Source organism: Alistipes montrealensis (genome assembly GCF_018362775.1).
GTDB lineage: Bacteria > Bacteroidota > Bacteroidia > Bacteroidales > Rikenellaceae > Alistipes > Alistipes montrealensis.
Map to the genome: position 1 here is coordinate 1 of NZ_JAGYXY010000003.1, position 115,343 is coordinate 115,343.

General features: G+C 55.1%; 98 protein-coding genes, 3 tRNA genes, 4 pseudogenes and 2 riboswitches. Of the genes and pseudogenes, 44 read left to right on the top strand and 61 right to left on the bottom strand.

The window, feature by feature from the left end; all coding sequences use genetic code 11:
• The 7 genes and pseudogenes from KG007_RS06180 to KG007_RS06210 form a co-directional block, all read left to right on the top strand.
• Positions 1–697 (top strand): DUF4906 domain-containing protein (locus tag KG007_RS06180; protein ID WP_213347737.1); only part of this gene is annotated, 697 nt, incomplete at its 5' end.
• Positions 698–759: 62 nt separating this feature from the next.
• Positions 760–3,318 carry a DUF4906 domain-containing protein gene (locus KG007_RS06185; protein ID WP_249413267.1) on the top strand — a complete coding sequence of 853 codons (2,559 nt, stop codon included), beginning with the start codon at positions 760–762 and terminating at the stop codon, positions 3,316–3,318.
• Positions 3,319–3,332: 14 nt separating this feature from the next.
• Positions 3,333–3,887: a DUF3575 domain-containing protein gene (locus KG007_RS06190; RefSeq protein WP_213347738.1), complete on the top strand. Its 555-nt coding sequence runs from the start codon at positions 3,333–3,335 to the stop codon at positions 3,885–3,887.
• A gap of 2 nt (positions 3,888–3,889) precedes the next feature.
• A pseudogene (locus KG007_RS06195) lies at positions 3,890–5,548 on the top strand (hypothetical protein).
• A gap of 2 nt (positions 5,549–5,550) precedes the next feature.
• A pseudogene (locus KG007_RS06200) lies at positions 5,551–6,442 on the top strand (radical SAM protein).
• Positions 6,443–6,453: 11 nt separating this feature from the next.
• A complete protein-coding gene (locus KG007_RS06205; RefSeq protein ID WP_213347739.1) occupies positions 6,454–6,651 on the top strand; it encodes a hypothetical protein in 198 nt (65 codons plus the stop codon).
• A 12-nt stretch (positions 6,652–6,663) separates the two neighbouring features.
• Entirely contained in the window at positions 6,664–7,095 is a 432-nt protein-coding gene (locus KG007_RS06210; protein ID WP_213347740.1) for a DUF3872 domain-containing protein, read from the top strand.
• Positions 7,096–7,312: 217 nt separating this feature from the next.
• Here KG007_RS06210 and KG007_RS06215 read toward each other — a convergent pair whose 3' ends face one another.
• The 3 genes and pseudogenes from KG007_RS06215 to KG007_RS06225 form a co-directional block, all read right to left on the bottom strand.
• Entirely contained in the window at positions 7,313–9,085 is a 1,773-nt protein-coding gene (locus tag KG007_RS06215; RefSeq protein WP_213347741.1) for a UvrD-helicase domain-containing protein, read from the bottom strand.
• Positions 9,085–10,803, bottom strand: a complete 1,719-nt coding sequence (locus KG007_RS06220; RefSeq protein ID WP_213347742.1) for an ATP-dependent nuclease — start codon at positions 10,801–10,803, stop codon at positions 9,085–9,087. The genes KG007_RS06215 and KG007_RS06220 overlap by 1 nt, the downstream gene beginning before the upstream one ends.
• 133 nt (positions 10,804–10,936) lie before the next feature.
• Positions 10,937–11,529 (bottom strand): annotated as a pseudogene (locus tag KG007_RS06225) (tyrosine-type recombinase/integrase); the annotation flags it as partial.
• Here KG007_RS06225 and KG007_RS13940 point away from each other — a divergent pair.
• Positions 11,526–11,672 (top strand): annotated as a pseudogene (locus tag KG007_RS13940) (ATPase); the annotation flags it as partial. The pseudogenes KG007_RS06225 and KG007_RS13940 sit on opposite strands and share 4 nt — an antisense overlap.
• Before the next feature lie 85 nt (positions 11,673–11,757).
• Here KG007_RS13940 and KG007_RS06230 read toward each other — a convergent pair.
• The 15 genes from KG007_RS06230 to KG007_RS06300 form a co-directional block, all read right to left on the bottom strand.
• Positions 11,758–11,949: an NADH-quinone oxidoreductase subunit F gene (locus KG007_RS06230; RefSeq protein ID WP_213347743.1), complete on the bottom strand. Its 192-nt coding sequence runs from the start codon at positions 11,947–11,949 to the stop codon at positions 11,758–11,760.
• Positions 11,950–11,953: 4 nt separating this feature from the next.
• Positions 11,954–12,619 (bottom strand): hypothetical protein, encoded by a 666-nt coding sequence (locus KG007_RS06235; RefSeq protein WP_213347744.1) that lies wholly within the window; start codon positions 12,617–12,619, stop codon positions 11,954–11,956.
• Between the two features lie 3 nt (positions 12,620–12,622).
• The gene (locus KG007_RS06240; protein ID WP_213347745.1) at positions 12,623–13,111 is read right to left on the bottom strand and encodes a DUF6956 domain-containing protein; all 489 of its coding nucleotides are present in this window, start codon (positions 13,109–13,111) and stop codon (positions 12,623–12,625) included.
• 56 nt (positions 13,112–13,167) lie between these two features.
• Entirely contained in the window at positions 13,168–13,788 is a 621-nt protein-coding gene (locus tag KG007_RS06245; protein WP_213347746.1) for a hypothetical protein, read from the bottom strand.
• An 11-nt stretch (positions 13,789–13,799) separates the two neighbouring features.
• Positions 13,800–14,024: a hypothetical protein gene (locus tag KG007_RS06250; protein ID WP_213347747.1), complete on the bottom strand. Its 225-nt coding sequence runs from the start codon at positions 14,022–14,024 to the stop codon at positions 13,800–13,802.
• 11 nt (positions 14,025–14,035) lie between these two features.
• On the bottom strand, positions 14,036–14,344 hold the full coding sequence (locus KG007_RS06255; RefSeq protein ID WP_249413268.1) for a hypothetical protein: 309 nt from the start codon (positions 14,342–14,344) through the stop codon (positions 14,036–14,038).
• Between the two features lie 31 nt (positions 14,345–14,375).
• Entirely contained in the window at positions 14,376–15,644 is a 1,269-nt protein-coding gene (locus KG007_RS06260) for a PcfJ domain-containing protein (RefSeq protein WP_213347748.1), read from the bottom strand.
• A gap of 24 nt (positions 15,645–15,668) precedes the next feature.
• A complete protein-coding gene (locus KG007_RS06265; protein WP_213347749.1) occupies positions 15,669–16,982 on the bottom strand; it encodes a PcfJ domain-containing protein in 1,314 nt (437 codons plus the stop codon).
• Between the two features lie 17 nt (positions 16,983–16,999).
• Positions 17,000–17,419, bottom strand: coding sequence for a PcfK-like family protein (locus tag KG007_RS06270; RefSeq protein WP_213347750.1), 420 nt, complete (start codon positions 17,417–17,419; stop codon positions 17,000–17,002).
• Between the two features lie 574 nt (positions 17,420–17,993).
• Positions 17,994–18,986: a hypothetical protein gene (locus KG007_RS06275; RefSeq protein WP_213347751.1), complete on the bottom strand. Its 993-nt coding sequence runs from the start codon at positions 18,984–18,986 to the stop codon at positions 17,994–17,996.
• An 11-nt stretch (positions 18,987–18,997) separates the two neighbouring features.
• The gene (locus tag KG007_RS06280; protein WP_213347752.1) at positions 18,998–19,249 is read right to left on the bottom strand and encodes a hypothetical protein; all 252 of its coding nucleotides are present in this window, start codon (positions 19,247–19,249) and stop codon (positions 18,998–19,000) included.
• A 437-nt stretch (positions 19,250–19,686) separates the two neighbouring features.
• Entirely contained in the window at positions 19,687–20,070 is a 384-nt protein-coding gene (locus tag KG007_RS06285) for a protein-tyrosine kinase (protein WP_213347753.1), read from the bottom strand.
• 73 nt (positions 20,071–20,143) lie between these two features.
• Positions 20,144–21,010 (bottom strand): site-specific integrase, encoded by an 867-nt coding sequence (locus KG007_RS06290; protein WP_213347754.1) that lies wholly within the window; start codon positions 21,008–21,010, stop codon positions 20,144–20,146.
• Positions 21,011–21,025: 15 nt separating this feature from the next.
• Positions 21,026–22,249 carry a site-specific integrase gene (locus KG007_RS06295; protein WP_213347755.1) on the bottom strand — a complete coding sequence of 408 codons (1,224 nt, stop codon included), beginning with the start codon at positions 22,247–22,249 and terminating at the stop codon, positions 21,026–21,028.
• A gap of 501 nt (positions 22,250–22,750) precedes the next feature.
• Positions 22,751–23,641, bottom strand: a complete 891-nt coding sequence (locus tag KG007_RS06300; RefSeq protein WP_213347756.1) for a HEPN domain-containing protein — start codon at positions 23,639–23,641, stop codon at positions 22,751–22,753.
• Between the two features lie 1,261 nt (positions 23,642–24,902).
• Here KG007_RS06300 and KG007_RS06305 point away from each other — a divergent pair.
• Complete coding sequence (locus tag KG007_RS06305; RefSeq protein ID WP_213347757.1) at positions 24,903–25,505, top strand: hypothetical protein; 603 nt, start codon at positions 24,903–24,905, stop codon at positions 25,503–25,505.
• Positions 25,506–25,589: 84 nt separating this feature from the next.
• Here KG007_RS06305 and KG007_RS14100 read toward each other — a convergent pair whose 3' ends face one another.
• Both KG007_RS14100 and KG007_RS06310 read right to left on the bottom strand, forming a co-directional pair.
• Complete coding sequence (locus KG007_RS14100; RefSeq protein ID WP_394369663.1) at positions 25,590–25,829, bottom strand: plasmid mobilization protein; 240 nt, start codon at positions 25,827–25,829, stop codon at positions 25,590–25,592.
• 12 nt (positions 25,830–25,841) lie between these two features.
• The gene (locus KG007_RS06310) at positions 25,842–26,000 is read right to left on the bottom strand and encodes a hypothetical protein (protein ID WP_195500154.1); all 159 of its coding nucleotides are present in this window, start codon (positions 25,998–26,000) and stop codon (positions 25,842–25,844) included.
• Between the two features lie 747 nt (positions 26,001–26,747).
• Here KG007_RS06310 and KG007_RS06315 point away from each other — a divergent pair.
• The gene (locus tag KG007_RS06315) at positions 26,748–26,915 is read left to right on the top strand and encodes a helix-turn-helix domain-containing protein (RefSeq protein ID WP_213348299.1); all 168 of its coding nucleotides are present in this window, start codon (positions 26,748–26,750) and stop codon (positions 26,913–26,915) included.
• 1 nt (position 26,916) lies between these two features.
• The gene (locus KG007_RS06320) at positions 26,917–27,222 is read left to right on the top strand and encodes a helix-turn-helix domain-containing protein (RefSeq protein WP_213347758.1); all 306 of its coding nucleotides are present in this window, start codon (positions 26,917–26,919) and stop codon (positions 27,220–27,222) included.
• Between the two features lie 76 nt (positions 27,223–27,298).
• Here the strand turns inward: KG007_RS06320 and KG007_RS06325 are convergent, their stop codons facing one another.
• The 3 genes from KG007_RS06325 to KG007_RS06335 form a co-directional block, all read right to left on the bottom strand.
• Positions 27,299–28,522, bottom strand: coding sequence for a site-specific integrase (locus KG007_RS06325; RefSeq protein ID WP_213347759.1), 1,224 nt, complete (start codon positions 28,520–28,522; stop codon positions 27,299–27,301).
• 250 nt (positions 28,523–28,772) lie between these two features.
• Positions 28,773–28,845, bottom strand: a tRNA-Gly gene (locus KG007_RS06330).
• A 110-nt stretch (positions 28,846–28,955) separates the two neighbouring features.
• A complete protein-coding gene (locus KG007_RS06335; protein ID WP_213347760.1) occupies positions 28,956–29,558 on the bottom strand; it encodes a nitroreductase family protein in 603 nt (200 codons plus the stop codon).
• A 94-nt stretch (positions 29,559–29,652) separates the two neighbouring features.
• Between KG007_RS06335 and KG007_RS06340 the strand changes: the two genes are divergently transcribed.
• The 4 genes from KG007_RS06340 (at position 29,653) to KG007_RS06355 (ending at position 32,252) form a co-directional block, all read left to right on the top strand.
• Positions 29,653–30,639, top strand: coding sequence for an acyl-CoA reductase (locus KG007_RS06340; RefSeq protein ID WP_213347761.1), 987 nt, complete (start codon positions 29,653–29,655; stop codon positions 30,637–30,639).
• Between the two features lie 51 nt (positions 30,640–30,690).
• A complete protein-coding gene (locus tag KG007_RS06345) occupies positions 30,691–31,200 on the top strand; it encodes an IS1096 element passenger TnpR family protein (RefSeq protein ID WP_195460337.1) in 510 nt (169 codons plus the stop codon).
• Positions 31,193–32,098, top strand: a complete 906-nt coding sequence (gene miaA / locus KG007_RS06350; protein WP_213347762.1) for a tRNA (adenosine(37)-N6)-dimethylallyltransferase MiaA — start codon at positions 31,193–31,195, stop codon at positions 32,096–32,098. Before KG007_RS06345 ends, miaA begins: the two co-directional genes overlap by 8 nt.
• A gap of 68 nt (positions 32,099–32,166) precedes the next feature.
• A tRNA-Leu gene (locus KG007_RS06355) sits at positions 32,167–32,252 on the top strand.
• Between the two features lie 134 nt (positions 32,253–32,386).
• Here the strand turns inward: KG007_RS06355 and KG007_RS06360 are convergent.
• From KG007_RS06360 to KG007_RS06395, 8 genes are all read right to left on the bottom strand, one after another.
• A complete protein-coding gene (locus KG007_RS06360) occupies positions 32,387–33,535 on the bottom strand; it encodes an SUMF1/EgtB/PvdO family nonheme iron enzyme (RefSeq protein WP_213347763.1) in 1,149 nt (382 codons plus the stop codon).
• A 34-nt stretch (positions 33,536–33,569) separates the two neighbouring features.
• Positions 33,570–33,860, bottom strand: a complete 291-nt coding sequence (locus KG007_RS06365; protein ID WP_213347764.1) for a hypothetical protein — start codon at positions 33,858–33,860, stop codon at positions 33,570–33,572.
• A 167-nt stretch (positions 33,861–34,027) separates the two neighbouring features.
• On the bottom strand, positions 34,028–35,785 hold the full coding sequence (locus KG007_RS06370; protein WP_213347765.1) for a helix-turn-helix domain-containing protein: 1,758 nt from the start codon (positions 35,783–35,785) through the stop codon (positions 34,028–34,030).
• 421 nt (positions 35,786–36,206) lie between these two features.
• A complete protein-coding gene (locus tag KG007_RS06375; protein ID WP_213347766.1) occupies positions 36,207–37,547 on the bottom strand; it encodes a hypothetical protein in 1,341 nt (446 codons plus the stop codon).
• Positions 37,548–37,595: 48 nt separating this feature from the next.
• Positions 37,596–39,605, bottom strand: coding sequence for an SUMF1/EgtB/PvdO family nonheme iron enzyme (locus KG007_RS06380; RefSeq protein ID WP_213347767.1), 2,010 nt, complete (start codon positions 39,603–39,605; stop codon positions 37,596–37,598).
• A gap of 86 nt (positions 39,606–39,691) precedes the next feature.
• A complete protein-coding gene (locus KG007_RS06385; RefSeq protein WP_213347768.1) occupies positions 39,692–40,816 on the bottom strand; it encodes a DUF3575 domain-containing protein in 1,125 nt (374 codons plus the stop codon).
• Positions 40,817–40,827: 11 nt separating this feature from the next.
• Positions 40,828–41,085, bottom strand: a complete 258-nt coding sequence (locus KG007_RS06390) for a hypothetical protein (protein ID WP_213347769.1) — start codon at positions 41,083–41,085, stop codon at positions 40,828–40,830.
• Between the two features lie 188 nt (positions 41,086–41,273).
• Positions 41,274–43,019: a helix-turn-helix domain-containing protein gene (locus KG007_RS06395; protein WP_213347770.1), complete on the bottom strand. Its 1,746-nt coding sequence runs from the start codon at positions 43,017–43,019 to the stop codon at positions 41,274–41,276.
• A 440-nt stretch (positions 43,020–43,459) separates the two neighbouring features.
• On the opposite strand from KG007_RS06395, the gene KG007_RS06400 reads away from it, so the two are divergent.
• From KG007_RS06400 to KG007_RS06435, 8 genes are all read left to right on the top strand, one after another.
• The gene (locus tag KG007_RS06400; RefSeq protein ID WP_317194925.1) at positions 43,460–44,170 is read left to right on the top strand and encodes a helix-turn-helix domain-containing protein; all 711 of its coding nucleotides are present in this window, start codon (positions 43,460–43,462) and stop codon (positions 44,168–44,170) included.
• 16 nt (positions 44,171–44,186) lie between these two features.
• A complete protein-coding gene (locus KG007_RS06405; protein ID WP_213347772.1) occupies positions 44,187–46,907 on the top strand; it encodes a PAS domain-containing protein in 2,721 nt (906 codons plus the stop codon).
• 219 nt (positions 46,908–47,126) lie between these two features.
• Complete coding sequence (locus KG007_RS06410; RefSeq protein ID WP_213347773.1) at positions 47,127–47,522, top strand: hypothetical protein; 396 nt, start codon at positions 47,127–47,129, stop codon at positions 47,520–47,522.
• Between the two features lie 146 nt (positions 47,523–47,668).
• Positions 47,669–48,850, top strand: a complete 1,182-nt coding sequence (locus KG007_RS06415) for an efflux RND transporter periplasmic adaptor subunit (protein WP_213347774.1) — start codon at positions 47,669–47,671, stop codon at positions 48,848–48,850.
• A gap of 12 nt (positions 48,851–48,862) precedes the next feature.
• On the top strand, positions 48,863–51,973 hold the full coding sequence (locus tag KG007_RS06420; RefSeq protein WP_213347775.1) for an efflux RND transporter permease subunit: 3,111 nt from the start codon (positions 48,863–48,865) through the stop codon (positions 51,971–51,973).
• A 4-nt stretch (positions 51,974–51,977) separates the two neighbouring features.
• Positions 51,978–53,156, top strand: coding sequence for a TolC family protein (locus tag KG007_RS06425; protein WP_213347776.1), 1,179 nt, complete (start codon positions 51,978–51,980; stop codon positions 53,154–53,156).
• 153 nt (positions 53,157–53,309) lie between these two features.
• Positions 53,310–53,506, top strand: a riboswitch (cobalamin riboswitch).
• A 135-nt stretch (positions 53,507–53,641) separates the two neighbouring features.
• Positions 53,642–55,324: a putative transporter gene (locus tag KG007_RS06430; RefSeq protein WP_213347777.1), complete on the top strand. Its 1,683-nt coding sequence runs from the start codon at positions 53,642–53,644 to the stop codon at positions 55,322–55,324.
• Positions 55,325–55,414: 90 nt separating this feature from the next.
• On the top strand, positions 55,415–55,780 hold the full coding sequence (locus tag KG007_RS06435; protein WP_195460371.1) for a hypothetical protein: 366 nt from the start codon (positions 55,415–55,417) through the stop codon (positions 55,778–55,780).
• A gap of 4 nt (positions 55,781–55,784) precedes the next feature.
• On the opposite strand, the gene KG007_RS06440 is transcribed toward KG007_RS06435, so the two are convergent.
• From KG007_RS06440 to nrdD, 4 genes are all read right to left on the bottom strand, one after another.
• Positions 55,785–56,492, bottom strand: coding sequence for an adenine nucleotide alpha hydrolase (locus KG007_RS06440; protein WP_213347778.1), 708 nt, complete (start codon positions 56,490–56,492; stop codon positions 55,785–55,787).
• Positions 56,480–57,052: a DUF2284 domain-containing protein gene (locus tag KG007_RS06445; protein WP_213347779.1), complete on the bottom strand. Its 573-nt coding sequence runs from the start codon at positions 57,050–57,052 to the stop codon at positions 56,480–56,482. The genes KG007_RS06440 and KG007_RS06445 overlap by 13 nt, the downstream gene beginning before the upstream one ends.
• A gap of 134 nt (positions 57,053–57,186) precedes the next feature.
• A complete protein-coding gene (locus tag KG007_RS06450) occupies positions 57,187–57,657 on the bottom strand; it encodes a radical SAM family protein (RefSeq protein ID WP_195460376.1) in 471 nt (156 codons plus the stop codon).
• A complete protein-coding gene (nrdD, locus tag KG007_RS06455; RefSeq protein ID WP_195460378.1) occupies positions 57,658–59,751 on the bottom strand; it encodes an anaerobic ribonucleoside-triphosphate reductase in 2,094 nt (697 codons plus the stop codon).
• Positions 59,752–59,888: 137 nt separating this feature from the next.
• A riboswitch (cobalamin riboswitch) is annotated at positions 59,889–60,085 on the bottom strand.
• Between the two features lie 181 nt (positions 60,086–60,266).
• On the opposite strand from nrdD, the gene KG007_RS06460 reads away from it, so the two are divergent.
• On the top strand, positions 60,267–60,482 hold the full coding sequence (locus tag KG007_RS06460) for a hypothetical protein (protein WP_213347780.1): 216 nt from the start codon (positions 60,267–60,269) through the stop codon (positions 60,480–60,482).
• 69 nt (positions 60,483–60,551) lie between these two features.
• Here the strand turns inward: KG007_RS06460 and KG007_RS06465 are convergent, their stop codons facing one another.
• From KG007_RS06465 to KG007_RS06495, 7 genes are all read right to left on the bottom strand, one after another.
• Positions 60,552–61,526 carry a DUF362 domain-containing protein gene (locus KG007_RS06465; RefSeq protein WP_394369664.1) on the bottom strand — a complete coding sequence of 325 codons (975 nt, stop codon included), beginning with the start codon at positions 61,524–61,526 and terminating at the stop codon, positions 60,552–60,554.
• 5 nt (positions 61,527–61,531) lie between these two features.
• Positions 61,532–62,044, bottom strand: coding sequence for an ECF transporter S component (locus tag KG007_RS06470; protein WP_213347782.1), 513 nt, complete (start codon positions 62,042–62,044; stop codon positions 61,532–61,534).
• Between the two features lie 11 nt (positions 62,045–62,055).
• Positions 62,056–63,936, bottom strand: a complete 1,881-nt coding sequence (locus KG007_RS06475) for a TonB-dependent receptor (RefSeq protein WP_213347783.1) — start codon at positions 63,934–63,936, stop codon at positions 62,056–62,058.
• Positions 63,929–64,369: a DUF1893 domain-containing protein gene (locus tag KG007_RS06480; protein ID WP_249413271.1), complete on the bottom strand. Its 441-nt coding sequence runs from the start codon at positions 64,367–64,369 to the stop codon at positions 63,929–63,931. The genes KG007_RS06475 and KG007_RS06480 overlap by 8 nt, the downstream gene beginning before the upstream one ends.
• A 158-nt stretch (positions 64,370–64,527) precedes the next feature.
• Positions 64,528–65,298, bottom strand: a complete 771-nt coding sequence (locus KG007_RS06485) for a S1/P1 nuclease (RefSeq protein ID WP_213347784.1) — start codon at positions 65,296–65,298, stop codon at positions 64,528–64,530.
• Positions 65,299–65,334: 36 nt separating this feature from the next.
• On the bottom strand, positions 65,335–67,020 hold the full coding sequence (gene rho, locus KG007_RS06490) for a transcription termination factor Rho (protein WP_213347785.1): 1,686 nt from the start codon (positions 67,018–67,020) through the stop codon (positions 65,335–65,337).
• A gap of 303 nt (positions 67,021–67,323) precedes the next feature.
• Positions 67,324–68,220, bottom strand: coding sequence for a helix-turn-helix domain-containing protein (locus tag KG007_RS06495; protein ID WP_195460387.1), 897 nt, complete (start codon positions 68,218–68,220; stop codon positions 67,324–67,326).
• A 164-nt stretch (positions 68,221–68,384) separates the two neighbouring features.
• Here KG007_RS06495 and KG007_RS06500 point away from each other — a divergent pair, with 164 nt between their 5' ends.
• Positions 68,385–68,945: a flavodoxin gene (locus KG007_RS06500; protein WP_213347786.1), complete on the top strand. Its 561-nt coding sequence runs from the start codon at positions 68,385–68,387 to the stop codon at positions 68,943–68,945.
• Positions 68,946–68,982: 37 nt separating this feature from the next.
• Here KG007_RS06500 and KG007_RS06505 read toward each other — a convergent pair whose 3' ends face one another.
• Complete coding sequence (locus KG007_RS06505) at positions 68,983–69,726, bottom strand: MIP/aquaporin family protein (protein WP_195460391.1); 744 nt, start codon at positions 69,724–69,726, stop codon at positions 68,983–68,985.
• A gap of 12 nt (positions 69,727–69,738) precedes the next feature.
• Entirely contained in the window at positions 69,739–71,232 is a 1,494-nt protein-coding gene (glpK, locus tag KG007_RS06510; protein WP_213347787.1) for a glycerol kinase GlpK, read from the bottom strand.
• 499 nt (positions 71,233–71,731) lie between these two features.
• Here glpK and KG007_RS06515 point away from each other — a divergent pair, with 499 nt between their 5' ends.
• Complete coding sequence (locus KG007_RS06515; RefSeq protein ID WP_213347788.1) at positions 71,732–73,216, top strand: DUF4925 domain-containing protein; 1,485 nt, start codon at positions 71,732–71,734, stop codon at positions 73,214–73,216.
• A 271-nt stretch (positions 73,217–73,487) separates the two neighbouring features.
• Positions 73,488–73,997, top strand: coding sequence for a hypothetical protein (locus tag KG007_RS06520; RefSeq protein WP_213347789.1), 510 nt, complete (start codon positions 73,488–73,490; stop codon positions 73,995–73,997).
• Between the two features lie 96 nt (positions 73,998–74,093).
• On the opposite strand, the gene KG007_RS14075 is transcribed toward KG007_RS06520, so the two are convergent.
• On the bottom strand, positions 74,094–74,174 hold the full coding sequence (locus tag KG007_RS14075) for a DUF6549 family protein (RefSeq protein ID WP_317194930.1): 81 nt from the start codon (positions 74,172–74,174) through the stop codon (positions 74,094–74,096).
• A gap of 478 nt (positions 74,175–74,652) precedes the next feature.
• Positions 74,653–75,618 carry a hypothetical protein gene (locus KG007_RS06525; RefSeq protein ID WP_213347790.1) on the bottom strand — a complete coding sequence of 322 codons (966 nt, stop codon included), beginning with the start codon at positions 75,616–75,618 and terminating at the stop codon, positions 74,653–74,655.
• A gap of 712 nt (positions 75,619–76,330) precedes the next feature.
• Here KG007_RS06525 and KG007_RS06530 point away from each other — a divergent pair.
• A complete protein-coding gene (locus KG007_RS06530) occupies positions 76,331–77,221 on the top strand; it encodes a HEPN domain-containing protein (protein WP_213347791.1) in 891 nt (296 codons plus the stop codon).
• Between the two features lie 612 nt (positions 77,222–77,833).
• Here the strand turns inward: KG007_RS06530 and KG007_RS06535 are convergent.
• A complete protein-coding gene (locus KG007_RS06535; RefSeq protein ID WP_213347792.1) occupies positions 77,834–79,252 on the bottom strand; it encodes a relaxase/mobilization nuclease domain-containing protein in 1,419 nt (472 codons plus the stop codon).
• Between the two features lie 2 nt (positions 79,253–79,254).
• Positions 79,255–79,611 (bottom strand): plasmid mobilization protein, encoded by a 357-nt coding sequence (locus KG007_RS06540; protein ID WP_213347793.1) that lies wholly within the window; start codon positions 79,609–79,611, stop codon positions 79,255–79,257.
• A gap of 1,183 nt (positions 79,612–80,794) precedes the next feature.
• Between KG007_RS06540 and KG007_RS06545 the strand changes: the two genes are divergently transcribed.
• Positions 80,795–80,962 (top strand): helix-turn-helix domain-containing protein, encoded by a 168-nt coding sequence (locus tag KG007_RS06545; protein ID WP_213348303.1) that lies wholly within the window; start codon positions 80,795–80,797, stop codon positions 80,960–80,962.
• 1 nt (position 80,963) lies between these two features.
• Positions 80,964–81,269, top strand: a complete 306-nt coding sequence (locus tag KG007_RS06550; RefSeq protein WP_195499315.1) for a helix-turn-helix domain-containing protein — start codon at positions 80,964–80,966, stop codon at positions 81,267–81,269.
• Positions 81,270–81,345: 76 nt separating this feature from the next.
• Here the strand turns inward: KG007_RS06550 and KG007_RS06555 are convergent, their stop codons facing one another.
• From KG007_RS06555 to lepA, 4 genes are all read right to left on the bottom strand, one after another.
• Positions 81,346–82,575 (bottom strand): site-specific integrase, encoded by a 1,230-nt coding sequence (locus KG007_RS06555; RefSeq protein ID WP_213347794.1) that lies wholly within the window; start codon positions 82,573–82,575, stop codon positions 81,346–81,348.
• A 320-nt stretch (positions 82,576–82,895) separates the two neighbouring features.
• A tRNA-Gly gene (locus KG007_RS06560) sits at positions 82,896–82,968 on the bottom strand.
• Positions 82,969–83,033: 65 nt separating this feature from the next.
• Positions 83,034–84,941, bottom strand: coding sequence for an AMP-dependent synthetase/ligase (locus tag KG007_RS06565; protein WP_213347795.1), 1,908 nt, complete (start codon positions 84,939–84,941; stop codon positions 83,034–83,036).
• A 4-nt stretch (positions 84,942–84,945) separates the two neighbouring features.
• Positions 84,946–86,736: a translation elongation factor 4 gene (lepA, locus tag KG007_RS06570; protein WP_213347796.1), complete on the bottom strand. Its 1,791-nt coding sequence runs from the start codon at positions 86,734–86,736 to the stop codon at positions 84,946–84,948.
• 254 nt (positions 86,737–86,990) lie between these two features.
• Between lepA and lysA the strand changes: the two genes are divergently transcribed.
• From lysA to KG007_RS06590, 4 genes are all read left to right on the top strand, one after another.
• Positions 86,991–88,154 (top strand): diaminopimelate decarboxylase, encoded by a 1,164-nt coding sequence (gene lysA / locus KG007_RS06575; protein WP_195460425.1) that lies wholly within the window; start codon positions 86,991–86,993, stop codon positions 88,152–88,154.
• 32 nt (positions 88,155–88,186) lie between these two features.
• Positions 88,187–89,086, top strand: a complete 900-nt coding sequence (locus KG007_RS06580; RefSeq protein ID WP_213347797.1) for a DMT family transporter — start codon at positions 88,187–88,189, stop codon at positions 89,084–89,086.
• A 31-nt stretch (positions 89,087–89,117) separates the two neighbouring features.
• A complete protein-coding gene (locus KG007_RS06585) occupies positions 89,118–90,167 on the top strand; it encodes a hypothetical protein (RefSeq protein WP_213347798.1) in 1,050 nt (349 codons plus the stop codon).
• Positions 90,168–90,241: 74 nt separating this feature from the next.
• Positions 90,242–90,811, top strand: coding sequence for a YdeI/OmpD-associated family protein (locus KG007_RS06590; protein WP_213347799.1), 570 nt, complete (start codon positions 90,242–90,244; stop codon positions 90,809–90,811).
• Positions 90,812–90,863: 52 nt separating this feature from the next.
• Here the strand turns inward: KG007_RS06590 and KG007_RS06595 are convergent, their stop codons facing one another.
• The gene (locus KG007_RS06595) at positions 90,864–92,225 is read right to left on the bottom strand and encodes a TrpB-like pyridoxal phosphate-dependent enzyme (protein WP_213347800.1); all 1,362 of its coding nucleotides are present in this window, start codon (positions 92,223–92,225) and stop codon (positions 90,864–90,866) included.
• Positions 92,226–92,607: 382 nt separating this feature from the next.
• Here KG007_RS06595 and KG007_RS06600 point away from each other — a divergent pair, with 382 nt between their 5' ends.
• From KG007_RS06600 to KG007_RS06610, 3 genes are all read left to right on the top strand, one after another.
• Positions 92,608–93,255 carry a hypothetical protein gene (locus KG007_RS06600; RefSeq protein ID WP_213347801.1) on the top strand — a complete coding sequence of 216 codons (648 nt, stop codon included), beginning with the start codon at positions 92,608–92,610 and terminating at the stop codon, positions 93,253–93,255.
• 157 nt (positions 93,256–93,412) lie between these two features.
• Entirely contained in the window at positions 93,413–95,878 is a 2,466-nt protein-coding gene (pheT, locus tag KG007_RS06605; protein WP_213347802.1) for a phenylalanine--tRNA ligase subunit beta, read from the top strand.
• Between the two features lie 69 nt (positions 95,879–95,947).
• Entirely contained in the window at positions 95,948–96,592 is a 645-nt protein-coding gene (locus KG007_RS06610; RefSeq protein ID WP_213347803.1) for a lysoplasmalogenase, read from the top strand.
• Positions 96,593–96,594: 2 nt separating this feature from the next.
• Here KG007_RS06610 and KG007_RS06615 read toward each other — a convergent pair whose 3' ends face one another.
• The gene (locus KG007_RS06615) at positions 96,595–98,748 is read right to left on the bottom strand and encodes a beta-N-acetylhexosaminidase (RefSeq protein WP_213347804.1); all 2,154 of its coding nucleotides are present in this window, start codon (positions 98,746–98,748) and stop codon (positions 96,595–96,597) included.
• A gap of 101 nt (positions 98,749–98,849) precedes the next feature.
• On the opposite strand from KG007_RS06615, the gene mazG reads away from it, so the two are divergent.
• From mazG to KG007_RS06645, 6 genes are all read left to right on the top strand, one after another.
• The gene (mazG, locus tag KG007_RS06620) at positions 98,850–99,629 is read left to right on the top strand and encodes a nucleoside triphosphate pyrophosphohydrolase (protein ID WP_213347805.1); all 780 of its coding nucleotides are present in this window, start codon (positions 98,850–98,852) and stop codon (positions 99,627–99,629) included.
• Positions 99,630–99,652: 23 nt separating this feature from the next.
• A complete protein-coding gene (locus tag KG007_RS06625; protein WP_195460437.1) occupies positions 99,653–100,186 on the top strand; it encodes a gamma carbonic anhydrase family protein in 534 nt (177 codons plus the stop codon).
• 152 nt (positions 100,187–100,338) lie between these two features.
• Positions 100,339–101,643, top strand: a complete 1,305-nt coding sequence (locus KG007_RS06630; protein ID WP_213347806.1) for a histidine kinase — start codon at positions 100,339–100,341, stop codon at positions 101,641–101,643.
• On the top strand, positions 101,643–102,404 hold the full coding sequence (locus KG007_RS06635) for a LytR/AlgR family response regulator transcription factor (protein ID WP_213348304.1): 762 nt from the start codon (positions 101,643–101,645) through the stop codon (positions 102,402–102,404). Before KG007_RS06630 ends, KG007_RS06635 begins: the two co-directional genes overlap by 1 nt.
• Before the next feature lie 139 nt (positions 102,405–102,543).
• A complete protein-coding gene (locus KG007_RS06640) occupies positions 102,544–102,990 on the top strand; it encodes a DUF4890 domain-containing protein (protein ID WP_249413272.1) in 447 nt (148 codons plus the stop codon).
• A 174-nt stretch (positions 102,991–103,164) separates the two neighbouring features.
• Positions 103,165–106,140 (top strand): TonB-dependent receptor, encoded by a 2,976-nt coding sequence (locus KG007_RS06645; protein ID WP_213347807.1) that lies wholly within the window; start codon positions 103,165–103,167, stop codon positions 106,138–106,140.
• Between the two features lie 79 nt (positions 106,141–106,219).
• Here KG007_RS06645 and KG007_RS06650 read toward each other — a convergent pair whose 3' ends face one another.
• Positions 106,220–106,849, bottom strand: a complete 630-nt coding sequence (locus KG007_RS06650; RefSeq protein WP_213347808.1) for a nitroreductase family protein — start codon at positions 106,847–106,849, stop codon at positions 106,220–106,222.
• A 115-nt stretch (positions 106,850–106,964) separates the two neighbouring features.
• On the opposite strand from KG007_RS06650, the gene KG007_RS06655 reads away from it, so the two are divergent.
• The gene (locus tag KG007_RS06655) at positions 106,965–107,819 is read left to right on the top strand and encodes an AraC family transcriptional regulator (RefSeq protein WP_213347809.1); all 855 of its coding nucleotides are present in this window, start codon (positions 106,965–106,967) and stop codon (positions 107,817–107,819) included.
• Positions 107,820–107,909: 90 nt separating this feature from the next.
• On the opposite strand, the gene KG007_RS06660 is transcribed toward KG007_RS06655, so the two are convergent.
• The 6 genes from KG007_RS06660 to KG007_RS06685 form a co-directional block, all read right to left on the bottom strand.
• Positions 107,910–109,139: an ABC transporter permease gene (locus KG007_RS06660; RefSeq protein ID WP_213347810.1), complete on the bottom strand. Its 1,230-nt coding sequence runs from the start codon at positions 109,137–109,139 to the stop codon at positions 107,910–107,912.
• Position 109,140: 1 nt separating this feature from the next.
• A complete protein-coding gene (locus tag KG007_RS06665) occupies positions 109,141–110,319 on the bottom strand; it encodes an ABC transporter permease (protein WP_195460444.1) in 1,179 nt (392 codons plus the stop codon).
• A 3-nt stretch (positions 110,320–110,322) separates the two neighbouring features.
• Positions 110,323–111,312 carry an HlyD family secretion protein gene (locus KG007_RS06670; RefSeq protein WP_195460446.1) on the bottom strand — a complete coding sequence of 330 codons (990 nt, stop codon included), beginning with the start codon at positions 111,310–111,312 and terminating at the stop codon, positions 110,323–110,325.
• 69 nt (positions 111,313–111,381) lie between these two features.
• Positions 111,382–112,848: a TolC family protein gene (locus KG007_RS06675; protein ID WP_195460448.1), complete on the bottom strand. Its 1,467-nt coding sequence runs from the start codon at positions 112,846–112,848 to the stop codon at positions 111,382–111,384.
• 112 nt (positions 112,849–112,960) lie between these two features.
• On the bottom strand, positions 112,961–114,037 hold the full coding sequence (locus KG007_RS06680; protein WP_213347811.1) for a dihydrofolate reductase family protein: 1,077 nt from the start codon (positions 114,035–114,037) through the stop codon (positions 112,961–112,963).
• A 51-nt stretch (positions 114,038–114,088) separates the two neighbouring features.
• Positions 114,089–115,249 carry a metallophosphoesterase gene (locus KG007_RS06685; RefSeq protein ID WP_213347812.1) on the bottom strand — a complete coding sequence of 387 codons (1,161 nt, stop codon included), beginning with the start codon at positions 115,247–115,249 and terminating at the stop codon, positions 114,089–114,091.
• Positions 115,250–115,343: the final 94 nt, after the last annotated feature.

Consider the following 115,343-nt stretch of genomic DNA (forward strand, 5'->3'; position numbering starts at 1 on the left):
TTCGCTGCCCGTAGCGAACTACGACGCCTCGTCGGCCAAAACCCGCGCGGCCCTTACAGCTCTCGTGGAGAACTCCGCCGCAACCTACAACGGCACCTTCGCCGAGGTGTCCACCGCGGCCAAGCGTTCGGGCGGCTTCGTGATGTCGGGCTCCACGTCCAAGACCGTCGGGGCCGTGAACACCACTACGAACATCGGCATTACGCTCAAACGCACCGTCGCCAAGGTGGCTTTACAGACGACCATCGACCCTTCTTTCTCCCAGAAATACGGCGGTTCGCTTACCGTCAATTCCGTAAAACTCTCCAAAGCCGCCTCGCAGTCGCTCGTCGTGGCCGGGACACCGACGCCCGGAGCCATGACCTTCAGCCACACGCAGACCCCCGCCGCGGCTTCGGGAAAATACAATGCGCTGTTCTACTGTTTCGAAAACGGAGCTTTGGCCGCGGGAAGCCGCGTTCTGCTGGAAATCAATGCCACATACGATCCGGATGGCAATGCCTCGACCCCGGACGATCGCTCGGAGGTAACCTATTCCATCGAGCTGACGGGTAAGGCCGCGGGCGAAATCCTGCGCAACGGCTACTACCGCATCGCGGCCAATATCACGGGTCTCGTAGGTCAGGATTGCGCCGTGACGGTCACCGTCGCCGACTGGGAGACGCCCGTAACGCAAAATGTCGATCTCGGAGCATAATCCGAATTGTTGCACCGGGTTCCGTTCTGTCTTTCGGGCGGAACCCTTTTTCTTGACACAAGATGAAACGATTTCTTTATAGCTTATTGCTTCCGCTGAGCATTCTTTGCAGCTGCATCTACGAGGATGAGCCGGCTTGCTGCCGCCCGATGAAAGTTCGGGTCGAAATGGCGGTTCGTCCCGACCCCATGATGACCGTAACCCGTGCGGACGAAGCAATGATTCGGGACCAGAACTTCTACCTTTACGACGATAACGGTAGTGTTGTCCTGCACCGTTATCAGACCTCTGCGACGCTGTGTTTCGAGTGCCGGCCCGGTGACTACCGGATACGTATTGCCGCTAACATGGGCCGAGATTTGGGTGAAAACCCTGCATCGGAAGATTTCACCGTGTCGCATACCGACGAGTACGACGTGCTTCCGATGTCCTATGAGGGCGACGTTGCGATAATCCCGTCGGCAGACGGTGTGCTGATGCTTCCGGCCGTCGAGGTGCAACGTTGCGTGGCAAAAGTTTCTTATAACATTTCCGTCAAACCTGCGGATATCGAACTGCGATCTGTGCAGTTGCTTTCCGTACCGCGCTCGGTATCCGTGTTCGATATGGCGGCTGCACCATCAGATAATCCCAACGACTATACGGACTGTCCGGAAACCGCACTCACTGGGCCGCAGGCCGCAGGCGACTGCTATCTGTTGCCGAACATGCAAGGCACAGAAGCTTCGATTACCGACCAGCGGCAGAAGAACCCGGAGAATGCCCCCGCGAATGCCTCGTATCTGCTGATCCGCGCCGTGCGCGGGTCGAAAGTATTGGCTTATTATATTTACCTCGGAGGAAACAACACCTCGGATTTCAATGTCCGGACGAACATCCACTACCGGTTCAACATCTCGATCCTGGGCGACAGCGAGGTCGATACCCGCATTTCATCCTATACGCTGCATGTCCGGGATGATTTCGACGATTACAACTACGGCGGCTACTGCCTTTTGGACGGCACGCGCTACCTCTATATCGACGTGGACAGCCCTGACGGCACGGCCCCGACGCGCGGACGGCTGGAAGTCCTTTCGGGCGATCTGGACTGCTTTACGTTCAATTACGGAGACAAGGGCGCCGTCCATGATTTCGATCTGTATGATTCCACCGGCGAGAATGCCTACGAAATGGAGTATTACACGCCGGTTTACACGGCCGACAATTCGCTCCTCTCTTACCGTATCACACTGACCGACGCCCTCGGCTTCACCCTGAGCTACGACTTTACGCACCGCATGGCCAACGCTGCCATCATTCATACCGACGGCGGAGGAAGCGTCCGGGTCGAGGGTGCGCTTCATGTCGAAACGAAATCCGAAGGTTCGGGAGTACGGACTGTGGCGCTCTGCATGGAAAACTGCACGCTCACGGCCGTTCCCGACGCAGGCTATACGTTCGACGGCTGGTACTCCGATGCGGAGTACGATCATCTGCTCTCGAACGAAGAAACCTTTGAGTTCGTGCCTGCCGGGCCGCTTCGGCATATCTACCCTGTATTCATGCCCGGCGAAATACAGCTCGATGCGCTCAATACCGCCAACTGTTACATCGCGCCGGAGCTTTTACGCGACTATTCGTTCGATGCCACGGTGCAGGGCAACGGCTGCGCGACGCTCAATATCACGCCGCAGCGGCTTTCGGGCGCTTATGCACGATTGGTTTGGGAGACCGGGACGCAGGCCAACAGCGTGATCTCCTCGCTGGGCTATGACGGCAGCCGCATCCGCTTTCGTACCGGGACGCAGCAGGGAAACGCCCTTATCGGCCTGTTCAACGCCGGGGGCGAGTGCGTTTGGTCATGGCACATTTGGGTTGCAAACTACGATCCGGAGTCGTCAGCGCAGAAATACAGCTCCGGAGACATCTTCATGGACCGGAATCTGGGGGCCGTCGGAACCGACTATACGAAAGTCACGGCCTGCGGACTCTACTACCAGTGGGGCCGCAAGGACCCGTTCCCGTATCCGGCCTCGTTTACGAACAATGCCAGACCCGCCTCATTCATCTATCACGACAACTACGCATACGGAACGATCCGTCCCGAAGATCATGACGCACGGGAGGTGATGAGCGTGAAATGGGCGACGCAGCATCCCACGACCTTTATCCGTAAGGCCGACTATGAAGTCGATGAGCCCGAAGAGGATGTTTTGGACTGGCTCTTCCGGAGCCATCACAACCTTTGGGGAAACACCACCGAACAGGGATACGACGTGAGCAAGGTCTGCCATAAGACCATCTACGATCCCTGCCCTCCCGGATGGCGGGTTCCCGACGCCTGCGACTTCGAAGGGATCGCCATGTCGCAAACACAGCTTCCATACTGTGTGAATATCGTATACAGCGGGACGAAAACAGCGCGCTATCCCGCGGGCGGAACGTTTGACGGCGACAGCTACTCCGGTGCCGGAACATACGGACAGGTCTATACCAATACGCCTTACTTCTGGAACTTCGACTACGGAGCGTCGTACTTCGACGGCGTATCCTGCACCTCGATCTATCTGGCAGGAACACGCCGCACGACGAGCGAACTGCGCTGTCAGGCCAATCCCGTGCGATGTATCAAAGAATAAAGAATCGTGTTCCAATGAAAAAGCCAAGAATCATTCTGTGCATGCTGCTGCTTGCAGCCTTGTGGGGAGCGCCCCGCAGGGCTTCGGCACAGATCTTCACCATAAGGGTCAACGCCCTTGCGGCATGCAGCGCGACGCTGAACGTCGGGGCCGAAGCGGCCCTGACGGACAACTGGTCGCTGGAGCTGTCCGGCTATTGGAATCCGGTGCAAACCGCATCCCTTTCGATGAACTTCCATGCCGTGCAGCTCGGCGGCCACTACTGGTTCTACGAATCTTTCGTCGGGCACTTTCTCGGACAGCACCTTACCTATGTCGGCTACGATCTCGGAAGCCGCACAAAACGCTATAAAGGTCATGCCTACGGTCTTGGCGTCAGCTACGGATATGCGTGGATGCTCTCGAAACGATGGAATATCGCTCTGGAAGCTGGTTTCGGACTTTACCGCACAAAAGATACCCGCCGCGACCCGACTATCTCGGACTGGGAGGATGAATACATCTACCGTTATCGGCGATGGACGCTGGCCCCGACAAAACTGGAAGTTTCATTCAGCTATCTGTTTTAAGGATGAAAAAAAGAAAAATCATAACTGCCGGAGTAATTCTCGGCAGTTGCCTGTGGATGATGTTCGGCTGCTCGGTAGCCGGACGGCTTCAGCGGCATCGGACGACAGCCTCGCTCTCGCAGCTTACCCGCGCCGAACGGCAGCAGCGGCAGCAGGACTACCGCCCGCAGGTTGTGAAGTTGCAGCGTGACAGCAATACGTTCTATCTCACCCCGGTCGATACGCTTGCTGACGGCGAGCGTGTGATGGCGCTTCGGATCGAGCAGGTGACGGTCGAGGCGAAGGCCCGCACCATTCCCGAACGCAACGGGCGTGTCGTGCTGGATTTCATCGTGACACTACCTAAAGCCCTGCTGGGCCATAGCCGCAGCGTCGTAATCACGCCGATACTCCACAGACCAGACGGGCGCATGGAGCTCGAAGACTTGGTGATCCGCGGCGGACGTTTCTCGCTGCTGCAAGAACGCGACTACTGGCAGTACGAGACCTATGTCGAACGATTCCGCCCCGACACCGTGGGGCGCGAGAACGCTTTCAACCGTTTCGTAAAGTTTCCCTATCCGGAGGACGCCCGGCTCGACTCACTGGTCGAAGGACGAAGCTCCGTCACGTATTACTATTCCTAAGCAGTGAAAACCGATGAGACCTCGAAAAAGATGCTGATAACGCTTCAGGGGCAGGTGTTGGCCGTGGACGACAGCGCCTACCGTCTGCCGCCGTCGGATACATTGAGCTACGTCGTCTCCTCGATGCTCTCCTTCGTCGATACCTTGCCGCGTTACCGTATCAAGGTCATCGACAAGTTCGTAACGGTCGAGGATCGCAACCACATTCAGTTCTTCGTGGGCGATACCCGCGTAGTCGATACATTGGGCGACAACCGACGGCAGCTGGACAAGATCACCTCCCTGATGCGGCAGATCGTCGAGCAGCAGGAGTTTTACGTCGATACCATCACGCTGACGGCAGCGGCATCACCCGAGGGCAGCTATGCCGCGAATAACATCTTGGCATGTGGCCGGGCGGAGGCTCTCAAACGTTACCTCGTCCGCCGATACGGCAGAAGCATCGACACGATGCTCTCCGTGCGGTGGGTGGCCGAAGACTGGCAGGGGTTGACAAACCGCATCCGAACAGACCGGGAGATCGTAAACCGTGACGCTATTCTGGAGCTGATCGCCGAGGAAAAGAATCCCGACCGGCGGGAGCAAGCCATCCGGCAACAGTTTTCGAAAGAGTATGCCTATATCCGCTCGGTGATCTACCCGCAGCTGCGGGCCGTGAATTTCCGCTATAACCTGCGTCGTAAAGGGATGGTCAAGGATACGATCCACACTACTGAACTCGATACGGTCTATGCCCGCGGCGTGGAGCTATTACGGAAGCGCAAATACGCCAAAGCCTTGTACATTCTCAACGATTACAACGACCGCAATACCGTCGTGGCGCATCTGTCGCTGGATCACAACGAGCGGGCATTGGAACTGTTGGCCGCGATGCCGAAAGATGCCGTAACGGAGTACCTGCGGGCCATCGCCTGCTCGCGGCTGGGACGCAAGGCGGAAGGCCGGGAGCATTTTCTCGAAGCATGCCGCTTGGACGGGCGTATGGAATATCGGGGCAATCTCGATCCGGAGATTGCTGAACTCTTAAAACAATAGTCATGCGGATCGGACTGGTGGATGTGGACGGGCACAATTTCCCGAATCTCGCGCTGATGAAGCTCTCGGCATGGCACAAGCGTCGGGGCGATACGGTGGAGTTTGCCGATCCCGAAACGGGCCGTTACGACAAGGTCTATATGTCGAAGGTCTTTACCTTTTCGCGTGATTGTACGGATCGTTACGATTGCGAGGTCGTGCGGGCCGGAACGGGTTACAAAGACTATACAACGATTCTTCCCGAAGAGATCGAGCATATATGCCCGGATTACCCGCTTTATGGGGTCAAAGAAGCCTATGGGTTCCTGACGCGCGGATGCGTGAACTGTTGCCCGTGGTGCGTCGTGCCTCATAAGGAAGGTGAAGTCCGGGCACATGCCGACATCGAAGAGTTCCTCGACGGGCGTAAGCGTGCCGTACTGCTCGACAACAACCCGCTGGCCTCGGAATGGGGAACTCGCGCAGATCGAGAAAATTGCCCGCATGGGTATACGGGTGGATTTCAATCAGGGACTCGATGCCCGGCGTATCGCCCGCACACCGGAGATCGCCGCGCTGCTCGCACGGGTCAAATGGATACGTTTTCTGCGCATGGCCTATGACAGCCGTGCCATGCAGGATGACGTTCATAAAGCCATAGAACTCCTCCGTAAGCACGGCGTTCCGGCCCGGAGACTATTTTTCTATGTGCTGATAAGGGATGACACCGAAGATGCACTCGGACGTATCCGGGAGCTGAAAGCGTTGGGGTGTCAGCCTTTCGCGCAGCCGTACCGGGATTTCGAACACGAGGGGAAACCCTCGCGGGAGCAATGGCGGCTGGCCTACTGGTGCAACCGCAAACCGCTGTTCTACTCCGTGGATTATGAGGAATACCGAAAAAACCGAACTTAACGATTGAACTTATGAACAGACTGAAAATCAAATATGCCGTCGCGTACGGCTTTCTTGCAGCAACGGCGGTCGCGCTTATCGCATCGCTCTTTACGGGTTGCAATGTCTATGAACACGAAGAGGTGGAAATTATCCGCTGTCCGGTGATCGAAGCCGATACAATCGACATCCCCGACTGGGAGAAGCCGGTCGGACATTCTGAATTTTAATCTATATACACAATGAAAAAACTCAAAAGAATAGCGGCACTATGCGCTGGAATCATTGTAATGCTCATGCTTGTCGCCTCTTGCAACAAGGAACTGGACGTACAGCAGGCGTACAGGTTTGAACTGGAAACAATGCCCGTGCAGAAACGTATCGCCGTAGGCGAAACCGCCGAGATACGCTGCACCCTATTGCGTGAAGGTGAATACGATGATGCCCGTTATACGATTCGTTACTTTCAACCGGACGGATGCGGCGAACTGCGCATGGATGACGGGACGGTGTTTCGGCCTAATGATCGTTATCCGCTGGATCGCTTCTCATTCCGGCTCTATTACACCTCCCGCAGCGACGACCAGCAGACCGTAGATGTTTATATCGAGGACAATATGGGGCAGGCTGTGCAAAAAAGTTTCACCTTTTATGTAGAGGACGACGTTATGTAAAGTTAGTATTACAATACAAATAGTTACATATATTCCTTTACAATAAAACTTTACATAAAGAATTGCTTTAAAAAGAGAGTAGTTAATAATCCTTGAAAACGAAAGCTCACCCACGTTACAATCATCTGCAACGTGGGTGAACTTGTAAAAGAGCGACTTGTCAGTCATCCTCTTTTAGTTTAGGATCATACTTGATTAAGCCCTCAAAATGTCCATATTAAAACTCAATCCCCGGTAATTTCATGAAACAGCTATAGTTTTTCTCGGATGCACCATATTTAGTAAGTTGTGTATTGCTTGCTGTAAAATAAACCTGTTTTCGAGCTCTCGTTACAGCAACATAAAACACGCTTAATTCTTCGAGAAAGGAATTTTCTATTTCTTTGTTAACTATTAAATTGCAATCTGTGCCACATTTACATTTACTGCATAATCCATAATAATTAGGGAATGAGTCTTTTTCCATGTCTGGTAGTATTACATAGTCCCATTCTAAACCTTTGGCTGCATGCACGGTTGAAATGATTATTTTTGTATCCAAAAACTCCATGTATTGCTTTATACCATTATGCTCAAAAGTATCTTTAATTAGATTAATTTTATCCTCGTTAGATAAGAATGAGTAATCAACAAACACACGGCTCCAAAATATGTCTAATAGTTGGAAAAGAGCTTTTACAGTTGGAGAATCGTTATCTACATATAATTCTTTGATTTTTTCTATGTGTTTTTGCCCGCATTTTTTCGTGACTTTTGTCTGCATTTTTAGAAGTTCTATGAATTCGTAAAGACATTTCCTGTTGAATTTTACATATTCAGGATCTTCATCAGAGAACAGTCCATAGAAGAAAGGTATCTTATTGCAATTAAAAGTGTTGATAATCTGCTCAATATTCAGCCCCCTTTGCTTGGCTAATATAGCTACGTTAGATGAAGGATGCTCATGTAATATCGCCTGTGATTTAATAACAACTTCTAATGCTTCTTTTGCTTGATCTTCATAGATGTTAAACTCAATTTTGGAATTTAATGCGCCGGGGTTCTTGAAAGGGGTGAGTGCATTTTGTCTTATTATCCTATCAAGTCGGAGCATATTCTCATTTGAGGCAAATCTATAATTCTTATCCAATGTAATAAGCTCAAGATTGAACATTTCCTTAGCACGAGATAATAAATTCGGCACAGCTCCAATAAAACCATAAATTCGCTGAAGAGAGTCCCCTAAGAATAATAAATTTGTCTTCTCTGTAACTAAAAAATGCAATAGCCAATAACTTAGTAGATTGGTGTCTTGAAATTCATCAACAAGAATCGATGTATAATAATTTTGATAAAATGTCAGAATATTTGGACATTCTTGAAACAACTTAATAGTTAATGTTATAATTGCATTGAAAGGGATGGCTTTTTTGGGCAGTAGTTCAGAAATTACCACGGAATTATACTTATCAATATTCTCTTTTAAATATCTCCCATGAATAGTCTTCACTCCCGAATTAAAATCAGACAAGATATTTGCTTCATCTAATGAAATGGTTTTAAATGACCGCATGATAGCATCGCTCTTACTGTCATCCACAGATTGCAATGTATCCAAGTGTGATAATGCCGGATGTAATATATGACCATACTTTTTCAATACACTCCGACAAAATCCATGATAATTAGATATATATGTTTTTTCTTTGATTCTAATTTGCTTGTTAAGTCCTTCTAATAGTTCTGGTATATTCTTACTAACATCCTTTTTAATTTTATAGGCGGCATTAACGCTAAAAGTAAGAGCCAAAAGTCTTTTGGGTACAGGTATTTGTCCTATTGCTATCAAATAAGCAATTCGGCTCACCATTGTGTGTGTTTTCCCATATCCAGCCGGCGCTTCGACTAATAGCCGTTTATGAGGTGAAAAAACGACTTCTAATTGCTTTGCGTCTCCTTTATGCTTATCTTCAATCCGAGATTTGATAAGAGTGATTCCGGAAGTATCCATTAGCATAACCCTTTAGCATACTCAATTACATCTACATATATCTGCGGAATATCGTCTTTTTCTAACTTCATTCCGATTAAAAGGCCAAGAGGTTGTGATTTATTTATAGAGAACCATGTTGAATAAAAAGCCTTTAGATTCATAATATCTCGTTTATCTATATCTAATAATTTAAGACTGATGGATGTCGGAGCTGGCAGAAAATTATATTTTTTATGAGCTCTCTTATTCAAAGCGGCGGCATCCAAGACTCGACTCTGACCGGCTGAATCAAACTCACAAACAATCTCACATAATTTATTCTCCTTTTCGGAATCAATTAACCACATTAACTCAGCCTCAAAATCACGTGCTGTCGTTTTCCATAAATTAGGGATACCTGTAGGGGTATTATCTCCATCACTATCCCTAATTCCAACACATGGAATACCGAATTTCTCTGCTAACTGAATTAATTGCAAGACAGAATCCCCTCCAGCTTGGATAATACATATACCGTAATCATCTATATCCACACCACATTTTTGAGCAAAGAGAGGAAAACTACCATATTCGGAATCTCCTTCAACAAAAATGGCACATCTGGCAAAGAAAGCTTCTTTAATAAAAGGAAAGTGAAGTAGCAAATGTCTTTCGAGTTGTTCTCCAAGAGATAAGTTTGTTCCTGACACTATTTTGGTATTTATTCCATCTTTATAAAGTCGAATAATTTGCTTGAAATCATTGAGGATAATACTTGGTGAGTGTGTTGCAATGATTATTTGACCATCTATTCTATCAATTCCGAATAATTCTTTTATTAGTATCCTTAAATCAGAATCTTCATTATTAATAACTCTATTGAGATACTTAACAAGCGAACGTTGCATATAGGGATGTAAATGTATCTCTGGCTCGTCAAGCCCTAACACGACTGAAATAGATTTCTCCCCGGTGTCTTCATTAACAAAAACCCCAGTTTCACCCCGTTGGTCAGAGATTGTTTGAAGCTTATCCAAAATGGATAAAGTTACTAATAATAAAAACTGGATTCCATATCCACACTTTGATAATGAACCCCCTTTATTATCCTGCAATGAGATGAGTTTTGGAAGCAATAGTGAAATATCGCCCTCTAAAACCGCCTTTATTTCATAGTCTTTAAACGATTTTATTTTCCCTAATTTAGTGTTTACGTTAGCTAACAAATTATCAGTAAATTCGGTATCAACCAAATTGTTAGTATCAATATCTTTATCTGACAAATAATCTTTAATCATTCTTGATAAAAAACGCCCTACACCTCTGCTGCTATCAAAATTAATTTCGGATATGGGATTTCTTAACGAATCATAATATATAAAATTCAAGCATTTAATAAGAGCAGGGGAAATGTATGTTTCCGTCTCTAAATGATAGAACTCCATATTCTCATCTGGCGACACCTGCCTACAAACGATATTGATATATGTGTAATCATCTGCGTCAAATAAATCTTCAAAATGCCCAATTTCATCATTTGCAAGTTTAATTCGCACCTTTACGGTTATAGGTAAATTTGCATCACTAAAGTCATCATAAGCAAACCCTCTACGCGTGAAAATTATATTTAGCAGGTTTAATATGTTTGATTTTCCTAAATTGTTTTCCCCAACTATGAAGTTGCATGATTCCTCTAATGCAATTGTTGCAGAATTTAAGTTTCTATAATTTTCAACAGAAAGTTCTTTTATTCTCATAGCCGTATAATTATTTGCAATATTTTATTTGTAAAGTTAATTATAAAAAAGCACTTGACAATGTGATTATCAAGTGTTTTTCAATATTGTTGGCCTGAAATCGATTATACCGCTGCGCTTGCTTCATAATTTATCAAAATTCTTTCAGCCATTCGAGGAGATTCTGATTCTTTTCCCATAAGCCAAGATTGTTGGATTCAGGAGTTAGATCAACGTAGCTTTTCTCAAGTGCTTCTCTTTTCTGTTTGGAGTCGGCCCTTGCGTATATATCCGTTGTCTGAATGGATGTATGTCCCAGAATATCGCGTATATACACTAAATTCACCCCGGCTTGAAGCAAATGCATCGCTTTTGAGTGCCGTAAGGAGTGGCAACTTACCGATTCCGGAATTAAATCGGGATTGGCCGCTCTTGCCATATTCGCAAATGTCTTGAGTATGTATGTGACGCCGGATCTTGTCAGTTTTTCTCCGCGACTATTAAAAAACAGAGGGTGTTTCAATCGATATTCTTCCGTAAGATTATTTTCCTCCATATATCGTTTAAGAAGTTCTACTTGTTTTTCCATCAGTGGTACAATCCGGAACTTACGACCTTTACCGAAAAGTTTTAACGTATATGTGAATGACGTTATTCTGATGGAATTAGGCGTCAGGTCTATAATTCCTGAACGCGGGCACCGGTGTCATACATAAGCGCCAACAATGCAAGGTCTCTACGTCCTTTCCTCGGCCAGTTCTGTTCAGTCCGCGACGAAGAAACTGCTCGAAAAGGACATTATCACGGAGATTGGTAAAGTCTACTCGCTAACAGACAAACTATTTGCCATGTGGATCAACGGTATATACGGGGACAAATTTATCATTTAGCTGATTTCTTGTATCGGCGTTTCAGAAACCAAAAAATCGGCGGTTCGAATCCGCCGATTTTTTGCGTACATAAATAAATGTATTATCAGTCTTTTTTGTGCCGGTCGCATTGTAATTTCTGCAACTGCCGAAGCATATAGGCGTGGTTTTCACCTACGGTATGCCCCGATTCCATCTTATAGGGGCTTCCGGCACATTCCCGACACTGTTTTATCGCTTTGCGGATATTGGTTACGATTACCGTATTTCCCACGATGTCTTTAATCGTTCTTTCCATGTTTTTATGCTTTTAGAGATTGATACCAGCTCTCCCGGTAGCGGTCGCCGATAATATTGAACGTGCCGCTACGGCCGCAGTTATCGGCATGGCTTCGGGCTTCCTGTTCCGAGCCGAATTCGCCTAACTTGTCGAAACCGACGAACAGTTTGTAGATGTCGGGGTTAACCCGGTGTTTTTCGACCTCTTTTCGCAAGAGGGCGTAAAGGTCGGCATAGTTGGCCCTTTTCTGCGCCAATTTCTCTTTGGCGCAGCGCAGCTGTTCGTCCGTCGCCGAGTCGAAGAACAGGTCGTTATAGGTCATATAATGCACATATTCCGTGATCCTGCGTTCAGTCTTGGTGATTTGCGCCTTGGCTGCCGCCACGCGGGAGAGCAGGAGGCCGAAGCCCGTTTGCAGGCCCGTGCGCTTGTCGTAGTAACAATAGAATATCTGCACCCTCTTGCGGGGATAGTGGCAGACAAGTGCGGCCCTGCGCCACTCGATGAGCCACCGCCAGCGGTCGAGCATCCTGCGGGGGATGTCGATTTTGTGGAGGACGACCCGACTGCGGTCGTCCTCACGGTACTCGAAGGTGATATACACCCAATGGTCGATTTGCAGCTCCCGTTCGGCACGGGCAAGGTCTTTAGCCTCCTGCACCCAATCATATACCTGTTTATGTGCCATGTCCTATGCCGTTTTCAGGGTTTTAATCTCCGTGTGCTTCTCCAGCCATTCGCGGACGCTCCTCATGTTGTATTCCGAGGTAATAACCGCCGTGCGGTCGCCGATTTGCGTAAAACGGGTGCTTTCGTAGCTATCGACCCACTCTTTGAGCGTGGCAACTCCCCATGCCTGCGAATCGTCGAAAATATGCCGCTCCAGCGTGCGGATAGGCTCGGCGAAAGTTATAACTAATGTTTCATAGTTGGGGACAATAGGTTCCGGCAACAGCCGGACGTATTGCAACGATCTGCCGTCGTCCTCCCTGTAGCCCTGCGACCAGCCGCTATACAAAATCTCTTGCCCCCAGCACTGGGGTTTGTCATAGCGTACCTTAATCTCTGCCGTATATTTTGTCAGCATTATATCCTCGATAACACCCGTTACCACCGTTCCGAAACTGATGCACTCGCACCGCCGCCCGATAAGGTCTTTGTTTACATCTGCTGTTTTCATAATCGTTCCGTTTTGTGGGCCGGGCAAAGCCCGGCCCGATTATCGCTATTATCTGATTAATGTTTGGGCGATGCCGCAAGGTCGGTTGTTGTCCTGCCTTTTGATAGCTTCGCCGATGAGCCACGCGAAACGCTCGCGGAGAAAATCTTCGGATTTACCCGCATGACACGTCCATCCCCTTTCCTTTTCGTGCTGTGCGGCCTGCTCCTGCAATATAGGCAGGTAGCGCGGGCTGTCGCGCCGTCCATCTGGAGGTAGTCTTTCGTGCCCTTGTGCCGGAACGATACGAGGCAATAGTTCTCCGGGTATAACCGGATCGTTTCGGTCGATTTTTCGTAGAAGCAAGCTACGAGGTATCTGTCGCCCGTTTCCCGGCGGGTGAAACTGCCGTGGCAGTATATCTCTATCGTGTCCGATATGCGGATGCCCTCGCCGTATTCCGTGCGGAACTCCTGCTCGATGCGCCGGAGGGCATCGGGCAATGACGGGAACCGGGCGTCTATGTTTATCGCCTTGGTCTTTCCGTCCGCGTCCCGTACCTTATGGGCGATACGTATGATGTACCTGTTATCCGGCAATGATTTTACCTCGATATGGTAATTCCAATGGCTGTTAATCGCATTATTTGTATTGTAGTTGTTCGTACAACCTTGTCTCTGCAAATAGATTGTTTTCATGTCGTTGTCTGTTATTTATATATTTCGAAATTGGTCAGAATGGCGGTTTGCCGCTCTTCGTTGTATGTGCCGGAACAATGCAGTTTCCCGCATAAGGCGGAAAATTGTTTTTCCGTAATACCGAAAACGGTTATCGCCGCATGGTCGAATCGGCAAATATCGACTTGGTATTTCGTTTTCAATCGGTTGAAAACCTCGTAGGTTTTTCGTTCTCTTTCATTAAGTTGCTTTTCCATCACAGTATAGGTTAAATTAATTCTGCTTTCGTGTTAGTGACACTGCCCCAAAATGCGCCGTTACGATAATAGGCCGAGCCGTTACGCCAATTACTGCGTCGCCGCAGTTTGGCTGTATCGGGCGGGCATATATGGATCGTGGTTGTGCGGAGGTCGTGGCCCAGCGTTACGATAAGAGCGCATCCGCGCCATATTTCGGTCGCTGTTCGGAATCCGGTCTTATTTGCGGTTAGCTGTACGGCATGACCGACGGCCCGCTGTACCTGCTTATCCGCTTTCTCCATTAGCCTGCGGCTGTCCGCTTCATAGATGACATTCATAAGCGATGACGATTTTTATTGCCGTATTCCGTTATGCCGTCATTCGTCGCTCGATAAGCGGCATATTACGCCGCACAAGGGCTACGATTTGCTTGTGGTAGGGACTGCTCGTATTACATATTCCCCGGCTCTGTATGACCGTAAGCCGGGACAGCGACACCTCGACCGTTTCCAGCCTTTCGCCTTCCATCGTGGCCGAGAGAATGAGTGAATCGGGCTTTTTGTGATAGTCGTTTGTAAAAACGCAATGGTGCATGGCTTCACCCTCCTGCCGTATCTGCTCGATGCTCTCCAGCACCCGGACATGGATTTTTCCGTCCGTGAGGTCGATGCCGAAAAAGCGGCCTTTTTCTTCTTTATACCGCTCCTCGTACTGCATAGCTTCCCGAATGCGCTCCTGCTCTTTCTGCTTGCGGTAATATTCCATTTTCAACAGCACATAGCGGTCGTGTTCTGTCCGCAGGTTGGCGGGACACACGTACCGGGCGTTTCGCAGGTCTTTGTCGAAAAAGCGCAGCAGGTCGATATAATCGCACCACATTCCGGCATCGGTGATTGAGTATCCGTTGCGGAGTACGATACGGATGGACGGCCAATAGTCGCCTATCTTGCAGGCTGTCGTGGCAAAGTGTTTTAGAAGCGTAATTCGTTCCGCTTTCAGCAGGGTTTCGGCACGGCTGTCGCGCAGCAGGGCGCAAAACATTTCCGACGGTGAGATGTTGTAAAACCGTCCGGCATAACCGCTCCGCCGCAATTCGGGAATCAGTTTCGGCTTGGGATATATATGCCGGGGATGTATGGCGTATAACGGTTTATAAGGACGCAGTTCCAGCGGGCTGTCGTACTGCCAGCCCGTTGCGAATGAAAACTCCGGGCGAAGCCGTGCGCGGACAGCATGCCGACCGTCGGGGGCTATCCAATGCTGTACGACCTCGGAAACGGTATATCGGGATGGCTGGCCTATCCATGCGTAATAAGCTACGTATACGAAGCGGAGCACCTGCAATCCCCTATGTGCGGTTATAAAGCAGGCATAATGTTCCATATTGTACGATCTGCGTAAAGAGCACTCGTCGATAGTCAGCCGGGTGCGGCATACAGGACAGATGCAATGCCCCTGCGCGGTTTTGTCCGTCCATGCGTGTCCGCACTCGGCGCACGTGATAACGCCCTTTTTCGTCTGGCGACCGTAATGAGTAATACATCGGTCGCCAGCCCACTTTATTTGTTTGTCGGTCAGCGGCCGGAGCGGCCGGGCCGCATCCGCTACTTGTCGTTCGTATTCGTTTCTCGGTTGCATAATTATCGTATTTGGGATTAGAAATTAGGCGGTGATACGTTCTTCGATGAGCCGCATATTGCTGTTTACGAGTTCCACGATACGATCGTGGTATTCCGTGAGTTGGTTGCATGCACCGCGACATTGGATAACTTTGAGTTGCATTATGGAGACCTCGACCGTTTCGATACGTTTATCGTCGATGGTCGCCGAAAGGATCAGGGAATCGAGTTTGTTATAGTAGCCGCCAACACAATGGTGCATGGCCTGTCCTTCTGCGATAAGATCGTCTACGCTTACAAGAGCACGAACACGGATACGCCCGTCCGAAAGCACGAGATCGCTGAATTTGGTTCTGTCCTCGTTATATCGCATCTTTCTTTTAAGCATGTGACGGTTGTATGCTTCTTCCTGCCGTCTGCGTTCCGCGGCCATTTCTTTCTGAATCTGTGCCTGCTGTCTCGAACAATAATAGTCATGGGCTGCTTTGAGATCGTCGGGGCACACGTATTTTGGATTGTGCAGGTCTTTTCCGAAATAGCGCAGGGCGTCGAGATAGTCGCACCACAAGGTCGCATCTTCAATTTTATATCCATTGCGGGATGCAATTCTGATGGAGGGCCAATAATTGTCGAGGTTCCGCCCCCGGTCATGCAGATACAGACGCAGCAGGTCGCTATGGCCCATTTTAAGCAAGGATTCGACGCGGTTATCTCCCAGCAGAGTACAGAATAAGGTCTTGGGATTCACTCCGTAAAATCCGCCTTTATAACCCGTCCGTTTCAATTCCGGAATAAGTTTCATACGCGGGTAGGCCGTGTCCGTATAAATCCGGTCATAAACATTTATATAGAATTTGTTGTTGGTATTCTCCTTACGCAGTTCCATCGGGGTAGAATAAATCCACGAATCAATATAATAGCATCCCATTGTCTGCCGGAGCAAAGCCAATGTGCAATGTTTGCCGTCGGGGGCTATCCAACGTTGCATGACCTCGACGTGGAAATAGTGCGGCGTCCGCCCTATTTTGGCGTAATAATGCACCTTGAATATCCGGATGACCTGCAAGCCGTCGCAGGTCGTAATATAGGTGGCATATCCTTCCTGGTTGAATTTCTGCTTGCGGGTGTCCTCAATGCGCAGTCGTGTCCGGCAGGCCGGGCAGGTGCAATGTTTCTGTTTGGTATCGTTGTAAAACACCTCTCCGCAGTCGAGGCAGGTAACGATACCTTTGCTTGAACGGCGTCCCACCGCTTCGACGACTTTAGTATAGGCCCAGCGTTCCTGCGCCGGGGTCAATGGCGGCAATTTCTTACTTGCTTCGACGGCTTTCTTCTGAAACTTGGTTCTCGGTTGCATGGCTTCTCGGAATTAGGTTAGAATAAGGATTGCTGATTGGCGGCATCGGTAGGTTTGGGCCTGTTCCGCCCTTGCGTGAGTTTCTTGTAGGCTTCGTCCTGCGCCCGTTGCATGGCCTTTGCCCGTGCTTGGGCCTTTTCTTCTTCGGTGAGTTGAATTGTGTGGTTTACCACGACCTTGCAATTTGTGAGCGGTTTGCCGATCTCGATGTCGTCCTCGTCGTAGTAGTGCATGGCCAGTGAGTAGATTTCATCGTCTGCAAAGCCATTGCATCCGCTCTGCTTCACGTAATTGAGGATATAGGTGATACAGTCGTCGATGTTCTTCTTTGGGCTGGCATACCGGGGCGCAAAGAGTTCATCTTCCTGCGCACGACTGCGCAAATAGTTTTGGATCGTCTGTTTGAAATAGTCCGTTGCTTTATTTTCTTGTGCCATAATCGTCTGTTATTGTGTGTGGGCAGGGCTACCGCCCTCTGATGAATTGAATTAGGACAGCCAATAGTCTATGTCTGCGTTAGAGAGGGCGTAAATGTCCCTTACGCCGTTGAGAAATTCCGCATAATCCTGCCGGAAGCAAGCGTTGCGTTCCCATGTATTCACCCCGTGCGGATTGTCTGTTTCCCATTGTTCGATAAACTCGCTGTTCGCCTTTAGGAATCGGCGGAAGCGGATGATTTCGGGAGGTTCGGGGGTATTGTCGGGCAGGAAAAACACGCTTGCGCGCAATTCCCCCGTTTGCGGGTTTCGTGTGAACAACTGCGGATTATTGCCCAACCAAATATAACTGCCCTCTATGCCGTACCGCTGTGTAATGGCAGGAATATCTATGGCGGTATGAAAGGAGAAAGGAGTTGCTTTGACCGTATTGCGCCGGATGTATTCGCCCTCTTTAAGTACGACCTTTACACCGGGTTGGGGGGGGCTGTTTGGTTGATATATTCGGTAAGCGTCATGTTCATTTGATTCGTGGGGGGGGGCGGGGTTACCGCCCCCGGATTTGACTTTAGGATTATTCGGCCATGCCGATTAACTCGCGCACCTGCGCTTCTTTCGCCTTTTGGAATATCCATCCGGCGCGTTTCTGTCCGTCGTAGTTCAGTCGGCTGTTGAACCGTCCGCCGAGGTCGGATAAACGGTCTTTAATGGGCTTGGTATCTCCAAACAGCGCAATAGCCTTGTCGGAATACTCTACGAGGATAAATTCGCCTTGTGTGGTCGTTTGTTCCTGCTCCTGCGCGGGTTTCTGCTTGGGGCTTTCAAGGCGTATATTCTCCTCGCGTCCGGCGGTATAGGCCAGCGTGTCGATAAATCCCTTGCGGGTGTAGTGGCTCATTTTGTGGATGCTCCACCCCGAATAAGGGCTTTTACCGAGCGTGAAGCCGGGGTAACGGTGTTCATAGTCTTTGTTATATTCGGCCAAAGACGCCGTTTCGGGCAGATTCCGTGCGGCCCTGCGCAGTTCCCCGAAGCCATTGCGGGTGGTGGTCGAAAAGCCGAGAATAACGGTGCGAACGCTTCGTGTTTGACGGCATTCATACGACGGGTCTGTGTACTGCGTTTCGTTGAGTTCGGCGAGGATTACCCCCTGCACGTTTTCGGGCATAATGTTCTCCAGCCGCTCCGCCCCGATTCGCGCGATACGGTCGTGTTCGGCTTGGGCCTGCGCATCTGCATCGGCTTTCTCCTGCGCTTTCCGCTCGGCTTCCGAAGCGAGGGCGGCGACCTCCCAAGCATCCATAAATTCCGGCGGCGTATCGGTGTAATACATGCCGATACCGAATTTCTGCGAGTACGGCTGGAGAATATCGGTACAGCGGATTTCTTTCGTGTCGGGGTTGACCAGATGGTACATATATCCGTGCGCCGTGTGTTCGACTTTGTAGACTACATACCGGATAGTAGAGGCGCCGGGGCCTTCGTCAATGACGATCTGATTCTCTTTTGCGACTTGAATTTCGGTGTCGGTGGTTGTGCCCTGAAAGAGCGAATAGTATTTTGCCATGGTTGTAAGGATTAGAAAATTTGCGTGAATAGAAAGGTCAGAAAGCCGATTAGAACGACAAGAGAGAAAAGACAAGAGAGGATACCCCGCAAGATGTCATAGCAGAACACAAGAGCCAAAACAGCCCAAAGAAAGCCACTCCCGAAGAGCTGAAAACCCAGCGCGACAACCCCGATTTTCAGCCCTGCCCTCAAACTCGCACCTATGCTGAGTGGAAGGTTGGAGGTTTTCTGGTTCCTGTTCCTTTTTTCTGTGCTTTTCATAACCTTCGACTTTTTTTTATATGCCGTAGCGGAGCCGGTGTGGATGGTATCTTGGTTCAGGAGCTTTGAAAAGAAGGGCTTAGCCCACGTCAAGATTTTTGCGGGAAATACGCTCGCCCGAAGGGAAAGAGGAAGATTTTTCGCAAAACCGCACGGCGGCCTGATCTTGCGGGGGCGGGAAGCCCGTAAATACCTTTGCTGCTGAACCAAGATACCATCCGCACCGGCCTGTGAAGGCTCTTCGAAATGAGGAGGAGGTTATGAAAAGTGCGGAAAAAACTGTATGCGCGGGGGCGCAACGGAACGCCCCCACGCATTACTTATTCACGGGAATAAAAAAGCCGTATCCCCTCGGAGGATACGGCTGTATGTATTATCTTATGTTTTTGTGGCTACGACGGATTGTCGGGAACGCAAGGTAAAACTGATTCAAACTATCAACTTACCGCCGTTCGTTGCGTATCTTCCGCATCCGGTATCCTTATCAGGATTGTCCTGGCCTGCGGCCGGTGTGTGAGCCACCGGCGGAACGCGCGGGCCTGCGGCGAATGCAGGCGGAAAGCCAGCGCCGCGATCATTTCCATATTGTAGAGTTCGAGAAATCCTCCATCAGGGGTGGTTTTAATACTATGGGTGTCATACTCGTTCAATGCTTCGGATTTATAGATCGCCCGGATATTGGAGGTCACGGCGACCACGAAAACCTCGAACAGACGGGCAATCTCGAAATCTGTCAGCCAGATATTCTCGACGTTTTTCACTTCGACAGCCCAATGTCCCGTCGGTTCTTCTGTAATATTTATATGTCCCTTAGTTTTCATAAACTTGTTTTTATGAGTGATAAAGTTAATGATTTTCAGCGATTGCATCAAATAACAAGGATGAAAGAGCGTTTCAGCCGACGTAGGCAACTGTCATATCTTCGATTTTCAGAGTGAGGGCTATAAAGTCGCGTTCCATCTCCGGCGTGGCTTCATCTGCCATATCGCCCATTATCCGGGCGACGGTCTCCCGCGTCAGGCCGCTGCTGAAAGCGACCGTATGGGCGAAAGTATTGCGTGCGGCCGATATGGTCAGGCGCTTTTCGATACCGCATAGCCCGGCGATTTCTTTCAGGTATAGATTCACTTTCGCATTGCTCGTTGCTGGCAACAGGGTTTCGTACTGCGCCATGTATTTTATGATGATCCGCTGAGGAATGTCCAACAGCGGGATGCGTATCGTACGGCCCGTCATTCGCCTGACGAATAGCAGGCACGGGTGTCCGTCCGTACAAGTGGAAAGATGCTCGCTCGTGATTTCGAGCAGATCGTCATGCCGCAATCCCGTGAACGAGGAGAAAACGAAGATGTCCCGGACTTGCCGCAGTCGCAGGGAGGGCAATTCGGCCCGGAGGAGGAGCATCAACTCCTCTTTGTTCAAGTACTCCTGCTGTGTCGAATAATTTCTAAGAGTGATATTGCCGGTAATTTCCCCGCTGGAGCCTACGCATCGGAGGATTTTTTGTAACAGCCGTTTGTTGCGGTCCGCAGTACGGGCGCTGAAGCGTTTCAGCAGGAAACTTCCGAAGCTTTCCAGAACGGCGTCCGTCACCTCATGCAGTGGCATGTCGCTTATCCGGCATTCGTCATTCAAGAACGCAGCGACATACCGGGGCGAGGTCTTGTAGAAGGCTTGCGAGGTAAAAGGTATGATTTTGAATAACTCGTGGTTATACTGCTCTATAACTTCCGTCAGGGTTACTGTATGATTGTTCGTCATGGTGATCCGATGTTTTCAGGCTAATTTCAACTCTTTGCCGAGAACGGCGTTCAATTTATCCATCTCCCTTTCTATCGTTTTATCGAGCATCTCGGCGTAAATCTCGGTAGTCGATCTCTTGGCGTGACCGAGCATCTTCTGGATCGCGCCGAGACTAACACCGTTGGCATAGGTGATTGTGGTGGCGAAAGTATGACGCGCGAGGTGGCTGGTCACCCGCTTCGCAATGTCTAACTTCTGGGCGATCTCCTTCAGGTAGAGGTTGTATTTGGCGTTGCTCATCATGGGAAAAATCGCATCGTCCTTACGTTCCCTGCTGTTCCTGTACTTGTCGAGGATTTCGAGGGCCTGCGGCAGCAGTTTGATTTGGGAAATCTCCCTCGTCTTGACGCGTGGCGTGATGATAAATACTCCGTTGTTTCGTTCGATGACGTTGTCTTCAGTAAGGGAAGACAACGTTGAGTAGTCCAGCCCCGTCAGACAGGCAAAGACGAAAAAATCCCTCACTTTTTGCAGCCTGTCGTTCATGGGCCGGAAGTTGTAGATCTTGGCGAACTCCTCCTCGGTAAGAAAGCCCCTGTTCGTTTTGACCTTCTTTATCGTGTAGACCGCGAACGGGTCTTGCTTTATCATTCCCGTTTTGAAAGCAAGCGTAGTGATACGTTTGAAAATCCGCATCAGTTTTTCAGACGAATTGACAGACAGCCGATGATCTACTTTTAGAAAGGTATGGAACGACAGTACGAAATCTCGGTCTATGCTATACATGGGAATATCTTTCTTATTCATTTTTACCGACAGAAACTCGTCGAGCCGGTTGTAGGTAAGGACGTACTTGTTGAACGTCGATTGTGTAATGTCGATTCCTACGAGCGGCCTTTGCTGTTCGATAAAGTTTCGGAACATGGAAAGCAGCGTGTTTTCCCTTACCTCCTTGCCCATGTACTTATCCCGGACCATGGCGGGCGTGACCGTTTCGTTGAACTGGAAAAGTGATTGATAATGGTTAAGTAAGGTTTTCTTGAAATGGTCGAGGTACAGATTAATACGGTCCGCTTCCTCGCTGTGTCCTTTGGCTCGATAGCTCTTGACGTCCCAGATTTTGGCCGTTACAGACGCTTTCGTGCTGAATTGACAGATATCGCCGTCGATGGTCAGACGGGTGTGGATCGGCGCCTGACCTGCGGCATTGACACGATCCTTTCTGATGAAGAGCATGATCTTGAATGTACTTTTCATACGGTTAAATTTTAGTATTGCAAAACTATATCTATACCTTGTTCAGCCGTTCGTTTTAAGAGGGCCAAATACAGTCTGTATCAGTCCTTTGAGAGGGAATACGTACCACATTGGGAAAAATTGGGGTGTGGTACGGTTAGGGTGTGGTTGCAGAAGGAAATTTGGGCGGATAGAACCCTACTTTGGCCTGCGTACAGACAACAAAAAACCCTCTTAGAAGCGATTCTAAGAGGGTTTGTCACTTTTTTGACCCCGAATGTCTTCGGGAGAGAGCGGAAAACGGAAACCGAACCTGCGATTCCTATTCGCTATATATCAATACATTACGGCGATATTTCATTGCTTTTGGTCACGCCTGCGGAGTGCCTTTTTTACGCCCTGTTGCATTTCAATAATGTAACACAAAGATAAACAATTATTTGCAACTTTCAAAATTAATATGCCGAAGTCGCAGTAAATCTTATCTGTTCTGATGCCCGGTTACTGTTTTTCCGGATTAACTTATTTATGGTTCTGCTGGCCGTAGTAGCCGATCTGCGCCGTGCAAACCTTTTCCACGATGTCGCGCAGGTGTTCGACTTTCGGCAGCAGCGCGTCGATGTCCTCCTTTGTGATTTCGAAGTCGGGGTTGTAGCGGGATTCGACATAGGCCCGTTCCAAGAGTTTGAAAAGCCGTTCTTCCTCCGGCGTGTCGCGCGGGAATACTTTGAATATCTCCGGCGCATATTCCTTGCAGGCTTTCATCAAGACAGTAAGATTGTGGTCCTTATGGCCGTAAAGAATAAAGACCATAGGAATTACCCGCAGAAGGTTTTCTGTTGCCTGATGTAAATGAAAAGAGGACATTTTATAATTGCTATCGTCGTAATAGAATCTGACCCCTTTAAGAAATGCAACTGCGGTCGAAAACTTGTCGTTATAATATTTCTGCGCCCGTTCTTTGATTTCTTCGAAATTCAACTTGCGGCGACGGGCCAGCTTGTATTCGCCCGAATCGTACAGGATAATTCCCTCGCGTTTTATCTCCGTTTCGAAATAGTGCGCTTTTGAGAGTGCATAGTTGAAATCATCTATTCCGTAATTGATAAACTGCGGGTGGGTGTGAAACGGGCGGTTCTTGTGCTGAAAAAAAGCATCCGTAATTTTATCGTACAGCGAATATTCAATCGCCCCGATCTCCTTGCGCGTCAGAATCAGAATATCGTAATCGCTCATGTAGTAGGTCGGCACGCCGAACTCGATGCGCTGGTCGTAATCGACATATTTATTCTTCGCGTAACTTCCGTAAAGAATAATCATGCCGACGTTCTTCACGTTCTCGCGGATAAGACCGACAAGTTGTTTCAGGTCGGATTGTTTCTTTTCGGGTAAGAAGTTGACGCTCTTTTTCATAACTACAAAATTATGAAAAAAGTTGGTAAAGCGCGTTGCCTTGTTCATATTTTCCGTATATTTGCTTATCATTCCTGCAAATAGTCTGCAAAAGTTTCCGAAATGAGGTGGCAGGAGCCACTTAAAAGAAACCGAACAGACCATGAAAAGGAACTATCAGAACTCGGCATAGCCGACGGACATAACTATAAAGGGTAAACAACTCTTTATACCTAACGACAAACATAGGAACCTCTTTCGGGAGGGTTTGAATCAGGTATAATAGTTGTCAGTCCCAGTTATGTCCTGCTCATATTTGGGCAGGGCGTGGCTGGGGCGCAGGACAGCTTTCTGATTCGGGTTTCCTATGACCTGTCGTTAGGGGCTGACACCGCGCCCCCTTTTTTTATGCCTATCCGGGGCGCATCTCCAACAATCCACACGAATTTATGGAAACCCGTTGCGTCCTGCCGTCCATGCGTAATATCGCCGCACCTGCGGATTGCACCCGTCCCCTGCTGGGGAGCGGGCGGAATCGGTATGTTGCGGCGGCTCCGGCATGGAGCGGAACGCCTGGTCTTGCCGCGCAAAATAACAAATCCCGCCTTTCGGTCGCAGCTAATAAATTCTGCCTGAAAGGTCGCACCTTTAAAATCTGGTCTTGCTGTCCTGCTCCGTATGGATGCGGACAGCATGTTTGCGCGGCACTTACGGGGCGGGTTCTCCAGCCTGCTCCGGGGGCGGCCGTTGTTATGATGAGGCAAAGGCGAAATTTTGGTACGGCCGCCCCTTTCTTCGACAATAAGCCTATTTTCATATATGCCCGGCTCGATGGCCGGGACCCACAAAACCGTCAGTCGGAAAATCAAAAGCACAAGATTCCAAGAGGGAGTAGTTCGACTGGCGGCGGAACAGCCGTAACAAGCCCGACAAGTAGGACGGGCGGCACGGAATTGCGGCTGTTCCATTCTTGGGACCTCTCCGTCTCCAGACCTACAAATAGACAAGAGCAGTCAGGCCCGCGGCGTATCAAGGCGTTACGCCCTGCCGGGTTTGCTGCGAGGGGCGTGTTGGCGCATACTCCGCGCCCCTTTCTCCGACCCACCGACCAAACCAACTATATGAACCTCCCCGGCGCATGGGTAAAGCGACCGGGGGCACGGGGCGGCTTTTCCCCCGGTCCTATTTTCTGATATGATGTTGCGTCACTACTTTTTCATTCTTCATATTGGACCGAAGCCGCCCCATTTTTCAGACCTCGTATGTAAAAACCTATATCACCATGTCAAGAAAAGCGCCCGAAGATTACGACTGTTTCATTTATAAACGTGACCTGCGCAGGTTCTTTTTCGATCTGCGCAAGCAGGCACACTACATTTACGCGCTGCTGGAGGGAGCGCCGAAATCGGTATTCTGGATCGTCCTGGAGAACGAAGATTCGGATGCGGACGAACAGACATTTACGGTCAAAGAGTTTTATGCGAACGTTGCGAGATTCCACCACCGCAAAGATACTTTCCGGCTCTATTTCGAAGCCTATTTTTTCCGGGACGAGTGGGACGAGTGCGTCGATGGGTGGCGGTTTATGGATAATCCGTTTAACGGGAAGATCAAATACGAGATCGGCGATCCCGGCGAATTATCCGTCGATGTGTTCGAAAAGGAGTGGCCGCACCTGTTCGCCTGCCTGTGCCGGAAACAGATTCTTGCAAATGCCCCTTTCAGGTTGGACCGCGAAACGATCAAGCACTACAAATTTTCATACGGGGACGTGAAACTGCTGCGGGAACCCGCTGCCCGGATTAACGAACGCATTATCGCCGAGCTGCGGGCGCAGTACGACAGGCTGGCAGCTATCGACTGCCTGCACCGCACGAAGCGATAGAGCGGCGGCATGGTGGGCCGCCTGTTTGGGAGCAGGGCCGGGGATTCGTTCCGGCCCCGCTCCGTTATAGGGGATTGGCTGCCGTTATTCGACCGACCATCTGCGATTAAATTCTTCGGTCAGGCGGACGACCTGCCCAAACAGCACGGTCAACTCTTGGGTGTGCTTCTCCAGCCGTGACAACAGAGCCACGGCCCGGCGGTCGTTGAAATTGGTGTGGATGGCTTTGACGGTCTGGTTGTAATTGACCCCGACGGCCCGGATTTGGGCATAGAGATTCGTCAGGCGCAGGTAATAGTCGTGCGCGTCCTTGTTGGTCTGAATGACTTTGAACGGTCAGCCGAAGATGCGGCCGAGGATAAATTGCGTTTTGCTGTGCTGCCCGGCTTTGAGCAGCATGTTTTCAAACTCCACCTGCTGGCGTTCGTCCAAGCGGAACGTGTGGCGGTAAATCTTCCCGCCCTCCGGACGGGTTTCGTTTTTGGGTCTTGCCATATCTTCAAATTTTAAGGTTATGCGACTTGGGAGCAAACCACCTATTCAATACCAGCGGCGAACCGCTGGCGTTTGTGTCGGACAAAACGGAGTTTGTCGGACAAAAACACACCTTGCTATTTGCCTGCGCAAATAAAATCCGTCCCCACGGGACGAAAAGGAGTTGCCACGGGCAACGACCTTTGACCTTTGGACCTCTATACCGAATTGGTAATCCTCCCGCTGCAAAGGTACGGACTATTTCGGCTTGTGGTACGGGCCAATTAGGGCGAACGAGGGCGAATGAGGGAGTAAAGGGTATCTTTTCGAGGGTTTCACCCTTTTATTTGTGCCGGGATCGAATGGAATCGGGCGGCCCAAAGACCCAAAGACCCAAAGACCCAAAGGCCCAAAAGCCCAAAGACCCAAAAGCCCAAAAGCCCAAAGACCCAAAGACCCAAAAGCCCAAAGACCCAAAGACCCAAAGACCCAAAAGCCCAAAGACCCAAAGACCCAAAGGTCCAAAGACCCAAAGGTCCAAAGGCTCAAAAGTTCAAAAGCCCAAAGGCTCAAAAGCCCAAAGACCCAAAGGTCCAAAAGCTCAAAGGCTGATGATAAGTTAATTATACAACACTAATTTTTTAAACTATGCCAATTATCAATATTGATGAGCGCGTATGAAGAGCGCTATTAGAGCAAGTAAAGATGCTGACAACCGATGTGCAGCAAACCAAACGTAAATTCGAGCCGAAACCTGCCGACAACTGACTGGACAGCCAACAGGTATGTGAAGCGTTCAGCATCAACAAACAAACGCTGAAAGCCTATCGGGTACGGGGGCATCTGGCTTTTTCGAGGGTCGGGGGTAAATTCTTTTACCGTGAACAGGATGTAGCCGAATTTTTACAGGCCCGGACGATCAGAAAGGAGGTGTAAAATGGGAGGCGATTATTTAACGACGGAAAGCGAAGATGTAAAAAGCATCTTCATAGCTATTGACCAAGCCCGGAAAACCTTGCAACTGGCTGCTGCAAATTATCGGCCCTTAATCGGCCCGGAACACTATCTTACAGGGGAGGAAGTTTGCGAATACCTGCATATCTCACCCCGAACCTTGCAGACGCTCCGCGATACGCGGCAAATACCGTTTGTCGCAATAAGCGAGCGCAACATCCTCTATCCCGAATCGGCGATCCGGGAAACGCTGACAAAGAATTACAGACCTGCCCAAGACCCGTTTTAGGTTGGTGTAAATGAAAAGGCGGGGCGCGTCAGGGATCATTCCAAATCCCGTGCGCCCCGCCTTTCGTCGTATGCTATCATGCCGGATTAGCGAAGATATTGCCGATCTTCTGCATCTCCCGGCCTATCAAGCCCTCCGAGAATTTCGCGTAATGCCGGGTCATATTCGTATTGGTATGGCCGAGGATTTTTGCCAGCACATCTATCGGCATACCGTACTCCACCGCAAGGCAGGCGAACGTGTGCCGCGCGACGTGCGTCGTCAGCGTCTTGTCGATATTGCAGATGCCTGCCAGTTCTTTCAAATAGGCATTCATCTTCGAATTGCTCGGTACAGGTAACATCTTTCCGCGTTGCCTACAATTCGGATCGTACTCGTACTTTTGCAGGAGTTTCACCGGGTGCGGCAACAGGGGGATGCGGCTCATTACGGCGGTTTTCTCGCGGGGCTTGTGAATCCACAACTGCCCGTTGTCGTCTGCGCTGATATGCTCCGGGCGCAGGTGGTCGGCATCCGTAAAGGCTAATCCCGTCAGGCAGCAGAACGCGAACACGTCCCGGATGCGTTCTATCCGCTCGTTGGGCATAGGTTTGGTTATCAAAACATCCAATTCCGCTTTGGTCAGGTGGTCTTTCGACTTGTTGTGTTCGGGTTTCAGTTTGTAGTACTGAAACGGATTCTTTTCGATCCACTCGTTGCGGATAGCATATAGCATAAAGTTTTTAAGACAGCACAACAGATTGACCGCGCCGTTGGTCTTGCAGTTGTGGGCCGTCTGGATAAAGGTATTCAGTCCGTCGAGGTATTCATAGTTCACCCTGTCCAGCGGCAAATCGTCTTTCTTATACTGCGCCAGCATATACTCTTTCAGGTAGCGCAGCAGGCGGTGATACTTGTTTGCCGTGAGTTGGGTAATGCGTGTCCCGACTTCTTTCTGCCGCTTGTCGCAATATTTCGATAATTCGGCAAGAAATAGTTTAGAATTGCCTACCGGATTGGCAAGCCGTTCTTTGATGGTAAAGCAATCCGGCTCTCTCCCCTCTTTGATTAGCTGATTGTAGACTGCGAAGATATTAGCCCGGTAGCTGGCGACGATCTCGTTTATTTGCTCCGCGAATTTGTCGCGCGATAAAATGCGCTCGGCTTTTTGATTCCAGCGCTCCGGCTCGATCTGGCATTGCGTGTAAATCTCCGTCGATGTGCCTGTCGTGGTTACACGCGCATAAATAGGGGCTTTACCCTTTTTCGATACTTTGGTTTTCTTGCAGAAAAAAGCAACGTTAAAAGTCTGTCTTTCCATAACTGTAAATGTTTTGTTAGTAATACGTTTACAGTATTGAAATGTTGCTGGCTAAAAAACTGCAATACAACGAAATAGCGTCTAAATCGTGACCTATTTTAAGGGCCTGAAAATTTGGTCACGAATAAGGACTGAAAAACTTGCTTTTCGTTGCTTTATCCGCATCGTTCCCAAACATAGAAAAACCCCATATATCATTGATATATAGGGTTCTTGCTCTTTGTTGCCGCTTGTTATTATCGGCTCCGGGAGCGGAAAACGGGACTCGGACCCGCGACCTCAACCTTGGCAAGGTTGCGCTCTACCAACTGAGCTATTTCCGCAAAAGCATATTTCGTAATTGCGAGTGCAAAGATAGCTAAAAAATTCGATACTCCAAATTTTTTAACCGCATTCTGCAAATTTTTTACGATATGCCTTGCTGCCGATTATCCTATTTGAATATCCGGATGCGCTCTTCCAGCGGCTCGAAACTCTTTTCCTGGGGTTTCCCGGCCGGAAGCCCGAACGGCATCTGTGCGATCAGCCGCCAACTGCCGGGCAGTGCCCAGCGTTCGCGCACATCCCTGTCGATGAGCGGATTGTAATGCTGGAGCGATGCCCCGAATCCGGCATCTTCGAGCATCGTCCACACTGCCAGTTGATGCATGGCCGAAGTATGTTCCGACCAGGTCGGGAAATTATCCGCATAGCGTGGAAAGCGGTCCTGGAGGTTCCGGACGACGGTTGTGTCTTCGTAAAAGAGTACCGTGCCGTAACCCGATGCAAAGCTGGTGTCGATTTTCTGCTTCGTGGCAACGAACGCCTCCGGGGAGACGACTGCCTGCAGGGTTTGTTTTACGATTTCCCAGAATGCCCCGTGGTGCTCGTGCAGCAGGAGCACGAGCCGTGCCGACTGCGAGTTGAAAGCCGACGGAATGTGTTTTACGGCAAAACGCACGATCTCCTCGATCTGAGCGTCGTCGATCGGGGATTCGGGCGTCAGTTCATAATAGCTGCGGCGGTGTTGCAGCGCGTCTTCCAGATTTTTCTCCATAGTCATTGGCATGTTATTGTATGCCCTCTTGCAAAAATAACACAACTTTGGGAAAAACGTGCGGATTACAACGTGAAATAGTATCTTTGTAGCCATGAAAAACAGAATTGAAACGTTTTCTGCATTGGGGGTGCGTTTGCTCGATTTTGGTGGCGACGATGCGACGCGTGCGGTTATGGCTGCCGCATGCCGGGCCAACGGTTGGTTTACACCTGTCGATATCTGCCGTGCCGTACGTGCAATTGCCGGGGACATGCTGCAACGTGAAAAGCTCGAAGCGTGGTTGGCAGCCTACCCTGCCGTCCCTGTCGCCATGCCGCGTCGCGTGCTGGTGGTGATGGCCGGGAATATCCCGCTCGTCGGATTTTTCGACCTGTTGTGCGTGCTTGCGAGCGGTCATCATTGCCTGGTAAAACCCTCGGCCAAGGATTCGGTGCTGATGGAATACGTGATCGGCCTGCTGCATGAAATCGACCCGTCTGTGCCTGTCGGGTTGTACGACGGAGAATCGGCCGTCGACGCCGTGATCGCTACCGGAAGCGATAATGCCAACCGTTATTTTCGTGCACACTATGCCGGGATTCCTTCGCTGCTTCGGGGTAGCCGCCAGTCGGTCGCCGTGCTTTCGGGCCGGGAAACGCCGGAACAACTGGCCGGATTGGCCGACGACATCTGGGCCTATTCGGGATTGGGATGCCGCAATGTATCGCTGATCTTCATGCCGGAAGGATATGAACCAATGTTGCAGATGCCGTCTGTAAATGTCAAATATAAAAATAATTATCGACAGGAACGGGCGTTGCTGGAGATGCAGAGACAGTCGTTTGTCGATCTGGGGAGCGCCGTAGCTGTCGAACAGCGGGCTTTCCCGGCGGCGTTGAGCCGGATCGCCTATACGCATTACAAAACTTTGGAAGAAGTCGCCGTGTGGCTTGCCGGAAACGACGACGAATTGCAATGCGTCGTCACCGAGTCCCTCCCCCACAGCCGCCGTGCCGGTTTCGGCCGTGCCCAGTCTCCGGCCCTGACCGATTATCCCGACGACTGCGATGTTCTTGCATGGCTCACGGCACTGAATTGACAAAAAGTACTATATTTGCTATTGAGAAATAAATTTTAAAATATTACTGCAATGTCGATGGTTTTTCGATTCCGGATGTTGAGCGACGAGAACGACAACTTCGTGCGCGATTACGAAGTGTTGTACGACATGACGCTGCTCGATTTTCATAATTTCATTCTCCAGACACTCGAATACGAGGATTGCATGGCCTCGTTCTTCACGGCTGATGACCGTTGGGAGAAACAGCGTGAATTTACGATCGTGGATATGGGTGACGGTACGGAAGATGCGCCCGTAGCGATGGAGAGCGTGACGCTCGGACAGGTTATTCACAATCGCCGCGACCGCCTGATCTATCTTTTCGACCTGTTCGGCGACCGGGCTTATTTTCTGGAACTTACCGGAGCTTTCGAGGCGGAGAAAGAAGCCTCCTATCCGCGTGAAATCTATGCACAGGCCGATGCTCCCGACCAATACGACCCGTCGAAGACGCGAGTCGGGGACGAAGGGTCGATCTTCGGCGATGTAATGAGCGAATTCAGCGATTTCGAAGGCGACGAGAATTACGAAGATGAGTAATAAACGGCTGCTTGTTGTCGTCGGGCCGACGGGTTCGGGTAAAACCGACCTGAGCATCCGGCTTGCCCGCCGCTATGCTGCGCCGGTTCTTTCTACCGATTCCCGGCAGGTTTACCGGGGCATGCCGATCGGCACGGCACAGCCTTCTGACGATCAGCTTCAAGCCGCTGAACATCATTTTATTGCCTCGCATGATATAAAGTATAACTTGAGCTGCGGCGAATACGAGGTGCAGGCTCTTGAGCGGCTCGAAAAACTCTTTGCCGATCACGATTATGTCGTCGCTGTCGGCGGTTCGGGACTTTATGTCCGGGCGTTGTGCGAAGGCATGGACGACCTGCCGCAGGCCGACGAATCGCTGCGTGCTGAACTGGGCCGGAGGCTCGAAGCCGAGGGCGTCGGGGCGCTGGCGGAGCAACTCCGGGAACTCGATCCCGTCTATTACGAAGTCGTGGACCGCAGTAATCCGGCGCGTGTCGTGCGGGCGTTGGAGGTTTGTCTCCAAACCGGACGCCCCTACTCCGAACAGCGTACCGGAGAACGTCGTTCCCGGCCGTTCGGAATCGTGAAAATAGGTGTGGACCTGCCGCGAACCGAACTTTACGACCGTATCAACCGCCGGGTGGACCAGATGCTTGCCGACGGTTTGGAGGCCGAGGCGCGGGCGATGTACCCCTACCGGGAGTTGAATGCGCTCCAAACGGTCGGCTATCGTGAATTTTTCGATTATTTCGATGGTCGTACGGGGTATGACGAGGCTGTTGAGTTGATCAAGCGCAATTCGCGCCGCTATGCCAAGCGACAGCTTACGTGGTTTCGTCGTGATCCGGAAATCCGCTGGTTCCGGCCCGATGACGACGACGCAATTCTGGAATATATTGGTTCGGAAGCGCGTTAAGCTGTCTGGATTTTTGCAAATCGCAAATATTTTCGTACTTTTGCGGGCATCTTTCGCTGAAAGAGTGCGCCCGGATGGTGGAATCGGTAGACACGCCGGACTTAAAATCCTGTGGCCAGTAATGGCCGTGCCGGTTCGATCCCGGCTCCGGGTACGGAAAACGCCGCTTAATCAACTGATTAAGCGGCGTTTTGCTTTTGCTGGGTGTAGATAAGGTGTAAAAAATGGTGAATACTATTTTTTGATCGTTTACCTACATCAATGTCGTTCCGGAGTTCGGCCGCCGGGTTATTCCACCGGGAATATCACGCGGATACCGGTATAAATCTCCCCTTGGGAAATCAGTGGTTTAGCGTTCCTTCTGGCGGGGCGGACCTGTCTTGTGGCTGTGCCAATATCACCGCCGCGGGTCACAGCATATTGGTCGTCGGGATTAGACCTTACTGGATCGGTTGCCGGTTCGGCAGGATACCCACTCATATTATCCCATGTGTCCAGACACCATTCAGGTGTGTTTCCGAGCATATCGTAAAGTCCCCAGGGATTAGGCAGTTTTGTTCCTACTTCGGCTGTTGTGCTGGTGTTTCCGATTATGATCCTATTACTAAAGTATACCGCATAATCTCCCAGTTTCGAGAAGTCGTCACCGAAAAAATAAGTTGTTGTCGTGCCGGCCCGGCAGGCATATTCCCATTGTGCTTCGGTCGGCAGCGTTCCGCCTGCCCATTGGGCATACGCAAGGGCTCCGTACCATGTTACAAACGACATCGGTCTGTTTGCTATGAAGTCGTGGCATTCCCACATTTGTGTTTCAGTATTCCACCTCGGCGTCCGGTATTCGTCGTGTCCGTTTTTTCCGTATACCCGAAATAAATTTTGGGTTCCATAATCTTTCACCTCTCCCTGAACTGTATCATAATTCTTGACACCGTCACCGGAAATTTTCCGGGCATTCAGGAACTCTGCGTACTGCGCATTGGTCACCTCGTATTTACCCATGTAGAAGTCTTTGGTCAGCGTCACTTCGTGCAGGTTTTCGTTTTCTTGGCGCTCTATCTCATCCTCCGGGCTGCCCATCAGGAACTTCCCGGCTTTTATAAGCACGGTCTCCACGGGCCAGTCGACCGTCACGGCGCATGTCGCCGATTTTTCGCCGGCCCGGGCGGTGATGGTCGCGGAACCTACGGCCATGGTCGTCACCTTGCCGCTGTCATCGACGGTGGCGATCTTCGGGTCGCTGCTCTCCCACGTTACGGTCTTGTCTGCCGCATTTTCGGGCGTGACGGTGGCGGTTAGGGTTTCGCTCTGCCGGAGTTTGAGCGTAAGCTGGGTTTTGTCGAGCGTGATGCCGCCGACCGCGATCGGTGCGGGATCGTCCTTGCTGCACGAGGCGAACGCCAGGGTTCCGGCCAGAAGAAGATAAATCAGTTTTTTCATGGTTTTGAAAGTTAAAAGTGAGACAATAATGTGTTTATTTTTGGGTTTCGTCATTTGTCCGCACTGTGTCCGGGGTGCAGGGGCCTGCATTCCGGGCGGTTCCGTTCGCCTGTGACAAGGCGGTTTCGACTACTTTTTCGAGCGTCTGCTTTTCGATGCGGGTATGTTCCAGTTCCTTTGCCGTGCGGTCCTGTTCGCGGATGCGCAGGATGATGCTGCGGTTTTTCTCCCGCTCCATCCGCCGGCAGCAGATGCAGACGGCGAATGCCGCTGTCAGCGACAGCAGGGTGACGGCCAGGGCAAGAAGAATGACATAGACGTACATGGCTTTCGGTTTTGATCTTGTCGCAAAGGTCTGAAAAGCAGACCGGGAGCCTGTTGCATATTGTCACGATGTTGTGGCGTTTTGTCATTTCCGGCCTTGCAGGGCCGCCGGAGGGCATAAAAAAAGCACGGATTGCTCCGTGCTTTAAAACTGTTGTCCGCGTTTGCCTATCGGTTCCGGTCGTTTGCCAGTTTGCGGTATTCCGTCGGGCTGATGCCGTACTGTTTGCGGAAGAGGCGGTAGAAGGTACTCGGGATGTTGAACCCGCAGGTGTATGCAACCCCTTCGATCGTCAGTTCGGGGTGGGTGTCGAGCATCCGGCGGGCTTCGTCGATTTTCAGGGCCCGCAGGTACTCCATGGGGGTCTGTCCCGTGACGGCCTTCACGGCTTCGGTAAGCGTGTTCTTGTTGACGCTGAGCGCCGCGGTGATCTCGTCGCGGCCAATATCCCCGTCGGTGAGGTTGCCGCCCGCGAGCAGGTACTCGCGCAGCCGCGCCACCAATTCGCGCTGCTGGGGATCGCCCGGGAGCGTTTCACCCCCTCCCGCACCGGCGGTCCCGGGTATGGCCGTCGTACTGCCGCTTTGCGCCAGCAGCGTGAGTTCGTCGGCCAGACGGTCCTGCTCCTTGATCCGGTCGTAGAGACTGCGGTTCTTGGCCGTAACGATGCGGTTGTAGTAGAAAACGCCGCCCAGCAGGAGTGCCAGCAGCGCACAGACTCCGAGCGTGAAGAGGAAATAGTGGCGGTTGCGCTCCTTTTCGGCGATGTGCTTGTCTACCTCGTACTGCGTGCGCAGTTCGTCGAAGCGGGCGTTGACCTCCACGTCCTGTAACTCCCTGTTGGCCGCCACGATTTGGTGGAACTGCTCCATCACCTCGTCTCCGCGCCCCATCCGGGCCAATATCTCCATTTTGAGCTGCCGGGCCGCATTCAGGTCGAATTCCGAGCGGGAGAACATGGCCAGGGCGCTGTCGACGGCGGCCAGCGCTTCGGGATATTCGCGCCGCGCCTGATGAATGAGCGCCTTTGCCCGCAGGCGTTCGTACCGCGACATCTCGGTATCCTGCGGCTCTTTTTCCAGCTTGGCGAGGTATAGGGCCGCCTTGTCGTACTCTCCGGTCTCGATGTAGTTGTTCATCAGGGCCGCATAGAAGTTTCCCCATGCTTCGTGCTGGATGCTTCCGGAGGCTTTCTCGAAGCGTACGATGGCCTTTTCGTATTCGGGAGCCAGCCCCAGCACCTCTTTGTAGCGTTGCTGCGTGCGTAGCGAGATGCAGAGGAACGCGTAGGCCTGCGTAAGAATGTTGTCGTAACCGGATGCGTCCCACAGCAGTTCGATACACTCGCGGAGGCATTTCTCCTGTTCGGGCCAACGTTTCTGGAGGTTGTAGATGTTGGCCGTGGTGTAGAGCGCCGTGGCCATGCCGCCCTTGTTGTCCTGCCCGCGGGCCCGGTCGTACATCTTCGTCGCCTCGGCGGCAGCCGCCTCGTAATCGCCCTTCATGTTGTAGGCGGAGATAAGCTGCGACTGTATCTGATCGTAGAATTTCCACTGTCCGTGTTCGGCGTAGAAGTCGAGTGCGTCGGGAATGAGGCGTATGACTTCGTCGTATTCCCCGCGGTTGATATGGGCGATGATGAGGTTTCCGTAGACCATGCCCTGACTGCCTGTATCGCCCTGACGGATGGCTTCGGCCTCCGTCTGGTCGAGCAGCATGCGCAGCGTGTCCATCTTCGCATCGTCGGCGGCCTCGGCCATATAGAGACGGTAGAGGTTGGCGCAGGCTTTCAGTTTCGCCTTCCCTTCCGTTCGGGCGATGACCTGGCGCAGGGAGTCTTTTTGCTGTCGGGATGAATTATCCGCGGCGGCGGACGTGGCGAGCCACAGCAGTGCCGCGGCGGAGAGAATGAGACGTGATATCATATTGCATGTCTGGTAAGTGACCTGTAAATATACGGATTTTCGAAATGAAAAAACCGCCATTCCGGAATTTTCTTTGCCTCGGACGACTTTACGTGCCTGAACCTGCCGGCATCCGGTATCGGTGTGCCGGGACTCCGGCACACATGGCGGGATATTCTGCTTTTGCTATTTCCCTGTCTTATCGGCTCCGGGTACAGCGAATGAAGGGAGAACAATATTTCTCCCTTCATTCTTTTACTTACGACCGCATTGCGGGCGCAAACGGAGGATTCGCTACCCCACCCCGCACACCCGCACGCAGTCCCTGATGCCGGACGGATCGGGCGCAATGGCGGGATAGCGTGTGCCGCCCATGATGCAGCCGGCGACACCGATGCGGCCGGGCTCCGCGTCCCGTTTCCGCAGGCGCGGGGCCAACCGCTTATTCCTGCACCGGCTCATGCCAATGCACCCGGATTTCGGGAAGGGCGTCCATCGGCATAAGCTCCGACGAGGCGGTCAGCTCGTCCACCGGAACCCCTGCCAGCAACGCCTCCGGAAGCCCGATATTCCCCCCCCCTCCGGCCGCAGTGCCGCCCGGATGCCGGAGGCAGTAGTGCGTAATGTCGGCCGTGTATATTCCCGCTTCGGCATCCGTCAGGACAGCCTCCACCGGCCTTCCCTCCGCGTCGGTCACTGCGTCCTTCACGCGGTTGCCGCCGTCCGTTTCGTAGAGGCGCACGGCAGCAGGCAGCGGGTAAGACCATTCTTTCCCTATGGTCTGATCCTCATCCTCCAGGTCCGGCTTGAGCAGATTTTGCAGCTCCCGGGCATGCAACCGGATTTCCACCTTCGCCGGGGTGCGTCCCTCCGCGTATCCCGGAAGCGTGCCCGGCAACTCCATCCGGACCATGTATCCGCTTATGCCGCACACCACGGCCTGCCCGTCGGGGTATTCCTCCCCGGCCTTCACATCGCCGAACGGCAGGGCGTCGGTCTGCTGCTGGAGTACGTCATAGGGAGTCGCCGCCGCATTGTTGATTAAATTCATAAACGAGGCATCCTCCGCACCACCCGTTACAAAGGAGCAGCTCCGGGCGGCGGCGCCGTCGTGCCAATGGAGGGTGATGCCCATGCCGCCTTCCGACGGATCGAGGGCGTAGATACAGGTGTTGTCCAGGTCGGATTTCAGGACCAGTCCTTTGAGATATTCCCGGAACTCGGCGGCGTCCCTCACCACGCTGCTCCCCGCCGCGAGCATGCCGAACAGCTCCTGCCCGAGGGCGTCGTCGAGCCGGAAAAGAAAATCGGACGGCACTTTTACCCAGACCCGGAGCGAACCCAAAGGTTCAGTCCCGTACGGAACAGTGGCGGTATTGAAGACCGGGGCCTGCGGGAGAAGTTCCTTCAGGCGGTAGAGACCGAATCGCTGCAGCACGGTTGTATCTCCCCACACCATCCCGCCGAAGCGGGCGAAAAAGGTGAGCGAATCGTACACGCAGTCTTTCCCCACCTCCACGCCGGAAGGGGAAGACGGCGAGAGGGTGAAGTAGGATGTCGCAATCGTTACATTCGTAAACTTCTCACCGGTTTTTCCCGCCAGCAGCAGCCGGGAAGAGGAGGTCGGAAAGGAGTCGCGCTTTATGGTCTGCGCCGGGAGTTCCTGCGCGGCGACGATGACCTTTACGGGGGGCTCCGGTTCGTAAATCGGGTCCTTCACGTCGCAGGCGCCGAGCGTCAGGAGCGCCGCCCCGGCGCAAAGCATTGTAATCGGATTTTTCATCTCTGTTATTTTCATAAGCGTATGCAGCCCGGCATATACATATCGGTGTTAATTGTCTTTTCCGGAATCGCCGGCATCGAACGCCACGCGGAAACCGTTGTGGTCCATGCCTGACTCATCGGTGTTCGAAGTTCGGTATGCCGAGCGTGTACACGCGGCATTGTCATAGTATCCGCCGCCCCGTCTTGATTTGATCTTGTCCTGGCTCACTCCGACGGGATCGGTGACGGGTCCGTCGTCATAGCGCCAGTTAAAGCCGTCGATCACCCATTCGCACACATTGCCGTACATATCGTAAAGCCCCCAGGCATTCGGCAGTTTCGTGCCGACCGGTTGTGGACCCAGTCGTTTTGCGGAGTATGCATTGTCTTTATACCATACATAGTCGTCTTCCTGCGCGTTGTCGTTTCCGAAATAGTAGACTGTTGTCGTACCTGCCCGGCAGGCATACTCCCACTCGGCTTCGGTCGGCAGCCGGCCGCCGACCCATTCGGCATAGGCTTTGGCTCCGTACCAGGATACATGGTTCATCGGCACGTCGGGACAGCCTGTCACCTCCCACTTTTTGGTCTCCTCGTTCCAGGTCGGAGTCCAGCTCCTCCAGTCCCTGTATTCAGGATATAGGCCTTCTTTGGCGATTTCTTCATCCACTTCCCGGAATATCTGCTTCTGTCCCTCCCCGAAATTCCAGAGTATGTGGCCGTATCCGTTTCTGAACTCCCGGGTTACGCCCTTGGCATTCAGGAACTCGGCGAACTGCGCCCGCGTGATTTCATACCTGCCGATGTAAAAATCTTTCGACAGCGTTACCCAGTGCTGGATTTCGTAATCATTCCCCATGAATACCATTCGGTTTTCATCCTTCGGTTCGGTATTCAGTTTCGTTGCCGGATCGCCGTCGGGATTGGAGCCGTTGGAAGAGCCCATTTTGAATGTTCCGGCCTTGATGCGGGGCAGGAGCGTATAAGGTATTTTCTCCATAAGGAACTGTGCTTCGGCGGTTCGTATTCCGAGGTCGGCCTGCAGTTTCGAGCCTTCGAGGTTCCGGCCGCCGTTTCTGATGCTGAAAATGGCTGTCCCCTGCGTCAGGCTCTGCTGCGGGACCAGTGCGCAGAACGTGAAGCTGCTCCGGTAATCCTCCCCGTCCGGCTGTTCCATACGGCACATGACTATATCGGCGGGATCGCCTTCCGTGGTCAGGGTCCACGAGCCGGATTCCAGCGTCTGTTTCTGCCGGGTTTTCACGCCCCGGAGCGTTACGGCCAGTTCTTCGTGCAGGTCTATGGCGCCCGCAGGGTCGCTGAGCGTGACCTGGACCATGCCGAGCATGTGTTCGAATTGCAACGGCACGGTTTCGCCTTCGGCGATGAATCCGGTTCCGGTTCCGGCCACCATCAGGGCGGAGCGGCTGAAATTGCTTTGCCCTTCCGTCGCGGCGTTCTGGTCGGCGGCGACATCGAACGTGATGTCGGTCATTTCGGCGGCCTCGTCATAGGGGTAATAGGCGAAAAACTTCAGTTTGTCGCCGTTCCGGGGCCAGTAGATCGGAGTTTCCGAATCCCAGGAGACGCCGTTGCAGGTCAGTTTCACATTCCGGATGTAATTTTCCGAAGGTTCCCCTCCTTCGCGGACTGCGAAGACGCCGATCTGGTCGCCCGGCTCCCAGGTGTTTTTGAATGGGCCGTCGGTTTTGCGGATTGTTGCGTCCCATTCGATGTCGTCTGACGCGACCACCCGGACTTCGAGTGTCCCTTCGGTTTCGGCGTACAAATCCTTGTTTACGGGCGTGAAGACCCATTCGGCGTTGTATGTTCCGATGTCGCTGTAGGTCGTCGACCCGTCTTTCCAGGCCATCGTTCCTTCGACGGTCCGGTCTCTGTGGGCGGCTGTTCCCGTGAGGGGCAGTTCCCGCAAAGGTTCGTTGATGCGGAGTTCGTAGGTTCCGCTGAACGATATATCCGGTCGTGCCATGTATATCGGGTCGTTCACGCACCCCGACAGCATGGCTGCCGCGGCCAGGGCGGTGAAAAAACAGAGTATTAACCGTGTTGCTTTCATTGTTTGGAGCTTTTAGAAATTCATTGACTTTTTCGTGATGTCCGCACAGCGGCTGCCGTGACGGGAGCGCAAATTCAGGCTCTTTTCTATTTGTGGCCGCCGATCGTCCACACGAGGCTTATGCCTGCCTGCGTCGGTCCCCAGCAGTTTCGGGTTTTGTCCCGCTCCTTGTAGACGCGGTCGTGTCTGATTTCCGGAAAATTATTGCCGGGAGTGCGGATTTCGGTTTTGTCCAGCGTGAACGAGTCGTACTCGGAACGGGTGTAGCCCAGCCCGAGGTTGAAATCTACGGAGAAGCGGCGCGAGAGGCGGAGCTGGTAACCCACCACTGCTCCGGCGCTCCACAGCGAGCCCTGATAGCCGGTGTCTTTGGAAAACAGGCCGCCCAGCGCGTATTTATAAAGGTTGTACTCGCCGTAGTTGCCCGACACGCCCACGTAGAAGCGTTTGTCACGGAGCAGATACCACCGCACTTCGGGGTTGAGCAGCCAGATCTTTTGTACTTTGCCGTGTTTGCCGCCCCACCGCGAGAGGCTTCCGTCGAGTTTGACGCTCCAGTCGCGGTTTACGCGCCACTCCACGCCGACGGTCGGCAGCAGCACGGCGTCGTACAGCACGTTCGTCCGCACGGCGAACCGGTACGGCGGAGCAGGCGCCGCGGCAGGTTGTTCCGCTATGGGTGCGGGCTGTTTTTCAGGGACCGGTTCCGGCTGCGGCTGCGGCTCCACGGCGGGCGCGGGTTCCGGAGCGGCTGCCGGGGCAGGCTTCACCGTTTTCGGTTCCTCCCGGACGGGTTCGGCTATCGCCGGGGCCGGAATGCGGAGCGTTACGACGACAATATCCTTATTGCCGTCGTATGCCTCGGCGTAATTGGCCGTAATGAAATCGGCCTCTTTCAGTCCTTTGCGCGTTATCAGTTCCGACTTCACGCGGTTGGCGCGGACGAATGCCGTGCGCAGGTTCTCTTTCGCGGTAGGCAGCGACGCGCAGTAGCCGTCCACCTGCACGGGCATCGTTCCCTCGGCGATCGGGGTGCGGTACGTGTCCACCAGCGCAGAGAGCCGTTCCAGTTCCGCGCCGTTGCCCGACCACGGGATGTAGAATATGTCGTCGGCAGCGACGAACCGGAATGTGACGGTGCTGTCGGCGGCATCTTGTGCGAAGCCGACCGTCGGCATAAGCAGAATTAACAGTGCAAGTAGTTTTCTCATAGAGGATGTTTTTAAGGATTGTTTTCTTTTTTCGCAGCGGAGGTTTCGGCGGCCGCCGCGAGTTTTGTTTCGAGTACCCGTTCGAGCGTCTCTTTTTCGATGCGGGCCTGCTCCAGTTCGCGGGCGATCCGGTCTTGCTCGCGCACGGTTTGCACAAGGCCGCGGTTCTTCTCCCGTTCCATCTGCCGGCAGTGGTAGCAGACCATGCCGATTGCCGCAAGCGACAAGGCGGCGACCACAAGGGCCATCAGGATAATCCACTCGTTCATAGCATGTTTTGTTTGTGTTGCAAAGATGGGGGCGGGAAGCCGTAAAAGGCATTGCAAATTGTCAGGAATTTGTGGCATTTTGACAGGATTTGCCCCTTGGAAGGCCCTTTCAGGCATGGGGCGGCGACGGCTGGGCACAAAAAAAAGCACGGATCGCTCCGTGCTTCGGCTTCTCCGTGGGGTGAAGTCTATCGGTCGGAAGAACCCGCGATTTTCCGGTATTCGGCGGGGCTGATGCCGTACTGTTTGCGGAAGAGGCGGTAGAACGTGCTCGGGATGTTGAACCCGCAGTTGTAGGCGACCGCCTCGACGGTCAGTTCGGGATGGTTGTCCAGAAGCCGCCGCGCCTCCTCGACCTGCAACTGGCGGATGTATTCCATGGGTGTTTTGCCCGTCACGGCCTTGACCGCCTCGGTGAGCGTGCTGCGGTTGGAGCCCAGCGCGGCAGAGATGGCCTCGCGGCCTGTGTTCGCATCGGCGAGGTGATTGTCCGCAAGCAGGTATTCACGCAGCCGCCCGACCAGCTCGCGCTGAGAACGGCTGCCGGGAAGGACGGGCTGCGCCGCAGCATCGTTTGACGATTTCCCGGCCGGCACGAGTGTTTCGTATTCGCGTGTAATCCTGGCCAACTGCTCTTCGAGGTGGTCCTGTTCCCGGATCTGCCGGTAAAGGCCGCGGTTTTTGTGCGTAATGATGCGGTTGTAGTAGAATGTCGCCCCCAACAGCAGCGCCAGCAGCACGCAGCCGCCCAGCGCGAAGAGAAAGTAGTTGCGGTTGCGCTCCTTCTCGGCTGCGTACTTGTCCACCTCGTACTGCGTGCGCACCTCGTCGAGCCGCGAGGCGAACGCCTCATTGTAGTTTTTCTCCAGGTCGCCGATCACCTCGCTGAACAGTTCGACCGCCTTGTCAGCCTCCTGCAACTGGGCCAGCGTCATCAGCTTCAGAGACTTGACCTCCAGGTTGCCCGGCGACGCCTCGGCCGCCCGGTCGAGCATTTCGAGCGCTTCGCGGTAGCGTTTCTGCCCGTAGAGGACGTGCCCGCGCTCCTTGTACATCTTGAGCGCCCCGCGGCTCAGGCTGTCCACGCGGTCGATGCAGTGTTGGGCCAGATCGTACTGCCCCGTCTGGCGGTAGATGTCCGTATAGGTCACCCACAGGTTGCCCCATGCCGACGGCTGCGGCGTGTGCGACGCCTCCTCGTAGCGGCGGTTCACCTCTTCCGTCGCACGGGCCGCTTCGAGGGCTTCGTCGTAGCGCTGCTGGCCGATCAGGTTGGTCGCAAGGTTATTATAGGCCGTGGCAAGATAGTTCAGGTAAGGCCGCTCGTCCTCCAGCAGGCCGATGCACTCGCGCAGACAGGTTTCGGCATCCGAGAAACGCCGCTGCCCGGAATAGATGCGTGACAGCGTTAGCTGCGCCATGCCCATTCCGGCGCGATCCCCGCGTGTTTTGGCATGGGCGTAGAAACGCTCGGCCTCCTGAAGTCCCCGGTCGAAATCCCCCGTGCGGCGGTAAGCGTCCGCCAACTGCATCGAAGTCTGGTAATAGTCTTTCCACAACCCGTTCGCGGAGAGGAACTCCAGCACGGCCGGAGCCTCGTCGATTACCTTCCCGAAGAGACTCTTGCTCGCATAAGCTCCGATCCGGTTGGCTTTGGCCGTTCCCTCTACGGCGACATCGCCCTGCTGCCGGGCATCGGCCTCGATTGCGTCGTAAAGCGTTAAAAGCGTATCGATCACCCCCTCCTTGCGCACCTCGATCAGGTAAATACGCGCCAGTTCCTGACGAGCCAGCCGTCTCTCGGCGCCCTCCGTGCGGGCGATGACGCGGCGCAGGGAGTCTTTTTTCTGTTGTCTGTTGCTTTGCGCCCCGATGCAGGGCACGGATAAAAGGGCCAGGAGGACGAGGACGATGCCTGCCGGAAGAAGTTTCATGAGGACGGAGTGTAAGTTTGTAGTCGATCGGTGACGCAAGTTTCCAATGAGTTCAAAGATAGTAAAATATTTTCTTCAGTACGAACTTTCAGGCTTGATTCCGTTACTCGTTTGTTATTGTTCCTTTCAGCCTTTGTGCGTTTCGTGGTGTCGGATGCCGCGACGTTCGTACAGGGAGGCCGGATATGATTCATTCCGGCCTCTTTCTATTTTTGGCACCGAAACAGGTGATTTGCGTTCAATTTTTGCAGTAAATCGTGCAATGAAATACGAATACCCTATTTTTATTATCCCATTTGGGCGATTTACCGCAGATGCACAACAGTTTTCATATATATACCGACATATCGGCCCTTCCGGCCGGCGAACATGACGCGTACATGGAGGAAGGGTTCGGGGGAATCTGTACCCGGGGGACCGCTGTAATAAAGGTTTTTTCGGTGAGCCGCCGGATATCCAGGAACGATCTGGTGACCGTCCTGCCGTTGCAACAGGTGTCGATCCGTGATGTCAGCGATGATTTTGCAATGACCTTTTTCAGGTTCGACAAGGATATGTTTCTCGATATTATGAGCGGGCTGGGAAAGATCACTCCCGATTTCTTTTTTTACATGCGGAAGAATTTCCAGCTCCGCCTGAACCGGAGCGAAGCCGTGCGGTTCCTGGGTTTTTGCCGCGTAATCGATTTCCGGGGCCGCAGCGACGATTCCAATTTCCGCCGGGAGACCATTCTGCACCTGCTGCGCATCTATTTCTGGGATTTCTACGTCCATTTCCAGAAGGTCATGGCCGCCGGGGAGAAGCCGCTCGCGAACTCCAACAAGGAGAACATCGCCTTCAAATTCGTCATGCTGGTTTCCGAGCATTTCAAAATGCACCGGGAGATTCCGTTTTACGCCGACAAGTTGTGCATATCGACTTCTTACCTGACCCGGGTCGTTCAGGAGATGAACGGCCAGTCTGCGCGTGAGGTGATCGCAGATCATGTCGTCCTTGAAATAAAGAAACTGCTCCGGAACGCAACCTTCGACATAAAGGATGTGGCCCGGAAAGCAGGGTTCGCCAACCAGTCTTCGCTGAGCCGCTTTTTCCGCCTGCATACGAAGATGTCTCCCTCGGAATACCGGCGAACGGTCCATATCATACGATAGAAATAATACCTTATAAATGAAGCAAACTGAAGCCGCCGCCCGAAAAGCGGGCAAAATGTTATTTGAGAAGAATATGTCCGAATTGCTGCACGAACAGATATTCTTTACGGAACGTGTATATGCCTCCCTGCCGATGGGAGTCGAGATTTATGATGCCGACGGAATTCTGCGCGCGCTGAACGAACGGGCGCGGCTGATGTACGGCGTCGAGCGGGCTGCGGTGGTCGATAAGGTAAACCTGTTCGACAGCCCCTACGTCGACGAACAGCTCGATGCGAAGATCAGATCCGGCGAAGAGATCGTCCTGGAATTCGAATACGATTTCGACCGGATCAACCAGGAGTATTTCTCGACACGGAACAAGAATACCATCATTTACGAAGTCAAGGTTTTCGCCATTCGCAACCGGGACGGCGCTATTGTCGGACACATACTTCTCACCAACGACGTGACCTCCACCAAAGAGGCCGAGTACCGCACCGAAGAGAGCAAGAAGAACCTGGAGATGGCCATGGCTGCGGCAAACATGTCTTCGTGGGTCTACGATGTGCGCAAAGGTGTGTTCGGATCGCTCTACGGGACCCCGATCATCGGCAACGGCATGACGCTGGACGAATTGCTGGCCAAACTCTATCCGCAGGACCGCGTTCCCGTGGCGGAACTCTTTGACCGGCTGGCTCGCCGGGAGGTTTTGCAGGGGCAGATCACCGTACGCGTCTTCAATAAAGACGAAGGGCAGTACCGCCATTACGAGAGCCGAATGCGTCTCTCTACCGAACACCGGGGCAAACTGCAGATCATCGGCACTCAACTGGACGTGACCGAAAAGATCCGGATGACCAAGCGGACCCATGACCTTCTGGCCAAGCGCGAATTGGCCATGAAGATCAACGACATCGTCCATTGGGATTTCGACGTGCGGACGCAGAAATTCGAGTCTTACAACGATCCGGTCAACGATTACGCTTCGGACCGTCTGGTCTCCGTGGACGATTACCTGGCCGTGGTCCATCCCGAAGACCGCTCTTCGGTCAACGATGCCATCCAGACCATGTTGTCGGGCAAACAGCTTAACGTCGACTTCTCCTGCCGTATGCAGACCAAATACGACAATGTGTGGCAGTACTGGAACGTCACGGGCGTTCCGTTTGAGAGGGATGAAAACGGCGGAGTCTCGCGGTTCACGGGATTCCGGCAGAACATCTCCAAACTCCACCAGTTGAACGAGGAGCTTAAGGAGCGGAACTATAAGATGGACCTTACGTTCAAGACCGTCGGCATGTCCTACTGGGACTTCGACGTGAAGACCGGGCAATACCGGTCGTTTAACGATCCGGTGAACGATTACAGTTCCGAAAAGAGTATTTCGCCCGAAGATTACCTGAATGCCGCCCATCCCGACGATACGGAGCGTGTCCGGGAAAATATCGAAAGCATGTTCCGGGGCACGAACAAGGAGTTCAGCCTGCAATACCGTTCCCGGACCAAATGGGACCAGGAGTGGCAGACCCTGATCGTTACGGGGCTCCCTTCCGATTGGGATAAAAAGGGGAACGTCATTCGTTACACCGGTATCGCCTTCAACAATACCAAATGGGAAAAGATGGCCCAGGACCTGAAGGATATGAAAGACCGGGCCGAGCTTTCCGACCGGCTCAAATCGGCCTTCCTGGCCAATATGAGCCACGAGATACGCACGCCGCTGAACGCCATTGTCGGTTTTTCCGAATTGCTGGTCGACTGCGATGATCCGGATGAGAAGGCCGAGTACTGGCGCGTTATCGAGTCCAACAACGAACTGCTGCTGCGGCTCATCAACGATATTCTGGACCTCTCGAGGATCGAATCGGGAACTCTCGAACGCAAGCGGGAGAAATTCGACCTGTCGCAGGTCTGCAGCGAACTGTACACGATGATCCGGGCCAAGATCTCCAGTCCGGATGTCGAGTTGCTGCAGGACAACCCCTGTTCGGGCTGCTGGATCGTACTCGATTGCAACCGTCTCAAGCAGGTGTGGATGAATTTTCTGACCAATGCGGTGAAATGCACCAGGTCCGGACATATTCGGATGGGATATTCCGTCGAAAGGGAGGGCATCCGGGTTTATGTAGAGGATACCGGAACGGGTATTCCGAAGAAGCTCCAGGACCGGGTTTTCGGCCGATTCCAGAAACTCAACGAATTCGCGCAGGGTACGGGGCTCGGGCTGGCGATCTCCAAGGCTATCGTCGAGGCTGCGGGCGGCGAGATCGGATTCACTTCTGAACCGGGCGTGGGATCGACCTTCTGGGCCTGGGTGCCGTGTGAGGTATCGAGGCCGGGATACACAGGCCCGTCCGATCCGTCCCTTCCGAACGCCCGTCTGTCGGACGGCGGAGCCCCGGACCGGAAGCTGAAAATCTTGGTCGCCGAGGACAACGACAGCAACTATTCGCTGGTGCGGCATATCCTCAAGAACTACGATCTCACGCGGGCGGCTAACGGCGTGGAGGCCGTCGAGGAGGTTCGCAGCCGGAATTTCGACCTCGTGCTGATGGACCTGAAGATGCCCGTCATGGGAGGTTTGGAGGCGACCCGGAAGATCCGGGAGTTCAACGCCGAAGTTCCGATCGTCGCACTGACGGCTAATGCTTTCGATTCCGACAGGGTCAGCGCCATGGATGCGGGATGCAATGCCTTCCTGGCCAAACCTGTGAAGCGGAAACAGTTGCTCGATCTCTTCTCCGGCCGCCGGTAGACTGGCATCGCCCTCTTTGCAACCGGGTTGCAGCCCTGATCGCCATCCTGAATGCCGTCCGGATACAGAACATGATAAAATAAACCGATGGGTGCGCAGCCCGAAGGCTTTACGCTTCAGAGTGTTAACTGTGTTCTGAAAGGCCTCTGCCCTGCTTGCGCTGCAAAAAATAATGCTTTTGCAATCAGGTTGCACGAAAATACATCTATCTTTGCCCCAGTGAAACGAATCGTCTCCATCCTGTTCCTGTCGGCGGCGGCGCTGGTTTTAACTGCGCTGTCGCTCGTGCCGCATCATCATCACGGAAATGCGGTGTGTACGGTTGCGGAGTTATGCAAGGCCGATTCAATCTATAACGACCGCCACACGGGGCATGACGCTTCCGGCGAGAGCGAATCCGAAGGATGCGTTGTCCATGCGTCCTATGCTCCGTCGGATGTGTTGACGGGCGTTGCGGCTCCCTGCGTACAACCTGCCTTGCAGGCCGTTTCACCGACCCTGCCTGCCCCTGAGGTCTCGCTCCGGCATGCGGGATACGGTCTCTGTATCATCGCCTATACCTCCGTCGTGCCCGTTGCGGGCGGCGGATTGCGCGCCCCTCCCACCCTTTCATAAGCGGAAAATCCTGGTTTTCTCCGCACGCATGTTCTGTTCCGGCATTTCCCGGGGCGGAATTCCTTATGCATGATAATTGCATAATCCTCTTGTAGTTAAACTGAAACCGGATGCACGAACCGCATCCGTATATAAACGACCGAAAGATGAAAAAACAGATTCTCGGAGCGGCGGCTGTTGCTGCACTCCTGCTTGCCGGATGCAACAGCGGACAGGCTGTCGAACACACCGAAGGCGACGGGCACGACCACGGCGCGGAAACTCATGCCGAAGGCGACGGGCACGATCACACAAATGAAGGCCATGCGGATGAAATCGTTTTCAGTAAGGAACAGGCAGCCTTTGCCGGTTTGAAGATCGATACCGTGAAGCCCGCTGCATTCAGAAATGTTATCCGTACGAGCGGCGAAATACGCGCCGCCCAGGGCGACGAAGCGACGATCGTGGCAACGGCCAACGGTATCGTGTCGTTCCCCCGGCAAACCATGACTGTCGGCGCCCCGGTCGCGGCGGGAGCAACCGTCGTGACGATCTCGGCGAAGAACCTCGCCGACGGCGACCCTGCCGCCAAGGCGAAGATCGCCTACGAAACGGCGCTCAAGGAGTATGAACGTGCCAAAGGACTGGTTGCCGACCAGATCATTTCGACCAAAGAGTTCGAGCAGGTGCGCCTGCGCTATGAGAACGCCCGGACGACTTACGAGGCGCAGGCCGCCGACATGACGGCCTCGGGCGTGCGCGTTACCTCGCCCATCGGGGGATACATCACCAGCCGGCTGGTGGGTCAGGGCGACTATGTGACCGTCGGACAGCCCGTTGCCACCGTGTCGCAGAACCGCCGCCTTCAACTCCGCGCCGACGTGCCGCCCAGCCGGTTCGGCGAACTGAAAACCGTCGCCGGGGCGAATTTCGTCACGCCTTACGATAACAAAGCCTATGAACTGGCCGCGCTCGGCGGCCGCCTGCTTTCGGTGGGTAAAAGTTCCGACAAAACGTCGTTCTATATCCCCGTGACTTTCGAGTTCGACAACACGGGCGAGGTGGTTCCCGGCTCGTTCGTCGAGGTGTTCCTGCTCGGCGCACCGCAGCAGGACGTTATTTCCGTTCCCGTTACGGCGCTCACCGAGGAGCAGGGCGTCTATTTCGTCTACGTGCAGGTCGACGACGACGGGTATCTCAAACGCGAAGTCAAACCCGGCCAGAGCGACGGCGAGCGGGTCCGCATCCTTTCGGGGCTTTCCGGCGGCGAACGCGTCGTGTCGAAAGGAGCCTATCAGGTCAAGCTGGCGGCCACCTCTTCGATCGTTCCCGAAGGTCACACCCACTAATCCCCTGCTTCCATGCTGAACCGAATAATTCGTTTTTCACTCGATAACCGCATCGTCGTACTTGTCGGCGCGGTGCTGCTGATCCTCGCGGGCGGATATACCGCGAGCCGGATGGAGGTAGACGTATTTCCCGACCTCAATGCCCCGACGGTCGTCGTGATGACCGAGGCCAAGGGCATGGCTCCCGAAGAGGTCGAGCGGCTGGTGACTTTCCCCGTAGAAACCGCCGTAAACGGCGCTACCGATGTCCGCCGTGTGCGGTCGTCGTCGACCACCGGATTCTCGATCGTCTGGGTCGAGTTCGACTGGGGCACGGACATCTACCGCGCCCGTCAGATCGTCTCCGAAAAACTGGCCGTCGTGGGCGAATCGCTGCCCTCGAACGTGGGCCAGCCGACGCTCGGACCCCAGTCGTCGATCCTCGGCGAGCTGATGATCATCGGCCTCACGGCCGACACCACTTCGCTGCGGGAACTGCGTACGCTGGCCGACTGGACGATCCGTCCGCGCCTTTTGTCCACGGGCGGCGTGGCGCAGGTCACGGTCATGGGCGGCGATATCAAGGAGTACCAGATTCTGCTCGACCCGGGCCGGATGAAGCACTTCGGCGTCGGGCTGGACGAGGTGATCGCCGTGGTGCAGGAGATGAACCGCAATGCTTCGGGCGGCGTGCTGTATGAATTCGGCAACGAATACATCGTCCGCGGCGTGCTTTCGACCGATAAGGTCGAGGAGTTGAAAAAAGCGGTCGTAAAAAGTCCGGGCGACATTCCGGTGACGCTGGACGACATCGCCGAAGTCCGCATCGGCGCCAAAGCCCCCAAGCTGGGCGTCGCATCCGAACGCGGCATTCCGGCCGTGCTGATGACCGTCACCAAACAGCCGTCGACCAGTACGCTCGAACTGACCGAAAAGCTCGACCGCTCGCTGGCCGAGCTGCAAAAGTCGCTTCCCGCCGACGTGAAAGTTTCGACCGACATTTTCCGGCAGGCGCGTTTCATCGACAGTTCGATCGACAACGTCCAGAAATCGCTTTACGAAGGCGCCGTTTTCGTCGTCATCGTGCTGTTCATCTTCCTGATGAATGTCCGTACGACGGTCATTTCGCTCGTCACGATTCCCATTTCGATCCTCGTGGCCATCCTGACGCTCAAACTCCTGGGGCTGACCATCAACACCATGAGCCTCGGAGGTATCGCCATCGCCATCGGGTCGCTCGTCGACGATGCGATCGTCGATGTGGAGAACGTCTACAAACGCCTGCGCGAGAACCGCCGCAAACCGAAGGCGGAGCAGCTCGGCGTTATCGAGGTGGTTTACGAAGCCTCGAAGGAGGTGCGTATGCCGATCCTCAATTCGACGCTCATCATCGTGGCCAGCTTCGCACCGCTGTTCTTTCTCTCGGGCATGGAGGGCCGCATGCTGGCGCCGCTGGGCATCACGTTCGTCATCGCGCTCTTCGCCTCGACGTTCGTGGCGCTGACCCTTACGCCCATGCTGTCGAGCTACCTGCTGGGCAATCCCAAAGCGGACCGGGGCGGCAAGGAGCCCTATGTGGCGCGCATGCTCAAGGCCGGTTATGAAAAGGCGCTCGAATGGGCGTTGTGCCACAAACGCATCGTGCTGGGATCGACCGCCGCGGTATTCGTCGCCGCCGTAGTCATGCTCTCGACCTTCGGGCGCAGTTTCCTGCCGCCGTTCAACGAAGGTTCGTTTACGATCAACGTCAGCACCCTGCCCGGCATTTCCCTCGAAGAGTCCGACCGCATCGGCCGCATGGCCGAGGAGATTCTGCTCTCGGTTCCCGAGATTCAGACCGTAGGCCGCAAGACCGGCCGCGCCGAACTCGACGAACACGCATTGGGTGTGAATACCTCGGAGATCGAAGCCCCGTTCGTGCTCGGCAAGCGGTCGAAGGACGAGGTGCTGGCCGAGGTCCGCGAAAAGATCAAGGTCATTCCGGGCGCGAACATCGAAATCGGCGCACCGATCACCCACCGTATCGACGCCATGCTGTCCGGTACGCGGGCCAATATCGCCGTCAAGCTCTTCGGCTCGGACCTCACCAAGATGTACGAACTGGGCAACGGGATCAAGGCCGCCGTGGCCGATGTCCTGGGTATTGCCGACCTGAACGTCGAGCAGCAGGTCGAGCGGCCGCAGCTGCGCATCGAACCCAGGCGCGAAATGCTGGCCAAATACGGCGTGACGCTGCCCGAATTTGCCGAAATCGTCCGCGTGATGCTGGGCGGCGAGGTCGTCTCGCAGGTTTACGAGGGCAATCGTTCGTTCGACCTCACGCTGAAGGTGGACGATCCCAGCCGCGAGAGCGCCGAACGCATCCGCAAACTCATCGTCGATGCCAACGGCCGCAAGGTTCCGCTCGAAAATATAGCCGAGGTGGTTTCGGCTTCCGGTCCCAACACGATCAGCCGCGAGAACGTGTCGCGCAAGATCGTCGTTTCGGCCAACGTCGCAGGGCGTGACCTGCGGGGCGTGGTGAACGACATCCGCGACCGCATCGACACCCGGATTACACTTCCGGAAGGTTATCATGTCGAGTACGGCGGGCAGTTCGAAAGCGAGCAGGCGGCTTCGCGGACGATCCTGATCGTTTCGATATTTTCGATCCTCGTAATTTTCCTGCTGCTGTTCAAAGAGTTTCGAAGCGTCCGGCTGTCGTTGGTGATCCTGTTGAACCTGCCGCTGGCGCTGATCGGCGGCGTGGTGAGCATCTTCTTCACGCAGGGCGTCATGAGTATCCCGGCCATCATCGGCTTCATCTCGCTGTTCGGCATTGCGACGCGCAACGGTATGCTGTTGATCGACCGTTACAACTCCCTGCATGCTTCGGGCGCATCGGTCCGCGAAAGCGTCGTCCGCGGTTCGCTCGACCGTCTGAACCCGATCCTGATGACCGCCCTTACGTCGGGGCTGGCGCTGATCCCCCTGGCGTTGGGCGGCGATCTGCCCGGCAACGAAATCCAGAGTCCGATGGCCAAGGTGATTCTCGGCGGACTGATGAGTTCGACGCTGCTCAACGGCTTCATCATCCCCATCATGTATTCCTATATGTACAGTCGGCGCGAACCCGTGGCCACGGAAACCTTAACCGAAGAATAAGACCATGAAAAAGATATTATGGATTGCAGCGGCATTGCTGGCGGTTTCCCCGCTTGCGGCCCAGAACGCGACCGACGCCGTGCTGCGCTCGGTCGAAGAGAACAACACGACGCTCCGGGCGCTCCGCGAGGAGGTCGCCGCGGAACAACTGGCCAATAAAACCGACATTTTTCTGCCCGGTCCCGATGTGGAGTTCAGCTACCTGTGGGGGTCGCCGGGCGGCATCGGCAACCGCAACGACATTCGCGTCACGCAGTCGTTCGACATCGCCACGATCAGCGGCATGAAAAACCGGTTGGCCGATGACAGGAACCGCCTTGTCGGACTGCAATACAAGTCGGAGCGGATCAAGGTGCTGCTGGAAGCGAAGCAATACTGCATCGAACTCACCTATTACAATGCTCTTCGGGCGGAGGTCGCCAAACGGCTCCGATACGCCCGAACGCTGGCCGAAGGCTATGGCGAACGGCTGGAACGCGGCGACGCCAACCGGTTGGAGTACAACAAGGCACAGTTGAACCTCTCGGCCGTCGAGGGTGAAATGGCGCGCATCGAGGTCGAACGCGCCGCCCTGCTCTCGCAACTGGCGCGGCTCAACGGCGGTGCTCCCGTGCAGTTCGACGATATGCTTTACGGCACACAGGAGCTGCCCGCCGATTTCGAGGCGTGGTATGCCGATGCCGAGCAGCAGAATCCGCTGCTGCAATACGTCCGCACCCAGGTCGAAGTGAGTAAAAAGGAGGTGAAGCTCAACAAGACGCAGGCCCTGCCGACCTTTTCGGCGGGTTATATGCGTGAAAAGACGCTGGGACAGGCTTACCAGGGCGTCACGGTCGGAATGTCGATTCCCCTGTGGGGCAACAAGAACAAGGTGAAGCAGGCCAAAACCGCTGTCATTGCGGCGGAAGCCCGGCAGGAGGAGGCCCGGCAGCAGTTTTACGACCAACTGCAAACGCTCTACCTGCGTGCCGACGGGCTGCGGCAGACGGCGGCCAAATACCGTGCTTCGCTGTTGTCGCTCAACAACACGGAATTGCTGGCCAAAGCGTTGAACGCAGGCGAAATATCGTTGTTGGATTACATCGTCGAGATCGGGCTGTATTACGATACGGTCAATCAGGCTTTGTCTGCCGAACGGGACTACCGGCAGGCTTTTGCCGATCTTTCGGCTGTCGAGCTGTGACATGCCGGTCTTTTCCCTTACCCCGGTTCCGGCCTGTTTTTTCCGGAACGGGGGTAATTTGTTTCCGGGTCTGGAAATGCCTGCCTCAGCGCGTCGTGACGCCGTTTTGCGAAAATAATCCGGACTTTCGACCAGTTTTTCGGGAATAACCGCTATCTTTGCCACAGGTTTGGTTCTCCTGTTCCCGGATGCGGGAGGGAGTGAAAAGGGAATCGGGTGTAAGTCCCGGACAGACCCGCTGCTGTGTAGCTCCGTTTTCGTTCCGAACATCTCGGCCACTGGTCCCTAAGGATCGGGAAGGCTTCGGAACGGGAGTCAGTCAGAAGACCTGCCAGATCGATTCGACATCAGGTAACCCCGCGGAATGGGCATTTGATATCGGCTGTAATTACTGAATGGTTTTTGTTTCGGCCTGCCTCCGGATTCGTGCCTTTCCGGCACGCGGTTTTTCCCGGATCAGGGTCGGTTTGATGAGGATGACGCTTATGGAATTACTCGAACGATTATTATTTGGGTCCGAGTCGCTTTGGGGCGGCGGAGTTGCCCACTCGGTGCTGATCCTGGCACTGGTCGTTGCATTGGGCATCATGTTGGGCAAACTGAAAGTCGCCGGTGTGTCGCTGGGAGTGACGGGCATCCTGTTCGTCGGCATCGCCTTCGGCTACTTCGGAATGAATATCGACCAGCACCTGATGCACTTTCTCAAGGAGTTCGGACTCATCCTTTTCGTCTATTCCATCGGTCTGCAGGTCGGCCCCGGATTCTTTTCGTCTTTCCGCAAAGGCGGTATTACCCTGAATAAGCTGGCTGTGCTGGTGGTGCTGCTCGGCGTCGCCACGACGGTTGCGCTTTATTATATCACAGGTCTTTCCATAACGACGATGGTCGGCGTGATGTCGGGCGCTGTTACGAATACGCCGGGCTTGGGCGCCGCCCAGCAGGCTTTCAGCGACCTGCATGCCGGGGCCGATGCGCCGGACATCGCCACGGGTTATGCCGTGGCCTACCCGCTGGGTGTCATCGGGGCCATCCTCACGCTGGTAGGACTTCGCTACCTGCTGCGTATCAATGTGCAGAAGGAAGAAGCCGCCGCCGGACAGGGCATGGATGTACAGAAAGACGCGGTATCCCGTCGTCTTTCCGTCGAGATCACCAATGCGGCCGTCGATGGAAAAACCATTGCCGATATCCACAGCCTTGCGCTGCGCGATTTCGTCATCTCGCGCATCAGCCGTCCCGGCGGAAGTCCCGAACTGGCCGACGCTGATACGGCGCTCCACTGCGGCGACCGGATCCTGCTGGTAGCTGCGCCGCGTGATGTCGAAGCGCTGGTCGCCCTGCTCGGCCGGGAGGTCGATGCCGCGCCGATGATCCAGGACAAGACGATGATTTCGCGCCGCATCCTGATCACCAAGCCCGAACTCAACGGCAAGACCCTCGCCGAACTGCGCGTCCGCAACACCTGCGGAGTGACCATCACGCGCATCAACCGTTCGGGCATCGACCTGGTAGCTTCCGGGAACCTGCAACTGCAAATCGGCGACCGCGTGACGGTCGTGGGCCCCGAATTGTCGGTAGCCCATGCCGAGCGGCTCTTCGGCAATTCGCTCAAGCGGCTCAACCATCCCAATCTGATCCCTATTTTTATCGGCATTGCGCTGGGCGTGGTGCTGGGCAGCATCTCGTTCTGGATTCCGGGCGTTCCGCAGCCTGTCAAGCTGGGACTGGCCGGCGGCCCGCTGATCGTCGCCATCCTGATCGGCCGCTACGGACCGCACTACAAACTGGTCACCTATACAACGATGTCGGCCAACCTGATGCTGCGTGAAGTGGGCATTTCGCTTTTCCTGGCGGGTGTGGGGCTGGGCGCGGGCGAGGATTTCGTCCCGACACTCCTCGCGGGCGGATACGTCTGGATCGCCTACGGAGCCGTGATTACCGTCGTGCCGTTGCTGCTGGCGGGACTTTTCGGGTGTTTTTACTATAAACTCAACTATTATACGCTGATCGGCGTCCTCTCGGGGGCGTCGACCAACCCGCCTGCGCTGGCCTATTCGGTCGAGCAAACGTCGTCCGACGCTCCGTCGGTCGGCTATGCGACCGTCTATCCGCTGTCGATGTTCCTGCGGGTGCTGGCGGCGCAGCTTTTGATCTTGCTATTTGTATAAACCGAAAGACGCGGTGAAGAGAATACCTTAATCGCCATCCCCAAGTATAGAAACCTGCATTGGCCGCGTCTTTTCTTAAAAACGACAGTTATGAATATTGTACTGTATGGAGCGTCGGCCGAAACCGCCGGACGCATTGCAGGCAAGTACGGCCTGAAAGTGGTGAATTCCCCTGATAAATTCGACGCGTCGGGAACGATGATACTCGTTCCTGCGATCAGCACACCGCGCTATCTGCTGGCATTCTACAACGCCATGCTGCGCCACGAAAACGATGTCGATGCGGTTATTATCTGCGGCATCGAATCGTGTGAAGTCGCCAGTACGGTGCAGTATTGCACGCCCCAGGGCAAATTCTTCTCCCTCAGCGGCGAACTGGAAAAGGACGAACTTGTCTCAGAGTTGTGCCTGATCCTCGACTCTCTTTTTGCCGAAGGCAACCAGATCAACCTCTGACGAATTACGCTTCCTTCAGGTCGGCGAACCAGTAGGTGCAGATCTTCGTCTTTCCGTCGTCGAGGCGGATGTCGTAGCTCTCGCTGAAGGGTTTCCCGAGCCGGAACGGCACGGGCGAGCGGAAGATCGGACCGTCGTAGCAGAAGGTGTGGTATTCGCCGTTTTCCCCGTTGGGGTCGGTCCCGGCGGGCAGCGATGCGACGAACCCGGCGTCGATCACCTGGCCGATAGCGCTGGCTCCGAGACCGTCGGCCATGGTTGTCACGACGACTGTTTTCAGTCCCGTCGCGAGGTAATCGCGCATGACTGCCTCCGACGATTGACCCCACAGCGGTTCCACGACCTCGATTCCATGCGGCGCAAGTTGCTGTTCGCGGTATTTCCGCACGTCGTGCAGGAAGATGTCGCCGAAAATGAAATGCGTCACACCCTGGGCCGTGAACTGCTCCACGGCACGGGACATCGCTTCTGCATAATCCTCCATATTGCCTTTGGGCGTCAGGTCGGCTACACGGAGCGGAATGCCGATGCTTTCGGCCTGCGCCTGTAACAACGGCATCGGAATCCCGTGCATCGTCGAGCGGTGCGTGTCGCGGTTTACCGTCGTCAGCAGGGCTGCGATTTCATATCGGTCCGACCGGACGGCCCGCCACAGGGCATGGGCCGAATCTTTGCCGCCGCTCCAGTTGAAAACGGCCTTTATCCGTTCCATACGATCTTTTTCGTGTCGTGGAAGAACCCGCATACGAGCGTCAGGTATTCGGGTATCAACCCTTCGCTGCCCCATTTCAGGTGGATGCCGAACAGTTCGGAGGTCGTGCGCTCGATGTCGAACCCGCAGGCTTCGAGCGATGGCCGTACCAGTTGCGGATGGCGGCAGGGCCTGCCTTCAGGGCGCGTGCACTCCCCTTCCGGGCAGTAAAGACACGTTCCGACATAGGCGAACGACCGTCCGCCGTACTGCCCTTCCATTTCGAGCAGCCGTCGTTCGAGCCGTTGTCGTTCGGGACGGATCAGGTGCTTTGCCTCCGAAATCGGGATGCCGGGCTTTTTCGGCGTGATCTTCGTGGCTATGATCAATGCCGTTTCGTAGCGTGTGAGGTACTCGGCCTCGTTGAAGTTGAACGGCGGGCAGCCCCAGCTTCGTCCGTAGTTGCTGCAATCCTGGCAATAACGGGCTATTTGCCCGGCGTCGCGGAAGCGGGCGATGTAGTCGGCGACGGGAAGTTCCGCCGTAAAATCTTCTGCAATGTAGTGAGCTGAAAAATCCATGGTGCAAAATTAATAAAATCCGTCCATTGAGGACGGATTTTTTTTGCCTGTGGGAGCCGGCAGTAAATCGTTGTATGGCAGACAACGTTGAACTAATCTCTAATTTTCCGGCTCCCACCGACAAGGTATGTGTGTCACGGCTTGCGCCGGAATCGCTCCGTGATGTCCTCCATCCCGCCGTCCGGTCCTATCCGGTAGAGCCGCTGGTTGGTCGTCGGCGACGAGAGCGGACCCTGCGCTTCGACCCAGCCGCCCAGCTTGATGAAATCGAACGCCGTGGTCTCGAAGCCTTCCGGCAGCGTCTCCCGCCCCGAGTACCAGCCCGTATGCAGGATCGGATAGGTCTTCCGCACGATACCCGCCAGCCGGGCGATCGTGTGCGGCTCGGCGTCGCCGCCCATGAAGCAGACGCAGGTTACCGAACGCCCGTAGCAGGCCAGCAGGGCCAGCAGTTCCGCGTCGTCGAGCTCGCGGCCTTCGTCAGCCGCAAGGTGCGGACTGTGGCATCCCGGGCAGCGGTTGGGGCAGTTCGTGATGTTGAACGCCAGCGTCGTTTCGCCCGGGATTTCCGCGAACACCACGTCGAAATTGTGATACTTTACCATTTACTCAGCTTTTGCGTAGAAGCGCCGCGACGCCTCCTGCTGACGCGCCGCCGAGAAGTTCGAGACGCGCTTCATGTAGCCGATCACGCGCGTCAGGTAATCCAGGTTGTCCGAGTGGCACTCGGGACACTCCTTCAGGTAGCGTTTGTCGATGTGCCCGCACTTGTTGCAGACCGTGTTGGGGATGTTGAACGTAAAGTAGTTGCACCCTTCGGTGGCCGCTACGCGCAGCAGGTGGCGGTACTGCTCCTTCGAGAGATGCTCTTCGAGGTTCATGTGCAGCGCCGAGCCGCCCGTGAGGTGGTCGATATATTTGCGGCCGTGGAGGCGGAACTTGTCGATGACGTTCAGCGACTCGTCCTCGACGACGTAGAAATAGGAGTTGTAACAGTCGCGCGGCACGGCATATCCGTCTTCGCGATCCCACTTGGCATGCTTCACGCCGACGTTTTCCGCCGGAATCATCTCGCAGTTGAACATCACCTCCTTCGAGCGGTATTTCTTGTTGTAGCGCTCGATCAGCCCGAGCACCTGCTGCACGAATGCCGCATAGTCGTCGTTGTCGTCGATCCGGATGCCGAGTGCCTCCGCCGCCTCGACCAGCCCGTTGACGCCGATCGTGAGGTATTGGCGTGCGAGGTTGATGTAACCCGCATCGAAGAGCGGCAGCATGCCTTTGGCCTTCAGCTCCTTGAGGTTCTCGTTGTAGGCCATCTGCACCTTGTGGACCAGGTCCACGACCTCTTCCAGGTAAGTCATGTAGTGCATGCCGTTCTTTGCGGCATACTGGATGCAGCGATTGAGGTTGATCGTCAGTACGCTCTTCGAGCCGGTCGAAACGCCGCCCGCGCCCAGCGTGTAGCTGAACCCGTTGTCCTGGATCTCGTTTCGCAGGCGGCAGCACGACGACAGCGAATCGGCGTTGTCGCTGATGTAGGTGAAGAACGAGTGCCCTGCGGCGTACATCTCGGCCGTGAAGTCGCCCCACTCCCGGTCCATCGCGTCGCCGTCTTTAGTCAGCAGTGCCATCGTCTCGACGGGGAACGTCAGGACGGTTTTCGTGCGCTCGCGGTTGAACCACGTCATAAAGCGCTTCTGCAACCATGACAACGACTCCCAGTGGGGTTTCGAACCGTCCGGGAAGACGAATTCCCCGAAGAGCGATTCGAAATAGTAACGGTCGTAGTAGGCGACGTTCCAGAACACGGCCTGGAAGTTGCGCGCCCCGGTGGGCTGGTTGATCGAGTAAACGATCTGCTCGAAGCAGTCGGTGATCATCTTGTCGATCGTACGCTGTTTTTTCGAGAGGTCGACGACCTTGTCCGCATGCTTGTAGTAGTCTTCGCCGTATTCCTGCTCGACGAAATAATTCATGTACATCAGGAATTCGGGTGTGGCGCAGGCTCCCGACAACATCGACGAGACGATGAAGACCATGTTGACGAACCCGCCGCAGAACGATTTGAGGTTCGTCGGGCGCGTCGAATTGCCGCCCACCGACAGCGTGCCGCCCAGCAGCCACGGGTACATCGTGATCGAGGCGCAGTAGTTGGCCATCGATGTCTCGTCGTTCTTGTAGATGAAATGGTTTTTCAGCAGGCGCATGTATTTGTCCGACAGTTCTTTGCCGTACATCTCCTTGATGCGGTCGGTCAGCAGGCGGCGGTTCAGGCGGATGAAGTTCTGCTTCGGAAGTTCTCCGATCAGCGTGGCGATGTTCTTGTTTTCGACGTTGGCGTTGGCATCGTATTTCGAACCCGTCGCGGGGTTCGACGCATCGCAGTAATTGATCAGGAACTCGAGTTTTTCGCGGTCTTCGCGGTCCTCGGTGTGTTTCTGGCGGTAGAGCATGTAGCTCTTGGCCACGGCGAAATAACGTTCGGCCATCAGGGCCACTTCCACCTGGTTCTGAATCTCTTCGACGTTCATGCCGTCGGCCACATGCACGCGGCTCAGCACCGACGTGAGGTCGTCGTCCGTGGCATATCCGCCTACGGAGAGAAATGCTTTGCTGATCGCGCGTTTGATCTTCTCGACCGAGAAGGCTGCGCGTTTGCCGTCGCGTTTGACGATGTAAATCTCCGAAATACCCATATCTATCCCATATTTGTAATGTGCCGGCGCTGTGCGAAGTCCCGTTCCCTCCTGCGGTGACCGTGGGAGAGGCGTTCTTTCGTCGAAAACATTGACAGTGTAAAATGGTCCGGGTATCGCCCTAAATCCCGAAGGCGGATACCGTTCCCGGCAAGGCAGGTCTTCTGACTCGCTCCTCCCGCACGCCTTCCCGTCCCTGCGGACAGTGGCATAAAGAGTGTGCGGAACGCAACGGAGCTTACAGCTACGGGAATAGTCCCTGATTTTCACAGGAGTTCCCTTTTGATCTCATGCCGGCAGCCGCCGGCGGAGAACCTTGCACGGAAACAAATATAGGGATAGTTCCCCGGAAAGCGAATACCCTCCGGGGCTTTTAATGAACATTTTGTGAACAAAAGCTATCCGGCGTAGCTGTGCATGCCTCCCGGGGGAGTTCTGGCCGTGACCGTGTCGTCGCATAAATGTGGTATTGTTGTTGCCGCAGATCGGTGGAACGATTTAAAAAACTGAAAACCATGGGAAAGATAGAAATCCGGAACGACCGCACGGTCCTTTCCACCGAAAACAACGGCTACGCCGGCGACGAACGCGACGAGACTTTGGTCGAAGACGATTTGGTGGATACCGAGATTCCGGTCGACGATCGTATTCCGGACGGGATCGACGAGATCGTCGAGGACGACCGTCCGGTTTACGACGAAGAGGGTTACCGCCACAAACCGGGCGAATAACCCGTGCCGACACCGAAAAAGCCATCGTTCCCGAAGGGCGACGGCTTTTTCGTAATGCGGGCTGCCCCGCTATTTGTCCAGGTCGACGAGCTCGTATTGCCGGCTGCCGATGCCGATGGCTTCGGCGTGTTCGAGCGTGTGGATGCCGTGACGCGATTCCATGCGCTCGATCAGGTGGACTTTGCCCTCGTCGGACGAAGCGTAGACCAGATCGACGCACGCTTTGTCCAGCGCCACGGGGTCCAGCGAGGCCAGGATACCGATGTCGCCCATGCGGGGCGGTTCGGGGTGTGCATCGCAGTCGCAGTCCACCGATAGGTTGTTCATAACGCTGATGTACAGTATTTTGTCGCCGCAGTGGTCGGTGATCGCCTTGGCGGCTTCGGCCATCGACTCCAGGAAATCGTCCTGTGCAGGCAGGTTTCCCCACATTTCACCGGCGTTATCCGTTTTTCCGGCCGAGTGAATCCACGCTTTGCCGCCCGACGAGGCGATGCCGATGGAGATATTTTTGATCGCGCCGCCGAATCCACCCATCGCATGCCCTTTGAAGTGGGACAATACGACGACGAAATCGTACTCCGGAAAGTGAGAACCCACGATGTCGTAAGTGAGGTGTTTTCCGCCCTCGACAGGCAGGCGCACTTCGCCTTCGGCGTCCATGATGTCCACCGGGGCGATGGCCGTGAATCCGTGGTCGGCCGCGGCTTTGAGGTGATCGGCGGTTTTGGCCCGCCCGCCGCCGTAGGCCGTGTTGCACTCGACGATCGTGCCTTTTACCGATTTTACCAGGTCGCCGATCAGCGCCGGCTGCAGGAAGTTGCTGCCCCCGGGCTCCCCGGTCGAGAGTTTCACGGCGACCTTTTTCCCTTCGGCCTTTCGCCCCAGTGCCTCGTAGACGGCTTTCATTCCTGCCGGCGAGATGTCGCGGGTCATGTAAACTTTGGCGGGGGCCGCTTTTTCCGCCTTGTCGTTGTTCGATGCACAGCCCGGGCCTGTGGCCGCGAACTGCAAAACAAAGGAGATCATACAGATTTTTTTCATCATGGCTAGTTGCGTATTACGTATTTTATAAAGAAGTATCCGCCGAATATTTGCAGCAGCATGCCGGGAATCCCGATCCGGAAATCCTGCGCGGCGGCTGTAAAGCTGCCTGTCAGGGCCCACTCCCCCGCCGATCCGACTGTTTGATAGAACAGCACGACGGCTGTTAGCAGTGCTACCGACACGCGGTTGAAACGTTGCGCGGCATACCCTGCCGCCGCTGCCAGCAGCGCCGATTTGAGCAGTATTACGGGCAGTGCGGCGACCGACGGCATTCCGAACGCCGCCGCATTGGCCAGGGGCGAAGCGATGGCCGTAAGCAGTCCCGCGCGCCAGCCGTATTTGTAAGCGCCCACGAGCGTGAAGAAATAGATCGGCAGCATCGTAGGCCCGCCCAACTGCACGAGGTGGCACAACTGCGGCAGGACGATGTTGCCCGCCGCGAACAGCGCTGCCGCAAGGTAGGTCCTCGTTTCCCGGTATCCGGATGAATAAAGTGTTACTGAGTGAGTTTTCATGGTTATATCAACTAAAAGTTTAACTTCACACCGCCGAAAACCGTAGCCCGGGGCATCGGATATCCGGCATTGATTTCATAACGCTCCGCCAGCAGGTTCTCGCCCCGGGCGAAGAGTGTCAGCAGGCTGTTTACCCGGAACGTCGCCCGCAGGTTCCAAAGTACGAAATTTTCCCGGATTTCCGGGTCCGGGGCGACCGCCGTGTAGAGCCCTGCCACATATTGTATGCCTGTCGATACCGACCAGCGGCCTTTCGCGAAGTTGCCCCCGGCGTAAAATTTGTGCTCGGGCGATGCCGGCACGGGGTATTCCATCCTAAGCCAACTGTAATTGGCGTCCACGCTCCACGCCTCGCCGATACGCCATGCGACGTTCGCTTCCGCGCCCCAGTTCTCGATCCGGGCCTGGTTCCGGAGGATGTTGCGCCCGTCGAGCCTGCCGCGCTGGATGATGTCCTCGCCCTTGATGTAGAAGACGTTGACACCGTACGACACCCTGCCTGCGGCTGACCGCTGGGTCCACGAAAGTTCGTAATTCCACAGCCGTTCGGGCTTCAGGTCGGGATTCTTTACCCCGAACATGTAAAGTTCGCGGATCACCGGATTGCGGAACCCTTTGCTCACCATCGCTTTCAGTTCCCCGTCGCGTGCGGCCCGCAGCGATACGCCTGCCTGCGGGACCCACTCCGTGCCGGTGCGCGTGTGGTGGTCGAGGCGCACTCCTGCGTCGAACGTCAGGCGGCCCAGCATCTGCCGGAAATCGGCGTATCCCGCGATTTCGTCCTCCGTTTGGTCCACGATCGGTTCCTCGTGTCCGTCCGTCGTGAAGCGGTTCCACGCCCGGCCCCCGAAGTGCTGCCAGTCGACGCCAGCCGTCAGCCGGCTGCCGCGCCACAGTCCTGCGCTCTGATACCACGAGACGCCCAGCATCCGGTCTGTGGAGTTGAAACGGTAGTCGAGCGGTTCTTCGCCCGCGTCGTAGCCGTCGTTGATGCGGTGGTGGCCCCAGTTGTAGAAAAACTTCAACGCTCCCGAAGTTCGGTCATAGTTGTTTTCCAGTGAGACGGAAGCCATGCCGCGCGTGATGCGGGAATCGTTGTCGAAGACGGGCGCGGCGATTTCACCCGGATTCGAGGCGTTGAAGTGTGTCAGGTTCACATCGGCATAAGCGCTCCAGTTGCCGTTGATTTCGTAGCCGGCTTTGGCATATCCGCCGTATTGCTCGAACCCCATGTCGGCGCGGTGGCCGTCCGTACGGTTGTACGAACCTGTCACGACGCTCGTGAAGCGGCCTTTGCGAATGCGGTTCGCCAGTTCGGTCTGTAACGTGTTGTAGGAGCCGTAACCTGCATTGAGGTCGGTTTTTACACCCTCTTCGCGCTGCTTGCGGGTGACGATGTTGATCACTCCTCCCATGGCATTCGAGCCGTAGAGCACCGATGCCGGGCCGCGCACCACTTCGACCCGCTCGGCGAGCATCGACTGGTAGGCGTCGGCGATCGGATGGCCGAACAGTCCCATGTATTGCGGATGCCCGTCGATGAGCACCAGCATCTGTGCCGCCGACCCTCCGCCGACGCCGCGCAGGCTTATGCTTCCGGCCGCCCCGTTCGAGACGCCGTAACCCATCACGCCGCGCCCGGTGACGAACAGCCCCGGAACCTGTTCCGTGAGCAACGGAAGCACCGATGCTTCCTGCCGGCGGACGATCTCGTCGCGCCCTACGACCGCCACCGACATCGGCAGATGGCGGATGTCCGAAGCGTAGCGCGCCCCTGTCACTACGACCGAGTCTATCGCGACGTTCTTCGCCGCCTGTCCCGGCTCCTGCGCGCCGTATGCCGCGCCCGCAAGCCCTGTACAGGCCAGCAAGGCCGAAATAATCTTATTCATTGCGTTTCTTCATTTGGTCTAAAAATTCCCCGATCTGCGGCAGGCATTCCGCCGCGGTCCGCGCTTCGGCGCACAGGCGTTCGACGGGACAGATACCGTCCCCGGCACGGTTGACGATATGGGGTACGGCCAGCGTGTAGCTTACCGCAATTCCGGCCCCGTTGAGCAGTTCCAGCGCCGCATGGCTCACCACGTCGGCAAACAACTCTTCGACGCCGCCTGCTGCCATCAGTGCCGCAGCGCCTTTTCCGACCACCTTGTCGGCCACGAAAGCGCCGTCGAGCAACTCCGGTTCCTCGTGCAGCAACCGCCAGAGATCGCTGACGCCCCGTCCGCGGAACAGCCGTATCGTGTCGCCGTTGCGTACGACGCACGAGCACTTCTCTGCGAAGAGCATCTCCGTGGCCTGCCGGTTCAGTTTGTCGTCGTTCATCTTTTTGTCTGTTTTCTTTTTGCAAAGATACTTTGCCCGGAACGACGAACCGTTACGCAAATTACGGATGTTCCTACCCGAATTACTGATTCCGGCCTCCCGGAACGAAACCGCCCGCCGATCGGAAGATCGGCGGGCGGCATATGGTGCGTGTTTATTTATTGGTATATCTCGTTTAGCAGGCGTGCCAGGCGGTGTCCGCCGCGCAGGAACTGCTTTTCAACGACGGGCGTGTACTTGAAAATGTAGTCGTACGAGATTTTCGTCCCCTCGGGGCTGAAGTCGTAAATTTCTTTGCAGATTTCGTGCGTCTCCTTCACCCAGTCGGCAGGCTCCCCCGCTACGATCTGTGCAGCCTCTTCGTCCGTCAGCCGGTCGATCTGCTGCTGCCACTCGCTGTAACTCCAGTTGTGCACCGCTTCGGGAATGTTCGTATCCCAGGCCGAGTGCAGGTTCGTCTCGCGGCCGAAGAAACGCACGGGACGCTTGTTGCCGCCCAGGTCGCTCAGCCGTCCGAGGTGCATCGGGCAGTGCATGTCCCCGACCAGATGGATCAGCATTTTGAGGTTCAGCGTCTCCTCTTCGGGCGTGAGTTTTCCCGATTTGAGTTTTTCGGTGATCTCCGTTACCGCCGTCAGCACGTCGCCTTTGGGATTCCGGGGCATTGTTTCCAGCGTCTGGCCTTCGTCGATGTTCAGGTAATGCCAGGTCTTCGAGTAGGCGTATTCGGGCCAGTAGCTGGCGAAGTCGAGCCAGTTGGCGATATATACGGGCGAATAACCGTCGAGGGCTTTATGGACCTTATCCGCCGCTTCGGGCGTCAGATGGCATTCGGCGATGTAGGCCGTCACGTCGTGTCCCTTCTGTCCCCACGCAAAAACTCCGCGGGCGAAAAGGAGGCACAAACTTATCAGAAACAGTTTTTTCATCTATCCGGGGTGTTTGCAGTTCATGGGGCGGCGCGCTTAGTGGTTCATCGTTGCGAGGAACTCCTCGTTGGTGTCGGTAAGGCCCATTTGCTTCTGGAGGAACTCCATGGCTTCGACGGGCGTCATATCCGAAAGATACTTGCGCAGCACCCACGTGCGGTTCATCACGTCGCGCGGCAAGAGCAGGTCTTCGCGGCGGGTTCCCGAGGCGATCACGTCGACTGCCGGGTAGACGCGCTTGTTGGCCAGTTTGCGGTCCAGCTGCAACTCCATGTTACCCGTACCCTTGAACTCCTCGAAGATCACTTCGTCCATCTTCGAACCGGTGTCGATCAGCGCTGTGGCGATGATCGTCAGCGAACCTTTTTCCTCCGTGTTGCGGGCCGCGCCGAAGAAACGCTTGGGTTTGTGCAGCGCATTGGCGTCGACACCTCCCGAAAGCACCTTGCCCGATGCGGGCTGCACGGAGTTGTAGGCGCGTGCCAGACGGGTGATCGAATCGAGGAAAATCACGACATCGTGTCCGCTTTCGACCATGCGCTTGGCCTTGTCCAATACCATTTCGGCCACCTTCACGTGGCGCGAAGCCTGCTCGTCGAAGGTCGAAGCCACGACTTCCGCCTTTACGTTGCGGGCCATTTCAGTTACTTCCTCGGGGCGTTCGTCGATCAGCAGCACGATCATGTAGACTTCCGGATGGTTGTCGGCAATGGCGTTGGCGATCGACTGCAACAGCATTGTTTTACCGGTCTTAGGCTGCGCCACGATCAGTGCGCGCTGGCCCTTGCCGATCGGTGAAAACAGGTCTACGACACGCGTCGACATGTTGTTGTGTCCGTTGCCCGTGAGGCAGAATTTCTCGCTGGGGAACAGCGGCGTCATGTATTCGAACTGCACGCGGTCGCGGATGTACTCGGGTTTGAGGCCGTTGATTTCGTTCACGCGCACCAGCGGGAAATATTTTTCGCCCTCCTTCGGGGGACGTATCGCACCGTTCACCGTGTCGCCGGGTTTCAGACCGAAGAGCTTGATCTGCGAAGGCGAAACGTAAATGTCATCGGGGGAATTGAGGTAGTTGTAATCGGCCGAGCGGAGGAATCCGTAGCCGTCGGGCATGACTTCCAGTACGCCTTCGCCTTCGATCTCTCCGGCGAAGTCGTCCTTGGTGATGACCTCCTCTTCGGTGTGGCGGGGAGCGTGTTCCGCATGGGCGTTCTGTGCCTGTACGGATGCGGGCGAACCCTCTTCCTGCCCCTCCTGTACCTTGGGCTTGCGGCCCCGGCGCTTGGGCTCGGCCTTGACCGGCTCCGCAGCCTGTACTTCGGGCTGCGGCTCTGCGGCCCCGGCCTCTGCGGGCATGGGTTGCGGCTCTTCCTCGGGAGTAATCTCCATCGGCAGTTCGAGCTCGGGCATCACCTCCTGCTTGGGTGCGGGAGCTGCACTTTCGGTTTTCGACAACCGCGGACGGCGTCCGCGCGGCGCTTTGCCTTTGGCCTCGGCGGCCTGGGGCTCCGTTTCCTGCGCCGGTTCTGCGGCTGCTGCGGGAGCCTGGTGTATTTCTTCGTTTTTATCTTTTGCGGGAGCCTCCTCCGTGGAGTCGCTTCCGGCTATTTTCGCTATCAGGTCACGCTTCTTCACCATAACATTGGTGATGCCCAGTGCTTTAGCTATTTCACGCAGTTCGGCAAGGCTTTTCCCTTCCAGCGCTTTCAGATCTTGCATAATTTATTTCCGGTTGAATGTGATTGTCAAAAACAGGACGGTCGCCCTGTTCGTTGGAATTCGCCTGCAAAGATAGTGCATTATTTTGAATTACAAAATAAAAAAACGCCTTACTCCCTTGAACGGCAGGTGAAACGGTAATCTCCGAAGGCGAAATACCTACTAATAGCGATTGCGCGCCCCGGAATTTTGCACGACCTTTGTCCCGGAAACAATGAAAACAGGAATTTCTGCCGTCGCATTGTTTGTATTGTTAATGTTTGTGTGTGAAAAACCCTTCCGTGTCACGGAAGGGTTTTTGTGTCAGTTAGCGGTCCGGTATTCGTTGGGCGAACACCCTACTACCTTCTTGAACAGGCGCGTGAAGTGCTGCGGGTAACGAAACCCCAGCGAATAGGCCACTTCGCTGATCGAACGGCTGGTGTCGAAGATGCGCTCTTTGGCGATGTCGATGACTTTGAGTTGGATGTACTCCTGCGCCGACTTGCCGGTCTCCTTCTTCACCAGGTCGCCGAAATAGTTCGCCGACAGGTGCAGCTGCTCCGCACACCAGCGTACCGACGGCACTCCCTCCTGCTCGGGGCGGTCTCCCTGGAAATAGTCGCCCAGCAGGCGTTCGAATCCCGCCAGCACGTCGCGGTTGATGTTGTTGCGCGTGATGAACTGCCGTTCGTAGAACCGCGTGCTGTAATTGAGCAGCAGCTCGATGTTCGAGACGATCAGCGTGCGGCTGTGGTTGTCGATGGCGTGTTTCAGCTCCGACTGGATATTTTGCAGGCAGTCCAGCACGACCTGCCGCTCCTGCTCTGAAAGATGCAGGGCCTCGCTCACTTCGTAGGTGAAAAACGTGTAACCCGAGATGTTGCGCCCGAGCGACGTGCCCCGCAGCAGGTCGGGGTGAAACAGCAGGGCCCAGCCTTTGGGCTGGTAGGTCTGGCCGTTGTTTTCATAGCCGATCACCTGTCCCGGGGCCAGGAAGACGAGCGTGCCCTCCTGGTAGTCGTAGTAGTTGCGCCCGTAACGCAGGTCGCCGCATTTCACGTCCTTGAGGAAGATCGTGTAGAACCCGTACACCTGCCGTTCGTAATGGGCCGGTCCGCACTTCGAGAAGTCGATGACGCTCACCAGCGGATGCAGCGTCTCGATGCCGCGCGATTCGTTGTACTGGAAGATGTTGTCGTATTTAACCACCGTGTCCATAATCCGTTCGTTTTGTTTACGGCAAAGATAGCATAATTTTCGGCCTCTGCTCCGCCCCTGACGCCGAATCGGTAATTATGGTACGACGAACCGTAATCCGGGTAAGGTTGCCGGGTATACTGGGCCCTACTTTTGTCGAGTGGAATTGTGTAAATGGAAAAACGATGAAAACAAAATTGATTTTAGCAACGATGGCGGCTTTCGCCGCTTCCGGGGCCGGGGCCCAGCCGCAGCCGGCGCCTGCCAAAAAAGTATTGGTAGCCTATTTCTCCCACAGCGGCAACACCCGCGAATTGGCGCGGCAGATCGGCGAGGCCGCGGGCGGGGAGCTTTTCGAAATCGTCCCTGTCAAACCCTACCCTTCGGACTACCAGGCCGTGGTCGACCAGGGCAAGCGGGAAATCGAGGCGGGAGCCCGGCCCGACCTGAAAACCCGGGTCGGCGACATGTCGCAGTACGACGTGATTTTCGTCGGCTCGCCCTGCTGGTGGGCCACTGTCGCACCTCCCGTGGCGACGTTCCTTGCCTCCTATGATTTTGCGGGCAAGACCATCGTGCCGTTCATGACCCACGAAGGCAGCCGCATGGGCCGCAGCGAGGCCGACATCCGTAAACTCTGTCCGCAGTCCGCCGTTGCCGACGGGCTTCCTGTCCGCGGCGGTGCGGTGCGCAATTCGAAAGACGCCGTCGACAAATGGGTCCGGGGCCTTGGGCTGGGCAAATAATGAAAAAGAGCTTCGGAAAACCGAAGCTCTTTTTTTATCAACTGCAAAAGTAGACGCAGCCGTATATCAATCCGGCGGCCAATGCGCCCAGCAGCGGCCCCGCCACGGGAACCCAACTGTAACCCCATCCGCTCGGGCCTTTGCCCCGGATCGGCAGGACGGCGTGCGCCAGCCGCGGCGGCAGGTCGCGGGCCGGATTGATCGCATAACCCGTCGTGCCGCCCAGCGACATGCCGATCGCCATGATCAGCATCGTCACCGGGAAACTTCCCAGGCTGCCCAACCCGATCTCCGGGGTGTTCTGCTCGTTGCCGATGGCAAGGATCACGAACACCAGCAGGAACGTGCCGACAACTTCGCAGAAGAGGTTGCGCGGCTTGTTCATGATGGCAGGCATCGTGCAGAAGACGCCGAGTTTCGATGCCGGGTCGTCCGTCGCGTCGAAATGGTCCTTATAATACATGTATACCAATACGGCTCCGCAGAATCCGCCGAGCAGTTGCGCTGCGATGTAGCCCGGGACATATGCCCACGGAAACGATCCAGCCACGGCCAGCCCGACCGAAACCGCGGGATTGAGGTGTGCGCCCGAGTAAGGTCCTGCGATCAGCACGCCGCACATCACGGCCAGGCCCCAGGCTATCGTGATCACGACCCAGCCGCCTTCGAAGCCTTTCGATCGTTTGAGGACGGTCGATGCGACCACCCCGTCGCCCAGCAGTACGAGCACCAGCGTCCCGATGAACTCGAACAGGCATTTGGTGAAGAATGTGATTTCCATATCCGTTTCCGTTTAGTCGTTCCTGTTGTGTAATACCCGCTTTACGGCGTCTTCCCAGCCTGCTATGGCCGTCTCGATCGGCTTGCGGTCGGCGGCCGGTTCGAAGACGTGCTCCGCCTGCCACTGCTGCCTGATCTCGTCGATGCTCGACCAGTACCCTACGGCCAGTCCCGCCAGGTAGGCGGCTCCCAGCGCCGTGGTCTCCGTCACGCAGGGACGGATGACTTTCGTGTCGAGCAGGTTGGCCTGGAACTGCATGAGCAGGTTGTTGCGCGCCGCGCCGCCGTCGACTTTCAGTTCGACCAGCGTGACTTCCGCGTCGCGCTGCATCGCCGTCACGATGTCGAGCGTCTGGTAGGCAATCCCCTCCAGCGCCGCGCGGGCGATGTGCGCTGCCGTCGTACCGCGGCTGATGCCGCTGATCGCACCCCGGGCGTACTGGTCCCAGTGCGGAGCCGCCAGTCCGGTCAGTGCGGGCACGAAATAAACGCCGTTGGTGTCGGGAACCGATGCCGCCAGCGCCTCTATTTCCGACGACGAACGGATAATGCCCAGCCCGTCGCGCAGCCACTGTACGACCGAGCCGCCGACGAAGATGCTTCCTTCGAGGGCATAGTTGACTTTGTCGCCGATTTTCCAGGCAATGGTCGTCAGCAGGTTGTTTTTCGAAACGATAGGCTTTTCGCCGCTGTTCATCAGCAGGAAACACCCGGTTCCGTAGGTGTTTTTCACCGAACCCGGCTCGACGCACATCTGCCCGAACAGGGCTGCCTGCTGGTCGCCGGCAATGCCGGCAATGGGAACTTTGTGGGCGAAAATCGTGGTTTTCGTAGCTCCGTAAACCTCGCTCGACGATTTCACTTCGGGCATCATCGAGGCCGGAATGCCGAACAGCTTCAGCAGTTCTTCGTCCCATTGGAGCGTGTGGATATTGAAAAGCATCGTGCGCGAGGCGTTGCTCACGTCCGTCACATGCACCTCGCCGCGCGTCAGCCGCCAGATCAGCCATGTGTCCACCGTGCCGAACATCAGTTTGCCCTTTTCGGCCCGTTCGCGTGCGCCCGGCACATTGTCGAGTATCCATTTGATTTTCGTGGCGCTGAAATAGGCGTCGATGATCAGGCCCGTCTTTTCGCGGATGTATTCGGTTTTCCCCTCGGCTTTCAACTGGTCGCAATACTCCGACGTGCGGCGGTCCTGCCACACGATGGCGTTGTATACCGGCTCTTCGCTCTCCGAGTCCCACACGATCGTCGTTTCGCGCTGGTTGGTAATGCCGATTCCGGCGATGTTCAGGCCGTTGATGCCGATGGCTGCGATGGCTTCGGCGACGACCGAGGCCTGCGACGACCAGATTTCGTGCGGATTGTGCTCCACCCACCCCGGTTTGGGGAAATACTGGGTGAATTCCCGCTGGGCCATCGAGCAAATCTGCCCCTTATGGTCGAAAACAATCGCACGGGAACTGCTCGTTCCCTGATCCAGTGACAAAATGTATTGCTCCATATCTTTTCGGTTTTATCGTTGCTTCGAATTCAGCCGGACAACTTTGAAGCCGCCCGTATACAAAACTATGAAAAAAAACGGGATTCGAAACGAAAGTGTGAGGTTTTTTTTCGAAATAAAATGTGGAGTTGTTTCTGGGATATCCAATATGGACCGCAATCGGGGATTCAGCTTTGTGATGAAATAATTTACATTCATTATAAAACCGATCCCGTTCGTTGAATATATTTGTCCGGGAGGCGCGTTTGCGATAGTTTTGCCGACATATCATAGTGTAAAACTCAAAAAAAACAGAGACATCCGGCCTGCGTCGCCGAATCAACGGACATCCGGTTGTTTCCTTAGGGGCAAAATGAATTTTACTGTTTTCGGGCGGTTGTCGCCATGCGTGCCGGTCGGCTCATCTCTTTCATCCTGTTTCAGGGACGGGGTTCTCCGTTATGGCTATGTGTTTTAAACGATTGACAAATCAAACTGAATACTCATTAAACTTTAGACCATGAAAAAATTATTTATCTTATTGTTGGTGCTGGCAGGAATTGTCGGTTTCACCACGGCGTGTAGCGATGACAACGGACCGGACACGCGTTGGAAACAGATTCCTTCGGAGGAGATTTCGGGCGCCGATCTTTCGCTGACGCTCAACGGTGCTGCTTCCGCACTCGGTTCGGCGCAGATCGCCGCAAGCAGCGCTGCGGAAGGTGTGCTGACGCTTCGCAACGTGGTGGCCGGTTATGCCGAAGTTGCCGTTCCGGTTGCGCTTTCGAAACAGCAGGACGGCTCCTATAACTATTCCGGCAAGGTGAGCCTCGGGGCTCCGTCGGTCACGAGATCGGAACAAACTGTTGCGATTTTCGAAGTCTCGGCACAGGGAAACGTTTCGCTCGAAGGAAAAGTTTCTTCGGCAGTGGTTACCTCGCTGACCAAAGCCGGCCAGGGCGACCTGTCGGGTACATGGCCGATGTCGAAAGATTTTTATACGTTCGATGAAAACGGTTTTCCGGAGAATATGCTGCCCACCACACCGTTCCGGTTAACCTGGTCGGCTCTCGATGCAAAGCAGCCCAATGGCGGAAACCTGGCCATCATCGGTACGACGGTATTATCGCATATCCTTTCCGAGGTGCTTTCCAATGTTACGCTGGGTGCAGACGGCAACCTTACGGCCTTCTACTATCCGGAACTCATCACATCGAAGGTGCGTAACTCGGAGACCGGCGAGTGGATGAATATGTCCGATTACATGGAAGAGATGGGAGCTACCGAGATGTTTGACGAGATGACTTACTGGTTCATGCTTAAGATATTGAACGGCTATACGATCGACCCTTACGACCGTCAGTGGCTCTCTTCGCCTAAGAATCTGGTAACCTGGTACGTCAGCGGCGACAATTTCTACATCATTCCCAATCTTGCGCAGATTCTTGCACAGGTGGCGTCGGACCAGGGCGGTTCGTTCGATCCGCAGGAAATCCTGACCGCTGTGCAGGGTTTCCGCGAGATGGACGATGAGACGCTCAAACAGACGATTGTCTTGCTGGGGAACGGGCTTCTGAACATGGACCTGAGCGGTATCGACGTGGCCCTTGTCCGCAACATCTTCGATTGGCTGGAGACGGGCGTACCCCTGAAGTATTCGGTCGAGAATGGCGCACTGAAACTGTATGTGGATAAGGAGATGGCAAAACCCTATATGGACCTTATCCTGACCTTTATGCCTCTGTTGGATGAAAAGTTCCAGGAGATAGCTGCGGCCGACGAAACGGGTATGATGGGCATGGTCTTCCTTCTGCTCGGCTTTGAGAAGTTCACGGACCTCCAGACGATCTGGGCGGACAATACGGACAAGTTCGAACTGGGCCTCTGTTTCAAGAATGCGGCAAGCCCTGCTTCCCTGAAACGTACCGGTATGAACGCCGCCCGACTGAATCCGGTAAAGTGGACCGATCTCGGGGCCGTGAAGCAGCATTTGCGGATAAAGTAACCATTTGTACTAACCCGGTTTTAAAAGGGCGTTGCAGAATTTTTCTGCAACGCCCTTTTTTCTGAGATTCCTTCCATCCGGCTACCGGAGTGATCTGTTGATAATGCAGTTGTTCCAGATAACATATAAGGTCGCAACGATTTCACATTGCTTACAAAATGATGTTTTTATCTGCGCTGAAAAAACATTGCAAAAATCATTGAAAAACAAATAATTTCAATAACTTTATCATCGGCAATTATAGCGGTAGTTTTTAGATAATTATCATAAAATGAAAACGAAAATTTTGACTTTGACGGCAGCTCTGCTAATGCTGGGCGGGTTTGTCGCATGCAATGACTCGGAAGAGCCCGAATATATCGGCACTCCTCCCGTCACTGCCCCCGCGGACGTTTCGGCTTTTTTCAAGACCTATCTGCCTTCGAGTTACTATTCGCGCCCCGAACCGGAATTCAATTTCAGCGAAATCGATTCTCGCGACATCGAATGTTTTGTGATCAACAGCATGGAAGAGTTCGAGGCCGTTGCACCTCCTGCGGTCGAGCTGCCGGTAATCGACTTTGTGAAATACACCCTTATTATCGGACAGCATTGGATGGGGGATCCCGGATACACTTTCGAGAGGCAGGCTGTAGATTCCGATTCCGATAAGATGATATTGAATTTGGTTTACAAGCGATTGGGAGGGGCGCATCCGGCGAGTATGACTAATTTTTATTTTTGGGGACTCTACACCAAACTTCCCGAAAAAACGCTTACTGTTAACAAAATCATAATTTAGATATTCGGATTGACACGAACACTGTTTATAAGGTGGACAAGTGATCATCTATCAATCTGCCTGAAGCCTTTTCCAGCAGATTAAAGCAAACTCTTATTATTGGATTTTTATGTACTCCGAATATTTTATCTCGACAAAGGGATTATCGCTGGATATGGTTTGGTGTACGGTTTTCACGCGTTTCCAGAATATCTATCGCCGCTTATACTCAATCCATACTGCCTGGCGAAGCGTTACCGGAATCCTGATTTCGCATCCTTACGCAGATGATTTTTGAATACACAAGTCTTAAACGTAGCCATCTCTTAATTTTTTGAGCCATTTTTGGACAACATTTTGGCGAATAATAACCTATTTTTCGGCCTTTTTCAGAGATCGCACCAGAAAGCACCTGATGATATGAACGAGAAAAACATATCCAACGTGTTTTATAACACGCTGAATATGAGGTAAATGTGAAGAAATGCCTGAGATTTCTCTCTTGAGCGGAAAACGGAAACCGAACCTTGGGTTTCTTTCCGTTATGTATCAATATGTTACGGCGTTCTTTGGTTTTTTAGGTCACCGATAAGTAGCTCACCTTTTGCGCCTTGCTGCATTTCTATGCGTCAATACAAAGATACACAATCTTTTAGACATAAACAAATCTTTTATTCTATCTATTTTGGCGAAGTATTTTATCGTACCCGTCGAAATCCATCAGGTCGAACGATTCCACCCGCTCCCCCGCTTCCCGCCGGGCGGCTATGATCTCCAACAGTTGCCGGAATTGCCGGAACCGTCTTATCGCGTCGGCTCCCGACGGGGTTTCCCGGCCTCCCGCCCACATATCATGCCTTACGGCATAGGCGTATGCGAACACCTTGAGCGAAAGATGATCGTGGCGCGGCGTTTCCCGCAGGCGGAATATTAGGTCCGTATCGTCTGGGGTCGTCAGGTAATGATACCACCCCGGCGGCGGCTCGGACTGCCATTTACGCACAAAGACCGTCGGCAGATGGTCCGCCCGGATCACGAAATTATTGCGCCGCAGGTAGGCGACGCTTTGCCGAATCTCCTGATAGGGATCGTAATAAGGGCCTCCGTATATTCGGTACTGCTTCCGGTCGGCCGGATAATGCAGGCTCGCATAGCCGGGATGGAGCAGTTCGTATTGCACGGGCAGCGGCACGGCCATATCCGTCAGCAGTTCGCGCAGCAGTCCAACCATCTGCGCCCCGGCATGGTGTTCTTGAAAAACGAGCAGGTCGCAACGCTCGATAAACAGCCGGAACAGCTCCGGAGGCGAAAAACGCTCCGCGCACCGCTCCATCACCTCCCGACGATCCGCCGCGTCGATAATCGGGTTGCATTCGGCGGCTTTGCCGTACGAAACGTTTTGCAGATATTCCCGCCATTGTCGGGCCGTCAGCACGACGGCGACCTCCAACCCGGAGTGCTTCGCCCGTTGTTCCAAAAGGCAGGACGCAACCGACCGCTCGGCTTTGCCCGTCAGGGCAATCAGCACCCGGACGCGCGACATGGATTTCAGATAGTATGCGGCGAGTTGTTCGAAATACTGCGCCGTGCGGAAACCGCAGCCGCAGCCGTACAGGATACCGAGGGTAAAGGCTGGTTCCATAGTTTGTGGTTGTCGGATTAAAAAGCGGATGCGGGGCCGAAACAATCAAGTGACGCAACTTCACAGATTGAAGAATTCGTTTCGGTCGCCCGCATCCGCAGAAGTAAAAAAGAAAGGACGGCCGGGCACGGGATTACTTGCGTGTTACTACCAGATTTCAGGGCCATGTCCGCCGTCCTTGTGAAGCCCCCGGCAGACACGGCAATGCCCGCCGGCCAAGGGCCGACGGATGCCAAAAACGCCTCTTTTCGATTGATGTGCCGTGACATAATGCCGGGGTTGAGATTGTGTGAGTGCGCCCCGGATGGAAATAAAAAAGGGGCGCATTTGCAGCCCCGTTAAGCAGGTCGTGGAAAACCCGAATCAGTAAGCTGTCCTGCGCCCTTGTCTGCCCCGCCCGTAAAGGGCAGGACATAACAAGGACTGACAACTATTATACCTGATTCAAACCCTCCCGAAAGAGGTTTCCACGTTTGCTTAACGGTATAAAGAGTTGTTTACCCTTTATATGTTATGTCCGTCGGCTATGCCGAATCGAGATAATTCCTTGAAGTTTGCATAGTAGTTGCTTGCCAGTTTGTTCCCGGACGGCCTCTGCCGCCCCTATACAACGAAACTGCTTCAAGGAATCGTGAAACAAATATACGAACAATTTCGAATCTAATACTAACGGGCCGTGTGTTTTTGGAAAAATCTTGCTAATTTTGTGGGTATGAAGAACTCCATCGACTTTCTGCCCGAACGCAAACAGCGGGATTTACACGAATTGGCCGCACTGATCCGCGACGAGGTGAAAGATGTCGTTATGATTATCCTATACGGAAGTTATGCGGCGAATACCTATGTCGAACGCGACGAACGGCGCGACTACGGCGTGCGGACAATCTACATGAGCGACTACGATCTGCTGGTCGTTACCAAGCGTCGGCTGGGAGAAAGGGAAAGCACGGTAGAGGCCCGCGTTAGGGAGCGGTTTGCAGCCGGGAAGAACGACGAGAACCTGCCCCGACCCCAGATTATCAACGAAAGCATCTCCAAGCTGAACGACGCCCTGACGATGGGACGTTATTTCTACGTCGAGATCGTCGCAAAGGGTATCATGCTCTACGATTCGGGCGAATGTCAGTTAGCAACGCCCGGAGAGTTGGATTATGCCGAGATAAAGAAAATGGCGGAAGAGTATTATACAAGCAAATATACTCGCGCTACATATTTCTTTGATGACGCTATTACTAACATCCACAAAAACAGATTTGTCCAAGCATCTTTTTATCTTCACCAAGCTGCCGAGTATTTTCTAAAAGCTATCCCGTTGGTTTATATTCTTTACGGGTATAAAGAACATGATCTTGAATTTCTGATCGGGAAATGCAAGCCCTATACCTTGGAACTGGCAAAAGTATTCCCCTGCGACACGGACGAAGAAAAACGCCTGTTCGACCTGCTGCGCCGCGCCTATCTGGAGGCACGCTACAACGATAAGTTTGTTGTAACGAAATCCGACATCGACGCCCTTGTCCCCAAGATCGAACTACTCCGTGGGATTGTGGAAAAGGTCTGCGAAGAGCGGATCGCCGAATATGGGTGTCTGATGAAAAAATGACCTTGCAACAGCCCAAGCAGGTATAGAACCTATTCTATGGTTTTGGATCGTTTTTGCCGCACCATTTGTTGTAGCGAAAAATTTTATTATATTTGTCTATTCACCATTTTAACATTGATTATGGATTCGGGGTTCAACAGCATCAAGGATATTTTCGACTCGCTGATAGTGGCAGCGAGTTTAATCCTCTCTTTGATGTCGTTAAAAAAAATGCAATTTATTTTCACTTTCTATAAAAGTGAAAAAACGCAAATTAATGACTATCAATATAATATAAGTTAACACAACCCTCTTTTCTCCTCTTTTCTCCTCTTTTCTCCTCTTTTCTCCTTTTTTCACCCATTATTGCCAAAATCAAAGGCTATCGCCCAAATTGCAAAATATTGATTATCAATACTCTATCAATTCCACCTTATTTCAACTTCCTAATAAAAAATCGAATTTATTTTCACTTATTATAAAAGTGAAAATCGTAAAGTGCTGAATATCAACAACAAGAGGAAAATAAAGATTTTTATACCTGATTTTCTGCAACAAATCCGAGCGTTTCGATCATTCGGGCGGAAGCACCGAAAGTAGTAATCCCGCGTGGTTATCCAAAAATAGATTAAGCTAAAAATGCCTTCCTCGTTTTCTCGTCGGGTAACTTCTGACCTGCGGCCTCGGTTTCTGTTGCTGTTCCGATTTGACCTGTGGCTTTGTGTCGGGCTTCACCTCTTGCGGCTGTTGCACGGATAATACGCACTCGGTCAGCATATCTTTCTGTCCGGGCTTTGATTCCACCCCGAACCGGGATCGGTAAACCGTTCCGTCCTGCTTGCGGAACGCCTTAATCAACCCCTGCTCGGAATACAACTGTTTCTGTTCCTGCACCGTCAGCCGACAGCCTTTTATCGCCGTAACCAATTCACGGGTAAAGGCTTCATCCCTGCGGCGCAGGGCGATAAGGGTGTATTGCACCCCTCCTGCATTGTCGAACCAGTATTCGCGCAGCATATTTGCATCGCTGCGGCGAACGATTATCCGCAGCGTCCGGTTCTCCTGCAATTGCCGCCATTGCGCCTGCGTAAAGCGCGTACCGCCGATTTCGACCTGCTGTGGTGCGGAGGGTTTCGGTTCGGCTGAAGCCGGTTGCATCTGCCGCGACTGTTGCAGGCGGGGTGTTTCTTCCCGTTTGATCTGCGGCGGTTGCGGTCTTTCGACTTTCCGCGGCTTCGGCGTTGTGTTGCGTTCCTGCTCCCGCTGTCTTTCCCGCATGTATTTGATCTCCTCGTCGGCTGCTTCCCGTGCCAACGTCTCGACCCGTTCGCGGATCATCTTCGACAATCCGGCATAGCTGAATTTGCGGCCTACCTGCGAACCTTTGAATGTCAGTCCGTCTTTGGTAAAGGTTACACCCTGAACCGCTTTCTTCGGGTCGTTGCCCCGGTGGATGAACTGCATGCCGATCCCCTGCCGTTTCAGCTTGGCCGACAGGTCGGCGATCCGGTCGCATTTGGGCAGGATGCGGGTTATGGCGTCGAACACCTCCTGCCGCACCTTGTCCGTTCCGTGGAGCCGTTCAGTCTTTATGTCCCGCTTGCCGTTGGAGAATGTCAGCCCGTACTGGCGTTTAAGCTGTTTGCAGACTTTGACGTTCCGGCGGCGCTCGTTCTTATCCGCCACAAGTGTCCGGTCGTATTTCACCCGGTTGTAGATAATATGCAGGTGGGGATGCTCCGTATCGTTGTGCCGGGCGACGATATACTGCGTATCGGCGATTCCCATGCGTTCCATGTAGGCAGCCGCCAGTTCCCGCATCCGTTCGTCGGTCAGCTTCGGTGCATCGTCCCGATGGAACGAGAGCGAGATATGCCCCACGACCTTTGCGATCTCCCGGCGGGCCTTGCGCTGGAAGTTGAAATCGTCGATTATCGACCGGATGCTTTCTGTATCTACCCCGTCGCTGTCCAGCAGGCGGGCTTTCTCTTTCCTGAGGACATACTCGACGGCTCCGCCGAACGATTTGCCCGTTACGATCTTTCCTATCATTGCTACTCTCTTTTCAGTTTGGCAATCATCCGATTGTAAAACCGGATGATCCGGATCAGTTCCGCTTCCCGCGTTGCGGCTCCTGCGGCGTTTTGGACTTTGGCAAGTTGGTTCAGGTTGTTCTTCTCGCGGGTCAGTTCGGCAATCAGGCTCAGTTCTTCGGGGCTGGTCGGGGCGATGACCTTTCCGGCAAGCACCATTTGCCGGGCGTATTCCGACAGGGTCAGCCTGCTTTTCGCTGCGCTTTGTTGCAGGGTTTGCATCTGGGCGGCCGTTACGCGGAAACGGACAGTTTGGGAGTGCTTTGCGGCGGCGGTTTTGGGCGGTCTGCCGCCCTTGTTCTTTCGGTTCTCGGCCATGTGCAAATCCGTGTTAGTTCAGCGCATGGCCGCACGTCCGACCGCTGCCGGATGACCGGGTAAAACCCGTGAAGCGGGCACGGTCGTAAACCCGCGTCGCAGACGCCCCGAATCCCAAGCCCGCGGCGACCGCAGGGAGCGGCGAGCGTTTCGGAATGCGACCCGCACCGGGAGCAGTCCGAATGGGATGGCCTCGCAGAGCAAGGTTGTTTGAAGTGGTCGCAAAAAACGTCGGAGACGGATTTTTGTGGCACGAAAACACAACCTTGCTTCCTCCCGTTTCGGGAGCGGTCGATGCCGGGGCCGAAGCCCCGGACATGGCACGCCGAAGCTGGCCCGCAAGACCCGCCGGATATAGTCGGCGGAGGCTGCGGGCGGCAAAGGCGGGACGTATCGCATCGACGCTCACGCAAAGGCGCAGGCGGACAGAGCGGGAAAGTCAGTACCCCGAAAGGCGAGAGATCGGAGAGTTGATTTCAGGGCGGGCGGCTCTTCACGACGGGCGGAAGATCGCCGGAGTGAAATGGATGGTTCGGGTAGTCATAAATGTGTCGGATTTTAAGATTTGCGGCGAAGATAATACACAATTTTCCAATCTGTTACACGCCTGATATTATTGCGCCCTGCTGCGCGGAACTGCTCCGTAGTACGGACAAAACGTCCGGATGTTTGATTTTGGCACTGATACCCCGAAACTGCGGCTGATTTTGTCCGGTTTTCGGGGTCAATTAGCACCGTTCATAACCGTTCACTCTCCGGACAGCACCAAGTCGGGACGCTGCCCTTATCTTGCCGCCAAGTTTGCAGGAACGCCGAGGGGAGAGGCCGGGAGTTATGCCGCGGAATCCGCCCGATTCATGGGGCCAATTAGGGCGATCGAGGGAGAACGAGGGCGTAAACAGCATCAAAACAACGGGGCGTCCCTTATATTGCCGCCGGATTTGCAATAGAGAACGAGGGCGGACGGTCTGGGCGGCATGGAGCGGCCATATATCCGGAAACCTCCGGTTCGGTATTACCTTGCAAATGAAATTTATTATTAACCTATTTAATTCAAATTTTTATGACAAGTATTTGTATGGACGAGCGCGTATGAAGAGCGCTCACGGAACGGCTGAAAACATTGGCTGCTCAATCACAACGAACCGGGAAGCGGTACAACCCGCCGTCGCCCGACGGCTGACTGGACGGGGCGGAGGTTTGTCAGCGATTGCGGATTTCCAAGCGCACGCTCCAAAGTTACCGCGACAAGCGGGTACTGCCCTATTCGAATGTCGGCGGTAAGTTCTTCTACCGGGAAACCGACGTAACCGGGTTTCTGCGGACGCGGACAATCAGAAAAGGGGTGTAACATGGAATCGGACTATTTAACGATGGAGAGCGAGGAAGTCCGGGAGTTGCTCGCTATGATCGACCGGGCCGAAGAAACCCTGCAACTGGCCGATAAGAACTATCGTCCTCCGGTCGGGGCGGAGAACAACCTGACGGGCAGCGAGGTTTGCGATCTGCTGCACATCTCTCCCCGAACCTTGCAGACGCTCCGCGATACGCGGCAGATACCGTTTGTCGCAATAAGCGAGCGTAACATCCTCTATCCCGAATCAGCGATTCGGGAAACGCTGACAAAGAATTACAGACCTGCCCAAGACCCGTTTTAGGTTGGTGTAAATGAAAAGGCGGGGCGCGTCAGGGATCATTCCGAATCCCGTGCGCTCCACCTTTCTTCATGTACTATCATGCCGGATTAGCGAAGATACTGCCGATCTTCTGCATCTCCCGGCCGATCAAGCCCTCCGAGAACTTGGCATAATGCCGTGTCATGTTGGTATTGGTATGGCCGAGGATTTTTGCCAGCACATCTATCGGCATCCCATACTCCACGGCAAGGCAGGCGAACGTATGCCGGGCGACGTGCGTCGTCAGCGTCTTGTCGATATTGCAGATGCCCGCCAGTTCTTTCAGATAGGCGTTCATCTTCGAATTGCTCGGTACAGGTAACATCTTTCCGCGTTGTCTGCAATTTGGGTCGTGTTCGTACTTTCGCAGAAGTTTCACCGGGTGCGGCAACAAAGGGATGCGGCTCATTACGGCGGTTTTCTCGCGGGGTTTGTGAATCCACAACTGCCCGTTGTCGTCTGCGCTGATATGTTCCGGGCGCAGGTGGTCGGCATCCGTAAAGGCAAGTCCCGTCAGGCAGCAGAACGCGAACACGTCCCGGATGCGTTCTATCCGCTCGTTGGGCATAGGTTTGGTTATCAAAACATCCAATTCCGATTTGGTTAGGTGGTCTTTCGACTTGTTGTGTTCAGGCTTTAGCTTGTAGTACTGAAACGGATTCTTTTCGATCCACTCGTTACGAATGGCGTACAGCATAAAGTTTTTAAGACAGCACAACAGATTGACCGCGCCGTTGGTCTTGCAGTTGTGGGCCGTCTGGATAAAGGTGTTCAGTCCGTCGAGGTATTCGTAATTCACCCTGTCCAGCGGCAAATCCTCTTTCTTATACTGCGCCTGCATATACTCCTTTAGATACCGCAGCAGGCGGTGATACTTGTTCGCCGTCAGTTGGGTAATGCGTATCCCGACCTCTTTCTGCCGCTTGTCGCAATATTTTGAGAACTCGGCAAGGAACTGCCGCGCATTGCCCGCGGGGTTTTCAAGCCGGTGTTTGATCGCAAAGCACGTCGGCTCTTTGCCCTCCTTGATTAACTGGTCATAGGCCGCGAGGACATTGGCCCGGTAGCTGGCGACGATGCTGTTGATCTGTTGGTCTATCTCGTCCTTATAGAGAGACCGTTCAAGCCGTTGATTCCAACGCTCCGGTTCGATTTGGCATCGCGTGTAAATCTCCGTAGCCGTGCCGCAGGTCTTGATGCGCACATAGATCGGGGCCTTGCCCTTTTTCGTTACTTTGGTCTTCTTGCAGAAGAAAACCACGCTGAAAGTTCGCCGAGCCGAGGGCATAGCCGAACTTGTTCGAGCTATGCCGAGGCGAGAATGAACTTCAACTTTGTTGAAAGTCTTTCTTTCCATACTGCTGTAAATAGTTTGTTAGTAATACGTTTACAGCATAGAATTGTTGCGGGGCAAAAAGCTGATAATTAATGCAATAACTTACATTAGTGACCTATTTTAGGTGTGAGCGAAACAGGTCACCGATAAGGTCGTAAAAACCTGCATTCCGTTGCTTTTTACGGCTTCAACCTAAAAACGAAAAAACCTTACATATCATTGATACATAAGGTTTTTGCTCTTTATTGCCGCCTCTTTCTCAAGGCTTCCTGAGCGGAAAACGGGATTCGAACCCGCGACCCTCAGCTTGGGAAGCTGATGCTCTACCGACTGAGCTATTTCCGCATTACGGAGTACAAAGTTACTCCGTTTTTTTTATTTGTCAAGTTTTCGGCCCCCGAAAATAGCGCTTAATCCACGATTTTTTTCAGCGATGCGAGGTTTTCGGGATTTTTCAGGTTGCGTCCGTCGGCTGAGTAGAGATAGTCGATCCGGCTGCGGAAATGCTCTTCGACCTTCCCGCGGACGACTTTCATCGTGCTGTTCACCAACCCGTTCTGCTCCGTGAAGGCCTCGTCTACAATAGCCAGCCCTACGGGCAGCCACCGCTCGGGGAACTCTCCGGCATAAGGACCTCCGGCCCGGTAACGGTCGATCTCACCCCCGATGATCTCCGCTGCAACGGCGGCGCGCTCCGCTTCGGGCGTTTTGCGGGCTTCCAGTTCGCGGCGCAGCGCCTCGCGGTTGGGAACCACGATCGCCCCCGTAAACGGACTTTGGTTGTTGTGGATGATGATCTGGTCGATATACGGCGATTTGTCCACAATCGCCTCTTCCATCCCCTCGGGGCTGTATTTCTCGCCGTCCGATGCAATCAACAGGCTTTTGAAGCGTCCCAATACATACAGGAAATCGTCCTCCGTGACATAGCCCATGTCGCCCGTGTGCAGCCATCCGTCGCGCACGGTGTCGGCCGTAGCTTCGGGATTTTTCCAATATCCGGCCATGACGTTCTCGCCGCGGATCACGATTTCGCCCTTCTGTCCGCGGGGAACTTCATTCCCCTCCTCGTCGAGAATCTTCAGATCGAGCGGAATGAGTATCTTGCCCGATGAACCGAATTTGTGTCCGTGATATTTGCCCGAATTGGCCGAGATCACGGGCGTCGCTTCCGAGAGTCCGTAACCCTGATACATCGGGATGCCGATGGCATAGTAGAAACGCTGTAACTCCGTGTCGAGCAGCGCCCCTCCGCCGACGAAGAACTGCAAACTGCCGCCGAACGCTTCCCGCACCTTTCGGAACAGGATGGCATCGAACAGCGCAACGGCGGGTTTGAGCACGATGCGCCAGCCGCGCCCTTTGCTGTATCCGTCCCGGTTGTAGATATATGCCGTGCGGAGCGCCAGGTTGAACAGTCCTTCGGTGAACTTGCCTTTGGCGCGTATCGAACTTTCGATGCCTTTGCGGAAATTCTTGGCCAGCGCCGGAACCGACAGCAGGAAGTGCGGCTGCACCTCGCGGATGTTCTGCGGAATATTCTTGAGCGTCTCCATCGGCGTCGAGCCGATCTGAACCGTTGCCACCGATGCGCCGCAGGCGATCACGATATAGAATCCTGCGACATGCGCGAAGCAATGGTCCAGCGGCAGGATGATCAGCGTGCGGTAATGGGACGGGATGTCGATGCGCGACAGCGACTGCTCGACATTGGCCGTGTAGTTGCGGTGCGTCAGCACGACGCCCTTCGGGTCGGCCGTCGTTCCCGACGTATAGGTGATCGAGGCGTAGTCGTCGTTCTGGATGGCCTGCCCGATCTTCATGAATTCCTCCTTGTTCTTGGCGAGATAATCGCGCCCCATGCGTTTCAGCGTCCCGTAGGCCGTCTCACCCGACTCCAGCGGAATGTGCCCGAGAACGATCACGTGTTCCAACTGCGGCAGTTCGGCGCGGATGCGGCGAATTTTCGGCAGTTGGTGTTTAGATACGAAAATGGCCTTGACCTCGGCGTGCCGCAGCCGGAACAGCAGGTCGTTCGACTCTTCGAGTTTCACCGACAGGGGTACGCTGATGGCTCCGGCGTAGAACAATCCCAGTTCCGAGATGATCCATGCGTTGCTGCCTTCGGCCAGGATCGCCACTTTGTCTGCGGGGCGGATGCCCATCGAGGCAAGTCCCGCTCCGACTTCCAACGCCTGTTCCCGGGTTTCGGCGTAAGTCGTGGGTTCGAATTTGCGGTGTCGCTTTTCCAGCAGGAATGTTTTGGCCCCGTATTTCCATACGGAGGCTTCGAAGAGGTCGATGATGGTCTTTTTCATGGCTCTAATCCATTTTCAGCACGGCGAGGAATGCCGACTGGGGTACTTCGACGTTACCGATTTGGCGCATGCGCTTCTTGCCTTTCTTCTGTTTTTCGAGCAGTTTGCGCTTACGCGAAATGTCGCCGCCGTAGCACTTCGCCGTCACGTCCTTGCGTACGGCTTTCACCGTTTCGCGGGCGATGATTTTGGCGCCGATGGCGGCCTGTATGGCGATGTCGAACTGCTGGCGCGGGATCAGCTCCTTGAGCTTCTCGCACATCTTGCGTCCGAAATCATAGGCGTGGTCCGTGTAGGTGAGCGACGAAAGCGCGTCCACCGGTTCGCTGTTGAGCAGAATATCCAGCTTGACCAGTTTCGAAGGCTGGAATCCCGTGCGGTGGTAGTCGAACGAGGCGTAACCTTTTGAAATGCTTTTGAGTTTGTCGTAAAAGTCGAAGACGATCTCCGAGAGGGGCATGTCGAAATTGACCTCCACGCGGTCCTGCGTGAGGAATGTCTGGTTTTTCATCACCCCGCGCTTATCGATGCACAGTTTGATGACGTTGCCCAGGAACTCCGCTTTGGTAATGATCTGCGCCTGAATATAAGGTTCTTCGATTTTGTCGATCTTCGTCACTTCCGGAAGCCCCGAGGGGTTGTGCACTTCGACGATGTCGCCCTGCGTCGTGGTGATGCGGTACGATACGTTGGGAACGGTCGTGATAACGTCCATGTCGAATTCGCGGTACAACCGCTCCTGGATGATCTCCATGTGCAGCAGTCCGAGGAATCCGCAGCGGAATCCGAAGCCCAGCGCCAGCGAACTCTCCGGCTCGAACGTGAGCGACGCGTCGTTGAGCTGCAACTTTTCGAGCGAGGCACGCAGGTCTTCATACTGGTCGGCCTCGACGGGGTAAACACCCGCGAAGACCATTGGCTTGACATCCTCGAAACCCGCGATGGCCTCCTTGGCGGGATTGGTCACCGAGGTGATCGTGTCGCCGACCTTCACGTCCGCCGAGGTTTTGATCCCCGAACAGATATACCCCACGTCCCCGGCCTTAATCTGCTGCCGGGGCTGCATCTTGAGTTTCAGCACGCCCACCTCGTCGGCGTCGTATTCGCTGCCCGAGTTGAAGAATTTCACGTGGTCGCCTTTGCGCATCGTGCCGTTGAATACCCGGTAATAGGCGATAATGCCGCGGAAGGGATTGAATACCGAGTCGAAAATCAGCGCCTGCAACGGTGCGTTCTCGTCGCCCTTGGGAGCGGGAATCCGGTGTACGATAGCCTCCAGCACCTCTTCGACGCCCAGTCCTGTCTTGCCCGAGGCGAGCAGGATGTCTTCGTCCTTGCAGCCTATGAGGTCGATCACCTGGTCCTTCACTTCGTCGATCATCGCCGAATCCATGTCGATCTTGTTCAGCACGGGGATGATCTCCAGGTCGTGCCCCACGGCGAGGTAGAGGTTCGAAATCGTCTGCGCCTGAATGCCCTGCGTCGCGTCGACCACCAGCAGCGCCCCCTCGCACGAAGCGATTGCGCGCGACACCTCGTACGAGAAGTCTACGTGCCCCGGGGTATCGATCAGGTTGAGCGTGTACTGCTGCCCGTCGCGGGCCGTGTATTCCATCTGGATAGCATGGCTCTTGATCGTAATTCCTTTCTCGCGTTCGAGGTCCATGTCGTCGAGCACCTGCGACTGCATTTCGCGCTGGTTGAGCGTGTTGGTCTTTTCCAACAGGCGGTCGGCGAGCGTCGACTTACCATGGTCGATGTGGGCTATGATGCAGAAATTTCGGATATTTTTCATATGTAAAAATGTGTGCGAAGGCAGTCCCGGCCCTCTCCCGGAACGGCCTTTGTTCGGGCTGTTCCGGAGAGCCGCCTGCCTGGCGGCTGTTTATTTGGTCGCAAATATACGAATTATTTTGAATTTACGGAAGTTCGTTTCGTGGGTGTTTTTATCCGGTTTTATCGGTCTCCCATACATTTAAGTAGGATTCGATTTGCTGAATTGAACCGAAACACTTATATTTGCGACTTCAATCAAGCAGTTAGGTATACATGTTAAGCAGACAAATCGCATCCAAGCTCCGGGGCTATGAAACCCCGTTCTACCTCTATGACATGGCGCTGCTGCGCCAGACCCTCGAAAGCGTCGTCTACGAGTCGAAAAAATACGGCTATAAAGTCCACTACGCCATCAAGGCCAACTACGACGACCACCTGCTCGCAGTCATCCGCGAATACGGGCTGGGTATCGACTGCGCCTCGGGCAACGAACTGCGCAAAGCCATCGAGTCGGGCTTCGACCCCAAGGGTATCGTCTATGCGGGCGTGGGCAAACGCGATAAGGAGCTGAAGTATGCCATCGAGCAGAATATCCTGGCCATCAACTGCGAGTCGATCCAGGAACTGGAACTCGTCGACGCCCTTTCGGCCGAGGCCGGCAAGGTGACCGACATCGCGCTGCGCATCAACCCCGACATCGACCCCAAGACCAACCACTGTATCGACACGGGCCAGGCCGACAGTAAGTTCGGCATCTCCTACGAAGAGGTCCTCGAACACGCCAAGGAGATCAAGTCGCTCAAGAACGTCAACATCATCGGCATTCACCTGCACATCGGTTCGCAGATCCGCGAACTGCACGTCTTCGAAAACATGTGCAACAAGGTGAACGTCATCGTCGAAAACCTCGAGAAACTGGGCTGCAAGTTCCGGTTCGTCGACGTGGGCGGCGGTTTGGGCGTCAACTACGACGTTCCCGAGAACGAGCCGATTCCCAATTTCGCTTCGTTGTTCTCGATCGTCCACAACCACCTTCGCATCGGCGACCGCGAGGTGCACTTCGAGTTCGGCCGTTCGATCGTCGCCGAATGCGGCGAACTGATCACGACGGTGCTCTTCAACAAGACCACCGCCACGGGCCGCAAACTGGTGATCGTCGACGCTTCGATGACCGAGCTGGTCCGTCCGGCCATGTACGGCTCCTACCACAACATCGAGAATATCACGGCCAAGGACGACGAGGTGCGCGATAAATATACGGTGGTCGGTACGGCCTGCGAATCGACGGACGTGTTCGACGAAAACGTCACCCTGCGCAAGACGCACCGCGGCGACCTGCTGACGATCAAATCCGCCGGAGCCTACGGCATGTCGATGGCTTCGCGCTATAATTTACACGACCTTCCCGGCGCCGTTTACAGCGACGAGATCAAATAGATGAAGGCGGCTCCGGCCGCCTTTCCTTTCGTATGTGGCTCACCCTCGCATTCACTTCCGCAGCGCTGCTCGGCTTCTACGATGCGGCCAAGAAAAAGGCCCTCACCGGGAACGCCGTGCTGCCCGTACTGCTGCTCAACACCTTTTTTTCAGCGCTTTTCCTGCTGCCGATGATCATTTCGGCAGAATGCGGCTTCGGATGGTTCGACGGTACGGTGCTGGCTGCTTCGCCCGGTACGCTTTCCGCCCACGGACTGGTGCTGCTCAAATCCTCCATCGTCCTCACCTCGTGGATTTTCGGCTATTTCGCCATGAAGCACCTGCCCATCACCATCGTCGGCCCGATCAACGCCACGCGCCCCGTTATGGTGCTCATCGGTGCGCTCCTGATCTTCGGCGAGCGGCTCAACGCCTACCAGTGGACCGGCGTCGCCTTTGCACTCGTGTCGCTCTTCCTGCTGAGTCGTTCGGGCCGGCGCGAAGGTGTCGATTTCCGTCACAACATCTGGATAATTTTCATTGCGGTGGCGGCTGTTGCGGCTGTCGCGAGCGGCTTGTACGATAAATTTATCATGTCGCGCCTCGATCCGGTCTTCGTGCAGGGATGGTGCAACCTCTATCTGTTCGGCCTGATGTCGGTGGTCATCGGCATTCTCTGGTGGCCGCGCCGCCGCACGACCACTCCGTTCCATTGGAGTTGGGCTATTCCGTTGATTTCGGTCTTTCTGGTACTGGCCGATTTCGCCTACTTTTACGCCCTGCACCAGCCCGATGCGATGATTTCCATCGTGTCGATGGTTCGCCGCAGTTCGGTTGTGGTATCGTTCCTCTGCGGCGCCGTACTGTTCCGCGAGCGCAACCTGCGTTCCAAAGCCGTCGACCTGGCCTTTATCCTGGTCGGCATGGTCTTCCTCTGGCTGGGATCACGGTAGAGTTTCAGCGGTTTATCTTAATTTGAATACAATGAAAAAAATCATTTCCCTGGCGGCCTTCCTCTGGCTGCTTACCGGTTGTAAAACCGATCCGGCGGACTCCCTGACATCGCTGTTTCCGAAAACGGAAACCCCGACGCCTGCACTCCTGTGTATCGGTCCGGACGCTATTCAGGAACCGGTTCTGCTGCTCAGTGCGGACAGCGTGCTGATCTGCACGAACCACAGGACCCCGAAAGCGATACGGGTTTACAACCTGAACGACGGGCGCTGGAACGATCTGGTTTCTTTGGGCCGGGCCGGGAACGAACTCTTGAATGTAGCGTCGATCTGGCTTTCCGGGAATGCGCTGCACGTATACGACGCCAATTCCGGTAAAATATTGTGCATTCCGTCGGATGAGTTGTTTCTTCCGAATCCTTCCATAACTGCCGTCCCTTTCCAGCGGGGCTATTTCGGGCTGGCGGCATGCGCCCGAGCTGATCGTTATGCGGGAATGGCTGTCTTGGGCGGAGAGCCGTCGGATGCTCCGTTCAGCCTGCTCGGCGGAGACGGCGGTAAAATCAGCGGTTTCGGGGCTTACCGCGATTCCGACTCCGGGACTGGCCGCAACGAATTGCAGTTCGCCTACCAGGGAGTTCTCAATATGAACGGCGACGGGACGCGGATCGCCTACGCTTCTTTTTTCGGTTCCGTCTTTCAGTTTTTCGACAGTTCCGATCCCCGGAATATCCGCCTTGCCCGGGAGTACCGCTTCGCCGAACCCTCCTATCTGCCGGTGTCCGATCCGGGGCAGCAGAGCTATTTCGTCCGCTGGGAAAAAGATTGCCGGAAAGGAGCGCTTGCAACGGCTTTCGATAAAGACGGTTTTTTCGTTTTGTGCGAAGAGGGAAAACTGGTCTCCGACAAAGATTGGCGGATGTCGACGGTCTATTTTTTCGACTGGGACGGAAATCCCCGGAAGAAATTGGATCTCGGCCGTAGGGTCCAGGCCATAGCCTGCAATGAAACCCGCAGCCAACTGATCGCCCTGGCGGTCGACGAGCAGGAGCAATACACATTCGTAGCATATGATTTGTAGGTTTCCGGGGGCCGGTTCTAAAACAAAATACCCTGCGAATTATGCGGTCCGCAGGGTATTTTAAATGAGTTGTTATGGCGACAGAAAAGAAAATAAAGTATTTTGAAAATCGGGATGCCTGGCGAAAGTGGCTGACCGACAATTTTGACACAGCCGATGAAATTTGGTTTGTATTTCCCGGTAAGTCGTCAGGCGAAAAAAGCGTTTTATACAACGATGCGGTTGAAGAAGCCCTTTGTTTCGATTGGATTGACAGCACGATTAAATCGCTCGACCGGGAACATAAAATTCAGCGCTTCACTCCCAGAAACCCCAAAAGCACCTATTCGCAAGCCAACAAGGAAAGACTTGAATGGCTGTCGGCGAATGGGATGATACATCCTGAATTTAAGGATAAAATACAGACTGTTTTGTCGAAACCTTTTGTCTTCCCGAATGATATAATCGACAAGTTGAAAGAAGAAGAAACCGTCTGGGAAAACTATCGGCGTTTTTCCGAATCATATAAGCGTATTCGGATTGCATACATTGAAGCGGCGCGAACGCGGCCCGAAGAATTTAAGAAGCGGTTAAACCACTTCATCGGCAAGACGAGGGAAAATAAGCAGATAAAAGGATTCGGAGGAATTGAAAAATACTATTAAAGCAGAAAAGACGAACCCGTAAAGGTTCGTCTTTTCTATCTGAATTTTCACTTTAAATAAGGTGTTCCAACTGGTTGACCGTCTTGCGAATCTCTTCGTCGCTGGGCGAAAAGTCCTTCAGCGCTCCGGCCAGATACTGCTCATAAGCGTAAAGATCGATAACGCCGTTGCCCGAGAGGTTGAACAGTATGGTTTTCGATACGCCTTCCTCCTTGGCTTTCAGTGCCTCGCGGATCGTTGCGGCAATGGCGTGCGTCGATTCCGGGGCCGGAATGATACCTTCGGTCTGGGCGAACAATACGCCTGCGGCGAGGGTTTCGACCTGCGGCAGCGATTGTGCCTCGATCAGCCCGTCCTTGAGCAGTTGGCTGACGATCGAACCCGCCCCGTGGTAACGGAGACCTCCGGCGTGAATGTCCGACGGCTGGAAGTCGTGACCCAGCGTATACATCGGAATCAGGGGCGTGAAGCCGGCTACGTCGCCGAAGTCGTACTGGAATTCTCCGCGCGTGAGCTTCGGGCATCCCGCCGGCTCCACGGCGATTACGCGGATTTTCTTCCCCTCCGTAAGGTTCTTCTGCAGGAACGGGAATCCGATCCCCGCGAAGTTACTGCCGCCGCCGAAACAGCCGATCACCATGTCCGGTTCAGCGTCGGCCATCTCCATCTGCTTCACGGCCTCCTGTCCAATCACGGTTTGGTGCAGTGCGACGTGGTTCAGCACGCTGCCCAGGCAGTAACGCGTATCTTCGGGACGGCGCAGCGCCATTTCCACAGCCTCCGAGATCGCCAGTCCGAGGCTTCCCGAGCAGTGCGGGTCGCGCGCCAGGGCCGCACGTCCCGATTCGGTCAGCGTCGAAGGCGACGCCACGCACTCCGCGCCCCAGGTGTTCATCATCAGACGGCGGTAGGGCTTCTGATCGTAGCTGACCTTGACCATGAAAACCTGCAGGTCGATTCCGAAATGCTTCGCCGCAAAGGCGATCGAGGCGCCCCACTGCCCTGCGCCCGTCTCGGTCGTCAAGTGCTTGATGCCCTGCTTGTAGTTGTAGTAGGCCTGCGGCACGGCGGTGTTGGGCTTGTGCGAGCCTGCCGGCGACACGCTTTCGTTCTTGAAATAGATTTTCGCCGGCGTTCCGAGGGCTTTTTCCAGCCCCGTTGCGCGTACGAGCGGCGTCGGACGCCATATTTTATAGATTTCCTGCACCTCTTCGGGAATGTCGATATAACGTTCGGTCGACATCTCCTGGTCGATCAGTTCCTCGGCGAAGATGGCCGACATCTGCTCTTTCGTGACGGGCTGCTTCGTTCCGGGATGCAGCGGCGGCAGCGGTTTGGTGGGCATGTCGGCCACGATGTTGTACCATTGCGTGGGCATTTGATTTTCGGAGAGACAGAATTTCTTGGTTTCCATTGTCGTTATTTGTATTTGAATTTAAAGTGCTAAAGAAAAAGCCCGCTGTTTACTTTCTCGTAAACAACGGGCTTGTGTATTTTCAGGTTTTCACTATACACGCGCGGTTCCGCACTCATTGTTCACGAGAGTCCCGGGGCGCCACCACCATGCCTGTATGTTGAAATTGTAATTCATGTTTCGTTTTGCTCGTGCAAATATATGCCCTCGAAAGCGAAAAAACAAATTTTCAGCCGAAAATATTCAAACTCTGATGTGTCATTATTCTTGTTTGGATAAATAATTAGTTATATTTGAGGTACTATAATAAACAGCGCGATTGCATAATGGAGATTGTATCGTATCAGATATGAAGATGACCATTAACAAAAAGTGATTAAGTATGAAAAGATTGATATTTTTTTCTGCCATGTGCCTCGCTTTCTTGCGATGTTCAAATGAAACTGGACTGACCGGAACTCATCTAATCTATAAGGAATATCTCATAGATTCCTATCTGAGCGTTGATCGGATAAGCATATCTCTAATAAATGAGATAACCTTTGTAATCGATGGTATTGGCCCTATTTACAGCATAATATCGGATGATGCTGCAAATGTTGCACGATTCAAAGAACTGGCCGCTGAAAAGAATGATAATTTCAAACAGGATGCAGCCGTTGAAGATTGCTATTCAATCGGTGATTATGAATGCTTTGCCGAGAATTTCAAAGAGATTCATATCTCCAGTAATATAGCCTGGGACGACAAGCATTCTGCCGGAGATTCTTTAAATGACTTATGCTATTTTATGGCCTATTCATACGCTTCGGCCCTGAAAGAGGAGCATTCATACGGGGCCTTGTCTTGGGTTAAAAAACGGGTGAATGAATTGACCGCCGCTGATTTGGAATTATTGAGTACCAAATCGGTGAAGTTGGCTTTCTTCGACGAAGGATTGCCGATAACGAAGCCTCAGACGATTACGGTTTCGGTGACAATGGAAACCGGGCGGGTTTTGACAGCAAGCTATAAAATAACTGGAAAGTAAAATCCGTTTCTTTCCTTCACGGATCGACGTTAAGCCCTCGGAGCAGTAGCCCCGAGGCTTTTTTCTTTTGCTCGTGCGAGTTATATGAGGTGTTTTTTCCACGTTTTGCGGAAAAATACTTATCTTTGCTTGATTTTAGAAAATAATTTATCCTACCATGAATATTTCGTATAACTGGCTCAAACGTTATATCGACACCGATCTTCCGGCCGAAAAGGTCGCTGAAATCCTCACGGACATCGGCCTCGAAGTCGAAGGTTTCGAGAAGATCGAAACCGTGAAAGGAGGCCTTGCGGGCGTTGTCGTCGGTGAGGTCCTGACCTCGGCGGACCATCCCGATTCGGACCATCTCCACATCACTACGGTCGATGTCGGGGCCGTCGAGCCGTTGCAGATCGTCTGCGGCGCGCCCAACTGCCGGGCGGGGCTCAAGGTGTTATGCGCTACGGTCGGTGCGGTGCTCTACCCCGACGGCGGCGACGAGGAGTTCAAAATCAAACGCTCGAAAATCCGCGGCGTGGAGTCGCTGGGCATGCTCTGCGCCGAGGACGAACTGGGCATCGGAGCTTCGCACGACGGCATCATGGAACTTCCGGCGGATGCCCCCGTGGGCATGACAGCCAAGGAATACCTGCATATCGAGGACGACTACCTGATCGAGATCGGCCTGACGCCCAACCGTGTCGACGCCGCTTCGCATATCGGCGTGGCGCGCGATCTGGCCGCCTACCTGAAGAGCCGCGGCGAGAATGTCGCAATGAAGCTGCCCGACGTGTCGGCTTTCGCTCCCGACGACCACAGCCTGGAGGTAAAGATTCGCGTCGAGAATCCCGAAGCCGCTCCCCGCTATGTCGGTGTGACGGTTAAGGGCTGCAAGATCGCCCCTTCGCCCGAATGGATGCAGAACTGCCTGCGCGCCGCGGGCATCAATCCCAAGAACAACCTTGTCGACATCACCAATTTCGTGCTGTTCGAGCTGGGCCAGCCCCTGCACGCCTTCGACGCCGACAAGATCGAGGGCCGCGAAGTCGTGGTCCGCACCTGCGCCGAGGGTACGCCTTTCGTGACGCTGGACGGCGTGGAGCGCAAGCTGACCGACAAGGACCTGATGATCTGTTCCGCGGAGCGTCCGATGTGCATCGCCGGTGTTTTCGGCGGTTTGGATTCGGGCATCAGCGACACCACGACCGACGTATTTATCGAGAGCGCCTATTTCAATCCCGTCTGGGTCCGCAAGACGGCCAAACGCTTCGGCTTGAATACCGATTCGTCGTTCCGCTTCGAACGCGGTATCGACCCCAACATGCAGGTCTACGCCGCCAAGCGCGCCGCCCTGCTGATGAAGGAGCTGGCCGGCGGTACGATCGCGAGCGACATTACCGACATCTACCCTGCGCCGATCGGAGATTTCGTCTTCGACCTCTCGCTGGCGCGTGTCGACGCCTTGATCGGCAAGCAGATTCCCGAAACCGTCGTCCGTACGATCATCGCGGCGCTGGAGGTGAAAATCCTCGCCGAGAAGGATGGCGTGCTGACCGTCTCCGTGCCTCCCTACCGTGTGGACGTGCAGCGCGAAGCCGACCTCATCGAAGACATCCTCCGCATCTATGGCTATAATAATGTCGAGATACCCGTGCAGGTCCGTTCGACGCTCTCCTATGCACCCAAACCCGACCGCAATAAGCTGATGAACCTCGCCGCCGATTTCCTGACGGCCAACGGGTTTACGGAGATCATGTCCAATTCGCTGACGAAGGCGGCCTATTACGAGGGCCTGCAATCCTACCCTGCGGAGCATTGCGTGCGCATCCTCAATCCGCTGAGCGCCGATTTGAACGTGATGCGCCAGACCTTGCTGTTCAACATGCTGGAGGCCGTCGAACTCAACGCCAACCGCCGCAACGGCGACCTCTGCCTTTACGAGTTCGGCAACTGCTATTTCTACGACGAATCGAAGCGTACGGAGGAGAACCGCCTTGCGGCCTACTCCGAGCAATACCGCCTTGCCATCGCCGTTACGGGTGTTTCCACGCCCCAGTCGTGGAACGCCAAGCCGGAAAAAGCGTCGTTCTTCACCCTGCGCGCCGTTGCCGAAAAGCTGCTGCGCCGTTTCGGCATCGACATCTATTCGCTGAAAACCGAAACCCTGCAAACCGACCTCTTCAGCGAGGGCCTCACGCTGTCGCTTAACGGCAAGGAGTTGTTGCAGATCGGTTCCGTCGCTGCGAAAATCCGTCGCCAGGCCGATGTCAAGCAGGATGTGTACTACCTGGAAATGAACTTCGACACCCTCGTAAAATCCACGAAGAAAAACCGGATCGTCGCCGAGGAACTCTCGAAGTTCCCCGAGGTGAAACGCGACCTGGCCCTGCTGGTGGATAAGCAGGTGACTTTCTCGGCGCTGCGCGACGTGGCTTTCGCTACCGAGCGGAAACTGTTGAAGAGCGTTTCGCTGTTCGACGTTTACGAAGGCGACAAACTCCCCGAAGGCAAGAAATCCTACGCCCTGAGTTTTATCCTGGAGGACAAGACCCGCACGTTGGACGACAAGACCATCGAGCGTGTGATGTCGAACCTCACCCGGCAGTTCGAGGAGCGCTGCGGCGCTCAGGTCCGGGCTTAACGAAGTTTTGGCAACCGAACAGCCGCCCGACCCTGCAAAGAGTCGGGCGGCTGTTATTTGAATACGACAATGAAACGATTATCGGAAATATTCGTCTGGACGACGCTGCTCTTTGCGGCGGGCGCCGTATTGTTCTTTTCGAAAACGGCGGCGCTTCCGTACAAAGTCGCCTACCCCGTCCTGCTGCTGGGGCTGTCTACGCTCCTGCTCCGCCGCAGGGAGCTGTACCCGATCGGGGTTGCGTTTCTGCTGTCGGCCGCCGGCGACGTGATGGGTGCAAAACACCTGTTTATTGCGCAGATGGCCTTTTTCGCACTGGCCCACGTCGCCTATATCTGGTGGTTCCTGCCCCGGGCGCGGCGTGCTCCCCGCGTCCTGTCGCTGGCCATCATCGTTCCGCTGCTGCTGTTTCTGTTTATCGGCGTTGTTCCCAACGCTCCGTTTCCGGCCGAATTTATCGGTGTCGCCGTCTACGGGCTGGTTATCGCCGGCATGCTCTATTCGGTGCTGCAATACGAAGGCGTTTACAGCGTCGGTTTCCGCTGTGCGGCCCTGCTGTTCGTCTTTTCCGATTCGGTGATCGCCTGGAACCGTTTCATCGGGCCTGTTCCGGCCCGGACCTATGTCATCATGGTCACCTATTACCTGGCGCAGTACCTGTTTTTCTGCTTTGCTCTCAAATCCCTGGAGCGCGGCGCCGCGTCCCGGCTTTGAGTTTATAACACCGGTTTTACCTGCGGCGGCTGGATCGTCACGTAAGGCGTCCCGTTGTCGTCGCATGTCGAGACGATCCGCACGGCCTTCACCGGGCGTCCGGGCCGAAGCGTGATGCTGCCCATTTCCAACTCTCCGGCCTGTTCGAACTTTACGCCGTCGTACGATACCTCGGCGTAACCTGTCGTCACGATCGTCTTCGGCAACTGGCGATTACCCGTCTGGAGATACATTTCCCGGCACTTTACCGGCTCGTCGAACGTGTAAAGTATCCAGTCCTTCTGGCGGCACGCGCGGCGTGTGCGTGAAAGGCCCTTGTAGGTCGCGGCATTCGTATAGGGGAATTTCTCGCTTTCGCCCATCGAGGTAGTGATCGTAACGGCCGGCGCAAGGGTCCGCCAATAAGATTTGTCGGTCACATAGGGGCTGCGGGCGGTCTTGTAACGCGAGTAAAAGCGGTAGAGATGCGGTTTGTCGGTCCGCAGCGGACGCGTCAGGCGCAGCTCCCCGGGCTCGTCGTCCCGTGTGTAGAAGACCTTCGAACCGTCGTCCGCCGAGGCGGTGAATACCCCGTCCTTGTAGTTGAGCTTCGGCGGGAACAGCCGGAAGCGGATGTCCATGGCCGCCATGCGGGGGTAATGCCGTTCTTTCAGTTCCTTGTAATAAGCGTCCCATCCTTCGGCGTTGCCGCTCCATGCGATTCGCGACAAGGCGCAGACGCGCGGGAAAAGCATGTAATCGAGGTAGTCGGGCTTTTCCGGTTCGTGCGAAATGTAAGCTTCGCTGAAGAAAGCCCCCTGCAATCCCTCGACGTTGCGCATCTGCTCCGGGGTGAATGCGCTGAAATCGAATCCGTAGACCTTTTTGGCGTCGAAGATCGCCGCCCAGTCGTGTCCGTCTTCGCGCGGCGACTGGCGCATGTCGAAATAGAAGTACTGGCCCGGCATCACGATGGTCCGGTAACCCTTCGTCGTAGCATCCTGGCAGGCTTTGACGCTCTCCCAACCGTGTACGCGGCACTCCTTGGTGAAGGCCCCCGTGCGTACCGCTTCGTTCCAGACGGCGGGCCGCTTGCCGTGCGAACGAAGGATCGAGGCCATGCGCTCCATGAAGAGGTCCTCCAACTGGTGCGTATCCGTCATGCCGCGCCGCTTCATCAGCGCCCGGCAGTCGGGGCACTGCTCCCATTGCGACATGTCGACCTCGTCGCCGCCCACGTGAATGTATTCCGACGGGAAGAGTTCGCAGAGTTCGCCCAGGATGTCACCCAGCAGTTTGTAGTTTTCCTCGCGGGCCACACACCACGCCGAGCGATAGTCGTAACCGTTGGTCGACACCGTATCGGGCGGATAGTTGCAGCGGATTTCGGGATGCACCGAGGCGATGTTGCGGCTGTGCCCCGGCAGGTCGATCTCGGGGATGATTTCGATGTTGCGCTCGGCGGCGTAGCGGATCAGGTCACGCATCTCGCTCTGCTTGAAATAGCCTCCGTATTTCTCCGACCACTTGCCGTATACGGGCCGTACGGGCGAATCGCCGCCGCGAAAGCCGCCGATCTCGGTCAGCTCGGGATGCGACTTGATCTCGATACGCCACCCTTCGTCGTCCGAAAGGTGTAGGTGTAATTTGTTGATATTGTGATAAGAAAACAGGTCTATATAACGCTTTACTTCCGGTACTCCGATCCACGTGCGCGCCACGTCGAGCATCATCCCTCGGTAGGCGAACCGCGGAGCGTCCTCCGTCACGCCGCAGGGAATCTCTGCGGGCAGCGGGCACTTGCGGGCGTATACCTCGGGCGGAAGCATGCGGAAGAGGGCCTGGATGCCGTTGAAAACGCCCCCGTAAGTTCCTCCGGCGATTTCGATGTGGTCTGTCCCTACCGTCAGCCGGTAGGCTTCCCCGCCGAGCGTCGTGTCGGTCGACAAAACGATCGCCCTGTCGGCCGACATGCGTTCCCCGGTCGTTCCCACGTCGATGTAACTGCGCAGGTAATTGGCCAGCGGGGCCAGCCCCGATTCGTAGCTGAGGGCCGTTTGCGGTGTGATGGCGTAGACGCCGGGTCGGGACGTATGCCGTCCGGCGGCGGGTTGCGCCGTAGCGGAAAACAACCCGCATAGGGTCGCCGTAAAGGAAATCAGAAGTCGTAGTTTCATGCGACGGAAAGATTTTATTGAAAACAAAATTACTATTTTTCGCCGAATATGCTAACTTTGCGGGGGTAAAACCTCGGTATATCTGAAAAATAGAATCGTAAATGGAAGACAAACGTTTGGAGGCTACGGCCCGTCTTTTGGAGGTGATGAATACCCTGCGACGCGAATGTCCCTGGGACCGCGAACAGACTTTCGACTCGCTGCGGAGCAATACCATCGAAGAGACCTACGAACTGGCCGATGCCATCACCGACCACAATATGGAGGGCATCAAGGAGGAGTTGGGCGACCTGCTTCTGCACGTGGTGTTCTATTCGAAACTGGGTGAGGAGCAGGGCGCTTTCGACTTCGGCGAAGTCGCCGATGCGCTGTGCGACAAACTGATTTACCGTCATCCGCACGTCTACGGCGATATTCACGCCAATACGCCCGACGAGGTCAAGGAGAACTGGGAAGCGTTGAAACTCCGCAAGAAGAACCGCAAAACCGGCACGCTGGGTGGTGTTCCGCGGTCGCTTCCGGCGATGGTCAAGGCCTACCGTGTGGGCGAGAAGGCCGCAGGTGCGGGTTTCGACTGGGAGAAAAAGGAGGATGTCTGGGAGAAGGTCCGCGAAGAGCTGGGCGAGGTCGAGGCCGAAATGAAGTCGGGCCGCAAAACCGATCTCGAAGGCGAGTTCGGCGACCTGTTTTTTGCGCTGATCAACGCCTGCCGCCTCTACGGCGTAGACCCCGAATCGGCCTTGGAACGCACGAACAAGAAGTTCATCCGTCGCTTTAATTACATGGAGCAGCAGGCTGCCGCAAAGGGAAATACGCTCCATGAAATGCCGCTCGACGCAATGGAGGAACTGTGGCAGGAAGCCAAGGGGAATGAAAAATGAAAAATTAAGAATTAAAATTTATTATGGCGCTTATACGAAAAGTCCGCGGGCATGAGCCCGTTATCGGAGAAAACACGTTCCTGGCCGAAACGGCCGTTATCCTGGGCGATGTGACCATCGGCCGCGACTGCTCGATCTGGTACAACGCCGTGCTGCGCGGCGACGTGAACCGGATCGTCATCGGCGACCGTACGAATATCCAGGACGGCGTGGTGCTCCACACGATCTACGACAAGGCGAAGCACCCTTCGCAGACGATTATCGGCAGCGACGTTTCGGTGGGCCACAACGCCATCATCCACGGCGCCGTCATCGAAGACAACTGCCTGATCGGCATGGGTGCTACCCTTCTGGACAACGCCCACATCCCTTCGGGCTGCATCATCGCGGCCAATGCGCTGGTGCTTTCGAATGCCCGGTTGGAGCCCAATTCGGTCTACGCGGGCGTTCCGGCCAAGAAGGTCAAGGAGGTGACCGAAGAGCAGCGCGAAGAGATTATCCGCCGCACGGCCCACGACTATATGCTCTACGCCTCCTGGTATAAGGAGGAAGAGTAGCCTCGCCGGCGCTGACGCACGACGGCTGTTGCAACCCGGAGTTGCGCGTATGCAGTCCGATCTGCCCGGGCCGCTCCGGCGGAGGCCTGTATGCCGGGCGGCAGGAAGCGTTTTCCGGCCGCCGTACGAAACCGAACTAAATATTTTCGCCCATGAAACTGCAATCGAAATATGCCGATCTGGTACTCAACCTGATGGTTGCCGTGGCTATCAGTCTGGTAGTCAACTTCTCCTACGTATTGTTGATGCTCGTGGACCTGAACACCGACACGCAGTCTCGTCCTGCCGGCGAACGGTCTGTCGAACGGAGCGATGAGGGCATCCTTTCGGTACATCCCGACGGCTACGGCTACTTGATCTATGAGAACGGTGACAGCGTCTATGTCCCCACGCGGCGGATGCGCTGGCTGGGAATCGCCTCCGGTGACAGGATCGTGGCCAACATCATGCCGCCCCGCAACGAGCGGGCGCATCCGATGCTGGCCGAAGTGCGTATGCACAACGGCATGGAGTTCGATTACAGCAAACTCTACAACGGACCTTCGAAAATGACCGAACTGCTTTTGCAGTTGTTCTATTACCTCGTCGTGTCGTTCGTAATGCTTTCGATCCTCACCTCCGTAAGGCGCAATTATTCGATGCCGCGTTTCGTGCGCCGCTGCCTGTGGTGCTGCGTCGCCGCGGTGGCCCTCTACTGCGTGGCGCCCGTCACGGATTGGCACACGGGCCGCATCCAGATGAATTTCATGGGCGGGCGGATGTTCGACTACATGCTGCTGCTCAAATGCTCGTTCGCCGTGGTGGCGGCGATGCTCTACGGGCGTATCTACGTGCTGATCTCGCAGCGGCAGGCTGTCGTCGTCGAGAACGAACAACTCAAGAACGAAAACCTCACGACGCGCTACAACATGCTTGTCGGGCAGATCAACCCCCATTTTTTCTTCAATTCGCTCAACTCGCTGGCGATGCTCGTGCGCGAGAAGCATGACCAGAAAGCTCTGATCTATATCGACCAGCTTTCGTATACGTTCCGCTACATCATCCAGAACGGGCAGAGCATGCTGATGACGCTCGACGAGGAATTGAAATTCCTCGAAGCTTACAGCTACCTCTTTAAAATACGCTATGCCGACAAGCTCTTTTTCGACATCGACGTGGACGACCGGTTCCTGACGTGGAAACTCCCGGCCTTCTCGCTGCAACCGCTGATCGACAACGCCGTCAAGCACAACTCGATCACCCGCAACAAGCCGTTCCACATCTCGGTGCGTACCGAAGGGGACCTGCTCGTCGTGTCGAACCCCAAGGTTCCCAAGCTCGAATCCGAACCTTCGACCGGCATCGGGCTGGAAAACCTGCGTAACCGCTGGCATCTGATCACCGGCAGCGACATCGAAATCGTCGACGACGGCGAAACCTTCTCCGTGCGTATGCCGCTTCAAAATCCCGCTGTATGATGAAAGCCCTCATTATCGAAGACGAAACCGCCGCCGCCCGCAACCTCGCGGCAATCCTGCGGCAGGCGGCGCCCGATATGGAGATCGTCGCGACGCTCGAAAGCGTCGAGGAGAGCGTCGAATGGCTGCGCTCGAATCCCCACCCCGACCTGTTGTTCATGGACATCCACCTGGCCGACGGCGATTCGTTCCGCATCTTCGACGCCGTGGAGATCACCGCCCCGGTGATTTTTACGACGGCCTACGACCAGTATGCCCTCGAAGCCTTCAAGGTCAACAGCATCGACTACCTGCTCAAGCCGCTCAACGCTTCGGATGTCGGCCGTGCGCTGTCGAAACTGCATCGCCTCACGTCGGTCGAACGCCGCGATTACGGCTCCCGCGTCCGTACGATGGCCGCCAGCCGCCGCGAGGATGTTTTCCTGGTGCACGTGCGCGACAAAATCATTCCCCTGCAACGCGAACAGATCGCCTATTGCTATACCAGCAACGAAAAGGTCACGGCCTGCGGTTTCGACGGCACGGTCTACCCCATGGACAAGACCCTCGAAGCGCTGCAAACCCTGCTGCCCGAGGCGGACTTTTTCCGTGCCAACCGTCAGTTTATCGTCTCGCGCCGCGCCGTGAAAGAGATCGCCGTGTGGTTCGGCAGCCGTCTTTTGCTGCATCTTGTGGTCGAAACTCCCGAGCGAATCATCATCTCCAAAGCCCGTGTCCCCGAATTCAAAGCGTGGCTGAGGTCGCTTCACCCCGTTGAATAGGCGGTTGACCCCGTCGTTCTGCCGTTTTACCCGGAGCCCCGCTCCGGGTCTTCGTTTTGGTCTTACCTTTGCATCAGGAACTCCGGGAAAACGGATTCCCGAAATGTAATCAATGACGCACAACCAAATTCGAAAAATTATGAAAAAGAAGATTTTTGCGGCTGCTATGGCCCTCTGCCTGATGGCGGGAACGAGCGCTTTTGCGCAGGATAAAAAACCGGCTGCGGCCCCCAGGGAGCGTCCGACCACGGAGCAGATGGCCCAGCGTATGACCGAGCGCATGCAGAAGGAGCTGAAACTTACGGAAGCCCAGGCCAAGGAGGTTTACAACGTCAATTTCCAGCAGATAAAGGAGATGATGGCCATGCGCGAGAAGATGGCCGAGGCACGTAAGGCCGAGGCTGAGAAGATGAAGTCGATCCTGACGACCGAGCAGTTCGTGCAGTGGTCGCAGATGCAGGCCAAGCGTCCGGGCGGACAGCACGGCCACGGTCCGCAGATGATGCGCAAAGGAGATCGGCCGAAAGCCGGTAAGGAATGCTGCAACAAGCCTTGTCCCGAAAAGGGCAAGAAGGGAAAGGAGTGAGGTTAGGTCTCTCTGCGGCTAGTTGCAGCCGGGGGGCGTCGGTCCGGTCGACTGACGCCCTTTTTTTGTCGATTCGCCCCGCAGCAGGCGTAAAATAGCTGCAAAAAGGTTAACTTCGCGTGCGCAAACCGAAATACACCGCACAAACACGTAGACGCATACAAACAGAACAAGATGAAACGAATACTACTCACTACCCTGCTGACGCTTTTCGCCGCCGCGGCTTTCGCCCAGAAAGGCAGCGTCACGGCAACGGTCGTCGACGCCGACACCGGGGAGACCGTCGCCGGAGCCGTGCTGACCGTGGCTCCCGTAAAAACCCCGGAGAAGAAACAGTATTTCACCTCGGCCTTCAAGGGCGCCGTGTCGATTCCTTCGCTCAGCTACGGCGAATACTCGCTGTCGGTGGCGTTCCTGGGCTACAACAATTTCGACACGACCTTCCGGGTCTCTGTGTCGAAAGTCAACCTCGGCCAGCTGAGGCTCAAGGCGGGGGTGCAGATCGAAACCGTTGTCAAGGAAGCCAAGGCGCTGCGCACCTCGCAGAAGGGCGACACGGTGAGCTATAACGCCGGGGCGTTCAAGGTCGTCGCCGACGCCGATGTCGAGGGCCTGCTCAAGAAGATGCCCGGCATCACCGTCAGCGACGGCACGGTCGAGGCGCAGGGCGAGACGGTCAAGAAGATTTTCGTCGACGGCAAGGAGTTCTTCGGCGAGGACGTTACCACGGCCATCAAGTCGCTTCCGGCCGAGGCCGTCGACCGCGTAGAAGTCTACAACAAACTCTCCGACGCAGCCGAGTTTTCGGGCATGGACGACGGCGAGGGCTATAAAGCGCTCAACATCGTGACCCACGCCAACATGCGCCAGGGCCAGTTCGGCAAACTCTACGCCGGCATGGGCTACGACGCCGACACCAAGACCGAGGACAAGGTCAAATACCTCGCGGGCGGTAATGCCAACATATTCAGCGGCGACAGCCGCATTTCGCTGATCGGCCTGTTCAACAACGTCAACCAGCAGAATTTCTCGTTCGAGGACATCCTGGGTGTTTCGGGTGGCGGTGGCGGCGGTCGGCGCGGCGGCGTAGGTCAGTATATGGTGCGTCCGCAGAGCGGTGTGGCAACCGTCAACGCCATCGGCATCAACTACTCCGATTCGTGGGGCAAACGCGACCAGGTGACTTTCCAGGGCAGCTATTTCTTCAACAATACCAATACGGAGAACCGATCGACGGTGGAGAAGTGGTATGAAGCCCCGATGATCCCCGACACGCTGATGACCAACGGCTATTCCGACACGAAGGGCTACAACCACCGTTTCAATGCCCGTCTGGAGTGGAAAATCTCCGAGAACCAGAACCTGATGGTCCGTCCGCGTTTCAGCTACCAGTCCAACGATCCGTGGAGCCGCACGACCGGATGGCAGTTCGGCGCTCCTGCGGATGGCGGCAGCGGTTACAGCCGTACGGACAATTTCAGCGACGCCCTGCGCCACGGTTACAACGTCGGGACGAGCGCCGTTTACCGGGCCAAACTGGGTAAGAACGGCCGTACGATTACCCTCGACGGGTCGTTCAGCTACTCGGACAATACGAACAATTCCAATTCGTGGTCGAATATCCTCGGCACGCAGCAGGATCGTCCGGCGATCGACCCGGAGACCGGAGCCTGGGACCCGGCCGATTACCTGCAGCTGCGCTACCTGCGCAACCTGGCGCCTTCGTCGTCGTACAGCCTGCGGGGTAATTTCACCTACACCGAACCCGTGTCCAAGTATGCGCAGGTGAGCTTCCAGTACCGTGCGTCGTACAATTCGCAGGAGCGCGACAAGCGTTCTTACATCACGGGCGACGACTTCTCGATCGCCGGGCTTATTCCCGACCGTTCGCTGTCGAACTCCTACGAGAGCGGTTATCTGACGCAGAGCGTGGGCCCCGGATTCCGCTATTCGAAAGAGCGCAACACGTTCGTGGCCAACGTCTACTACCAGCGTTCGGCCCTCGACGGACAGATCGTGCGCGACGATGCCGAGAAGATCAAGCACGCCTACAACAATGTGACCTATTTCATGATGGGCCAGTTGAACATCAACCGCGAGAATTCGCTGCGGCTCTTCGTCTCGTCCTACACCGACAGTCCGTCGATCACCGACCTGCAGAGCGTTTACGACGTTTCCGACGCCCAGAACATCAGCCACGGTAATCCGAACCTGAAACCGACCTACTCGCACCGGGTGAATTTCCACTACACCAATTCCAACGTCGAAAAGGGCCGGACCTTCATGTGGATGTTCTCGATGAACACGACGCAGGACTACACGGCTTCGCATCTGGTGCAAAGGCCCAGCGCTATCACCATCGACGGAGTGTCCTATACGCCCAATTTCTATTCGACGACCACCAATCTCAATGGTTACTGGCAGTTGCGGACCCACCTGAGCTACGGCCTGCCGATCGGGTTCCTCAAGTCGAATTTCAACGTCATGGCGGGCGTCATCTACACCAAGACCCCCAGCATGCTGGGCGGCACGATAGACGAGAGTACGGGCATGATCTCGGGCGGCGAGCGCAACGACACCAAGAACATGGGTTACGATTTTAGGGCCGTGCTGGGCAGTAACATTTCGGAGAACGTCGACTTCACCCTCTCGTGGAACGGAACCTACAACGAGGCCACCAACTCGCTGAATACGGACAAGTCGAAGAACCGCTATTTCAACCACACGGCGCAGGGCAACCTGAAGGTCGTCTTCCCGCTGGGCTTCACCTTCACGGCCAGCGCCGCCTATACGCAGTATATCGGTTTTACGAACGACTATACCGAGGATTACCTGCTCTGCAACGCCTGGCTGGGCAAGAAGGTTTTCAAGAACCGGCGCGGCGAAGTGATGGTCGGCGTCAACGACCTCTTCAACCAGAACCGGGCCTTCTCCCGCTCGACGGGCTCGGGTTATACGCAGAACTCCACCAACAGCGTCATCGGCCGTTATTACATGGTGCAGTTCACCTATAACCTGCGCCGCTTCGGCAAGAAGGGCTCGCGCAATATGAAGGATTACGAGGGCGCCGAATCCTCCTCCGGTTCGCGCCGCATGGGTCCCGGCGGCCCCGGCGGACCTCCTCCGGGGATGTTCCACGGTCCGCGGTAACCCTGTTACGATCCGAATTAAGCAGGCAGGCTGACGAGAGCGATCTTCGTCAACCTGCTTTTTTTATACCGCCCACTGGCTACCAGATATTCTTGTGAATTCGGTCCGTTGTGCGGATTTCTTTCTGCTTGCAGATATGCGCATTCTCCGCGGCATAGCCAATGGCGAGGAAACAGGTGAACTCGTATTCGTCCGGAGCGCCGACGATCCGTTTCACATGTTCGGATTCGTTACCGATGGGAATACGGAACGCACAAGCCAAGCCTTCGTTCGTCGCTGCCAGCAGGATGTTTTCCACGGCGGCCCAGGCCGAGGCGAAATAGTTGAGCGAGCTTTGGTCGGCAGGACGGCACAGCGGACAATCTTTTTGCCGGAAAAACGGCAGCACGAGGCAGTCGCTCTGCATGAGCATCCGCTGCTGCTTAGGCAGTGCATCGACGAACATGGCATGTTCATCTTTATCCATCACATCTGCGGCGGCTTTCAGTCCGGTCTGTTGGATGGTTTCGGTGTTTTCTGCTACGGGCGATATGATCCGGGCGATGTTTTCCCGCCCCCGTACGACCACAAACTCGAACTGACGCAAATGGTCGTTGGTCGGAGCTTTGAATGCCGCCGACAAAATCTTTTCCAATACTTCGTCCGTGACTTCCCTGCCGGAAAAGTCGCGGATAGTCCTTCTTTTTTCCAATACCTGATAAAAATCCATAACAATTCGTTTTTAAGTGATACCGCAAAGTTACTCCGCTATATTGTTGCATATTTGTCGAATTGTTTCGAATATTTGTTGTATATTTGTAAATATATCCATTCAGCCTGTCAGTATGGAAGACACCGCTATCCCCTACGAACTGCCCGAAGCGGAGAATCACTCGTTTTTCTTTATCGACCAGCGGGTCGAAACAAACATCGAAGCCAAACTGCACCGGCACGATGCGTGGGAGTTGTATTACATCGTTCGCGGATACGGAAACCGGATGGCAGGTGATACGTTACAACCTTTTTCAGCGGGAGATGTGGTGCTGATCCCGCCCGGCATGTTCCACCGCTGGATTTACGAGCCGGATTCGGCGGACGATGCCGGGTGTGTCCGTTATCTGATGGCGGCTTTCAGCCATTCGTTCGTGGAGCGGTGTATGGAGGTATTTCCCGAACTGCGCAATCGACTGGCGGCGGTTGTCTTTCCGACCGAGGCTCTGAAATTCGGAGCCGAAAGTTCCCGGACCATCCGTAAGATACTTGCGGGGATGAATAATCTGGACGAATTGAGCCGCCTTTGCGAAATGTTTCGGTTGTTGCCCGTCGTCTTCACCTCGTCAGATCATACTTTCGCAGGCAGGCCCATGCGCATCGAACGGGACGTGCGCCGCATGCAGCACATCTGCGCCTATGTGATGGCACACTATGTCCACACGATTTCTTTGGATGATATTGCCGAGGAAATAGGCATGAACCGTTCTGCGTTCTGCTCCTACTTCAAGCGATGCAAGGGGGTGACGTTCTCGCAGTTTGTCACTCAATACCGGTTAAATACGGCTTGTGAACTGTTGAAACACTCGCAGAAACAGGTGTCGGAGATATGCTTTACGGTCGGATTCAATGATCTGCCCCACTTTATACGGGTTTTCAGAAAGGCTATGGGCATATCGCCTACTGCGTATAGGAAACAGTTTCAATAAAGTTCGGTTGGTTGCAAACCATCGCTCCGTAAAAACGAAACGCCGGGCTTTATGCCCGGCGTCTTTGTTCTGCCTGTCTTCGGAATTTGGTTACTCCTGCTTTTCGCCTTTCTTCGCGAGGCGTTCGCGCTGTTCGCGGCCGATCACCTGGTGAATGCCGATGCAGGCCAGTCCGCCGTAAACGACCGTGAGAATGACGAGCCATTTGATCTCGGCGAATACCTCGGGGATCGAAGCCCCCATGGTCTGGATGCGGATGAATCCGTTGACGCCGTGGCTGCTCGGGAAGAGTTGCCCGAGGTTGAACAGCCAGTCGGGAATACCTTCGCGCGGATACGACACACCGCTGAGCATGAGCACCGGAATCGAGGTCCAGAGCAGCAGCAGCAACGAGTTTTCGCGGTAGCGGAACAGTGTCGATACGGCGATACCCATGGCGATGCAGGCTGCCAGGTATGCCGCCATGAAGAGCATGACGGCTCCTGTCGCACCGTTCATCGGGAAGTGGAACAGCCGGTAGTGCAGTCCGAGAATATAGGTGCAGGTCACGGCGTAAATCAGTCCGTAAACCAACGCGCGGCCCAGCACCACGGGGAGCGTCGACATCCGCCGCCGTCCCGCGGGACAAAGTTTGTGGTAAAGCCCGAATTCGCGCCACGTACCGCCGATCATGCCGATGCCGATAAGCATCGTCTGCTGGATGATGACCATGATAATCGCCGGCATGACGAACGTGCCGTAACCCAGGTAGGGATTGAACAGGTTGTGCGATTGGTAGATCACGGGCTGTGTCGTGGCCTGCGCCTGCGGGATGTTGGCCCCCTTGGCGATCAGGCGCTGAAACTCGACCATCGCCCCCGTCTTGCCGATCGAGGTCACGACCTCCTGGAATACCTGTCGGTACATCAGGAAATAGCTGGCGTCGGCGTAGATCGCCACGTTGGCCTGCTCTCCGCCGTAGAGTTTTTCTTCGTAGTCGGACGGTATGTAGACCACGCCGTATATCTTGCGGCTGTAAAACAGTTCTTTGGCCTCCTCCATCGAGGTTGGGTTGTAAGCCACATAGGTGTTCGGCCCGGCGTTGAAGGTGTCGATCAGACTGCGGCTGGTCGGCGTGCGGCATTCGTCCACCACGCCGATCGGCACGTTGCGGAGCACCTGCGATCCGTAGGCCAGCGAGTAGGCCGTGGCGTAGATGATCAGCGCGAAGATCAGGATCAGCATCACGCCTCCGTCCTTGAAGATCGTGCGGAACTCGTTGCGGATGACCGTTCCGAATTGCTGCCAGTAGGAAGTTGTTTGTCGTGTGAATCGGCTCATATTACAATCTCCCCCAGAATTTTTCCTCCGTGCATACCTTTTTCAGGCGCGGCAGGCACAGGAGCGGTAAAACGATGAACAGCGACATGTAACAGAGGTCGGGCAGCGAGTAGACCCACGGGGTTCCGCGCAGCATTTGGTCGACGAAGATGTCGGTGTAGAAGGTGAACGGAAAAATCTTGCTCACCCATTGCATCGGCTCCCACATGGCCATGATCGGGAACGTCAGTCCCGAAAAGGTAAAGGCCAGCACCGAATATCCGCCGCCGATCGAAAGCGACAGGCGCAGGTTCGCGAGCAGCGAGACGATCAGCACCGAGATCGACTGGTAGCTGAGGATAAACAGCAGCGTGCCGACGAGGATGACCGTGAGGCTGCCGTTCAGGGGCGTGCCCACGATCTTGAAATTGATAAGGAGCATCACCAGCGAGATCATGAACATCACCGCCGTGATGGGCAGTACCTTGCCCAGCAGCGCCGCCACCACCGATCCGTTGCCCGTGCCGAGCCATTCGCGCGCCGTGGCGTGCTTGAGTTCCGTGCCGATGGCGAAGACGGTCACCATCACGACGAAGATCATCAGCATCATCGGCATGAAACTCGGCGAGAGGTAATAGCCGTAGTTGATATGCGGATTGAAGAGCACGTGTTTATCGAAACGTACGGGCATCAGCTGCGCCATGGCCTGCCGCTGCGTAAGCCCCTGTTTCATGAGCACCTGGAGCTGGATGCCGGCCGTAAAGGTCGTCACGGCGGTCTGTATGTCTTTCGACAACAGGCCGTTGACCGTGATGTTCGTCCCCGAAACATAGTTTTCGAGGTGGGTCTGGCTGTTGCTCAGGATGTTCTTTTCGAAGAAGGCCGGAATCTGCACGATACACATGATCTTCCCTTCGCGCATCAGCCGTTCGCCCTCGTCCATGCCCTGAATGCCGTAGGCCACCATCGCCGTCGGGGTGTCGTCGATCATCTGCACGGCCTTGCGCGAGAGCGTCGTGTTGTCCTCGTCCAGGACGGCGATCGGGATGTTGCGGATCGCACCCTGGTTGAACAGCAGGGCGAAAAACGCGAACGACACCACGGGCAGGATGATCATCAGCACGAAATACATCGGCTGGTGTGTCAGTCGGCCCAACTCGCGCCGCATTACGGCGTAGGTATTGTGCAGGAATCCGGGCATCGCTTACTTCCCGATTTGGTCCCAGTCGACGAGTACGCTCATGCCGGGGCGCATGTTCTCCGCTTCGGAAACGGCTTTGGCCTTGATGGCGAAGGTGCGGATGTCGAAACCGCCCTGCGTGCGGGTCGCCGACCACGTTGCGAAATCGGCCTGCGGCGAGATGTAGGTCACTTCGAACTCCACATCCTTGTCCAGCGCCGGGACGTATCCGCTCATGCGGGTTCCCATCTTCAGGCCCGGAAGCAGCGTCTCTTTTATGTTGAACGTCACCCACATGTCGCTCATGTCGAGGATGGCGACCACCGGATAACCGCTGCCGACCAGCTCGCCCTGTTCGGCGATGATCGTCGAGATTTCACCCGTCACGGGCGAATAAACCATCGCGTCGCTGATGTACGACTCGACTTCGCTCACGGCTCCTTCGGCCTGGCGGACGCGGGCTGCGGCAGCCTCCTTGTCCTCCTTGCGGGCGCCGTCCGTCGCCAGGTCGTACTGCGCCTTGGCGGCCAGGGCCGTCGCTTCCATGGCCTTGTAGTTGGCCGTGGCTTCGTCGAGCTTCTGTGCCGGAACTACCCCGTCGTTGTAGAGGTTCTGCACGCGCTCATAGGTCTTGCGTGCCAGTTCCAGCCCGGCCTGCGCCTTCTGCCACATGTTCATGGCGGCCTCGATCTGCTGCACGCGGGCCCCGGCGAGGGCCGCGGCGTCCAATGCGGCGGCTGCGCTCTTCACGGCTTCGGCCTGCTGGAGTTTAGCCTCCAGTTCGGGCGTCGAAAGCGTGTAGAGGAGTTGTCCCTTCTCCACGCGGTCGCCCTGTGCGACCTTCATGTCGTCGATGCGGCCCGGGACCTTCGACGAGGCCTTGTAGGTGGTGCACTCCACCGTGCCCTGAATCAGCGTCGGGGTCCGTTTGGTGAGGTACCAGCTGATCAGTACGACCGAGAGGACGATGACCGCTGCGGCCGCTAAGATTCCGATTACGTTGCTTCGTTTCATATCGTTTGCTGTCTTTATAATTTCGTTTGTGGGGGCTTCGGGAGCCGGGTCGGAGGAATCTCTACCCTCCTATAAATCCGTTTTCAGCGGGGCGAAATGGATCGCCTGTGCGTCGTTGCGGCGCGCATAGGCCGGAAATTCGTCGCTGATACCAGCCGCTTCGAGCAGTTGGGCCAGCAGCAGGTCGTAGTTGTAGGCGGCCTGCAAACGCTCGGTGCGGACGCCCGCGAGGTTCAGTTCGGCGTCGATCAGATCCGACGAAGAGCTCATCCCTTCGAGGAATGCGGCGTTTTTCATCCGCAGGTATTCCTCTGCGAATTTCAGCGACGAGTCGATCGAGGTCATCTGGTTGCGGTAGTTCATCATCTGGTTGTAGAGTTTCTCCACCAGCACCGAAATGTCTTTCCCGGCCTTGTTCTGCAATTCACCCACGCGGCGTACGGTCTGCTTGGCCGCCGAGTATTTGTATTCGCGGTTCAGTCCGTCGAAAATCTTGATGTTGACGCCCACGCCTACGGCCCAGCGGGGCACGAGCCCTGCCACCTGGTAGTTGTAGAACGATCCGCCGCCGATGGCTGCCACCTGCGGCAGGAAGTTGGCGCGCTGGGCGCGTACGCCCTCCTGCGCCAGTTCGCGCTTGAGCGACACCTGGCTCAGCAGCGGGTTGCGCGTCTGTGCGAGGTCCTGGTAATAAGCGAGTTCCTCGACTTTTCCGAGGATAAACATCGCCGTCACCGGACGCCAGTCGTTTTCGCGTCCCAGCGTGTTCGACAGGGCGCTGGCAATGGTTTCGGCCTGCAGTTTGGCGTTTGCCAGTTCGCGCTCGGCCTCGGCCATCTTGAACTCCACGTAGAGGCGTTCGGTCTGGGCGATCATGCCGTTCTTCTCGAGGGCCCGGGCGTCCTCGAGGTGTTTGCGCACCCCGTCCACCACCTGCTGGCGCACCTCGACGACCTGCGTGGCGAGAGCCAGGCCGAAATAGCGTTCCACCAATTCGGATATCAGCGCGTTGCGGGTCTGGTTGCCCTGCTCGACGGCTGTTTTCTCGTTGATCTTCGCAGCGCGGTTCGCGGCGTTGATCTTGCCGCCCATCCAGATCGGAACGGTCACTTCGCCGCCCACGAATCCCAGGCTCTGGTCCTGCACCTTGAGGAACCAGTCGGCACCCATCATCGGGTTCAGAAGCCCCTGGATGCCCTGGATAATGGCCGGGTCGGTAATCAGGCCGCTACCCAGCACTTTGCCCGCGAGGTCCTTGGCCGGACCTTTCAGGTCGTTGAAATCGAATCCGATGTCCTTGGCCATATAGGCGTATGCACCCGAGACGTTGATCTGCGGCATGCGGAGACCGATAGCCGCGCGGCGTTCCTGCTGGGCGGCGCGCTCCTCATAGGCGGCGGCCTTCAGCGCAGGGTTCTCCGTGAGGGTGACGGCGATCGCTTCGTCGAGCGAGAGCATCTGCCCGGTCTCCTGTGCGGACATTGCCGCCGGGGCCATCGCCGCCGCCATGAAGGCGATCTTGACTGCTATTTTCATAGTATTCATGCGTTTATTCGGCAAATATAGATTTTCTTGCAATATCTTCTGCTGCTGTGCCGGCATTTAGGACATTTTTAGGCCCTTATGGACACAAATTGCGCCTGTTTCATCACCACAGATGCGCATTGGCCTCACGTACTCCCCCGGCCATTTCGGGGTAAACCCGCACGTCCACCCCTGCTTCGCGCAGTGTCTGCGCCCCGCGGCAGCAGACGAAACGGTCGGGTTCGTACGACGCAAAGGCTACGCGTGCGAATCCGTGGCGCAGAATCAGCCGCGTGCAGCTCTCGGGTTCGCTTTTCCGCTGCGAACAGGGCTCCATCGAGGAGTAAATCGCCGCCCCGCGCAACTCTGCGCCCGCATCGAGGGCCTTGCGGATCGCCTCCTGTTCGGCGTGGTGCGTGGGCGACGTTTCGTGGGTGTAGCCCGTGAAAGTCCGTCCGTCGGGAAGTACTATTACAGCCCCGACGCAATAGGAACCGGGGCCGGGCGTACAGCGGAATCCCTCGGCGACTGCCAGCGCCAGGTAGCGGCGGTCTTCGGCCGAGGTGTCGGGGTGCAGCACACAGGTCGCAACCTCCATGCCGCCGAGGTTTTCGTGCCGGCATCGGGCTCCTTCCGGAACCTCGAAATCGAACCGCGTGCCACCCTTCTCCTGCCCCAGCGTTAACTGCGGGTTGACCGCCCGGCGCACCGTGTCGGCCATCCCTTCGGCGAGGAACATGCCGAGGATCGCGGCTCCCCCTTCGACCAGCAGGCTTTCGATCCCGCGCTTTTCGAGTTCGGTGACGATAAAGGCCGCCGTAATTGAACCTTCGGTTGATATAACCTCCGCAATATCCTTTAAATCGGGCATTTCAGACTGTGAAAAAACATAGCGGTCCGCATCCCCTTCCGTGAAGAACCGCAGGGCGGGAGCGAGTTCTCCCGAGCGGGTGACGGTGACTTTCGTCAGGTCGGGGCGCAGCCCCCTCGCCGTCCGCCGTTCGCGGGCCGCAGGATCGCGCAGGAGCAGTGCCGGATTATCGCGGCGCAGCGTTTCGGCTCCCACCAGGATGGCGTCGTGTTCGGCGCGCAGGCGAAGCACCGCTTCCCAGTCTTCGGGAGTCGAGATCATCAGCCGCCGGGGGGTGTTGTCGTCCAGGTAGCCGTCGGCCGTCGTGGCAAAAGAGAGTGTTATTCGCATATAACGCAGGTTCGGCGTATCGGTTTTATGTAATCCGGCCGTTGCCGGAATTTAGTTCGTTTTACACCTCAAGGTAAACAGGGTGACTTCGGGCCATGCGCCCAGCCGCATCGGATATGCAACATATCCCGTGCCGTCGTTGACATAAAGTGTGTGGCGGCCCGAGTCGTAACGGCCGCTCCAGTGTTTGTAAATCCACTCTGCAGGCGACCATCCGCGGCCCCAGGGGCGGATTTTGAACTGCATCGAATGTACGTGCCCCACAAGCGTCAGATCGCCGTAGCCGGCCTCCACGATCTGTTCCCAGAGCTGCGGAATGTGCACGAGGGTGATGTTGTAGAGCGAATCCGGAATACCGTTGTAGGCCGACGGAATCGCTGTGCCCGGCAGGTCGCGGTCGTGGCGGCGTTCGCGCAGCGCGGGATCGAACGACAGCCCCGTGAGCGAAATGCTGTCGGCGCCGCGCCGCAGGTAGACGGTCGTATCTTCCAGTACGTTCCACCCCATCGACCGCTGGCGCGCAACCACCTCGCGGGCCTCGTCGGCCGCCGGAAAACGCACCGAATCCTTGATGTAAGTTCCCACGTCGTGATTGCCCGTGACCGACCACACCGGACCTTCGATCCGCCGCAGGAGCGCCATGACGCGCTCGTCGAGCTCTTCGGCGCGGATGTTCACCAGGTCGCCCGTGAAGAACACGGCGTCGGGCCGCAGGGCGTTCACGCTGTCTGCCAGCCGCGTCAGTTCGCGTCCGGAACGGACGAGCGTTCCGACGTGCGTGTCCGTAATCTGAACGAACCGGTAGCCGTCGAAGGCTTCGGGAATGCGTTCGGAACAGATTTCCACCCGGTTTACATGGATGCGCGTACGGCCCCAGGTCGTGCCCCAGAGGAAGAAAAGGACCAATGCCCCGGCGACGGCGTATCCCGTGCGGCGCAGGTGTATGAAGTTGAAAACGTAGAATGCAAGGCGCGGCAGGACCGTTATGATCCATCCCCAGAACAGCCACATGTAGACGTACATCAATCCCGTTCCGTTGTCGCGGCTCAGGGCGCTGATGACCGACGAAATGACCGGCAGGGCGTCGGTCACGACAATCCATGCGATGAGCGTACGGCTTGCGGGGTTTTTGCGCCGACGGCGACGGTAAAAATGGACGCAGTCGGCGGCAATAGCCAGCAGGGAGAGGAACAAAGTCATTAAAAACAGCATATATACCTTTTATTTATGTCTGCAAAGATAGTAAATTTTGTTATTCGCACCGACCCTTTGGCATACAACTTGCTGATTTTTCCGGTGAGTTTTA

Excerpts from the sequence above, each read along its gene's own strand:
- KG007_RS06680 (WP_213347811.1), bottom strand. The coding sequence starts at position 114,037 with ATGCGAATAACACTCTCTTTTGCCACGACGGCCGACGGCTACCTGGAC.
- KG007_RS06555 (WP_213347794.1), bottom strand. The coding sequence starts at position 82,575 with ATGCCCTCGGCTCGGCGAACTTTCAGCGTGGTTTTCTTCTGCAAGAAG.
- KG007_RS06290 (WP_213347754.1), bottom strand. The coding sequence starts at position 21,010 with ATGACGAACAATCATACAGTAACCCTGACGGAAGTTATAGAGCAGTAT.
- KG007_RS06585 (WP_213347798.1), top strand. The coding sequence starts at position 89,118 with ATGAAAAAAATCATTTCCCTGGCGGCCTTCCTCTGGCTGCTTACCGGT.
- KG007_RS06235 (WP_213347744.1), bottom strand. The coding sequence starts at position 12,619 with ATGGCACATAAACAGGTATATGATTGGGTGCAGGAGGCTAAAGACCTT.
- KG007_RS06295 (WP_213347755.1), bottom strand. The coding sequence starts at position 22,249 with ATGAAAAGTACATTCAAGATCATGCTCTTCATCAGAAAGGATCGTGTC.
- KG007_RS06365 (WP_213347764.1), bottom strand. The coding sequence starts at position 33,860 with ATGTACGTCTATGTCATTCTTCTTGCCCTGGCCGTCACCCTGCTGTCG.
- KG007_RS06280 (WP_213347752.1), bottom strand. The coding sequence starts at position 19,249 with ATGAAAAGCACAGAAAAAAGGAACAGGAACCAGAAAACCTCCAACCTT.
- KG007_RS06530 (WP_213347791.1), top strand. The coding sequence starts at position 76,331 with ATGAAGAACTCCATCGACTTTCTGCCCGAACGCAAACAGCGGGATTTA.
- KG007_RS06475 (WP_213347783.1), bottom strand. The coding sequence starts at position 63,936 with ATGAATAAGATTATTTCGGCCTTGCTGGCCTGTACAGGGCTTGCGGGC.
- KG007_RS06205 (WP_213347739.1), top strand. The coding sequence starts at position 6,454 with ATGAACAGACTGAAAATCAAATATGCCGTCGCGTACGGCTTTCTTGCA.
- KG007_RS06405 (WP_213347772.1), top strand. The coding sequence starts at position 44,187 with ATGAAGCAAACTGAAGCCGCCGCCCGAAAAGCGGGCAAAATGTTATTT.
- KG007_RS06360 (WP_213347763.1), bottom strand. The coding sequence starts at position 33,535 with ATGAAAAAACTGATTTATCTTCTTCTGGCCGGAACCCTGGCGTTCGCC.
- KG007_RS06265 (WP_213347749.1), bottom strand. The coding sequence starts at position 16,982 with ATGCAACCGAGAACCAAGTTTCAGAAGAAAGCCGTCGAAGCAAGTAAG.
- KG007_RS06505 (WP_195460391.1), bottom strand. The coding sequence starts at position 69,726 with ATGGAAATCACATTCTTCACCAAATGCCTGTTCGAGTTCATCGGGACG.
- KG007_RS06420 (WP_213347775.1), top strand. The coding sequence starts at position 48,863 with ATGCTGAACCGAATAATTCGTTTTTCACTCGATAACCGCATCGTCGTA.
- KG007_RS06670 (WP_195460446.1), bottom strand. The coding sequence starts at position 111,312 with ATGAAACGAAGCAACGTAATCGGAATCTTAGCGGCCGCAGCGGTCATC.
- KG007_RS06440 (WP_213347778.1), bottom strand. The coding sequence starts at position 56,492 with ATGGAACGGATAAAGGCCGTTTTCAACTGGAGCGGCGGCAAAGATTCG.
- KG007_RS06275 (WP_213347751.1), bottom strand. The coding sequence starts at position 18,986 with ATGGCAAAATACTATTCGCTCTTTCAGGGCACAACCACCGACACCGAA.
- KG007_RS06285 (WP_213347753.1), bottom strand. The coding sequence starts at position 20,070 with ATGAAAACTAAGGGACATATAAATATTACAGAAGAACCGACGGGACAT.
- KG007_RS06215 (WP_213347741.1), bottom strand. The coding sequence starts at position 9,085 with ATGGATACTTCCGGAATCACTCTTATCAAATCTCGGATTGAAGATAAG.
- KG007_RS06600 (WP_213347801.1), top strand. The coding sequence starts at position 92,608 with ATGAAAAGATTGATATTTTTTTCTGCCATGTGCCTCGCTTTCTTGCGA.
- KG007_RS06485 (WP_213347784.1), bottom strand. The coding sequence starts at position 65,298 with ATGAAAAAACTGTTTCTGATAAGTTTGTGCCTCCTTTTCGCCCGCGGA.
- rho (WP_213347785.1), bottom strand. The coding sequence starts at position 67,020 with ATGCAAGATCTGAAAGCGCTGGAAGGGAAAAGCCTTGCCGAACTGCGT.
- KG007_RS06450 (WP_195460376.1), bottom strand. The coding sequence starts at position 57,657 with ATGGTAAAGTATCACAATTTCGACGTGGTGTTCGCGGAAATCCCGGGC.
- KG007_RS06385 (WP_213347768.1), bottom strand. The coding sequence starts at position 40,816 with ATGAGAAAACTACTTGCACTGTTAATTCTGCTTATGCCGACGGTCGGC.
- KG007_RS06435 (WP_195460371.1), top strand. The coding sequence starts at position 55,415 with ATGAATATTGTACTGTATGGAGCGTCGGCCGAAACCGCCGGACGCATT.
- KG007_RS06255 (WP_249413268.1), bottom strand. The coding sequence starts at position 14,344 with ATGAATGTCATCTATGAAGCGGACAGCCGCAGGCTAATGGAGAAAGCG.
- KG007_RS06345 (WP_195460337.1), top strand. The coding sequence starts at position 30,691 with ATGTCGATGGTTTTTCGATTCCGGATGTTGAGCGACGAGAACGACAAC.
- KG007_RS06650 (WP_213347808.1), bottom strand. The coding sequence starts at position 106,849 with ATGGATTTTTATCAGGTATTGGAAAAAAGAAGGACTATCCGCGACTTT.
- KG007_RS06540 (WP_213347793.1), bottom strand. The coding sequence starts at position 79,611 with ATGGCCGAGAACCGAAAGAACAAGGGCGGCAGACCGCCCAAAACCGCC.
- KG007_RS06665 (WP_195460444.1), bottom strand. The coding sequence starts at position 110,319 with ATGCCCGGATTCCTGCACAATACCTACGCCGTAATGCGGCGCGAGTTG.
- KG007_RS06300 (WP_213347756.1), bottom strand. The coding sequence starts at position 23,641 with ATGAAAAAGAGCGTCAACTTCTTACCCGAAAAGAAACAATCCGACCTG.
- KG007_RS06245 (WP_213347746.1), bottom strand. The coding sequence starts at position 13,788 with ATGAAAACAATCTATTTGCAGAGACAAGGTTGTACGAACAACTACAAT.
- KG007_RS06465 (WP_394369664.1), bottom strand. The coding sequence starts at position 61,526 with ATGAAAAAAATCTGTATGATCTCCTTTGTTTTGCAGTTCGCGGCCACA.
- KG007_RS06370 (WP_213347765.1), bottom strand. The coding sequence starts at position 35,785 with ATGATATCACGTCTCATTCTCTCCGCCGCGGCACTGCTGTGGCTCGCC.
- KG007_RS06550 (WP_195499315.1), top strand. The coding sequence starts at position 80,964 with ATGGAATCGGACTATTTAACGATGGAGAGCGAGGAAGTCCGGGAGTTG.
- KG007_RS06655 (WP_213347809.1), top strand. The coding sequence starts at position 106,965 with ATGGAAGACACCGCTATCCCCTACGAACTGCCCGAAGCGGAGAATCAC.
- KG007_RS06380 (WP_213347767.1), bottom strand. The coding sequence starts at position 39,605 with ATGAAAGCAACACGGTTAATACTCTGTTTTTTCACCGCCCTGGCCGCG.
- KG007_RS06525 (WP_213347790.1), bottom strand. The coding sequence starts at position 75,618 with ATGGAACCAGCCTTTACCCTCGGTATCCTGTACGGCTGCGGCTGCGGT.
- KG007_RS06340 (WP_213347761.1), top strand. The coding sequence starts at position 29,653 with ATGAAAAACAGAATTGAAACGTTTTCTGCATTGGGGGTGCGTTTGCTC.
- KG007_RS06320 (WP_213347758.1), top strand. The coding sequence starts at position 26,917 with ATGGGAGGCGATTATTTAACGACGGAAAGCGAAGATGTAAAAAGCATC.
- KG007_RS06310 (WP_195500154.1), bottom strand. The coding sequence starts at position 26,000 with ATGGCAAGACCCAAAAACGAAACCCGTCCGGAGGGCGGGAAGATTTAC.
- KG007_RS06460 (WP_213347780.1), top strand. The coding sequence starts at position 60,267 with ATGGGAAAGATAGAAATCCGGAACGACCGCACGGTCCTTTCCACCGAA.
- KG007_RS06595 (WP_213347800.1), bottom strand. The coding sequence starts at position 92,225 with ATGGAAACCAAGAAATTCTGTCTCTCCGAAAATCAAATGCCCACGCAA.
- lysA (WP_195460425.1), top strand. The coding sequence starts at position 86,991 with ATGTTAAGCAGACAAATCGCATCCAAGCTCCGGGGCTATGAAACCCCG.
- KG007_RS06190 (WP_213347738.1), top strand. The coding sequence starts at position 3,333 with ATGAAAAAGCCAAGAATCATTCTGTGCATGCTGCTGCTTGCAGCCTTG.
- KG007_RS06390 (WP_213347769.1), bottom strand. The coding sequence starts at position 41,085 with ATGAACGAGTGGATTATCCTGATGGCCCTTGTGGTCGCCGCCTTGTCG.
- miaA (WP_213347762.1), top strand. The coding sequence starts at position 31,193 with ATGAGTAATAAACGGCTGCTTGTTGTCGTCGGGCCGACGGGTTCGGGT.
- KG007_RS06580 (WP_213347797.1), top strand. The coding sequence starts at position 88,187 with ATGTGGCTCACCCTCGCATTCACTTCCGCAGCGCTGCTCGGCTTCTAC.
- KG007_RS06625 (WP_195460437.1), top strand. The coding sequence starts at position 99,653 with ATGGCGCTTATACGAAAAGTCCGCGGGCATGAGCCCGTTATCGGAGAA.
- KG007_RS06675 (WP_195460448.1), bottom strand. The coding sequence starts at position 112,848 with ATGAAAATAGCAGTCAAGATCGCCTTCATGGCGGCGGCGATGGCCCCG.
- glpK (WP_213347787.1), bottom strand. The coding sequence starts at position 71,232 with ATGGAGCAATACATTTTGTCACTGGATCAGGGAACGAGCAGTTCCCGT.
- KG007_RS06325 (WP_213347759.1), bottom strand. The coding sequence starts at position 28,522 with ATGGAAAGACAGACTTTTAACGTTGCTTTTTTCTGCAAGAAAACCAAA.
- KG007_RS06565 (WP_213347795.1), bottom strand. The coding sequence starts at position 84,941 with ATGAAAAAGACCATCATCGACCTCTTCGAAGCCTCCGTATGGAAATAC.
- KG007_RS06470 (WP_213347782.1), bottom strand. The coding sequence starts at position 62,044 with ATGAAAACTCACTCAGTAACACTTTATTCATCCGGATACCGGGAAACG.
- KG007_RS06610 (WP_213347803.1), top strand. The coding sequence starts at position 95,948 with ATGAAACGATTATCGGAAATATTCGTCTGGACGACGCTGCTCTTTGCG.
- KG007_RS06430 (WP_213347777.1), top strand. The coding sequence starts at position 53,642 with ATGGAATTACTCGAACGATTATTATTTGGGTCCGAGTCGCTTTGGGGC.
- KG007_RS06270 (WP_213347750.1), bottom strand. The coding sequence starts at position 17,419 with ATGGCACAAGAAAATAAAGCAACGGACTATTTCAAACAGACGATCCAA.
- KG007_RS06210 (WP_213347740.1), top strand. The coding sequence starts at position 6,664 with ATGAAAAAACTCAAAAGAATAGCGGCACTATGCGCTGGAATCATTGTA.
- KG007_RS06480 (WP_249413271.1), bottom strand. The coding sequence starts at position 64,369 with ATGAACGACGACAAACTGAACCGGCAGGCCACGGAGATGCTCTTCGCA.
- KG007_RS06590 (WP_213347799.1), top strand. The coding sequence starts at position 90,242 with ATGGCGACAGAAAAGAAAATAAAGTATTTTGAAAATCGGGATGCCTGG.
- KG007_RS06415 (WP_213347774.1), top strand. The coding sequence starts at position 47,669 with ATGAAAAAACAGATTCTCGGAGCGGCGGCTGTTGCTGCACTCCTGCTT.
- KG007_RS06445 (WP_213347779.1), bottom strand. The coding sequence starts at position 57,052 with ATGGATTTTTCAGCTCACTACATTGCAGAAGATTTTACGGCGGAACTT.
- KG007_RS06635 (WP_213348304.1), top strand. The coding sequence starts at position 101,643 with ATGAAAGCCCTCATTATCGAAGACGAAACCGCCGCCGCCCGCAACCTC.
- KG007_RS06515 (WP_213347788.1), top strand. The coding sequence starts at position 71,732 with ATGAAAAAATTATTTATCTTATTGTTGGTGCTGGCAGGAATTGTCGGT.
- KG007_RS06685 (WP_213347812.1), bottom strand. The coding sequence starts at position 115,249 with ATGCTGTTTTTAATGACTTTGTTCCTCTCCCTGCTGGCTATTGCCGCC.
- KG007_RS06660 (WP_213347810.1), bottom strand. The coding sequence starts at position 109,139 with ATGAGCCGATTCACACGACAAACAACTTCCTACTGGCAGCAATTCGGA.
- mazG (WP_213347805.1), top strand. The coding sequence starts at position 98,850 with ATGGAAGACAAACGTTTGGAGGCTACGGCCCGTCTTTTGGAGGTGATG.
- KG007_RS06230 (WP_213347743.1), bottom strand. The coding sequence starts at position 11,949 with ATGGAAAGAACGATTAAAGACATCGTGGGAAATACGGTAATCGTAACC.
- KG007_RS06615 (WP_213347804.1), bottom strand. The coding sequence starts at position 98,748 with ATGAAACTACGACTTCTGATTTCCTTTACGGCGACCCTATGCGGGTTG.
- pheT (WP_213347802.1), top strand. The coding sequence starts at position 93,413 with ATGAATATTTCGTATAACTGGCTCAAACGTTATATCGACACCGATCTT.
- KG007_RS06335 (WP_213347760.1), bottom strand. The coding sequence starts at position 29,558 with ATGGAGAAAAATCTGGAAGACGCGCTGCAACACCGCCGCAGCTATTAT.
- KG007_RS06260 (WP_213347748.1), bottom strand. The coding sequence starts at position 15,644 with ATGCAACCGAGAAACGAATACGAACGACAAGTAGCGGATGCGGCCCGG.
- KG007_RS06645 (WP_213347807.1), top strand. The coding sequence starts at position 103,165 with ATGAAACGAATACTACTCACTACCCTGCTGACGCTTTTCGCCGCCGCG.
- KG007_RS06535 (WP_213347792.1), bottom strand. The coding sequence starts at position 79,252 with ATGATAGGAAAGATCGTAACGGGCAAATCGTTCGGCGGAGCCGTCGAG.
- KG007_RS06305 (WP_213347757.1), top strand. The coding sequence starts at position 24,903 with ATGTCAAGAAAAGCGCCCGAAGATTACGACTGTTTCATTTATAAACGT.
- lepA (WP_213347796.1), bottom strand. The coding sequence starts at position 86,736 with ATGAAAAATATCCGAAATTTCTGCATCATAGCCCACATCGACCATGGT.
- KG007_RS06640 (WP_249413272.1), top strand. The coding sequence starts at position 102,544 with ATGAAAAAGAAGATTTTTGCGGCTGCTATGGCCCTCTGCCTGATGGCG.
- KG007_RS06630 (WP_213347806.1), top strand. The coding sequence starts at position 100,339 with ATGAAACTGCAATCGAAATATGCCGATCTGGTACTCAACCTGATGGTT.
- KG007_RS06520 (WP_213347789.1), top strand. The coding sequence starts at position 73,488 with ATGAAAACGAAAATTTTGACTTTGACGGCAGCTCTGCTAATGCTGGGC.
- KG007_RS06185 (WP_249413267.1), top strand. The coding sequence starts at position 760 with ATGAAACGATTTCTTTATAGCTTATTGCTTCCGCTGAGCATTCTTTGC.
- KG007_RS06250 (WP_213347747.1), bottom strand. The coding sequence starts at position 14,024 with ATGGAAAAGCAACTTAATGAAAGAGAACGAAAAACCTACGAGGTTTTC.
- nrdD (WP_195460378.1), bottom strand. The coding sequence starts at position 59,751 with ATGGGTATTTCGGAGATTTACATCGTCAAACGCGACGGCAAACGCGCA.
- KG007_RS06220 (WP_213347742.1), bottom strand. The coding sequence starts at position 10,803 with ATGAGAATAAAAGAACTTTCTGTTGAAAATTATAGAAACTTAAATTCT.
- KG007_RS06500 (WP_213347786.1), top strand. The coding sequence starts at position 68,385 with ATGAAAACAAAATTGATTTTAGCAACGATGGCGGCTTTCGCCGCTTCC.
- KG007_RS06240 (WP_213347745.1), bottom strand. The coding sequence starts at position 13,111 with ATGAAAACAGCAGATGTAAACAAAGACCTTATCGGGCGGCGGTGCGAG.
- KG007_RS06425 (WP_213347776.1), top strand. The coding sequence starts at position 51,978 with ATGAAAAAGATATTATGGATTGCAGCGGCATTGCTGGCGGTTTCCCCG.
- KG007_RS06395 (WP_213347770.1), bottom strand. The coding sequence starts at position 43,019 with ATGAAACTTCTTCCGGCAGGCATCGTCCTCGTCCTCCTGGCCCTTTTA.
- KG007_RS06375 (WP_213347766.1), bottom strand. The coding sequence starts at position 37,547 with ATGAAAAATCCGATTACAATGCTTTGCGCCGGGGCGGCGCTCCTGACG.
- KG007_RS06495 (WP_195460387.1), bottom strand. The coding sequence starts at position 68,220 with ATGGACACGGTGGTTAAATACGACAACATCTTCCAGTACAACGAATCG.